Genomic DNA, 111119 nt, shown 5'->3' with positions numbered 1-111119 from the left:
AGGTCCCGCCATGAAATACTTCACCGCCCTGATCCATCGCGACGATGACAGCGCCTACGGTCTGACCTTTCCCGATCTTCCCGGTTGCTTTGCCGCGGCCGAAGATTGGGCGGGCATCCCTGCCGCAGCTGCAGAAGCCCTCGATCTCTGGTTCGAGGATATGCCCGACACCGAGCCCGCGAGCCTGGACGAGATTCGCAGCCGCGAGGACGTGAAGGCCGAGATGGCAGCTGGCGCTGTTCTGATGCCGGTGCCCTACATTGCCGCCGATACGGCTCTTGCCCGCGCCAATATCTCGCTTGAGCGCGGACTCCTGCGGGCCATTGACGAAACCGCGAAAGCGCGGGGAATGACCCGCTCCTCCTTCATCGCATCGGCAACGCGTAGAGAGCTGCTGGGCACGTCCTGAACAAGCAGCCGGGCACCAACGGTTGCCCGGTCATCACGAAAGGCTATTCGGGTAATTGCGCGTCGAAGGTTGTGATCCAACCGCCACCAGCGTTGAGCTCGACGCTAGTACACTATCCGCGATATGAGCCCGTATAGTGCACTTGGCTTTCTGAGGGTAGGCTCATGTGTATCCATCGCCTTGGCGAACAACCGCTCTTTCATTGCCCGCACCCTTGCTCTCTAAGGCTAGATTACCGTCCACTCTTAGAATCGGATCTACCAGTCCTAGAACTTTTCGTAGCTACCTCTCGGACGGCTCCACTCTTCCCCTCGCTGGCAGCCCACTGAAGACGAGAATCGCGCAAGCGCTTTATTTTCGCGTCGCGCTTCTCGTTTTCGTCGTCAATGATCTCTTTCGCCGCACGAGACGTCTTTTCGATCTGGCTCTCGCGGCTCATTGCGCTAGGCGCGACCGGAGGCAAACTAATTGGTTTAGACATGTACTGCTCTCCAAGTGTTATAGTTTCGCCGGTCCGGCGCATTTGCTTCAGGCTTTTACTTGCAGACGGATGTTCATTTTAAGCAGTCGACGGAGCGAAACCCGCCGTGGCCGCTGCAGAGAGAAATGCGGCACGCGCCGCACCAACAGGGATCAGGCAGTTCATAGCGGCGTCAATTTGGCTCAGCGCGCGATCGCGCTCACCGTTTGCAACGGGCCATTTAGCCTGGAGCCAGTATTGAGCTTGCTCAATTGTCGAGATCCTTTTGATCTCTTTACCATCGGAATAATGCATTGTTAGGGGAGCCCCCCAGTTAATCTCAATCATGTTATTTTCTTTCAATGTGTTATCGGATCTCCCATTTCGTAGCAAAACCTAATCTCGCACGAAAACGGGGACGACCTGTGCGGCCGTCCCCGTTAGAGCGTTACACTAATTTGGCTTACACCAGCGCAATATTGGCTGCCGAAGCGCGGCCATCGCGGCCGCTTTCAATGTCAAAACTCACTGCTTGGCCGTCTGCGAGTGTGGTCAATCCGGCGCGTTCAACAGCTGAGATGTGAACAAACACATCGTTCTTGCTGCCTTCGGGCGCGATAAAACCAAAACCTTTAGTGGAATTGAACCATTTCACGGTGCCTGTCGCCATCGTGTCATCTCCTGTATGTCACCACCCGCAACATTGCGGTGGTTCGGCTCGGTTCCGTCTTAAAGACAACTGAAGCCGATGAGGGAGACAGAAGGTCGAAAATAAAGTCGCGATGCACGCTGTGTATGGACTATAAAGACGCGGAATGCAATAGCCACGATTCATGTCATCGTGCCTTGGAAGGCCATCGCCTGACTTCAGAGCGGATGAAATTACATAACTGCGCTCGCTAGAGAGTTCGCGGATTCCAGTGCGGATCGGACGAAACCGCTAGAATAGAATGTTATTCAAACAATGCGCTATCCGAATGTCCGTCACAGCGCATTGTGTCGGCCTACCTGCAACCCCAGTTTTAGAATGTCAGACGGGATTTTCCACTGACAAATGGAGGGTCCAAACATGGACGCCGATAAGGAATACGGAAAAGTTCACTCCACCGAGCCCTCGAAGCCAGAGGGCGAGTATGGCGACAAGCGGCGGCAACTGGACAAGGACAACAGCGCGTCTGAGCGGATGGGCGACGAAGGTTCACCGCCGAAGCAAGACAAGGCGCCCGACAAACCGCTGAAATAGCGATGCATTCGGTGTAGTAACTAGTTCGAGCGGGCTCCGGCCCGCTCTTTTTTGCAGTTTTTCCGTCAGGTGTGATCTTATGTGGGAAGCTGCGCCTTGAAACTTGTTCTCCAGCCGCGCGGATCCAACTGGTGATCCACTCGCAGCACGAGCCATTCGCGACCGAGGTCGGGATGTAGCGCCGGAAGTATCACCCGGCCCTCGGCGATGAGATCGGCGCGACCGGGAAGTTCGCAGGACGCCACCAACTTGCCGCGCCGACCTTTCGCCAAAGCAGAATCCGCCGCCTGACGCGCCGCCGCCTGCGAGGCGAAGCGATGACGCAGACGCAAGGACGGATCACCGGATCCCGCGACCTCTTCGCGATCCACAGCAGCGGCCAGATCCCGCCAGATCGCCACGCAGCTCCTAGGCAGCTCGCGCGCGTCGCGCGACACCCGCCACCGTGACAGATCAGCCGGCAACAGCGTGACCGGGGCAATGGGCTGACCGGATGCCGACCGGCTCTCGCCCAGGCGCGCAAAGACGATCGAGGCGTTGGCCGGTTTCACGAAAGCACCCAGATCCCGCGCGACCCGCGTCAGCAGGTTGATATCGGACTCGTCCACTTGATCGAGATGGTCGAGCGCCATCGTCCTGATCGACTGCCCCACGGCCGGACGCAGACTATGTTCCTGCGCGATCCGGCCGACCAGATCGGCGACGGTCGTGCCGGCGGGCCAGCTGCGCGATTTCGCGGTCTGCAGGCCGGTCGTGCCCACCGCGCCGTCATAGACCGCGGCCTTCGCCGAAATCGACATCACGTCAGGCGGTCCTGAAGCCTCAAATGCATCGGCAATGAAGGACCCCATGCGCACGGCCGAGAGCCCGGCGCCCAGCCAGACTTCGATGCTCGCGCCAGAGCGCGGAAACGGCATCCGCCCGCCCAAGCCGCCCAGCGCCAGGTCGATGCGCAGCTCGTCGGACTCTAGGCCGACCGAATCCGTGATCGACAGCGCCGACAATATCGGCCGGAAGCGCGAGGACATATCCTGTCCATCCACGACGACGCGGACCAACAGCCGCCAATCCATCAGTCCCATAGCCGCACCATCGCGCGCTTGGGCACTGCGGGCTCATCCGGCAACAGCACCCGCAGCCCGGCAGGCAGGATTGGCCCGGCCGAGGCCAGCCCGGTATTCAGATCAAGCGTCAGCTCTACCAGCCGCCCGTCCTGACGGCCGAAGATCCGCCACACCAGCCGGTCAACGGTTTCGCCCTCTTCAGAAACGCAGGATCGACGCAAGCCCGCCATCATACCGCTCCAATTCCAACCCGAACTCGATCCTTTGCGCAGCGCCCCCGCGCTCGAAGATGGTCTGCCCCTCATCGACTCCGACGATCGACCAGAACCCCAGCACCCGCCCGCGCCCCTCGATGAGAGGCAGCGGCAAGCCCAGCCCGGCGGTCAGGCGCATTTTGTCCACCTGACCCAGACCACCGGAGAAAGAGGGGTATATCACTCCCTCGAGGCTGATCGTCTCGCCGGCCGGCCCGACATATTGGCGCGCAGGCGACGCGCCGATCCGCTCGATCGAGGACCAGTTATAGGCTGCCCTGCGCTGCAAGGACTGATAGGCCGCCGAGGCGATCGAGAAGCGATAGGGTCCGAGCGCCATCATCACATCGTTCATGCGAAGCTCCCATCGAACAGCGGGGCACCGCGCCGCGACAGGCGTCGCTCGAGGGCGCGGAGCAGATCCTCGGGGCTTTGGCCTGGCGACTGGTTGATGGTGATGTTCACCGGCCGCGGTTCTGCGGGCCGCGCAACGGCGGTGGACGCGGTTGCGGACACCGGCGCCATGCCGCGCACAGCGGCGGCAATCCGGGCGGTCAGATGCGACGCCTCGCGCGCCTGGGACAGGAGCCCTCGCGTGTGCCGGGCATGGGCGATGAAGCCGCCACGGGACCGATACATCAGCTCCTCGCCGCCCTCGCCGACCAAGAGCGGCCCGGCATCGAAGGAACCGCCGACCGCCCGGCGCTGGACGCGGCGGGCGCGACGACCGCGCGCGCCCTCATCCGCAGCCGCAGGCTCGGTGTCGTCACCCGACAGCGCATCGCCGATGCGGTCGCGCGTTCGACCAACGAAACGTGTCACCTTGTTGTCGGTCACGAAATCGCTGATGGCGCCGCCGACCGCCTTGACCTGTTCGGCCTTTTCGACAAACCAGTCGACAATCGCACCGATTTTCGCCTTTGCCGCCTCGAAGGCCCCGACCAGCCGATCGAGGATCGCGGACAACCCGGCCCGGAACGCATCCCAGCCATCCTCGAGGCCATCGGCCGAGCGGCGGAACCAATCGATCACCGGCTGAACGCCCTCGCGCATTGCGGCCATCGCATTGCCGATGCGGACCTTCGCGGCCTCGATGCCAGCCCCTATATTTTCCCAGGCGGCGCCGACCAGCTCGCGCGCTTTGCCGAACGCGTCGACCAGCCAGTCGATCACCGGTTGCACCGCAGGCCTGATCTTGTCCCAATTCGTGATGACCAGCGTCGCGGCCAGGGCGATTGCTGTGATGGCCGCGCCGATGGGGTTTGCGATCATGACCGCGCCGATCATGCGAAAGGCGGCGGCGACCATTGGTCCTGAACGGGCGAGGCTTAACAGCGCGCCCCCCAGCTGGACAACCGCGGCGCCGAACCGGCCGATGGCCAGCACAGTGCGTGCGGCGAAGATACCGGCAAGGATCTTACCGAAGTTCTTCCAACCGCCGACCGCGCCCACGACAAACTCCGTGGCTTCCCGCACCTTTCCGACCACATTACCGAAGCCGGAGGCAACCTCGCCGACGATCGGCACGACCCGGCCCACTGCCTCCCCGGCGGCAGCGGCCCAGACCCTAATCTCGCTCTGATTGCCCTGCAGCCAGCCAGAGAAGGTCCGGGCCAGATCGGTGACCGCTGGCATCAGTGCCGCGCCGATGGTGTTGCGCAGGCCCTGCGCCGATAGGTTGGCGTCGAGCATGGCGTCCTGATAATCCTCGGCCGCTTTCGCCATTTCGTCTGTTAGCACGAACCCGGTCTTGCGCGCCGCCTCGCGAAGCTCATCGAGAGCGGTCGAACCGCCTTTCAGCATGTTGACCAGACCGACACCCTCGGAATCGAACAGGCGCATGGCAAGGCGGACCCGATCTGCCTCGGACGGTACTTTAGCCATCGCATCGGCGATCGCCCCAAGCGCGTCCTCGGGCGCCATCTTCGTCAGTTCCTCGGCCGAAAGGCCCATTTCCAGAAGCGCGTCCTTGGCCTCACCGGATCCGCGCGCGGCTTCGGAGATCCGCCGCGTCATGCGTTGCATGGCCATATCGAGTGTGCCCGAGGCAACGCCCGACCGCTCAGCCGCATAGCGCAGCTCCTGCAGCGCCTCGACATCCATGCCCAGCTTCGCGGCGGTCTTGGCAGAGTTATCGCCCAGCTCGGCCACGCCGCGCGTCAGGCCGATCACCGCAGCCCCGGCGGCGGCGACACCGATCGAGACATTGCGCGCCGACCTCCCGATTTCTCGCGTTGCCCCGCTGAAGGTCTCGCCCACCCGGCGGCCGGCAAGCATCGTTCGATCAAGCCGACGCTGCTTGTCGCGCAGCTGATCGAGCGTGCGGCCGAGATCGGCATATTCCCGATCCAGAGCCTCGACGGATCGCCCCTGCCTGACCAGCACCTCGCGTTGCCGACCCAGATCCTTCTGCGCCTTTTCGACATCGCGGATCTCGTGGCCGACCTTCTTCAGCGACGACTGGATGCTCGAAAGCGCCCGACCGACCGAGCGGTCGACCGAAGCGCCGATTTCGATCTTTGCGTTAAGCCTCTGGTTTGCCATCCGTCAGCCCCTCGAGCCACCACGTCAGATCCCGCGCAGTCATCGCGCCGATCTCGGCGCGCGACCAGCCGGTGCCGCGCGCCAGGGCGAGAACCCCGGCGCGCAGATCATGCAGAGGCACCAGCCCGCCGATTACTCCAAAAAATCCTGATAGGCCTGCTGGACGCGCCCGTAATCGTGCAGCGAGAGCGAGCGAAGCTCATCCGGCGTCAAATCGCAGAGCGAGGCGAACAAGTGCAGTTCCTGCGCGGCCGCCGTCTTGCCGGTGCCCTGCGCGTTCATCTGATCGTCCACGGTCGGTTCGCGCATCTGACAGGTCTTGATCCGTGCCTCGCCGCGCAGAAAGCCGGTGCGGAATTCAAGGGGTTTCGTGTCCATCATCAGATCCCCATCGCATCACGACGCGCGGCCAGCTGGTCCTCGCCGCCGATCACACGCATCATATTGACCAGATCGACCTCGACCACGGACTCGCCGTCGCGCTCCTGCCGGAAATAGTCGAGCGACATCTCGACCTCGAGCGTCGGAGGTGTTCCGGGTTGCCACGCGCCCGGCCCGATCCGAACGATGGTGCCGCGCATCGAGTGCAGCTCGGCATGGACCGTGCCGTCGAAATCCTCGACCGAGCCGCGCGCGGTGATCTGCGTCCGACCGTTGCGGACAAGCCCGAAGCGCTTTTGCACCTCGGCCGACAGCTCGGTCAGCGTGATTGTGACCGACATTGCCTCCATGCCGGTATCGATGCGGATCGGGCCATCCATGCCCGCCGCGCGGAATTCCTCGGTCGAGAGAGCCAGCGCTGGGGGCTGGTAGGACTGCGCATTCCCTGCATAGCCCCGGCCATCGACCCAGACCGCGAAATTCTTCAGCTGCGCGCGCGCCGTCATTGCACGACCTCCTCAAGGTAATCACCGACCAGGTGCGACCGGAACACGATGTGCTCGGCCGGATAGGGCGGCGTGAAATCGAAGTTGAAATAGATCTTCCCGTCCGCGATAGATTCGGGCGTGTTCAGATCGGGATCTGCCCAGCACCGGCCGCCGAGAATTGCACCCAGTGCCTGGAGTTCGCGCAGGAAGGCATTCACCCCGTCCTGCACCTCCTGCACATAGGTCTTGGTGATGTTTCGATCGACCGCCCACAGATGCGCCCGCAGCAGCGAGTCGTTGATGATATCGGCGGTGCGGCGGACCGAGAGGAAAGCCCATTTCTGATCCGTCGAGAGCGTGCGGTTGCCCCAGAGGCGATAGCCGCCCTGCCGAATAATCGTCGCGACATTCGCGGCGTTCAGCAGATTGGCCCGAGCATTGGCGTCGCCCAGACGGAAATCCACCGGACGGCTGGTGCCGACGATGCCATTCAGCTCGCGGTTGGAAGGCGAGTTCCAGAACCCGTCCTCTGCATCGACTTTCGCGATCAGACCGGCAACGCGCGCCGAGGAAGGCTCGTCCACGACCTGTGTCCCTCGCGACACCTTGCACCACGGATCAACCAGATAGACCCGCTCGCCACCCTGCTCGCCGGCGACCGCCAGCGCGGCGGCATCGTTGCTGTTCGGCCCGTCGATCACCATGACCGCGCGCAGCCGGTCAGCAATGCCCTTCATCTCGGCTGCGACAGGGTTCGCTGCTTCGGCCGGGCGCTGATGGGTCCAGCCCGGCGCGACCAGGACGCGGGGCGACACGCCGGTGACCGCCTCGGCTTCCAGGAAGCACTGCACGCCCAGCGCCGCGCCCTCGGCGTCCACCCCGCCGATGATATTGGCGATGGTCTCGTCCTCATCTGCCCCAGCCTCGACCCGGACCACGACCACTGCGGCGCCGACCTGATCGAAGATCCCGTCGATGGCCCAGGGCAGCGTGCCGTTGCCGTCGCCGACCGCATCCAGCTTTGCGGCCTCGGTGCGCGACCCGGCGACCAAAACCGGAGTGTTCAAAGGAAATGCCACAGCATCGGCATCAGGTGCCGTGCCGATCAAGCCAATCACGTTCGACTTGGTGATGCGGATGGGCCGAGCGCCGCCGTCGATTTCGACAACCTCGACCCCGTGCAGAAATTCAGCCATGGGAACCCTCGCAATTAATCAAGCGAAGGATGGTCCGCCGCACGCTCGGCCGCCTCTGGCGGTTTCGTGCGTTCGAGCTTTACGCCTCGATCTCTACCCCCGCGCGGAAAAGATCATCCAGCTCCTCGGCCGAGAGGTTCAGCGCCGCTCCAAGAGCCGTGATGGTGGCAGAGGCGCGCGGGAACTCCACGCCATAGGTCCAGGCGCGGCCGATGCGCGGATCCGGAGAGGCCGCGACCAGTTGCTCGGCCGATGCAAGGAGGCCTGCGCTGGCAAGCACGTCTTGCAACTGGAACCTTGTCAGCACCCATGATGAGCGCAAATCTTCGATGGTCGGCGGAACCGTTCGCCAAGTCGGGCTTTCAGCTGTGCCATCATTTGCCAGCCGCGAGCAAGGCTCGAAGGTCGCGCCTGGATGATGCGCGCGGACTGATGGCGTTACCTCTACATAAAGCGCGCCGGTGGGTTGGCCGGATTCGTTTATGACCGCGTAGAACATGACCGCCTCATTTAAAGATGATGCCGTTCGGCGTAACAGTGTTGACCGCGATCGAGGTGCCGCCAGTCGCGTTCGTAGCGTTGATGATCGAGCCCGATTCGCAGACGATGTCTTGCGTGGAATCGCTGCCACCTTTCCGACACTTGCCTCCCAGCAGGTTCAAGGTGGCTCCTCGATAGACGTGAACACCCTTCTGACCAGCACCGCTGGCATCTAGGCCCCAAGCGTGGCTCACCGCTCCGTTTGAAACACGCAGCCCGGTGTCACCCGCACCGCTTAGATCCGCGCCTTGAAAGGTGGATTGTGTTCCTCCCGCTACTGACGCGCCGTCTCCTCCAGCCCCAGAAAACACGGAACCGTTGCCAGCGAATGAGGCGGACGTTGTCAGCAGAACTGCGGTATCGCCGCAATTCTTGATTCCGCACATCCCCCCGACAGTCGCAAAGCCGCCAGAGAAGGCATTGATGCCCATGCGCCCTGCCGTTGGCCCTGTGTCCATCATCGTGAACAAGGCGTCGATCCGCGGCAATGTTCCTCCATCTTTGACGCCGAAAGAAGGATAAATCGGGGCTGCGCCTTCATGAAAGGGGACGTTCATATAAGCCCTGTCGATGAATACCTCGGCCGCCTCTGCCACGATCGATATCCATCCAAGATTCACACCGCTCACTAGAATCTGCTCAGCCATCGTGAAGCCATCCAGCAGCAGGATTTGAGTTTGAAATCCGCCCTGAACGTAGCCGGGCCTCCGCTCGGAGAGATAGCTCAACGCTTCATTCACGGTCGAGAAATCGCCACTATTACCGACCGTAACGGTGGAACCAGCTTTTAGCGCCAGATCGTCAACCCGAGCTCTCAGCGTCTCACTGCGGAGAGCCAGCTGGCGCGCCTGCCAATTCATCAGGCCGGAGTTCACAGCAGGATCGACCTCGCCGCCGGTGGGATACCAGCCATTTTCGAGCCGGGGCACGGCAGGCCACTTTTCGGCATCGGCACCGGCCTCGCTCAGATTGACCACCTGCGCCACATCAACCATTTTCATTACCTCCGAAGGAATAGACGCCACCCAGCGTGACGTCTTGACCAAGAACCCAGAGTCCGTCGCCGAGGACATAAGTCACACCAACAAGCCGAACTTCGCGAAGCCTGCACCGCGCAGGGGCAAGCGAGGCCAGACGCCCAGCGATCGCGGCCGCATCGCGCGCAGGCACCGCATCCAGCAGCTCTACCCAATAATCGGCCCAATGCGGATCGGACGGGCCGAGAACCCAGGCATCGCCGAACTGCCAATTGCCGCCCAGAACCAGATCGGAGCCTAAACGAGGCAGGTCGCGGTCCACGATGATCCGCGCATCGCCGTAGCCCATCGCCTCCAAGGCCTCGCGCAGAGACCGAACCGTGCCCTTGCGCCGATGCACTTCGACCGACGCCGCGATGACGGCGCGCTTTCGCTCGGGCGACCATGCCGGATCCCATGAATCGACCGACAGCGCCCATGCCAGCCACGGCAGGAAAGCCTCGGGCACCCGATCCGGGCTCATGGCATCGCCGATGGGCTTGGGCAGGGTCTCGGTCCGGTTGCCAAGGCTCGCCAGAGCCAGTTCCAACTCCGAGGCGTTATGAGGCAGAAGGCCGGTCATGCGACGGCCGAAGTGATCAAGAAGCTGGACGCCCGTGCGGCACCATCGACGCCGGGATCGATATCGGCCGCTGGCGACACGAGATCGACCCACGAGATACCTGCCTGATGCAGCGCGGCGATGATGGCCGAGCGCCTGACAACGGCCCCGACCGCGAAGGCGCCAGTGCAATAGGCACGCACCGCATCCTCGGCGGCATTCATGGCAGCATCCGCGCCAGGCGAGGCAGGCAGATGCAACACTGCCTCGACGTCATAGACCGCCAGATCTGCGGCAGCGACCACGACATCGTCGCAGAGGGGGCGCACATCCTCCGCCGACAGCGCATCGGCCACGGTCGCCAGAAGATCCGGCGATGCCGCGCCATCGGCGTCGGTCGAGATCACGCGCACACCGACCTGTCCCGGACCGATCCGGCGCACCCCCACGTCGCGCACCTGCCCCGAGGCCGACAGCGCATGGAAGCGATAGGCTTCGCGGGGCCCCGCCACGCTGAAACCCTCGAGCGATAGCTGGATCCGGCGCCGGAACGCGACATCCGTCTCGCGGACCTCTGCGACCGGCGGGCTTGCGTCGAGGTTTGCGGGCACGATGATCAGCCGCGCTACCCCCAGCAATGCGCCCAGATGATCCAACATCGAGCCGGTGGCCGTGGCCAGCAGAACCGCGCGCATCCCGTCATTGATCGCAGCCCGTAGCAGCGTCTCGCGATATGCCCAGACCTCGAGCAGCTTCACCACCGGCTCGCTTTCCAGATCCAGCGTCGGTGCGATCGAGGGCAGCGCGTCGGCTAGATCGGCTTTGCAGGCCGCGAGGATGATCTCGAAGTCGAGGTTCGCGACAGCATCCGGCGCGGGCAGCGCCTCGAGATCCAGAACGCTCATGACACCGCCACTCCTTCGACCGTCAGAACTTCGCCCGTGTCCCGCACCACCGCCTCCATTGAAATCTCGAACACGCCCGACCCGGCCCCGGCCTGAACGGATACCGACTGCACCTCGACACGCGGCTCCCAGCGTGCCAGCGCCTCGACCGTTGCGATACGCAGCTCTGCGACCGTCTCGGCATTCAGCGGCCGGTCGACCAGCTCGGGCAGACGGGATCCATAGGACCGCCGCATGACCCGTGACCCCAGCGGCGTGGTGAGCACATCACGGATCGACTGGCGCAGATGATCCGCGCCAGTGAGAGAACGACCAGAGAGGGAATTCATGCCCAACATGGGCCGGAAGATGACACGCTACGACCCCCGCCGCCTCTGGCGGTTTCGCCTCAACTCGCTGGAGGATCAGTGAGCGCGCCACCTCGCGCAATGCCGCCGTGACGATGGTTCTTCAGCGACACCCCATCGGCGACAACATCGCCCTCGACCGTGACGTCGCCGGTGATCCGCAGCCCCCCCGGCGCGGCCAGCGACACCGCCCCGTCGCGGATCTCGAGCGAGACGCCTTCGGGCAACTCGACGCGCGTCACGCCAGCCTCGGATGCCGGCGGCTGGCCCGCGCCGGAATAAAGTCCCAGAAGCGCGACGCCCTGGCCGGAATTGCCACTGGGCGATAGAAGCATCACCTGTTCGCCGACCGAGGGCGCGGAAAACACCCGGACGTCACCGGCGCGGCCGGCGACCCATGGCACCCAGCCTGACACCGCCTCGCCGCCAAGCGAGACCCGGATCCGCGCCTGTGCGGGATCGACCTCTGCAATGGTACCGAACTGAATCAGCCGCGCGATCCGGCGATCCGTCTCGCCGAGCGCGCGGCGGTCGCCCACTTGCATCATGCGTCAATGCCCTCGTAGTCGGCGATATGGTCCAGGCCGATATCGGGTGACCAGCTGAATAGCGCCTCGGGCACCGTGCCGTCATTGGCCCAAACGTTCGACCCAAGGAACGCGCGCTGCCGGAATTCAATCCGCCACGCCTGATAGTTCGACAGAACGGGCGAGAACTCGTGAACCTCGCCCACGGTAAACACCGCAGGCTCGACCGAGCGAAGCCCCCAGCGATTGCCGTGCAGGAACACCGCCAGAGCTGCCGCGAAATCCCGCAGGGCCCGGCCGACCGCCTCGGTGCGGAAGCCCATGACAATGGTCAGATCCCAGACGGTATCGGCGGCAAGACGGCCGGTGCCATCGTCGGCCTCGATGCCGCCCCATTCGAGGTCGGTCATTTCCACCAGCACCGCGGGAAGCGGCAGCTCCGTCTGGGCCTCGCCCAGCTCGCGGTAATCCGTGACCGTCGCCAGATCTGGAAACTGCGCCCGGATCGCGGCGAGAACCGCATCGTGCATCGCGGTCGGTGTCAGTTCGTCCATCAGCGAGCCCCTATGCCAAATAGCGCCCGAGCGCGGATCTCGGCCTCGAAATGACGCATGAAGATCTCTTCCGCCTGGTCGAAAACCTCGTCCTCGAGATAGACATCCATGCGATCCTTGACCGGCATCAACACTCGCTCGATCGGATGCGACCGCGCCGTCTTGCGGCGCAGGATGGTGCGCGTGCCGGAAAGACGGCCGATGAAGGCCCCCTCGAATGAGTGTCCGAGGAACTGGACGCCAGCGCCGGATTCGGTCGGGCGGCCTTTAAAATCCTCCGCAGGCCAATCGTTCTGCCCATACCAGATCTCGAAGGCGGCGCCGCTGCCGTCGCCTCGCGCGCGCCGCGTCTTGATCCGACGCCGCAGCCGCTTGGTGTTGCGCAGTCCGAGCAGCCCCTTGAGCCCCTTTGACGACATCGAGCGCAGCGTGCCGGCCGTGCGCTTCAGCGCGCGGGAATAGGCTGCCTGCAGCTGACGCTCATCCAGGGCGAAGCGTTCGGACAGCCTGTCCAGCGCCTCGCCGTTCAAATCGATATGCAGGCCCACCATGCTCACCCGGTGGGCCTTTGCAGCGGCACCGTGGCCATGCCGGTGCCGTCCTCCTGCGGGCCTGCGGTCACGTCATAGGTGATGCCGCCGATCGCCACCCGGTCGCCCCGCCGCAGATCAGCCAGATCGACCTCTTTTCCCAAAGCACGCGGCTGCGTCGCCTCAAGGGCATACTCGCCGATGGTGGTGTCGAAAAACGCCTCATCGAAGAGCACCGCAACCGTCCGCGTGGCCCCCGAGGCAAATAGGAGACGGGCCCGCACGCCGAAATCGTGCAGGCCCAGAAAGGCATCCAGATTTTCCCACGCGGGCGCTGGCATCAGCTCGCCTTCGGCGCCTCGAAGCCGTCCTCGAGCAGGTCCTCCCAGACCTCATCGCGAACCGCGGTGTTGATGGCCTTGGCGTCCTGCGGAAGCAGGCGGCGGATGGGGTCGAGTTTCGGCTTGCCGTCCGAACCGAAATCTTCGGGTTTCAGATTCCGGATCGCAGAATCGACCGAATCGAGAAGCGCATCATAGGCACTCTCCCCGCCGGTATCGCTGACGTTGTCATTGACCAGTTTCGCGCGGCCGCGATGAACCAGGTCCGCCGCGACCTTCTCGTCCACGTCATAGGGCTCTATGCGCGGCACCGCGATTTCGCCCGGTTCGAGGACCGTCGCGCGCAGCAGGATGATCTCGACTTTCTTCGCCATGGTTCACTCCCTTGAAGCGATAGAAGAACCGGCCCGCCCGAGCGGCGAGCCGGGATTGGTCATCAGCCGCCGAACTGACCCAGCGAGAAGCTCGAGACGCGGCGGGCGGCGATATCGACGTCTTGGAAGGCGACCACGCGCAGACGACCTTTGCGCGAATGCGTGTAGGGATCGATCGTCAGATCCAGACCGCCCCAGAGCCCGACCAGCGCATCCGACCAGTTGCCGAAGAACAGATCGCCATCCGAAACCTGATTGGTGATCTCGGCGGCATAGCCGTTCACCGTGCCGCCATCTTCCCAGATGGTCTTGCCGGTGCCAGCAAAACGCTCGGTGGTCTTGAAGTGACCGCGCATCCGGGCGTTCGCCATATAGGCCATCGAGCCGATATCGGCATTGTCGGCGGCAACCTCGGTCTCCATCTGCACCACCTCGCCGAAGGTCGGGTTGGCTGCGGCGAAGGGCACAGCGTTGATGCCGATCCAGTTTGCGACGCCGACCGGATCGTTCGCCGCGCCGGTGCCGTAGAAGCCCGCGCGATCGATGGTGCTTCCGATGGCCCAGGCCAGATCCCGGCGCACCATGGCCTCGAGATCGAGCGACGACTGCATCAGCATGCGCCGCGTCATCTCCACCATGCCCGCCGCGGTCTTGGGCGCGAGGCTGACCTGCCCGAAAGTCAGCGAGGTCTCGTTCGCATCCTGGTCCTCGCCGATCCAGTAGCCCTGCGTGCCTTCGACCAGCTTCGGGATGTCGACCAGACCGACCAGACCCGACAGCGCGGTGGCACGTTGCAGGAACACTGTGCGGTTGCGCAGAAGGTCGATGAAGGAGCTGGCCAGCAGATCCGTGGCCACCAGATAGCCGCCGGTATCCCCGGCGGCAGTTGCGCTGGTCGAGGTGTTCAAGGCTCGGCGCAGAACCTCGGGCGGGACCATGACCCCCTGTGCGCTGCGGCCGAGACGATCCGCCGCCGCTTCACCGGCCTCGATCTCGAAAGCGGCGGCCTCGCGTGCGGCGCGGTCGCCCGGATTTGCCAAATGGCGCAGCACACGCATGAAGCTGAAGGAATCGGCCTCACGGTCGGAAAGCCCGACGTCACCGCCGCGCTCGGTGGTTTCGGCACCGCCGCGCGTCTGGGACATCCGCTCAAGCAGCGTGCGCTGGAACTGTTCGGGCGTGTGGCCCTCGGAGATCGCCGTCTGCGCCAGATCGCGGGCGTCGTATTGCGCGCCCATCTGGATCAGCGTCGCGGCCCGCTCGCGCTCGTCGGAAGAGCCCCGGCGCATGGCCGAACGTTCGGCGTCCCCGGCTTCCTCGATCGTTTCCAGTACCTCGACGATGCTGCCATCGTCGTCCACTTTGGCACGAACCAGATTGCCGTTCGCGTCGCGCACATTGCGAATTTTCATATTACCCTCGCCAGTTTGAGCCGCACGCGCGGCACGATGATCCCGCAGACCTTCGGCCAGAGGGGCGCGGCCCGCCTCTGGCGGTTTCGTCTGTCGCTCGGCCGAGCGGCCGACACCGACATTGGGATCTGCAGGCACCGAGACCATCGAAATCTCGTAGGGCTCCCAATCGGTCATGGTGACCAGATCCGGCATCCCTTCGCGCTCCTCGATCGAGACGCCGTGGATCTGATAGCCGACCGAGACGTGGCGACGGATGCCGTCCTCGATATCGGCGAAGATCTCGGAGGCGCGCGCGCCCCGGCCGAGGCGCACCACCGCCCGCGCGATCCGATCGTCGCCGACCGTGTGGCTTTCCACCACGCCGACCTGATCACGCCAGTCGTGGTCGACCAGCAGAGCAAGACCACTTGCAAGGCGATCCGTGCGCATCGACCCGCTTTCAAGCGACAACACCTCTTCTCCGAACCAGCGCAACACTGGCGTCTCGGAGGCGAAGGCCAACTCGACCGTCCGCGCTTCCGCATCGATCGAGCGGACCTCGAAATGACGCACAAGCATCTGCTCGGCGGTGCGATCCTGAATTTCTCCCAGCAGCTGCGCCGGGTCCGCACGCCGCTCTAGCCGGCGCCCGATCAGCCTCTCGGCTTTCCGATCGGACTCTTTCGGAACCGATCGCGGCATTTTCGAGCCGTTGTCCTTCTTCGCCGCCTCATCCTTGGCCGCTTTGCCGACCTTTTCACTCTTCGCCATTTTCGCCTCCTTCCGTCTGCGCGCCGGGCTTGACCGCCGCCTGCACGTTCTTGATGAACATCGCCTGGATCATTTCGGGCGGGACTCCCGCAGCCTCCATCTGCCGCACGTCCTCGGCGATCTCGCGATAGACCGTCTCGGGATCCCGGCCGGCCTCGCGGATCAGCTGCTGGGTCGAGATCAGACCGCCGCGACGGGCTTCCAGCTGGGCCTGCACGTCCTTGACCGGATCGATCCACGCCCATCGGCGCGGCAGCCATGTCGCGGCCGAGAACTTGTCCAGCTTCGCGGCGGGCAGCGGCTGGCCATTTTCCAGCGTCACACGGCCCGACAGCAGCGACCACGGAAGCCAGCGTTCATAGACTTGCTGGTGGAACGACTCGATCAGCCACTCCTGCAGCTCTTTCCAATATTCGCGCTCCTCGAGCGTGCCCTGCCGGATCGATGAGAAATTGACCCCTTCGAGGTCACCGGCGAAGTTATTGTAGGCGACGCCCAGGCCCGAGGCCGCGCCGCGCAACATCGCCTTGAGAAAGGTCGAAAACTCGCCAGAGGGATAGGTCGGGTTTGCATCCTTGTAACGCAGCCCCGGCGTCAGCTCCTGCACCACCCCGGCCTCGGCATCGAAATAGAGCGGATCCTCATCCACAAGATCTTCGCTGTCGATTTCGGGCCCGTAACCCTCCTCCCATTCGAGATATCCACCCTTCGCAGCACCGGCGCGGGCGTTGACCAGCGCCGCATCCTCAAACCCCGCGGTCATCTGCAAACGCCAGAGCGCCGTCGCGGTCCAAGGCAGGCCGCGCTTCTGGCCCTCGATATCTTCGACAAAGACATGGATCATCTGATCGGCCGGGATCCGGGCAAGACGACGCCCGCCGATCACCCGATCCGCAGGCTCTCGATCCCCGACCCGGACCAAGTAGAACAAGGGCCGACCGTAAGCGTCGAACTCTATGCCGTGACGGATGAAGCCCCCGCCAGGCAGGTAATCTTCGCGGACCTCGATCGGCACGCGAAGCGGATCGATCACCTGCACGGCAAAGCCCCATGGCCCGGCGTGGCGGCCAGTATGGATGCGACCGAAGAACTCGCCGTCGCGGGCGCAGCTCTGGATCACGGCCATTTCCAACCGATGGAAGGACCGCCGGCCGTCCATGCTGCAGTTACCGCGCTTGCCCCAGCGGGCCCAAGCCGCCTCGATGGCGTCGTTCGCACCTGTGTCCGATTGCCGGTTGGTGTCGCGAACCTGCGCCTGCAGGCGCACGCCGGTGGATCCGACCACGTTCTGACGCACGAGCCGCAGATAGCCACGCCCGTAATCATTCTCGCCGGTCATCTCCCGCGAGCGTGCCACCAGCACGCGCCAGTTGCGGTCGATCACCTCATCGGCTGGCATCGGATCGCGAGCCTGCCGCCGCGTGAGCCGGTCGGTGACAGCAGACTTCATCACACCGCTGAATGCCCGGCGAAGGCCAGGCCCGGCGATGCGCCCCCCGAGGGCTGATGTGCCGGTGATCTGGTCGGACGCCGCGGCGCGCGTCAGCACCGAACTCAGCGAACCCGCGCGATTGAAAGAACCGAAAATGCGCATCAGAACCTCGTTAGAACGCGGCGGCCAAAGGGCGAGCGGCCAGCGCGCTTTGCCTGCTCGGCCGAGATCTGGGCGCGGAATTGCGTGCGCAGCTTCATCAGATCGGCAACCGGCGTCCGGTCGAGCGAGCGGTTGTTGATCTGATAGCGGCGCTGTTCCAGCGTGGCGCGGTTCTCCAGAACTGCCTCGACCATCGCCAGCATGCGCTCGGCGAAGCTGCGGGCCTCGGCACCTTCTGCACCAAGGCGCAGATCCAGCTGAAGGCTGACACGGCCGGTGGCGATGATCGTCTCGATACCGGCATCGTCGGCCACGGCCTGCCAGTTATAGATCCCGCCCGGCAGCGCCGAAGTCTGCGCCTTGGGCGCCTGAAAACGGAAACTGGACCCTGAGGCGGCGCCGACCAGGTCGATCGAGCCGGGCCCGCGCAGATATAGCGTGACTGTCTGCCGCGCCGGATCGAGGCCCGGCAGCGATGCCGCCCAATCCCACGCCATACCCGCGATCAGTCGCTTGCCGATGATGTCCAATGCCGCCTCCGCGCAATCCACGCGGGCAAGATGCCTCTGCGCGGCATGCGCTGCCTCTGGCGTTTTCGTCATCGCTCGCTGAGAGCTAGCAGCACGCTCATTGCACAAAAGCCTTCAGCAAGGACTTTCGCTCAACCAGCGTTAGAAGATGCATCGAAATGCCTCTTTGTAGAGACTAGGCGATCACCCATGAGCGAGGAACGTCGATAGATATCGTCAAAGACGAATGACATTCTCGTGCTTCAGAATTGAAAGTGCATACAGCGGTGCAAAGTGCAGCGAAGGTCGGCTCTGAGCCCAGTTTGACCGATACTGCGGAGATTCCTGATGTCTGCTCTCGTGATCTATTGCCTTTCAAAGCAGTCCCTTCGAGAACACAGCATTTATCGATGTATGTGATCGAGGAACGGATTGCCTTGCCAAATTTCATTTCCATACCCCACGCTGCTGAGCGTTTAGCGAAAGCCAATCGCGTCCTCGTGATTGGCTGTTCGGGTGCTGGCAAGAGCACCTTGTCGCTCAGGATCGCCGAACAATACGGACTTGAGTATCAATCCTATGACAGAGACGTGCGCTGGCTTCCCGGCTGGCAGGTTCGGAACCGCGCCGAGCAGCGCGCTCGCGTTTTGTCTCTCGTCAGTCGCGAGCGATGGGTGATGGACGGCAACACCCCGTCAACACTCAACATTCGCCTGCCACGGACTGACTTGGTGGTGTGGCTCCGTGTACCACGCCGGATATGTCTTATGGGTATCGCTCACCGCGTCTATTCAAACTATGGATCGGTGCGCTTCGACATGGCTACAGGCTGTCCAGAGCAATTGCCCGACCGAGAGTTTCTTTCATACATCTGGACGTTCGAGAAAAAGGTCGCGCCTCGCATCATCGCAGAGTTGGATCGCCATGGCCCAAGCGTTCCTGTCGTAATTCTGCCAGCGCGAAAATCGTCTGAGGCTTTGCTCTCTACTTGAGCCGCGCCTCGTCTCCGGCAGACGCATCTGGTTTCCAAGGCTATTGCACCAAAGCAGGCATTCGTATGATCGAAGCTGAAAGACGCTTTGTCCCGCAAATTTGACTTTCAAGGGTCGTCGGATTAATGTCCGCGTCGGTCGACAGCGACGATTTGGCGACCAGAGTCTGATCTGACACACAGCCATCGGTGTTTGCGAGAACTGCAATCAGACCCTCTGCCTATCCGCGCCGTTTCGCGCGTGCCTTGGCGCCGGCTACGCGCCGGCCACGCTTGCGCGGAGAGTGACCCTCGTCACCGGCGCTAGCCTTCGGCAGTTTCACCCCGCGCCGCCGCCGCGAGGGCTTCGGCGCGACCGGATCGGACGCGGGGCCTTCTTCCTCGTCGGCCGAAATCAACCTTTCGAGCGCCCGCTTGATGTTCGGCTGCGTGATCTTCAGAGCCGCAAAGGCATAGACCCGGCAATCCAGAGCCTCGTTGCGGTCCCGCGTCTTGTGCCATTCTAGGATCGGAAAGCCCTTGACGTAACGCCGCCGCAGCGTCTCGGCCGTGGCCTGCGCGAACCATTCGGCCTCGCGGCTCTTTGGGATGTGGCAGAAGCCAGGCCCCTCTGCGGTCTGCTGGAACCGCCGCATCACGATCAGCTTGGCCTCATCCGTGCCGACCGTGAACAGATCGATCTTGCGCGCCCGATAACCCGACCGCTTGCGCGAGGGCGCCGAGACGACAGGCCGGTCCCAGCCACCCACGCCCTTGATCGCGAACAGCCGCGACGAACGGCGCTTCTTCACATAGTCATAGGCCGCCTGCGTCGTGCTGCCGCCGGTGTCGAGGCAGGCGGCAGAGATCCCCAGCTGCGCGCCGGTCTCATGCGCCCAGGTCTCACCCAAAAGATCGTCCAGATCCTGCCAGACATCCGGCTCGAGCGGCGAGCCCCAGAGAACGCGGTAATCGACCGACCACGATTCCTCGCCCAAGCCCCAGCCGACGATCTCGACCTCGAGCCGATCCTCCTGCATGTCGATCCCCGCGGTCAGCACGCCGACGCCGCCCGGCACCGGCGACGGGAAATCCTCGGCCCGCGCGATCAGCATTGCCGCATCTACTGAATCGCCCTCTTCCTCCCAGGTCTCGGCCAGCGAGGTGTTGACGAAGGTCTGCAGATCGTTGACCGCCTTCGCGTCGAGGAAGGACTGGACGATATCGCCCAGCGTCGTCATGCAGGAATACAGCTCCGAGAGGTGATAGGAGGCGTGCCCGTGGAACGGCTGCTCGGCGACCCAGCCGCCCCCGTGGGCCTCGGCCCGCCGGATTGCCCAGACCCGCTCGGAATCGGTCCATTTTGAGCCGCACTCGCCGCAGACATAGCCGGCGGTTTCCGGCAGTGAGCGCCCGGCCTCGTCCTTCTGCCAATCGACGCGCGACCAGACCAATCGCTGCAGCGCGCCGCAATGCGGGCACGGAACATGGAAATATCGCTGATCGCCCGCCTGAAACGAGGACTCGATATAGGAGGCGCCCTTCACCGTAGGTGTCGAGCTCTCCAAAAGCTTGCGCCGGTCACGGAAGGTCGCCGCGCGCTTCCAGAGCAGGGATACCGGATGGCCCTCCGAGGTGCGGACATATCCGTCAACTTCATCGCAGACGATGAAGGGTGCCGACCGGCCGCGCATGGTCCGCGGCGATCCGGCCCATGAGAACATGATGAAACCGCCGGGATATGACTTCATCAGCTGGTTGTTCACCCCGTCGCGACCGCGCGGCTTCGCCATCTTCGATTGCAGCGAGGTATTGGCATCAACCAGCGGGTTGAACTTCGTCTCCAGCCATGTCTGAAGATCGCCCTGCGAGGGCTGCATCATCATCTGCGAGGTGGCGTCCTGGGCAATCCGGTAGCCCTGACCGCAGAGCATCAGCATCGTCTTTCCGACCTGGGCGCCCCACATCAGTGTGATGCGGCGGCAATCTGGATCGGCCGTCATGTCCAGCGGCTGGCGCTGGTAAGGCGCATTTTCAAAATTGATCAGGCCAGGGATGGCGTTGCCGACCGGGACGTAGACCGAGCGTTCTGCCCAGACGGAGGGCGGCAGATCCGGAGGCGGGCGCAGCGCGTCAAGCGCGCCTTGCACGATCCGCTTCAGAACCTCCATCGCGGGCTCCCTGAACCAAGGCATCGACATCGGCCGTCGATGCGGCCTCCAATACCGCGACCAACTCGGCGCGGATGATCTTCTTGATCGTGCCCTCGGCACGCTCGCCGATCACCAGCGAGGCGATCCGGGCAGGGGTCTGGCCGAGCAGCTTCGACTGAATCTCACGCATCACCGCCTGCCAACTGGACCCGACCATCGCGGCCTCGATCAGCTCGCCACGCCGAAGCGCCGCGTCCATTTCCGCCAGATCCGCCTCGGCCCGCGTCTTGCGCGCCTTCTCGGCGTGATAGTCGATCGCACCCTCGGCGGGCTGCTGCCCCAGCGCCCGCTCCTGCAGGTAGCGGACATAGCCCTGCACGGCCGGAACCAGCTCATAGCGGCCCTGCGCGGTCTTGGGGATGACACCCTCTTTCGACAGCTGCTGGACCCGACGCTCGGTCAGATTGAACAATTTTGCGATCGTGCCGACCGGATAAGCAGTCCCCGTGCTCACTCCAGATCACCCTCATCCTGCGGCAGGCTGGTCAGATCCAGATCGCCGGGATCGGCGAGATCGACCAAGCCTTCCGATGCCTCGGGACGCTCTTTGCTCATTTGCACTTCTTCGGCTTGGTCCGACGCTTGCCCGACAGCACCTCGAAACTGTCGCCGCCCGCCTCGAGATGCGCGACCCGGCCTGTCCATTCCTGCCATCGGCGCACGATCACATCACAATAGCCCGGATCGAACTCCATCAGCCGCGCTTTGCGACCGGATTTCTGGCAGGCGATCAGCGTCGAGCCGGACCCCCCGAACAGATCGAGGACCAGATCGCCGCGGCGGCTCGAATTCTTGACCATGGGTAGGATCAGCTCGACCGGCTTCATCGTCGGGTGATCGACCGAGCGACGCGGCTTCTCAGCGGTGACCACCGAGCCGACCAACTCCTCGACCTTCAAATCGGCGCCGGAGATCCGCAAGACAGTCTCGCCGATCTCGATCTGCACCGAACCGTCCTCGCTCACAATGAAGGGCGCGTCGCTGAACTCGTGAACCGTGGTCTGGGCGCGGCCGCCGAACCAGCGATGCGCGGCGCCAGGCTTCCACCCATAAAGGATCGGTTCGTGCCGCCACTGGTAATCCGACCGCCCGAGGACCAGCGCATTTTTGCGCCAGATCAGGCAACCCGACAGCTTCAGCCCGACCTCGCGAAACGCCGCCCGGAAGTTGAGACCCTCGGTATCGGCATGGGCGACATAAATCGCAGCGCCCGGCTTCATCACCGCCCAGGCTGAGGAATAGGCATCGAGCAGGAACTGGCGGAACTGCCCGTCCTCGAGATTGTCGTTGTCGATCTTTCCGGCCTTTGTCTCGTAGGCCACGTTATAGGGCGGATCGGTCCAGACGCAGTCCACCAGATCGCCCGCGCAGAGGGCCTCGACCGCCTCGATCGACGTCGAATCGCCGCACATCACCCGGTGATCCCCGAGGATCCAGACATCACCCGATCGCGACACAGGATCGTCCTTCAAGCCCGGCGCATCATCGTCACCTGTCAGACCTTCGGCATCGACATCGTCCTCGCCCAGCATCAGCGCATCCAGCTCCGACTTGTCAAAGCCGGTCAGCCCGAGGTCGAACCCGAGCTCGGCCAACTCTCCCAGCTCGAGGCGCAGCAGCTCGTTGTCCCAACCGGCCTTCTCGGCCAGTTTGTTGTCGGCCAGCACATAGGCCCGTCGTTGCGCATCGGACAGATGAGACAGCCGGATGCACGGCACCTCGCCGAGCCCCAGCTGACGCGCCGCCATCACCCGGCCATGGCCAGCGATGATATCGCCCTCATCCGAGATCAGGACCGGGTTGGTGAAGCCGAACTCCCGGATCGAGGCCGCAATCTCCGCGACCTGCGTTTCGGAATGCGTGCGGGCATTCCGCGCATAGGGCACGAGGCGATCAAGCGCCAGAACCTCAAGTTTTGCAGGCAATACCGGCTTGTTCACCCGAAGACCCCTTTAGGCAGAAAACGAAACGAAATCGAAAAAACGGCGCAGGCAGAAGTAAATTTCTGCGCAGCGGTCCCACCCACGATGCACCCCCACCGGGAAGGACCCGCGCCGGGGGGCAGTGAGCTGCGCGGATCCATACCGCAAGGGCACAAGCGTGACCTAATCCACCCACCGACGCGCCATGCCCGCGATCAGCGCCACATCGACCGCCAAAAGCCACGCCAGCACCCCCCACCACCAGACCGGCAGCAGCAGCGCGACCAGAATCGCCCCCGAGGCGGCGAAGCCCGCGTCCACCGCACAGTCGATGCGCAGCGCGACAGTCGAGCGATCCTGCGGCAGCTCGATCACCAGCAGGTAAAGCGCAACCGACAGCAGGATCAGCGGGAATGGGTCCGACACCGCGACGGCCAGAACCACCGCGATGTTCGCCCCGATCAGCATGTGGCCCGACTGGTTGCCGCCCCAGGCGAGCGGCTGGCCCGGAAAGTCCGACGCGTCGATCATCAGCGGCCCATCGCCTTCGCCGCCGCCGCGATCACCTCTGCGGCAACATTCTCTCGCAGGATGCCGGCATCCGTGACCCGCTGATCCGCAGCCGCCCGGCCAAGCGCGCCCTCGAGCAGCGTGCCCAGCACCGCAGGCGAAGGCTTTAGCTTGCGCGTGGTCTCGGGCGAGCCGCCCAGAAGATGCTCGAACAGCAGCTCTGCCGCCTCCGATGCCGTCAGCCGTCGCTTGATTGCCGCCGCCGCGACCGAGGCCACGGCTGAGTGGAGGATCGTCATCAGCGCCACTGGCGCTTTGCGGCCGGTCGCACGGCCGATCAGCCAGCCGATCAGCGCCACCGCGAGGCTGGCGGCTGCCAGCACCGCGTCGCCGAATTCCGGCAGGTCCGTCAATTGAGAGTTGTCCATGAAATCCTCCTTCAGAGCCGGGCGAACTGGAAATGCATCCAGTCCTTGCGCCACGCGTATCCGGCCGGGACCGCCCCGGCCTGCATCACGATCTGCCACCAGTCGCGGTATTCAGGCTTCGCGAACCGCGCCCGGTCAGCGCCCCAGCGCAGCTGGTTGTGTTCGGGATCGAGATCAACCGCGATGCCCCAAGCATGCATGGACGTCGCCGTGCCACCCCGCATCGTCCTGTTGGCAAAGCAGCCGCCATAGATATCGAGGCCCATGTCCCGCATGCGCTCGGCACCAAACGTCCGATGTGCCTCGGCGAAGATCCATGTCAGCGGCTCGGCAACCTTCTCGTGGCAATAGAACCGCGAGACGCTCTGCGACTTGTTCCAGGCGATGAGGAACGGGAAGGGCAGCGCCACAACGCCCGCCGTGCAGGCAGGCGCACCGGCCGGGCCGAAGAAGGCGCGCACGTCGCGCTGCAGCGGCCATGCCATCTGCGCAGGGTGTGACCGCGCCCCGGCTTCAGGTGTCGGTGTGCGATCAACGCTGGCATCCGTGCCCGCCCGGTCCGATCGCCACTGCGTCAGGGCCTCGGATGTCTGCGGGCCGGTCAGACCGTCCAGATCCCCGACCGAGTAGCCCTGCGCCTTCAGAATTGCCTGGCCGGCATGCGTCAGCCGCCGCCACGTTGGCCATTCCGCAAAGGATCGGCCGGCATTGCCCTCGATAACCGACGCGCCGCGCATGGTGCCCAGACCAGCATCTCCGTCGATTGGGCCGTTGTAGTAGTTCGCCTCGGCCAAGAGCCGTTGCACATCCGTGACCTGCATCAGCGGTCTCCAAATTTTGTGGGGATGCGCAGCCACCGAAGCGACAGCGCCCTCGGAAGGATGCGGTCGGAATGCGGAAACCACGCGACATTGAGGATATTCCAGCGCGATCGCTCCGAAGGCGGATAGATCGCGTCCAGCTTGGCCCACAGCAGCACCCAGACCCCAAGCGCGGGCAGGCCCTTGCCGAAGATATCAGTGAAACCGCCGAACTCTCGATACAGGACCAGCATGGTCTCCCAATCGCCGATCCGCGCCAACCGGAAGGGCGCCCAGATGGCGCTGTTCACCGCGAGCCCCGCGCAGATGAGAATGATCCCAAGCGCGACCAGCGCCGGGTTGCGATTGCGCGACCAAAGACCAAGCGCAGGCCAGAAGCCCCGCACTCCCAGACAGCAGACCGCGATGACCAGCACGTTGCAGACCAGCGATACCACCGCCGCCACCGGCATCACGGCAATGACCACGCCATCATCCATGGCGATCCTCCTTCTTCTCAAGCAGAAGCGGATCGCCGTTTGCCGCCCCGATAAGCCCCTCGATGTCCTTCGCCAGCGCTTCGATATGGGCGCGGGTTTGTATCGTGCGGGCGATTTGGTGATCCGCGCGCTGCTCGCGTTGGACGGTCGCGGTCCGATCGATCAGCAGCGAGAGCGGCCAGATCATCATGCGACCCTCCGAACCAAGTCCGAACGGAAGCCTTCAAGAACCTTGACCGTTGCCAGCTGCGACGCGTGGGCTTCGCTGGATAGGGTCGTGATCTTGTCCGAAAACCGCGCCGCCTGCCGATCACGGCGCCATTCGGACCAGAAGAACAGCAGCCAGCCGCCAGCCGAAGCTAGCGCCGTGGCGCCTCCTGGTGAGAACGCCGCTTCAATGATCTTTTCAATGGCTTGCTCAAGCATTCCAGACCTCGCAGATGGTCTGGATCATCACCACAGCTGGCGGCGCGCGCCTCTGGCGGTTTCGTGCATGCCAGAAGCGTCAAAGCAGCCGAAGCAACTGATCAGTACGCTTAATCTGGCCGATATGCTCAGGTCGGAATCCGACTCTTACGCTGTTTGCTCTATGTCTATCAGGTATTAGACAGCCCTTCGCCTGTCTGCTTTGAATCACGGCTACTGCCTATGAATTCCGGTCGAGATCATGCGCATGGCTGCATGTAGTGGAACGCCAGGGGCGGGGAGCTGACCTTCGCTGCGATCTGGACGAATGACCGCTACGCGTAGAGAGGTTTCCGCTCTGTACAACGTCTTGACAGATCTCTGAGCAGAAGGCGAGAGGGTGCCAAATGAATTCCCCACCCGGAGGGTCAATTTCTCATGGAAGATGGAATGCTTAATTGTCCATTGCGGCCAAGCCTCTCGCGAGGAGCGGGAATTGGGATCGATGATTGATGCAGGAGGTTGGTTTCATCTCGCAAAATTTAATAGAAGAGCAGCCCACGCATTTAAGTGTTATCCTTCACGCCGGTTACTATCTTACTTGTAAGGCGCAGCGCTCTTCTCAACCCATAATGCACCGCATACTCCTGATATAGTCCGACCTTGGGGTCAAGTTGAGTTGCGGAACGCTCGCGAAATGCCCAATAATCATCGACGCCGTCGAAATCATTCTCGGCCCGCCAACACAGAATGTTTGACGAGTAAAGTATTTGAAGGAATTCATCTGGATCCTCGACTCGTGGATCCAATGCTTCTCGGGATGGTCCACCTTTAACCTTCTTGATGAAGGTGTCGTGGGCGGACAAGAAGTTATCGTAAGTAATAATGTCTAACCTTTGGATTTCACTAAAAAATCTTTCTATTAGATCAAATGTAGAGTCTGAAAAATAGAATCTCGAAAAGTCCTTCACTTCTCCGTAGAGATAGTCGGAAAACAGCTTGAAGGACTTTCTAAACCCAGCTTCGGTGACTAACTCTTCACAATCTGGTTGGCTTTGGCATATATGCAGCGCTCGTATGATGTCTCTTGGCCGAAACCATGAAACCCTCAGAAACTCACGAAAGGATCTATTAACGCTATCTTCTGGGTTTCGAAGTGAATCATGAAGGACATCTTTGCTAACATAGTGATCCCATGCAGCACCTTCTGAAAACGCAACGCCCGATTGGCTTCCGAGAAAATTATCGGCAAGCCGAAATATATCTGACTGTCTATGATGCTGGTAGGTTGTGTCCCAGTTCAATACCACAGAGTTGTCGCTGGCGCGGGCGCTCTGGTTCTGTAAGTTGAGTCGATCAAATATATCCGGTCTGGTTAGAAGTACGATCTTGATCCGTTTCCGGCCTTTCATTCTTGAGAAGACATGCTCGTTCAAGTGGAGGGCAGCGCGGGCAAAAGACCTCAGGATAATAATAAACTTATCGAACGCAATATCATCTGGCTTAATATCGATTTTGTCGACGAAGATCACATGATCTTGACTTATCCTTGCGCTTTTGAACGCTTCTTCAAAATCGGATCGGACATTATTAAGAGGACTCTCCCCTCTTTGGAAAGTTGTTCGTTCACTTGACCCCTCACCACCTGAAATCTTTCCGATATGTTTGTTGGACAGTTCAGCTAATGCGTCAAATTTTTGCATTAGCTCGACGACGACGGGGAACTCAGGTATAAACTTGTTGTCGTAGAAGTCCTGAATGGCCGAATGAAGAGCTTTAAACTTCAGGCTCGACAGAATGCTCTCTTCCTTGGATACGACTATCTCTGCAGTCAGAGCCATAAGTAAGACTTGCCAAAGCTGATCGGCTTGAATGTACTTCAGATGCCCATCATTGCTGAGCTTTCGGAAAGTGTCAAAATCGATTGTTGAAAAATCTACAATTGAGCAATTTTTATCCTTTCTAATGTTGGAAAGGTATTGCGCAATGATAGTCTTCCCGGTCCCTTTCTCTCCAATAATGAAATACTGATCCTGCTCCAGGATTTGCTTGCTGTGATTGTCGTCAAAATAGACTTTACTTAGGGTGTCGAAGTTGTTCTTCTCCTGAAATACGCTTGCGTCATGACACTTCAGAAATAGCTCGTTAAAGTTTTTCGCGGTCATATACCCCCCCCCACAGGTCTCACACACATGAGGTGAGCATCAAGCGATCATGTCAAGACAGATATCGATGTTTATCTTGATGGGCTCGGTGAAAGGGTAGCCAACTACTATGATGCTGACACCGGTCATCCGCTGTGCCTGGTACGAAGGTCCGCATTGGGCCGAGGCTGTGTGGAAACGGGCCGGCAGGTGCTGTCGGCTACTGGTTTGCCCAGTTGCTTACTTTCAGTTACCTTCGACGCCCATCGCGCGCGTTACAGCTTGATGATCCCTTTCAGGCGTGGCGCGACGTCCGCGCTTGGGGCGTGACAGCCTCCGATCAGGCGGCAATGGCCCGCACCAGGCCTTGGATTCCGATCAACGCGATCATCCGCTTGATGTTATAGGCAAGCACATTCAGCGCACATCTCTGTGCGAATATGGGGCCTTCCACTTCCGGAGAGCAATGTTTTCCTAAGATGCCCTACAGCACTAGGCGTACGGGGCTTTCGGCTAATCCCAATAGGCGCCCGACCGTGTTGTGCCCTCATCATCGCAAAGCAAGAGGCGGCTTTGTAAGGGGTCACGTGTTCGATGCTGACCAACTTTGTATGGCGCCATCGTTTCCTCCATCGCGAGCGACTCGTTAGACCGCGTTGTCACCTCAGTTTTGAAGTAATTCCCATATACCCATCTCAATCGCGATCGTCCTTCGAGCAGGCCGGCTGCCTCTCTCCCGTTAATATAATGTCGGCGCAGGTCCGAATCGTAGTGTCCCGAAGACTCCATACCAACATGGATCACTCCAGGACGATCTTGTGGAAGCTGACGTTCTGCATCGATCAGCTTCTTTTTGAAGTGCTTTGCTCGCGCACTGCGCGCAACAGGCGAGGAGCATATCCAGTTCACTAATGATGCATGGTAGATGTGATCAGCATAGGAGGGGCGCTTCTGCGCTCGTCGGCACCGTGCACGTAAGCTGTGGGACCAGTCATGGTCGTGCGCGCCGCCAACAAGCTCCATCATTCGCGTTGATCCGATGAACACGACATCGGTCGAAAGTACTTGGTGGCAGATCGGCCATGCAACTTGCCGAACCACAATGTGTGCGTCTTTATGATCAATAATCCGGGGTTCCCGCACAGGAAGAAATTCCTGCACACAACTTGCGAGGAAGTCGTGAGGATACTCCGCAAGCTCCTTGTTATAGATCACATCTACCACCACCGAATGGCCTGATGCCTCACTCATATCATGGAGGTGCGCTGCGAGCTCACGGCCCTTTTCTATCTCCCGCTTTCCATAGGCAGAGGGCATCATGCGCTTCGCTTCGACTGCCCAGCTCGATCGCCCTTTGTTTACTTCTAGGTCGGGCGTGCGAGGACCGCCTCTCTGCTCTGGAACAAACCTGACAGAGTAACCCCTATCGGCCCACGCACCAGCTACTAGCAGTTCGTAAATAGGGCCCTCAGGTTGAGAGGCGTCGCCATTGACAAACCTGGCTACCCGTTCCTCTACGCCATCCACACCAGCAAGGCGATCACGCAACTGTCCGATGCGCCTTATGTATGGGACTGTCCGTGCCGCCTCATCAGGTGTCCAGAAGCGACGGTCGGTTGCATAGGTTTCAGCTTGCAAGATGTACCATGCAACAGCGTCGCGCGGATCGAAGAGGTAGGTGGAAAGTCCGGTCTCTACCGTTTCACGGTTTTGCTCATAAATCGTTCGGCAGGCGTCGAGACGCGATTCGAGATGCTTTTCTTCCGCCAGTGAGCGAAACCATTCAACGGCATTGGCTGTGTCCGGACAGGTCCAGTTGTGGCCCGTTCGCGGCGCGGTCCAAGCGAGGGTGTCTAGAGCAAGCTTCATCGTGGTGCGGACACCTTTCAAGTGTAATTGACTAAGATCGGCTTCCGAATGGCAGCAATGTTCCGCAAATCAGACTGTGCTTGGTCGATTGCGCCGCGGCAACCACGAACGTCCGGTCAGAAGAAGCTGTACCGCAGCGCCAGCCAAGCATCGAACGGCAGCGACTACTCAGTTTCCTTGCTGGGCCTCTGGCCACCATACGCGTCCAGCACCGACTTGAAGTAGGTCGTCGTTTTGTCGGATTGCGCACCCAAATCGGGCCAGGCGAACGGAAAAGTTCCATCGGTCGCCGACCAGTCGATTTCTATCCAAAGCAGCTTTGCAATAGCTTCGACCTCGGGCGATTCCTTGTCTTCGGGCCAGAGGTCCATGTCCAGCGTTATCCATGCGTCGCCGTCATCATCTACCTTTATGTCGGCGCTCAAAGCAGCAAGCCTCTCTCCCACGTTGCTCGCATCATCCAGCAATGCTGCCCGCAGCAACAACTCGGCCTTCCTTGCGTCCATGTCCATTGTGAGTGCCATGTCTGTCCTCTCCGTTTACATAAGAGATATGCATCGCTTCGTTCGATTGAGAGTGTATACTCTCAAGGTTCGCTCCTGCAGAGTTGCACTGCGGCGACTGTTTTCCCAACAAGCGGCAGCTTCGGGCCTGCCTTGCCTCGCCGTTTCCCACGATAATGTCGATACTGCGCTGCCTCCAGGGTGGGCAGTGAGTCCGTCTTGATCAGGCACCGTCCTTTTGCCGTTGTAAGGAGGGACGCCCTTACGGTGCAAGCGCGTGGTTTTCACCGAGTGAAGTACGCTACATCGCGCGCGATCTTGAAGCGCAGCATTTTCTTCAATTCCATTAGGTCAGATGGCGCACCAATCTTATGGATCATGCGATGGCAGGTTGGGCATAAGACCATGAAATCATTTGGTATCTTATAGCGGCGTGTTTCACCCTCTGCCAGGCCATTAAGCGGCGCGGCGTGATGGACGTCGAGTGGCGCCTCGTGAGCGGGTCCAGCGAAGCCGTAGTCGCGCTTGGGATCGAGGCCGCAGCATTCACAGATGGGCGGCTTCGCCTTTAGCACATCCTTCCGTACCTTCGGCGAACGTTCGATGCGACGGGATAGGATGTAGCGGCGGGTCTCTTCGATATCCTTTCCCCCGGCCTCTTCCTGCATTGCTTCGCTTGGGGTCGTACCGCCACGATTCACCAATGCCTCGTAGGCAAGCAGCATTTGGTACAGGTCCTCAGAAAGCTGAGCATCCGTGAACTCACCGGCCTTATAGATCCTCCCAAAGGAATGCCCAGCCTCATACCCGGACGGAAGGCCGGCCTCGGAGCCAAGATCAATCGAGTCCTCAGAGAAGTGCTTTACATACTCAGGAACGCGGTCTGCCATGTCGCGCGCCCTGCGCTTAAGCACCTCGCGGCCGCGGGACTGTCCGAAATCATTGTAGATTGCCGTAGTCCCTTGGTTCATCGAAAGCGTAATTGTCCGCGCGTCAGGATTGATCAGGTAGACGACGTAAAAGCCTTTCGTTGCCGTCTCGGTAATCAAGGGATCAAAGAATGCAAGCCAGGGAACGGAAGCCCAAACACCTTGGCCGACGCTCGCCTTGACCTTCAGCTCAAACGGCCACAGCATCAGGACCTTCTTCGCCTCTATAGCGATGTCGTGCCGTACAAAGTCACCGAATTTCGATCCCGTGAACGATTTAACGCGTTCATGCGTGTAATCGGCCGCAAGGCGGGACAAATGGTCGGCGAGCATAACATTCCCTCTTTAACTATGCGGGTGAGCCTATCGAGCTCTAGGTTTTCGAACGCGTCCCGGCAAGTTGTTTTCGGTTTTCCACTCACTTGATCAAGCAGATAAATTTCTCGGTTCGACAGAAGGGTCAACTTCCAATGACCGCTGTGCGCTGTATTATCGACCGCACTGTTGATACCGGGATATCCAGCCGCGCCTCGATCTCGCGAGGCGATAGCCCAGCGCGTCGCGCGGTCAGCACTGCATCCTCCTTCGCGCGGCGCTCTACAGCTGACCCATTGGACGGCTGAAGGATGCGACCTCCAAAAGCATCAACCAGTCGCAGAGCCAGTGTCATGCCCAGCACCCTGACCAACATATGATCCACCGGCAGGCGCGCTGGGACATAGACGCAGCGACGCCATGACCGCGATCCGCTCGCGGGCATTGCGTTGATGAGAAGCAAAGCGGCGTCATAGCCGATTACCGCAGCCATCTGGTCGCCTTCCTTGCCCAGCGAGGGGCGGGCCGGTTGAACGTTCCTTGGCGCCATCACAGCCCCCGTGAGGACAGTAGCTTCAGCGCGGTGGCCAGGTTTTCCCGCAGCCGAGAGCTTGCCGTCGATTTGGTCGCCCGGCAGGGGCAGGGCTCGAGCGCCACCCGATAGCCATGCAGGTCCCGCAGCTGGCCCCCGATCACCGAACGAACGGACCGCATCGGTCTCGGTCGACCGATGGTCCCTATCATGAATGGCTCGCCAGCGCAGCGCAGCACATAGCCAGTTCCAAATGCCAGCTTTCCGTACTTGGTCCGCTTTACCCAGTGACCGCCCGTCTTGTTGGCAAACCCCCAAGCTTTCATGACCCCCAGCGCTTGAGCCAGCATCGGATTGGTAGCCCATAGCCAGAGCAGGCAATCGCGCGCCGCGAGCGTGGCCACCGGCAGGGCGGCGATATCGCCCAGCGACATGCAGCGATACTGTCCTCCTGCAGATTTGGCTGTAACGCTCTTGGCTGATCGCGCGGTGAACTGCCACAGAGGGTCCACCATGATCAGATCGAACCCTTCCGCTGGGCGCAGGGCGAGGAACTCGTCCGCTGCACTCATGTCCGCGTCACTCCGCGGCGATCTATCCCCCACGCATCAAGGCAGGCGACCGCCTCGGTCTGGGATCGCACCACCGCCCAGAGGTGGCCGGCCGATGTGGCCGCTTCGCGCAGCTTGCGCTGGGCTTTGGTCTCGCGGCCGCCCTCGGCCTTCACCTCGAAGAACAGCGTGACCGGGCGGCAGGCCAGCACGACCACCACATCCGGAAAGCCGGGCACCATGCCGTTGCGCTTGGCCTTTGCAATTGCCGCGCGGACATCTTCACCGTCCAGCGGGACTTCGTTCGGCGAATGGTGGACGATGGCCCCCGGCAATTCGAAGCGCAGACGGTCGACCACCGCGCGCTGGATCGGCCCCTCAAGGTCGGCCCGGCGTTTAGTGCCGCTCGGCGAACGACCCCGCCGACCCGCACGGCCGCGCCACATCTGGACAGCCTCGGTCACGCGGTCACTGCCCGGCGCAGGCGCTGCTCGCCCGCATAGGCCGACAGGTTGTAGGCGGTCTCGTCCTTGGCGCTGCCGGTCTCCGACCACCACGTCTGCGCCCCCATGGCGCTGATCGCGCGGCCCAGCAGCTCGACGGCATTCTCGGGTAGATCAGGCACAACGATGCCCAACTCGGCCAAATTCCGGCCCAACAGCTCGCTCCACTCGATCGCCAGGGCCATGTCGTCAACGAGGCTTACCTCGAGGGCCTCCGTGGCCGAGGGGAGCGAGAGGCCAAGCCGCGCCGCGATTGCCTCGTCCCACCGGCGCGAGGTTTGCTCGACCAGCTTCGATCCCAGATCGGCCTTCACCGGGCGAACGATATCCCCGATGGCGAATTCGTGCAGATCATGGCAGCGCGCCCAGATCCGGGCCGGGCGCGAGCATTGCAGCTCATCTGCCAGCAGCCCGCAAAGCTCGTGGTGGATATCCAGCGTCAGCGCCGAACGGTTGCCCGAGATGCGACGCATCCGCCGCATGCGCCAGAACATGAACCCGACATCCACGTCCTCGGGCCGAGGGTTGAAGAAATCAGGGACCAGAACCCGCCCCAACAGAACCGCTGCCATTTCGCCTCCTTCACTGTCCGTCGCCCAGCTGCAGCGTCAGCGCCGCGCCGGATCTTTCATTTCATTGAGGGCCCAGCGAAGCGCGCGGGCCTCGCAGATTGCGTCCTCACCCCGCCTCTGGGATGCCGCCCGCAGCGCTTCTGCCACCTGCTCGGCGCACCACATCATCGATTGCCGGGGCACCCCGCGTCCGATCGCGCCGGCGCGTGTCAGGATCACCGATCCGTTCTCGGCGATCCGCGCCCGAACTCGACCCGCCAGGAATTCGCGATCAGCCATCAGAACGACACCCCGCAGCGCCGCAGATCGGCCTCGGTCACCATTCCCTCGCCAAGCATGAAGCGGGCCAGGCGCTGGCTGACGGCCGACGCCGCGTAGGTGGCACCGGTCTTGATCGGCCCGCGCCAGCGTTCGGCCAGGGCGGGGTAATCGATCTCGCGGCTTTCATCCTGAACGGCCCGGCCCGCTTCCCATTCCTCGCGCCAAGCCCCGGAGGACAGCCAGTTTGCGGGCTTCTTGCCATAGCCCCGCTCGACGTGCCGGCTCCGGGCATATGCCTTCGCGGCATCGACCAGGTCCGAAGCCTTCACCTCGCCAGACTGGACCAGCTTGGCAAACGCGCGTTTCGCTGCCTCGCGCTCGACCGGATCGGGATAGGCAGACCAGAATGTGTCGAAGTCATCAGCCTCACGGGTGCCCCGCGGCTCGTTGCTGGCAAGCCCCGACGATCCGGGGGGCGGCGGATCGACAGCAAACCCAGAATCATTGGATTGATACACCCCCCTTTCACACCCCGAAGGCGCGTTCTTAGGGTTGGTCTTCTTACAGGTTGGTTTTCTTATGGGGACGGATTTACCGCCGGTCGGTTCTACCGGCGGTCGGGTTTTCAGGGGGGCGGTGTCACCGACCGCCGGGTTTTTAGGGGGTCGGTGGTCATTCATTGGCACATCATCTTGCTGCGAACCCTCAGAGCCACCGCCAAATGAACCACCGGTAGGCTCATCGAGGATAACCCACGTGGAACCACAGAGCTGGCCGCCATCGCCCCGGACAGCTTCACGAACGAGGTATCCTGCCTCTTCCAGTTCGGAGAGCATGGCCCGCATTTTGTCGCGTCCGACGCCGCAAATTTCCTGCAGCTTAGGAACCAGAAACACCCAATCATCGGAATAGGTCATCAGCAGAGCGAGCAGCCCGCGTCCTGCGATCGATATTGACGGATCGCGCATCGCCGAATTGGGGATCGCGGCATATTTGCGGTCAGGGCGACGACTGCGCTGCCTCACGCCTCGGCTCCCAGTGTTGCTGCTGAGCGGGCGGTATAGGGAGGGGCCTCATCGGCCGGCAAGAAATCCTCTGCCTTGATACCAAGCTCGAGTCGCCGAGTTTCTTCCAGAAGGGGTCGGATGTGCTCGATAGGGATGCGGCCATCCGTTCCTCCCTTTGACCGCGGCTGCGTCCATTTCCAGACGGCAGACCGGTGGATACCGCGCAGCGACGCCACGCGAGCGACGCCGCCAAGCCGAGAGATGATCAAAAGTGCAGGTTCCATGTTTCTATTAGGTATCCATAATGGAAACATTAAGCAAGCGATTAGGTTTACATCATGGCAACAGACTTTTGTATCGCTACCGGATACACGGCGGGTATGGCCAGACGCCCGACATATCCAACTCCGCCCGCGACGGGAATGAATCAATGGGTGCGCGACGCACTTGCGGCCAGCGATATGACGCAGCAGGCGCTGGCAGATGCGCTGACCGCAAGCGTGGGCCTGGGATCCTACGCAAAGTCGATGGTCAATAAGATGACCAAGGCGAGAAAGGTCTCGATGGACGAGGCGCGTGCGATCTCTGCGATCACTGGTTACCCTCTGCCACCTTCAGCCGACGATGAGGATCTGGCGGCGCAGATCAGAAATCTCGATCCCGCAGATCAGCAGATGGTTCGCAGCCTGATCGATCGCCTTCATGCGCAGAAGATAAGCTCTTCACCAGAGTAAGAAGCGCCGCCTTCACCTCGCAATCGAGGTCGGTGATCTTGCGCACGAGCGCATGATCTTGTTCGGTGCAGAGCACTCGCTTCGTCATGAAAAAATTCCTCCGTCAAGGCGTCTCGTTTTGGGCGAAGCCACGGATTTAACGACAACCAAGGCGTGTACTAGGTTGCGATCGCAATCGGCGAATGAGGTGCGCCCGGCCTCCCTTCAGAGCTCTTGATCTGACATTGTTTCCATAATCGCAACAAGTCTCTTGCTATTAGTATCCATAATGGATACCAATCTGGGTGGGAGGCAACCTCATGCGACGTCTCGGGATCGAAAAAAGACACCTTCTGGCAATGATTGCCATCGGCACGGGCTGGCCACTGGCCGCAAAGGCTGTGGCCCATTTCATCCAGGCGGCAAATTGATGGCTTGCTGCTCTGACCGGCGCGACACCGATCGGGCCATGATCATCGACTTCATCCACTACGAGCCCACGGCCGTGGATGCCGCAGCCCAGCGACTGGCCAGCTCGGCCGACTGCTACGAGCGCGCGCTTGGCCTTGAATGGCTGAAAATGCGCGAGAGGGAGGCGGTATGACGTTTGATCGCATTGAGCGCGCCCTTGCCACTCCCGCCCTAATTTTTCTCACCGCCGCCGCCATCGCGACTCCGCTTGCGATGCTGCGCGCTATTTGAACGGAGCAGACCATGGACGAGTATCGACACGTCTTCCGAGCCGCCCAGGCACCCGCGCCGCGGCGTGCGGCCTACGGCGGCACAGTAATCTGCGTTCTATTCGGCATCGTGATCGCCGCGGGAGGGCTCATCGCATGGCTCGTCTAAGCCCGCGCAGCCATACGGCAGCATATCTCATCTGGTGCGACTGCAAGGATTACGGCTGGGAGCGCACAGTCCCGGAGATCGCGCAAAGCGTCGATATGCAGGTGAACCGGGTCAGCCGGATCCTTGCCCTGAAGCAATGGCAGGGACGCGTCCGTAAATCGGATCGCTATGACGGCCTGATCCCGACCATGACGCGCAACGACGACGACGCAGCGATCCTATCCATGGGCGCTCTGCCGCGCTCGATGATGGCCGCTGGATGATGCGTGCGATGAAAGTCCTGATCGGCTGCGAAACATCAGGCGTGATGCGCGGAGCGTTTGATGCGCTTGGGCACGATGTCTGGTCCTGCGACCTGCTCCCGGCCGAGGATGGCAGCAATCGCCACATCAGATCTGATATCCGCGAGCTGCTGAACGAGGGCTGGGATCTGCTGGCCGTCATGCATCCGCCTTGCACGCGGCTTTGCCGCTCTGGTCGGCGCTGGATGAGCGGGCCGGGCAAATGGACACCGCCGAAGCAACTCCCGAAGGGCAGGACAATCGAGGACTTGCGCGCCGAGTTCGAGGAAGGCGTGAGCCTGTTCATCGACTGTTGGCGCGCGCCGATCGAGCGGGTCGCCATCGAGAACCCAGAAATGAATGATCTTGCCAAGGACCGGATGCCGGCGGATCTGCCCGCGCCTCAGATCGTGCAGCCGTTCTGGTTCGGTGAGCCGGCCTACAAGGCCACGGGCTTCTATCTGCGCGGGCTTCCAAGGCTCACGGCCACCGATCGACTGCCCGAACCCGAAAGGGGCAGCGACGAGTGGAAGGCGTGGAACGCCATCCATCGCACACCGCCAGGGCCGGATCGCTGGAAGATCCGCAGCCGGACCTTCGAGGGCGTGGCCGAGGCCTGCGCGGCGCAATGGTCGCCATATGCAATGGAGCAAGCAGCATGAAGGCCATGTGGGCAGACGATCTCGCAGCGCGCGGAATCGACATCGATAGCTACCAGATCACCCCGGAAAAGAGCGCATAAGGAGCGTGCCTACCATGAAACAGAACAAGCCACTCTACATCCGCCCCAGCGCCGTCCAGGCCGTGTTCGGCATCAGCCGATCGACGCTTTACCGAATGGCAAAAGAAGGCACGATCAAGATCTACAAGCGCGCGCCCGGCAGCTCGGCCAGCTTCGTTAAGGTTGCTGACCTGGAGGCCTGCATCACAGGTGAAGACAGAACTGCGTCTGGTTTTGGTCAAGGCTGAATAAGAGGCGTTGATGATCGCGCCTGATCGAATCGCCCTCGCTCGTTATCGCCGGGGGCGTCACTTTCGCACAGGATCTCGGCTCCTGATCACCCGCGCCCCGTGTTGCAGCGTCAGCGGGCAGTCTCGCGCCTCGTCTTGCACGGTCCACCAAGCCGCATTCATCGCTCGCAAGCCGCCCGCCGCAAGGCTGTATGGTTCACCCTTGGGCGGATATGCCCAAATGATGAATAGCGCCGTGTCGTGAGGAAAAAACGGATTGTGGATTCGCATCACTCGATAAGAACAAATGCAGAACATAAGCGCAAGCGGAACACTGAACTAACCGATCCGATGCTACAGAGTCGTCAACAAGATTTACTTGGGGGGCTGCTTGGGGGGCTGTGCTGTGAAATTTCCATAGCGACCAGCAATTGCAGAAGATAGTGGTGCCGGTTGAGGGACTCGAACCCCCGACCCCCTGATTACAAATCAGACGCTCTACCAGCTGAGCTAAACCGGCGGCGGGCCTTAGCCCGTTGGTGTCCCTGCGATAGCGCGGTCCGCGGGTTTGCGCAAGCCAAGGTTGGTGCGCGCCAGCAGAACGACCGCCAGAAGGCCCATCGCCATGACCAGCAGCGCGGCGGGGGCGGCGTTGCCCAGATCCTCGAGGCTGGCCTTTTCGAAGACGCGCGTGGCGAGGGTTTCGTAATTGAACGGTCGCAGCAACAGCGTGGCCGGCAGCTCTTTCGAGCAATCGACAAAGATCAGCAGCAGCGCCGATCCGACCGAACCGCGCATCAGCGGCAGATACAGGTCGCGCAGCGTGCCCAGGTTGCTGCGTCCCAGCGATCTGGCCGCCATGGGCAGCGAAGGCGGCACCCGGGTGAAGGCGCCGTCGATGGCCCCCTGTCCGATGGCGAAGAAACGGACCAGATAGGCAAAGATCATCGCGAATCCGGTTCCGGTCAGGATCAGGCCGGGGTCCGTTCCGGTCAGGTTCAGCCAGAAATCCGCAACCCGGTGATCCAGCGCGGCCAGCGGGATCAGGATGCCTACGGCCAGAACGGCCCCCGGCGCGGCATAGCCGATGGTCGTGATCGGCAGCAGCAGCCGGGGCAGGGATCGGCCTGACAGCCGGACCCCATAGACCATGATCAGCGCCAGCAGCACGGTCAGAACCGCAGCGACCGCGCCGAGGCTGACCGTGTGCCAGGCCGCCAGGCCCAGACCCGGCGTGACCCAGCCCTGCGGATAGGCCAAGGCATAATTCAGGATGACCCCGACCGGCAGCAGAAAGCCCAGAGCGAAGGGCAGGAAACAGGCCAGCATCGCTGCCGCCCCAGCCAGGCCGCCCAGTCGCTGACGCATGATGGGGCGCGGCTGGCGGGCATTCTGGTGATAGCGGGCATTGCGACGGCCGAACCGTTCCCACAGCGCCAGCACGACCACGACCAACAGGATCACGCAGGCGATCTGTGCCGCGCCGCCTGCATTGCGACGTTCCAGCCAGGTGGTGAAGATGCCCGTATTCAGCGTCTGCACGTTGAAATAGCTGACCACCCCGTAATCCGCGACCGACTCCATCATCGCGATGGCCGAACCCGCGACAATGGCTGGCCGCGCCAGTGGCAGGCCAAGGCGACGAAACAGCCCCCAGGGTCCGGTGCCCAGGGCGCGCGCAACCTCATAGGCGCTGCCGGACTGTTCATGCAGCGCCGCGCGGGTCAGCAGGTAGACATAGGGATACAGCGCGGCCGACAGCACCAGAATCGCCGCCTCGATCGAGCGGATGCGCGGAAACCAGTAGTCGCGCGCGCTTTCCCAGCCGAACCAGCCGCGCAGCGCGGTCTGGACCGGGCCACTGTAGTCCAGAAAATCGGCCAGCGCATAGGCGCCGATATAGGCCGGAACGGCCAGCGGCAACAGCAGCAACCATTCCAGCCCGCGCCGACCCGGAAAGTCATACATGCTGACCAACCAGGCCGCGCCTGCGCCCATCGCCGCCGACAGCAGCCCCGTTCCAAGGGCCAGGATCGCCGTATTGGCCAGATATCGCGGCAGCACCGTCGATAGCAGATGCGGCCAGATATTGTCCGTGGGGTTCAGCGCCATCCATGCCACGGCACCCACCGGCAGCATGACCAGCGCGGCAATCAGCACCGCTGCCAGCGACCAGCCCGTGCCGCTGCCTTGACGCAGGGCGTGATCATGGGTGCGTTGGCGGGGTGTGGTGGCTTCATTGACGCTCATGTCAGGGCGATAGCGCAAAGCGGTTTTCCTGTCCACGAAGCGGCGCTAGCATGCAACCAGCCCGCGAAGACGGGATGGCGGAATCACACAAGGGGCAGCCCGCATGCAGATGGTGTTTCATGTCGGTGTTCATGCGACCGATGGCGACAGGCTTCTGAAAACGCTTCTGAACAATCGTTCGTGGTTGCTGCAGAACCGGACCGAGGTGGTGCCCCCCAGCCATCATCGCGGCCTGTTCGAAGAGGCGCTGATGTCGCTGAACGGGGGCAGCTCGACCCCCGAGATGGAACAGATCCTTCTGGACGCAGTGCTGCAGCATGACGACACGCAGCGGGTCGTGTTTTCCAGCCAGACCTTCATGGGCGCACCGGGGCGTGCGGTCGGGCGCGACGGGTTCTATCCCCAGATCGGCAGCCGGGTGAATGCGCTGGCCAACCTGTTTCCCTCGGCCAAGGCGGAATTCTTTGTCGCCATCCGCAATCCGGCCACGCTGATAACCGATGTGATGCGGGAATTTACCGGCGGCGATTACCGCGTGCTGATGCAGGGCCGCGAACCGGCCGATCTGCGCTGGCGGGATGCGATCCAGCGGCTGGTGCGGCACGCGCAGGGCCGCCGGATCGTGATGTGGTGTCACGAGGATGTCCCACTGATCTGGCCCGAAATCGTGCGTCTTGCCGCCAATATGCCTCCCGATGCCCCTTTGCTGGGGGCGCTTGTCTATATGCATGAACTGCTGGGCGATGCCGGGCTGGCGCAGCTGCGCACGGCCTTGGGTGGGCGCGATCAGCTGTCGGTCCCGCAGCGCCGCAAGATCTATGGTCAGATACTGGCCGATCACGCATTGCCCGGAAAGCTGGATCAGGCGGTCGATCTGCCGGGCTGGACGCAGGAACTGGTGGACGAGGTGACCGCCCATTACCGCGCCGACGTGGCCGAGATCGCCTGCCTGCCCGGCGTCGAATTCATCCTGCCTTGAAAACCGGGGCCTCGCCTGCCATGGCCCGTCGCCTGTGATAATCCTGCGCCCCGAAAGGACCAGACATGAGACCAGACGCACGGGTTGGCGCCGCCATTTCGATCCTTGATGAGATCCTGGCCGGTCAGCCCGCCGAACAGGCCTTGCTGCGCTGGTCGCGTAACAGCCGCTTTGCCGGATCGGGCGACCGTGCGGCCATCCGTGATCTGGTGTTTCAGGCCCTGCGGCGGCGCAACAGCTGCGCCTCGCTGGGCGGGGCGATGACCGGGCGGGGGCTGATGATCGGGCTTTGCCGTCTGAACGGCCAGGACCCGGCCACGGTCTTTACCGGGCAGGGCCATGCCCCGCAGGTTCTGTCGCAAACCGAGGCATTGGCGCAGGGTGGCGAGGCCGTCGATCTGCCCGACTGGGTGCTGCCGATGTGGCGCGATTCCTTGGGCGATGCGTGGCAACAGGTCGCGGATGCCATGGGCGAACGCGCCCCGGTCTGGTTGCGGGTCAATCCGGCGATGTCCGATCCCGACAAGGCCACCCGCTCATTGGCACAGGACGGGGTCTCGGTCGCGGCCTCACCCTTGCTGGCGACCGCGCTGCGGGTCGAGGCGGGCGAACGGCAGGTCAACCGGTCGGCCGCGTATCAGCAGGGCATGGTCGAGTTGCAGGATCTGTCGGCCCAACTGGCCTGCGCCGCACTTCCCGATATCGGGGCTGGCCGGGTTCTGGACTACTGCGCCGGGGGTGGGGGCAAGGCACTTGCCATCGCCGGTGCCCAGCCCAGGGCGAAGATCACCGCCCATGATGCCAACGAACAGCGCATGGCCGACCTGCCGTTGCGGGCCAAACGTGCGGGCGCAGGAATTGTGGCGGAACAGCCGAAAGGCAGCTTTGATCTGGTTGTCGCCGATGTGCCCTGTTCCGGTTCCGGAACCTGGCGGCGGACGCCCGATGCGAAATGGCGGCTGGACGAGGCCGGGTTTCACCGCCTTCTTGACCTTCAGCAACGGATCATGGCCGAGGCCGCAGCTTTCGTCGCGCCGGGTGGGGTGTTTGCATATATGACATGCTCGGTCCTTGAGGACGAGAATGGCGGTCAGGTCGATCGTTTTCTGACCGCCAACCCGGATTTCAGACAGGAAGCCCGGCATTTCTGGACGCCGTTGACCGCAAGCGACGGGTTCTTCTGCGCCGTGCTGCGCAAGGGATGATGCGGCCTGCGTGGCGGGCGTATCCTGAAACCTTTTGAATTGGCGTTGGATAATTAGCCTGCACTTAACCTAATCTTAAAGCCTGTGGCACTATCCAGACAGGCAAAGGTCATGAGGGGGCGAATCGCATGGTCCATTGGGATGATCGCAACGGCATACCGCGCGGCGCGCTGTCTGCCCTGCCCGTGCTGGTGTTTCCCACGCTGCTTGGCGCGATCGCCCTTCTGATATCGCCCGATCGGTCGGCGGGGATGGCAACGGTGATCTTCACGACCGTGGCCTTTGCCTGGTATCTTCTGGGCGGCGCGATCGCCCTGACCCATGTCCGCCGCAGATTGCATGAACGACGCGCGCTTGCCGCCATTCGTGGCGAGGTTGCGGCCGCGCCGGAATGCGTGTGGATCAGCAACCAGCACGGCGCGATCCTGTTCGCCAACCCGGCCGCCTGCGACAGGTTCGGCGATATCTCGGGTCAGGGCATTCAGGATTTTCTGATGCGATTTCGCGCCGATGGCGATGCGGCCTTCGACATCATGTCGCGACAGGCGCAGCGCGGCGGCTGCGCCGAGCTGGAACTGCAAGAGGGCGATTGCCTTGCCCTCAGCTGCGCCAGCGACGCGCCCCTGCAGATCTGGTCCTATCACCTGGCGGGCGCGATGGATTGTGGTGAACAGGCCGCGGCATCTGTTGATCTGGCTGGTGACGAGGATGGGTTGGAGGCGCTGCCCGTCGCGTTGCTGCGTTTTTCGCGCGACGGCACGATCCTGCGGGCGAACCAGACCGCGCGCGATCTTCTGGAAGGGCGCGTACCTGCGGATGGCGGCCAGCTGAACCTTGGCAGCGTTCTGGATGGGCCGGGACGCGCCTTGGGCGAATGGATCACCGATATCTATGACGGGCGGATCGTCGCCACGCCCGAAATGCTGCGGATGCGTGCCGGTGATCGCCGCGCCGACGCGGGCGAGCGGTATTTTCAGGTTTCGCTTACGCCGGACCATTCGCGCCCGGGCAGCATGTTGGCCGTTCTGATCGACGCCAGTGCCCAGAAAACGCTGGAGGTGCAGTTCGCCCAAAGCCAGAAGATGCAGGCAATCGGTCAGCTTGCGGGCGGCGTGGCGCATGATTTCAACAACCTGCTGACCGCGATCCGCGGCCATTGCGACCTGCTGATGCTGCGCCATGACCGCGGCGACCCCGACTATGCCGATCTGGACCAGATCAGCCAGAACGCCAACCGCGCCGCGGCGCTGGTCGGGCAGCTGCTGGCCTTTTCGCGAAAGCAGACCCTGCGCCCCGAAACCCTGAGTGTGCGCGACATCCTGGCCGAACTGACACATCTTCTGAACCGGCTGGTCGGTGAGCCGATCACCCTGACGATTCAGCACGAAGCCGCCCTGAAAGCCATTCGCGCCGACAAGCGCCAGTTGGAGCAAGTGATCATGAACCTGGTTGTGAACGCACGCGATGCAATGCCCGATGGGGGTGATGTCGTGGTCAGCACGCGCAATATCTCGCTGCGCGAGGGGCTGTCGAAGGGCCGCTTTGTACTGCCCCAGGGTGACTATGTCCAGATCGCCGTCCAGGATGAGGGCACGGGGATCTCCTCCGAAAATCTCGACAAGATCTTCGAGCCGTTCTTCACCACCAAACCCACGGGCGAGGGGACGGGCCTGGGGCTGTCGACCGTCTATGGCATCGTCAAGCAATCGGGCGGTTACGTGGTCTGTGACAGCGTGCTGGGCGAGGGCACCTGCTTTACCCTGTATTTCCCCGCCCATGAGGTCGCCGAGGCCGAAATGCAGCCACAGATCGTCGCAAGCGTCGCCGCCGCGCCGAGCGCCGAAACCGGTCAGAAGGTGCTTTTGGTCGAGGATGAGGCCCCGGTCCGCGCCTTTGCGTCGCGCGCCCTGAAACTGAAGGGTTACGACGTGGCCGAGGCCGAAAATGCCGAACAGGCGCTGCAGATCATTCAGGCGCAGGAGGTGGGCTTTGACCTGTTCGTCACCGACGTGGTCATGCCCGGCATGGACGGACCGACCTGGGTACGCCTGGCCCGCGAGACTTATCCGCAGACTCCGGTGATCTTCATGTCGGGCTATACCGAGGGCAATTTTGCCGAAGGCGCGGAACCGCTGGCCAATTCCACCTTCCTCGCCAAGCCCTTCACCCTCGCGGAACTGGCCAGGACGGTTCAGGACCGGCTTGCTGCCCCGAAGGGCACACATTGATCGGTTAGTCGAGCCGCGCGTAAAGGTTCAGGTCGGCGGCCATGGCCTGCCTCAGGGCCTGTTCCTCGTCGGGGGGCAGGCTGACATCCTGGGCCGGCGGAACATTGGCGCGCGGCAACTCGATCGCGCAGTCCAGCCGTTCCTCAAGGAAGGCAACGAATGCGTCGATATTCTCGTAGCGAAAAATCCGGTCCACCCGCGACTCGGCGTCGGACAGGAACCGCGACTGCGGGGTGATGCCCAGCCGCGCGGGGCCGTCGGGGGCGCGGTAATCGCGTGCAAAACCGGCAAAGCTGTTTTCCGCGACCGCCGGGTGGAAATCGTCCAGCGCCTCGCTGAAGCGAAAGCGGTACCAACTGCGCAGCCACTCGACCGGTTCGCGCATCAGGGCGATGGTGGTGAACCTTTCCCCCGTCATCGCCTGCAACCACGGCCCGACATGACGCCGATAGCCGCCAATATCCGTGTGCTTCATCTGGGCTGGCCGCTGCAGCGAGACAGAGGCCAGCGATTCCAGCGCCATGGCCACGGCCGTTGAACCGGCCTTCGGCGTCGCCAAGAATACCAAGCGTTGATCCCAGAAAATCAGCATCCCATCCCCCGCGTCAGGCGCGGGCCGGAATATCGGGGGGAAAAACCGTTGTAAACCATTCGTTAACGCGTCTGGCGCAATGATGGTTGGACGAATCGTCGTATTCAGCAGGTTCGCTCTTGAAAGCTGGTTAATTCTGGGACATCTTGCGAAGGAACAAGAGGTGAACATTCCCGCCAGCCGGGTTGATTGCCCCTCTTGAGGGGCTGTGAAATAAAGGCAGGGACGACATGGCACAGGCGAGCATTTTCGACATGACTGACAAACGCAGCGCAGACAAGCAAAAGGCCCTGGACAGTGCGCTGGCCCAGATCGAACGCCAGTTCGGCAAGGGCTCGATCATGAAACTGGGCAAGGACAGCCCCGTGGCCGAGATCGAGGCGACCTCGACCGGCTCGCTTGGGTTGGACATCGCGCTTGGCATCGGCGGTCTGCCCAAGGGCCGGATCATCGAGATCTATGGCCCGGAAAGCAGCGGCAAGACCACGCTGACGCTGCATTGCGTCGCGGAAGAACAGAAAAAGGGCGGTGTCTGCGCCTTTGTGGACGCCGAACATGCGCTGGACCCGCAATATGCCAAGAAGCTGGGCGTCAATCTGGACGAGCTGTTGATCAGCCAGCCCGACACCGGCGAGCAGGCGTTGGAGATTGTCGATACGCTGGTGCGTTCGGGCGCGGTCAATCTGGTTGTCGTCGACTCGGTTGCGGCGCTGACCCCGAAATCCGAAATCGAAGGCGACATGGGCGATGCGCAGGTCGGTGCGCAGGCCCGCCTGATGAGCCAGGCGATGCGCAAGCTGACCGCCAGCATCGGACGCTCGAACTGCATGGTGATCTTCATCAACCAGATCCGCATGAAGATCGGCGTGATGTTCGGCAACCCGGAAACCACCTCGGGCGGGAACGCCCTGAAATTCTATGCCTCGGTCCGTCTGGACATCCGCCGCACCGGGTCGATCAAGGATCGCGACGAGGTCGTCGGCAACTCGACCCGGGTGAAGGTGGTCAAGAACAAGGTCGCGCCGCCCTTCCGCCAGGTCGAGTTCGACATCATGTATGGTGAGGGCATCAGCAAGATGGGCGAGTTGATCGACCTTGGCGTCAAGGCGGGCGTGGTCGAAAAATCCGGCGCCTGGTATTCCTATGGCGATCAGCGGATCGGGCAGGGCCGTGAGAATGCCAAGCAGTTCCTGCGTGAAAATCCCGAAGCCGCCTATGCGATCGAGGACAAGATCCGCGCAAGCCACGGTCTGGATTTCGGCGCCGAGGGTGGCGAAACAGAAGACCTGACCGAGGATTGATCCTCGCTTTCGGACCGATCGAACGCCGGGGCCCGGGCCCCGGCGTTTTTCGTTGCATCGGCTGGATTGCTGGACAGGGGCATTCGCTGGGGCTAGACCGTGCGGCAAGCCGGTTTTGCCGGACAGCACGCGACCGTATTGCGATGAAGGCCCCCTTATGCCCAGTCTGAACGACATTCGATCCACATTCCTTGGCTTCTTCGAGCGGAACGGTCACCAGGTGGTCGATTCCAGCCCGCTGGTGCCGCGCAACGACCCCACCCTGATGTTCACCAATTCGGGCATGGTTCAGTTCAAGAACCTGTTCACCGGGGTCGAGACACGCGACTACAACCGTGCGACCACGGCTCAGAAATGCGTGCGTGCGGGCGGCAAGCATAACGACCTGGACAATGTAGGCTATACCGCCCGCCACCACACCTTCTTCGAGATGCTGGGCAATTTCAGCTTTGGCGATTACTTCAAGACCGAAGCGATCCCTTATGCGTGGGAATTGCTGACCAAGGATTTCGGCATTCCGAAAGACAAGCTGCTGGTCACGGTCTATCACACCGATGACGAGGCCGCCGATATCTGGAAGAAGGTCGCGGGCCTGTCGGACGACCGCATCATCCGCATCCCGACCAGCGACAATTTCTGGCAGATGGGCCCGACCGGCCCCTGCGGCCCCTGCACCGAGATCTTCTTTGATCATGGCGACCATATCTGGGGCGGCCCTCCGGGTTCGCCCGACGAGGATGGCGACCGCTTCATCGAGATCTGGAACATCGTGTTCATGCAGAACGAGCAGTTCGAGGACGGCTCGATGCGTGCGTTGGACATGCAGTCGATCGATACCGGCATGGGGCTGGAACGGATCGCGGCGCTGCTGCAGGGCAAGCACGACAATTATGACACCGACCTGATGCGCAGCCTGATCGAGGCAAGCGCCCATGCGACCAGCGCCGATCCCGACGGGCCGGGCAAGGTCCATCACCGGGTGATCGCGGATCACCTGCGCTCGACCAGCTTCCTGATCGCCGATGGCGTGATGCCCAGCAACGAGGGGCGCGGCTATGTCCTGCGCCGCATCATGCGCCGCGCGATGCGCCATGCGCATATGCTGGGCGCGCAGGATCCGGTGATGCACCGGCTGGTTCCGGCGTTGGTCCATCAGATGGGCGCGGCCTATCCCGAACTGAACCGCGCGCAGGCCCTGATCGAGGAAACCCTGCGCAGCGAGGAAACCCGGTTCCGCCAGACGCTGGATCGCGGTCTGCGCCTGCTGGATGATGAGTTGGGCAAGCTGCCCGAGGGTGCGAACCTGCCCGGCGAGGCGGCATTCAAGCTGTATGATACCTATGGTTTCCCGCTGGACCTGACGCAGGATGCGCTGCGCGAACAAGGTCGTGCCGTGGATATCGAGGGCTTCGACACGGCCATGGCCGAACAGAAGGCCAAGGCCCGCGCGGCATGGGCCGGCAGCGGTGAAACCCAGGATGCGACGATCTGGTACGATCTGGCCGAACAGCACGGCACGACAGAATTTCTGGGCTACGACACCGAAGAGGCCGAGGGTCAGGTGCTGGCACTGGTGCAGGACGGGGCCGAGATTGCCGAAGCCAGCGAAGGCGACACGATCCAGATCGTGGTGAACCAGTCGCCCTTCTATGCGGAATCGGGCGGTCAGGTCGGCGATAGCGGTCTGATCAAGACCGAAACCGGCGCGGCGCGCGTGACCGATACCAAGAAGGTCGCGGGCGTGTTCGTGCACATGGCCGAGGTGACGACGGGCACGCTAGCCCGCGGGCAGGGCGCGCAACTGTCGGTCGAACATGATCGCCGCGGCATGATCCGGGCCAACCACTCGGCCACGCACCTGCTGCACGAGGCGCTGCGCCGCACGCTTGGCGAACATGTCGCACAGCGCGGCAGCCTGAACGCGCCGGATCGCCTGCGCTTCGATTTCAGCCATAACCATGCGGTTACCGCGCAGGAAATGGCGACGATCGAGGCTGAGGTGAACGACTATATCCGCCAGAACAGCCCGGTCGAAACCCGGATCATGACCCCCGACGATGCCCGCGCCATCGGTGCGCAGGCGCTGTTCGGTGAAAAATATGGCGACGAGGTGCGGGTCGTCTCGATGGGCCGTCAGGCCAATTCCGGCAAGGGCGGCGATGGGCAGACCTATTCGCTGGAACTGTGCGGCGGGACGCATGTCGCGCGAACCGGTGATATCGGCGCCTTCGCCCTGCTCAGCGACGGCGCGTCCAGCGCGGGTGTGCGCCGGATCGAGGCGCTGACCGGGCAGGCGGCACTGGAATATCTGCGCGGCGCCGACCGTCAGCTGGGCGAGATTGCGGGCATCCTGAAGGCGCAGGCCGGTGATGTCGTCAACCGTGTCCGCGCCATTGCGGACGAGCGCAAGGCGTTGGCCAACGAGGTCGCGCAGCTGAAACGCCAGCTGGCGATGGGTGGCGGCGGTGCAGCCGAGGCCAAAGAGATCGGCGGCATCAAGTTCATCGGTCGCAAGGTCGAAGGCGTCGGCGGCAAGGAACTTGGGCCGCTGGTCGATGAGATGAAAGCCCAATTGGGCAGCGGCGCGGTTCTGGTTCTGGCCGAGGCCGAGGGCAAGGCGACCGTCGCGGCCGGTGTCACGCCGGATCTGGTCGATCGTCTCAGCGCGGTGACGCTGGTGCAGACGGCGACGGTCGCGCTTGGCGGCAAGGGCGGCGGTGGTCGTCCCGACCGTGCGCAGGGCGGGGCGCCCAGTCTTGAGGCCGCCGATACCGCCTTTGCCGAGGTCGAAAAGCTGATCGGAGAACTTGCATGACCGCACTTTGGATTGCCCATGTCCATGTGACCGATGCCGAGGCCTATGGCCGCTATGCCAAAGAGGCCGGCCCGGCCATCGCGGCCCATGGCGGCGTCTTTCTTGCGCGTGGTGGACGCTATCGGCAGTTGGAAGGCAGCGATCGGTCGCGCAATGTCGTGGCCCGCTTTCCCAGCCTGGAGGCCGCGGTTGCCTGTTACGAAAGCAGCGAATACCAGTCTGCCTTGGAACATGCCAAGGGCGCGGCCGAGCGCGACCTTGTGATTGTCGAGGAAACGCCGCCCGCATCTGAATAGGTGAACATCTCAGACTTTCGTGCTAGGGCTGTCGCAAAGACGTCATAACATGAAGGGACAGGATCATGTGCCGTTGGGCCGCCTATGTGGGCCAACCCATCTTCCTTGAAGATATCGTCAGCCGTCCTGCGCATTCGCTGATCCGGCAAAGCCAGGGCGCGACGCGCTGCACCACGCCGGTCAATGCCGATGGATTCGGGCTGGCGTGGTATGGCGAACGGCCCGAACCGGGCCTGTATCGCGACGTGATGCCCGCCTGGTCGGACTGCAATCTGCGCAGTCTGGTCGGGCAGGTCCGGTCGGGCCTGTTCATGGCCCATGTCCGCGCCTCGACCGGCACCGCGACCAGCCGCAACAACTGTCATCCCTTCGCGGTCGGCCGCTGGTCGTTCATGCATAACGGCCAGTTCGGCGGCTATGACGGCTTTCGGCGCGACGCGGATCTGCTGATCCCCGATGATCTTTACCCCCATCGCAAGGGCGCGACCGACAGCGAGGCGCTGTTTCTGATCGCGCTTGGCGCGGGGTTGCGCGACGATCCATGCGGGGCGATGGCGCAGGCCGTGGGCGTTCTGGCAGATCTGGCAAGGCGGCGCGGTCAGGCACCTTTCGTGCGTGCCACCTGCGCCTTCAGCGACGGGGAAACGCTGTTTGCGCTGCGCTATGCCAGCGACGATCACGCGCCGTCCCTGTATCACCGCTGGTCCGAGACGCGGCAGGGTCGCGCCGTCGTGTCCGAGCCGCTGGAAACCGACGAGGATGACTGGCACGAGGTTCCCCCGAACAGCTTTTGCGCGTTTCGGGGGCGTGATGTGCAGATCCGCGCGTTTCACCCTGTCGGGATAGAACACGCGGCCTGAACGGTCAGTCCCTTGTGGGTTCGTTCGCCGGAACCTCGGGCGTTTCCGGCTGAATCGGGCGTTGGGGCGCGGCGGCTTCGGGCAATTGCGGTTGCGGCCGCGGCTCGGGCGCAGGGGCGGCGGCGGCCGGGTATTCGGGGCGCGGCGCGGCGCTGACATGGGACAGCGGCCGGCGGAAGACCAGCAGGTTGTGATAGACCGTCGTGCGCCCGGTCAGGCCGGTCCGCTCTTCGCTTGGCAGCACATCGGCGCGGATATATTCCCAGCCATCCGCCGCCATTCGGTTCAGTTCGGCCGTGAAACCAAGGGCATAACGGTCGGTCGGGGTCTTGGCCTCTTTGGCCTTTTCACCACGGGCCGGGGCCGCGATTGCCGTATATTCATAGCGCATGATCAGTCCCTTTTGCTGGCCCGTGGGCGATGAGGGCGGCCTTAGCCGCCCAGCTTCCTGGCAACCAACTCATTCACCGCCGCCGGGTTCGCCTTGCCGCCGGTGGCTTTCAGCACCTGACCGACGAACCAGCCTGCCAGTTTGGGGTTCTGCTTGGCCTTCTCGACCTGCGCGGGGTTGGCAGCGATGATGTCGTCCACGGCCTTTTCGATGGCGCCCAGATCGGTGACCTGCTTCATGCCGCGGGCCTCGACGATTTCCGCCGGATCGCCGCCTTCGGTCCACAGGATCTCGAACAGGTCCTTGGCGATCTTGCCTGAAATGTCGCCCTTGGCGATCAGGTCGATCACGCCGCCCAGCTGCGCCGAGGAAATGGGCGAGGTTTCGACGCTGAGCCCTTCCTTGTTCAGGCGACCGAACAGTTCGTTGATGACCCAGTTCGCGGCCATCTTGCCGTCACGGCCCTTCGCCACGGCCTCGAAGTAATTGGCGTTGTCGACATCGGCGGTCAGCACGCCGGCATCATATTCCGACAGGCCCATGTCCTTGACGAAGCGTGCCTTCTTCTCGTCCGGCAGTTCTGGCATGTCGGCGGCGATGCCATCGACCCAGGCCTGTTCGATTTCCAGGGGCAGCAAGTCGGGATCGGGGAAGTAGCGGTAATCATGCGCCTCTTCCTTGGACCGCATCGAGCGGGTTTCGCCCTTGTCGGGATCGTAAAGGCGGGTTTCCTGCACGACCTTGCCGCCATCTTCGATGATGGCGATCTGGCGGCGTGCCTCGTATTCGATGGCGGCCTGGATGAAGCGCAGCGAGTTCATGTTCTTGATCTCGCAGCGGGTGCCCAGATGGCTGAAATCCTGGGTTTCCTGGTATTTTTCATAGGCGCCGGGGGGGCAGACGCTGACATTCACGTCGGCGCGCAGATTGCCGTTCTGCATGTTGCCGTCGCAGGTGCCCAGATAGCGCATGATCTGGCGCAGCTTGCTGACATAGGCTGCGGCCTCTTCGGGGCCGCGGATGTCGGGGCGGCTGACGATTTCCATCAGGGCGACGCCGGTGCGGTTCAGGTCCACGAATGACATGTTGGGATCCATGTCGTGGATCGACTTGCCCGCGTCCTGTTCCAGGTGGATGCGTTCGATCCGCACGCGCCGGGCGATGCCGGGGCCCATGTCCACGATCACTTCACCCTCACCGACGATGGGGTGGTACAGTTGGCTGATCTGATAGCCCTGCGGCAGATCCGGGTAGAAATAGTTCTTGCGGTCGAAGGCGCTGAACAGGTTGATCCCGGCCTTCAGGCCCAGACCCGTGCGCACGGCCTGTGCCACGCAGAATTCGTTGATGACGGGCAGCATGCCGGGCATCGCGCTGTCCACGAAGGCCACGTTGCTGTTGGGCTCGGCCCCGAATTCGGTCGAGGCGCCCGAGAACAGCTTGGCCTTGCTGGCGACCTGCGCGTGAACCTCTAGCCCGATGACCAGTTCCCAATCGCCTTTCGCACCGGCGATGGTCTTGGGTTCAGGGGCGGTAAAGGACAGGTGGTCAAGCATCAGAGCCTCGCTTGCGGATGGGCAGTCAGGCCGGGGTTTTAGGCCACGACGCGGGCGTTGTCACGGGCCGACGGTATCGCATGCGCGATTCATCGAAGATTGCGGTCCGGTCGGGAATCATCACCCGCGCCTCGCGGCTCATGACAAGGTTGAGATTTTCTTACCGCGCGGTGGGCGGTCTGGCCTGCATGGGCGGATTTTCACCGATGGTTTCCGCGATGCGCGGCGTGATCCCGCCTAGCCCCGAATGACAAGCTTGCGGCATTTCGCGGCGCCGCTAATGCAGACTGATCGAAACCGCCTTACGAGGTCCGCATGCGCGCTGCGCTGGCTCCTATCGTCGCATTGGCCTTTCTGGCCGCCTGTCAGACCACGACCGAAGAACAGGTCGCCGATCGCCCCACCGTCGAACAGATGCAGCTGGCCACCCAGCCGCCGATGCGCTGGGACCAAAGCGCGGGGTCCGAGGCATGGACAAAGGCCACATTGGCGGCGCTGGACCGGGAAGGCGTGAAGGTCATTTCTCAGGTGCCCCACGATATCGAGAATTTCTGCCCCAATTACGAAGAGCTGGGAACGACCGGGCGCAAGGCATTCTGGGCGGGGTTGCTGTCGGCAGTGGCCAAGCATGAAAGCACATACAACCCCAAGGCATCGGGCGGCGGCGGCAAATGGCTGGGCCTGATGCAGATCGCGCCAGCGACATGGCGCGGTTATGGTTGTGACGGCAACATCACCAATGGCGCCGACAACATGTCCTGCGCGGTCAGGATCATGTCAAAGCAGGTTGGCCGCGACAACGCGGTGGTGCGTGATGGCAGCGGCGGATGGCGCGGCATTGCCCGCGACTGGGCGCCCCTGCGCAGCGAAAAGAAACGCGCGGATATTGCCGCATGGACGCGCAGCCAAAGCTATTGCACCGCGAATAGCTGATCAGATCGGGACAGTGATCTGCATCCCGTCGCCGCAATGACGGCGGATCGGGATCGGGACGGGGCCGCAGGCGATACGCCGCGGCCCCTTTTTCGTCAGCGCAGCGCCGTCAGGATGCGGGCCCAGGACCGTGCGCCCTTGGTAAAGCTGTTGACGTCGTACTTCTCATTCGGCGAATGGATCCGGTCATCGTCGCGGCCAAAGCCGATCAGCATCGAATCCATGCCCAGGATCTGCTTGAAGTCGCCCGCGATCGGGATCGAGCCGCCTGCGCCGATATAGGCCGCTTCGCGCCCCCATTCGCGGCCAAGCGCGTCCTTGGCCGTCGCGAATGCGGGGTCCGAGGTGTCCATGACGCTGGCCGGGCTGGCGCCGTGATCGTGGAACTCGACGCTGCAATCGGCGGGGATATGGGCGCGGATATGGTCCTGAAACGCCGCGCGGATCTTTTCGGGGTCCTGCGTGCCGGTCAGGCGAAAGCTGACCTTGGCGCGGGCCTCGGCGGGCAGCACCGTCTTGAAGCCATCGCCCGCATAGCCGCCGGCGATGCCGTTGATCTCGCAGGTCGGGCGGTTCCACACCATTTCCAGCGGGGTGCGGCCGGTCTCGCCAATGGGCGTCTTCAGGTCGACGCCCGACAGGAACTCTTCGGCGTCAAAGCCAAGCGCGTCCCAGTCGCGGCGCAGCTCGTCGGTCAGATCCTGCACGCCCTCATAGAAGCCCGGCAGGGTCACGCGGCCCTGATCGTCCTTCAGCGTGGCCAGTGCCTGCGCCAGGATCATGATCGGGTTGGCCGCAAGCCCGCCGAAGCTGCCGGAATGCAGGTCGCGATCGGCACCGCGAATGACCACTTCCTGGCCGACCAGACCGCGCAGCTGCGTGGTGATGGCGGGGCGGCCGTCGGAATACATGCTGGTATCGCAGATCATCGCCAGCGAGGCGCGCAGATCAACGGCATGTTCGCGCAGGAACGGCTGCAACGAGGGCGAGCCCGATTCCTCTTCGCCCTCGAACAGCAGAATCAGGTCCGAGGGCAGTTCGCCATGCACGTCGCGCCAGGCGCGGAACGCCTCGACAAAGGTCATCAGCTGACCCTTGTCATCCGCCGCGCCGCGTCCACGGATCACCTGACCTTGCGGGGTTTCCTCGATCCGGGGCTCGAAGGGCGGGCTGTTCCACAGGTTCAGCGGATCGACCGGCTGCACGTCGTAATGGCCGTAAAACAGAAGCGGGCGTGCCTGGCCGGGCTGCGACCGCGCAACGACCATCGGATGGCCCGGCGTGTCGTGGATCTGCGTCTGAAAGCCCAGGTCGTCCAGCTGTGCCCGCAACCATTCGGCAGCGTCGCGCACATCCGATTTATGTGCCGGATCGGTCGAGATCGACGGAATGCGCAGGAAGGCCAGCAGACGGTCCAGCGCGGCATCGCGTCCCGCGTCCAGTTTGGCCAGCACCTGTTCCAGACCTTGATCCATGTCGACGGCTCCTTATTTCTGACTTGTTTTATTGGTTTTGCCTTATGGGCCTTTGGTCGCGCTGCGACAAATTTGACCTGTCATTTTCAGGATTTGACCTGTATCAACGACCCGCCGCGCGTGGTCGGACAATGATCGCACCCAGCCAGCTATGCAAGGGAACGCCCGCTATGAATTATGATGCCGCGTTGGACAAGGCTATCGGACGTCTTCATGAGGAAGGGCGCTATCGCACCTTCATCGATATCGAACGCGCCAAGGGCCGGTTTCCGCAGGCGATCTGGACGCGTCCCGATGGCGAAAGTCAGGAAATCACCGTCTGGTGTGGCAATGACTATCTGGGCATGGGGCAGCACCCGGTCGTCCTGAATGCCATGCACGAGGCGTTGGATGCGGCCGGTGCGGGGTCGGGCGGCACGCGCAATATCAGCGGCACCACGGTCTATCACAAGGAACTGGAAGCCGAGCTGGCCGACCTGCATGGCAAGGAAGCCGCGCTTGTGTTTTCCAGCGCCTATATCGCCAATGACGCGACGCTTTCGACGCTGCCCAAGCTGTTTCCCGGCCTGATCATCTATTCCGATGCGCTGAACCACGCCTCGATGATCGAGGGGATCAAGCGCAATGGCGGTGCCAAGCGCATCTTCCGCCACAATGATCTGGACCATCTGCGCGAACTGATGGCCGCCGATGATCCCGCCGCGCCCAAGCTGATCGCTTTCGAATCGATCTATTCGATGGACGGCGATTTCGGCCCGATCGAGGCGATCTGCGATCTGGCCGATGAATTCGGCGCGCTGACCTATCTGGACGAGGTTCACGCGGTGGGCATGTACGGCCCGCGCGGCGGCGGCGTTGCCGAACGTGACGGATTGCTGGACCGTATCGACATTTTCAACGGTACGCTGGGTAAGGCCTTCGGCGTTTTTGGCGGCTATATCGCTGCGACGGCCAAGATGTGCGACGCGATCCGGTCCTATGCGCCGGGCTTCATCTTCACCACGTCGTTGCCGCCCACGGTCGCGGCAGGGGCGGCGGCCTCAATCCGGTTCCTGAAAAGCGCCGAGGGGCAGCATCTGCGCGATGCGCAGCAACTGCACGCGCGCATCCTTAAAATGCGGCTGAAATCGCTGGGGATGCCGATCATCGATCACGGCAGCCATATCGTCCCGGTCCATGTCGGTCACCCGGTCCATTGCAAGCAACTGTCCGACATGCTGCTGCGCGATTATGGCATCTATGTTCAGCCGATCAATTTCCCGACCGTGCCGCGGGGCACCGAACGCCTGCGTTTTACCCCCTCGCCGGTGCATGATTCCAGGCAGATAGACCACCTCGTGCGGGCGATGGATGCATTGTGGTCGCATTGCGCGCTGAATCGCGCCGAATTGAGCGCATAGGCAAATCCACTGATGAACTGCTCTCGCCTCCGTGATAACTTGCCATTAATGAAGTGACGTTAACGTCCGATTCGGGACGTCAGAAAGCGTGCGGATGGGGCAGTTGGCAATGAGCAGGCTGCGGGCAATCAACCCGCCAGAGGAGTTTGTGCAGGTGGAGGAAGTGGATCATTTCCTCGACGACGATACCCGGCTCGGCGATATCATGCGCGGAGAACGGGCGACGATGGGCAAGTCGCTGCTGGATGTTCAGCGCGAATTGCGGATCAGGGCGTCATATATCGCCGCGATTGAAAACTGCGACATCAGTGCATTCGACACACCCAGCTTCGTGGCCGGGTATGTGCGGTCCTATGCCCGCTATCTGAACATGGACAGCGATTGGGTGTTCCGCCGGTTCTGTCTGGAATCGGGCTTCCAGCCCACGCATGGCATGGCCGCGTCGGCTGCGGGTCCGAAACCGGCCCGCCGCCCGTCTGACCCGGCCGAGGCGCTGGCCAATCCACATGCATTGTTCATCCCCAAGAAGGAAAGCTTCTGGTCGGATGTCGAACCGCGGGCCATCGGTGCGATTCTGGTTCTGGCGCTGCTGGTCGGCGGTCTGGCCTATGGCGGATGGTCCGTCCTTCAGGAAGTGCAGCGTGTGACCCTGGCCCCCGGCGAGGATCGTCCGGGCGTGACCACGTCGCTGGATCCGGTGCAGGGGGCTGGCTTGCCCGGTCCCGCGCTGGACCCGACCGAGGCGGCGACGCTGGTGCAGAACCTGCCCCAGCCCGAGGCGCTTGACCGGCTGTATCGTCCGCAGATCCTGGAAGCCCCCGTGCTGACCCCGCGTGACGGCCCGATTGCGGCGATCAATCCGAACCTGAACGACATGGTCGCAGGCGCGGTGCAGACGCAGCTTGCGCAGTCCCAGCCCGCGCAGGTCGGGCCGACCCAGGAACTTGGCCTGACGCAGGCCATGGCCTTTGGTCCGCAATTGCCGGATGAACAGGGCACGGTTCGCACCATCGCGCCGGATGCCCCGGAACTGGAGCTTCTGGCCTCGCGACCGGCATGGGTTCGCGTAACCTCTGCCGATGGCACCGTGCTTCTGGAAAAGATTCTGGACGCGGGCGAGCGGTTCACCCTGCCCAAGCTGGAAGAGCCGCCGGTTCTGCGCTCGGGCAATTCGGGTGCGGTCTATTTCGCAGTGAATGGGCGCACCTATGGTCCGGCGGCACCCGGCGCACAGGTGGTCAAGAATATCGAATTGTCGCCCGCCAGTCTGACGGCGAAATACGCGGTCGCCGATCTGGATGCCGACCCCGAACTGAAGCAGATGATTTCGGTTGCGCAGGTTACGCCGGGCACGGACAGCCAATAACCCAAGGTCTGAGGGGCGCGACGGCCATGACCGATCGGCGCCCCTGTATGTGGGAATCCCGACCGTCAGCGACGACGCTTTGACCGCTTGTTGCCGCCGCGCTGCCCTGCACGACCTGCGGTCGAGCGGCCAGAGCCGTCCAGCGCCGATTCCACCGCATCCTGAATCGCGGATTGCCGGGCCAGCGGGTCGTCCGATACCGCCAGATCGACGGCCTCCAGCCGCTTGACCTCGTCGCGCAGGCGGGCGGCCTCTTCGAATTCCAGATTTTCGGCCGCCTTGCGCATCTGGGCGCGCAGCGCCTCCAGATGGGCCTGCAGATTGGCGCCGACCATCGGCTTGTCGACCTTGGTGGTGACGCGCGACTGGTCGGTATCACCCTGCCACAGCCCCGCCAGAACATCCTCGACATTCTTGCGGACGGTTTGCGGCGTGATGCCGTGTTCCTCGTTATAGGCCATCTGCTTTTCACGGCGGCGCTCGGTCTCGGCCATGGCGCGTTCCATGCTACCGGTGACGCGGTCGGCATACATGATGACGCGACCATCGGCATTCCGCGCCGCCCGCCCGATGGTCTGGATCAACGAGGTCTCGGACCGCAGGAAGCCTTCCTTGTCGGCATCGAGGATCGCGACCAGCCCGCATTCGGGAATATCCAACCCTTCGCGCAGCAGGTTGATGCCGATCAGCACGTCGAAGGCGCCAAGGCGCAGGTCCCGCAGGATCTCGATCCGCTCGATCGTGTCGATATCGCTGTGCATGTAGCGGACCTTGATGCCCTGTTCATGCATGTATTCGGTCAGATCCTCGGCCATGCGCTTGGTCAGCGTGGTGCACAGGGTCCGGTAACCGGCGGCGGTGACGCGGCGCACCTCGTCCAGCAGGTCGTCGACCTGCATCTCGACCGGGCGGATCTCGATCTGGGGGTCCAGAAGGCCGGTGGGGCGGATGATCTGTTCGGTGAAGACGCCGCCGGTCTGGTCCATTTCCCATTGCGCAGGGGTGGCCGACACGAAGACCGATTGCGGGCGCATCGCGTCCCATTCCTCGAACTTCAGGGGGCGGTTGTCCATGCAGCTGGGCAGGCGGAACCCGTGTTCCGCCAGCGTGAACTTGCGCCGGAAGTCGCCGCGATACATGCCGCCGATCTGCGGCACGCTGACATGGCTTTCGTCGGCAAAGACGATGGCATTGTCGGGGATGAACTCGAACAGCGTGGGGGGCGGTTCGCCCGGCGCGCGGCCCGTCAGATAGCGGCTGTAGTTCTCGATGCCGTTGCAGACGCCGGTCGCTTCCAGCATCTCGATGTCGAAATTGGTGCGCTGTTCCAGGCGCTGCGCCTCCAGCAGCTTGCCTTCCTCTTGCAGGACCTTCAGACGCTCGGCCAGCTCCTTCTTGATGCCCTTCACGGCCTGCTGCATCGTCGGGCGCGGCGTCACATAGTGGCTGTTCGCATAGATGCGGATCTGCTTGAAACTGTCCGATTTCGTGCCGGTCAGCGGGTCGAATTCGGTGATCGCCTCCAGCTCGTTGCCGAAGAAGTCGAACCGCCAGGCGCGATCCTCAAGGTGGGCCGGCCAGACCTCGACCACGTCGCCGCGCACGCGGAAGCCGCCGCGCTGGAAGGCCGCGTCCAGCCGCTTGTATTGCTGCGCCACCAGCTGACCCAGAAATTCGCGCTGGTCATAGCTTTCGCCGACGATCATGTCCTGCGTCATCGCCGAATAGGTCTCGACCGAGCCGATGCCGTAGATGCAGCTGACCGAGGCGACGATGATCACGTCGTCGCGTTCCAGCAGCGCGCGCGTCGCGCTGTGGCGCATCCGGTCGATGGCCTCGTTGATCTGCGATTCCTTCTCGATATAGGTATCGCTGCGCGGCACATAGGCTTCGGGCTGATAGTAGTCGTAGTAGCTGACGAAATATTCGACCGAGTTGTCCGGAAAGAAGCCCTTGAATTCACCGTAAAGCTGCGCGGCCAGCGTTTTGTTGGGTGCAAGGATGATCGCCGGGCGCTGGGTTTCCTCGATCACCTTGGCCATGGTGTAGGTCTTGCCCGTGCCGGTGGCGCCCAGCAGGACCTGATCGCGTTCCCCGTCCCGGACACCTGCCGACAGTTCCGCGATGGCGGTCGGCTGATCGCCCGCAGGCTTGAACTCGCTTTGCATGACAAAGCGTTTGCCACCCTCAAGCTTGGGACGGCTGACTTCGGGAAAGCGCGCGACCGGCGCGTTGGTGTTGTTGTGGCCCATGGGATATCCGTGCTGTGCGGCGTGTTCCCAAGGTGTGGGCTTGGCCGCGAAAGTCAACCGCGGCCAGCGGGTCTTAGCCGCCCCAGGTCCGTTCCAGCACCCCGATCCAGTTCTGGCAGGCGATCTTGGCGATCAGGTCTTCGCCATAGCCGTGCCGGCGCATCGCGTCGATCAGATTGGGCAGATCCGCCGCACTTGCCAGATCCTGCGGCATCAGGGCCCCATCGAAATCCGAACCCAGCGCGACCCCGTCTTCGCCAAGAATGCCGATCAGGTGGTCCAGGTGCCGGATCATCACGTCCAGATCCTGCAAGGGCAGGCGTTTGCCATCCTCGCGCAGAAAGCTTGAGGCGAAGTTAAGGCCCACAAGCCCGCGGCTTTCGGCGATCACCCGCAGTTGACGGTCGGTCAGGTTGCGCGCGCTGGGGCAGATGTCGTGGACGCAGCTGTGGCTGGCGACCAGCGGTGCATCGGACAGCCGGGCGATATCGTCGAACCCGGCCTCGTTCAGATGCGACAGGTCCAGCATGATCTTCAGCGCGTTACACTCGGCCACCAGCGCCTTGCCCGCGTCGGTCAGGCCGTCACCGATGTCGGGCCCGGCGGGAAAGGCGAAGGGCACGCCCTCGCCATAGGCGGTCGGGCGCGACCAGACCGGCCCCAGCGAACGCAGCCCCGCCGCGTGCCACAGATGCAGCGCGTCCATGTCGCGGATCGCCTCGGCGCCTTCGATATGCATGATCGCGGCGATGCGACCGCCCGCGATCGTGTCGCGCATCCCCGCCGCCGTGGTCACGATGTCCAGCGTGCCAGTCCGTTCCAGCGCCTTCAGGGCGGCTGCCTGCCGAAAGGCGTGCGGCAGGGCCGCGTCATGGCCGATCTGGTCGGGCAGGGGCATTTCAAAGGGCGGGTTCTGCATGATCTTGACCGCTTCGGCATCGTTCGGACCCGCGGGCGAGGGGATCCAGATCGCGAAAAAGCCACCGACCATGCCGCCCTGCTGCATGCGGGGCAGGTCCAGATGCCCGGTCCCGTCCCCGTTCAGCCACAGCCTTGCGCCATTCGGTCCCGCCGCGACGACGCGTTGCAGAAAATCATTGTGACCGTCGAATACGGGGATCATCGCCTGTTCCTTTGTCGTGTCGCGGCGACCATGCCCGTTACGCTGCGCGGCGGCAATGGGGGCATGTCCGCGCTTTGCGGATCGACGAAATCGTCCTAGGCTGAGGACACGCATAGCCAGAGGGAGGTCAGCCATGCCCGATATCAACGCCGATTTCGACGGTCAGACCGTGATCTGCACATTCGAGGTCACGCCGGGCAGCGCCCATGACGTTCTGGATCTGCTGTCCGAGGCATGGGACCAGGTCATCCGCCGCCAGCCGGGATTCATTTCGGGCGCGATCCATCTGAACGACGCGCAGACCCGCATCGCCACCTATTCGCAATGGCGCGACCGCAAGGATTATCAGGCGATGCTGCGCAGCGATGAAATGCGCCGCCGCAACCGCGAAATCCACGGCATGTGCAAAAGCTTCGAGCCGGTGATGTACGAATTGCAGTCGGTCTACGAAAGCTAGGGCCGCGCCTTTCTTTTCCCCGTGCAATCGGTCCGGTGCCTCGCTAGGTTTCTGGGAAAGACCGGCAAGGGGGACGGCATGGCAGGCAAGATCATCACGGTGGCCCAGCAGAAGGGCGGCAGCGGCAAGACGACGCTTGCGGTCAATCTTGCGGTCGCGCTGCATCAGCGGGGGCATTCGGTCGCCCTTGTCGATACCGATCCGCAGGGCAGCATGGGACGCTGGTTCATCGAGCGGATGCAGGCGCAGGGCGAGGATGAGGCGATGGATTTCTCGACCTCGTCGGCCTGGGGGGCCAGCTACGAATCCGAAAAGCTGAAAAAGCGGTTCGATTACGTGATCGTCGATACCCCGCCGAAGATCGACAGTGATCTGCGACCGGCCCTGCGCGTGGCCGATCTGGTGATCGTGCCGGTGGCGACCAGTCATGTTGATCTGTGGGCGACCGAGGGTGTGCTGGACTTGGCCAAGCGCGAAAAGGCGCCGGTTCTGGTGGTGCTGAACCGCGTGCGGCCGAATACGCGCCTGTCGGTCGAGGTTGCCGAAAAGGCGGTCGAACTGGGCGCGACCCTGGCCGCGACGCAGGTCGCCAATCGCGTGGCCTATGCCGAAACGCTGGGGCAGGGGCTGGGCGTGATCGAACGCAGCCGTAGCGGCCCGGCGCGCGACGAAATGGGGGCGCTGACCGATGAACTGGTCGCCGCGCTGGCCTGACGGCGGCTACAGCGGCAGGATCGCGGGGCCTTCGGGCGTGTCGATCCGATGCAGCGCGATGCCGAAGGCGCGGCGCATCAGATCGTCGGACAGAACCTGATCGGGCGGGCCATCCGCAATGATCCGTCCTTCGACCAGCAGGACCAGCCGCGAACAGAACCGCGCCGCCAGCCCCAGATCGTGCAGGCTGACCAGTACGCCGCGCCCCTCGGCCGCAAGATCGCGGAACAGGCGCAGGCAGGCCAGCTGTTGCGCGGGATCCAGCCCGGCGATGGGTTCATCCGCGATCAGCAGGGGCGTTTCCTGCGCCAGGGCACGGGCGATCAGGGCGCGGGTCTGTTCGCCACCCGACAGGCGCAGCGCGGTCCGCTTGCGGTAATCCTGCAACTCCATCCGCGTGATGGCAGCGTCGATCGCGGCAAGGTCGCGCGGGCTGCGGCCACCACCGGGCCAGGGAATGCGCCCCAGCGCGATCAGATCCTCGACGCTGACCGGCCAGGCGATCTCGCGCGATTGTGGCAGATAGGCCGCCTGCCGGGCGCGACGGCTTTCGGGCAGGGCGGCAAGGCTGGACCGGCCCGAAAACGGGATCAGCCCCAGCGCGGCCTCCATCAGGGTCGATTTTCCCGCGCCGTTCGGGCCGATCAGGCCGACGACCTCGCCCGCACCGACCTGAAGATCGATCCCCGACAGGACGGATCGGCGGCGACGGCTGACCGACAGCGCGTGCAGATTGAGCATCAGACACGCCCCCCGCTGCGGGTTTTCCAGATCAGATGCAGAAACAGCGGTGCGCCGACGATGGCGGTCAACACGCCCAGCTTCAGGTCGCGTTCCGGCAGGATCAGCCGCACCGCGATATCGGCGGCCAGCAGCAGCACCGCCCCGCCAAGCGCCGAAGCCGGCAGCAGGACTGAGGGGCGCGCCCCCACCAGTGGGCGCAGCACATGCGGGACCACCAGGCCGACAAAGCCGACGGCCCCGGCAACCGCCGTTGCGGGCCCGACGATCAGCGCCACCCCGGTGACCAGCCAGATCCGCAGCCGCCCCGGCGAAACCCCCAGCGCGGCTGCCGCCGCCTCGCCCAGGGTCAGCGCATCCAGCGCCCGTGCCGACCGTGCGATCAGCACCGCACCCACCACCATCAGCGGCAGGGCCAGCATAACATGGACCATCGACCGATCGGCCAGCGATCCCATCAGCCAGAACACGATTTCATTCGCGGCATAGGGGTTAGGCGACAGGTTCAGCACCAGCGCCGTGCCCGCCCCCGCCAAGGCCGAGATCGCCACCCCGGCAAGGATCAGCGTGACCGACCCACCGCGCGGCCCGGCCAACAGCATCAGCAGCCCGACGCCCACGGCCGCGCCGGTCAATGCCGCGAATGGCAGCATCAGCGCGGCGGTCAGTGCAAGCCCGGTCTGGATCGCGATCACCGCCCCCAGCGCGGCCATGCCGGACACGCCGATCAGCCCCGGTTCGGCCAGCGGATTGCGCAGATAACCCTGCAGCGCGGCGCCGGTCAGGCCAAGGCCCGCCCCGACGGCCACACCAAGGATCGCGCGCGGCAGACGAATTTCGCGCATGACGATCGGCAGTGGACCTTCACCCCCGAGGATCAGCGCCTTCAGCCCCGTCAGCGCGCCGATTCCGGCAGGCCCGATCAGCAGCGAGGCCATGAACAGCATCGCGACCAGCGCGATCAGAAGGGGAAACAGCGGCCTCATTTCAGGGCTTCGATGGCGTCAAGAACATGGGGCGTGCCGCAGACCCAGTCGCGGTCGGTGACATCGGATCGCGGCGCGACCTGCGCCAGTGCAGGGTGATCCAGAACCGCCTCACTGCGGGATTGTCCGGGCCATTTCGCGCCGGTGATCAGGCGGTCGGGGTCGGCCATCACCAGCAATTCCATCGGCAGGGCGGTGGTGGTGGTGATGCCGTAATCACCGGCGATGTTGTAAAACCCTGCCTCGGCCAGGATCGTTCCCGCCAGCGTGTCGCGCCCCGAGGTGATGCCATTGGCATAATACAGCGCGACCCGGCCCCGGTCAGTCTGGTCACGCAGGCGCGACAGGCGTGCATCGAACCGTGTCAGCAGATCCGCCGCCGCCGTTTCACGGCCCAGCAACGCGCCCATCTGTCCGATCTGGTCACGAATGTCGGCGATGCTGTCGGCCGGGGCCATGACCTCGACCCGGATGCCCAGCCGCCGCAGCATCGTGACCGTCGGTCCCGAGGCGAACTGCCCGGCGACCACCAGATCGGGGCGCATCAGATAGATTTCCTCGGCCCGGCCATGATTGGCGGCAAAGTCGAGGGCGGTCCGATACATGGGCGACATGCGCGGATCGCTGGCCAGATCGCTGACCGAGATCAGCTGATCCGGCGCGGCCAGCATCATCGCCAGCTGATCGGTGCAAAGATTCATCGACACCACGCGCGTTGGCGCGGCATGGGCTGGGACGGCGATCAGCATTGCCGCCGCCCAGACACGGATCGCCCTAGAAAGACGCACGGATCCCCGCATAGACGGCCCGGTCGGATGTGCCATAGCCACGCACGACCTGATATTCCTCGTCCAGCAGGTTCTCGATCCGCAGATAGCCGGTCGCGCTGGTGCTGAAATCATACTCGACCGCGGCATTGACCACCGTATAGGTCGGCATGTCCTGCCCCCGGTCGGTCAGCCCGGACACATGCGACAGGCCCAGCATATAACGTGCGCTTGGGCCTGCATCGCCTTCCAGCCGCAGGTTCAGCGCGCGCGCGGGCACCCGGTTCAGGGGCATGCCATCGGGTCCTTCGCTGTCGGTATAGGTGAAATTGCCGCTGATGCGGATCCTGTCCGTCAGCGGGGCCGCTGCCGACAGCTCGACCCCACGGGTGCGGCTGTCACCTGCGACCTGCGCATAGCTGGAAGTGGTGAAATCATAGTCGATCAGATCGGTGATCCTAGATTGGAACACTGTTGCGCGCACGAAGCCGTCATTCGCGAATTTCCGTTCGGCGCCAAACTCGATCCCGCGCGAAGTTTCGGGCTTCAGGTCGGGGTTGCCATAGAACGGTGTGTACAGTTCGTAGGGCGAAGGGGCGCGAAAGCCGGTGCCGATCTGGGCGCGCAGCAACCAGTCATCCGTGACCCGCCATGCCAGCGCAAGCCGCCCGGTGTTTTCGGACCCGAATGCGGAATGGTGGTCATGCCGCCCCGACAGCGCGATATCCAGATCGGGGGTCGCGGCAAGGCGTGCCTCGGCAAAGGCGCTGTTGATGATGAAATCGGCCTCGACCGCGCCCTGATCCAGCGTTTCCTGCGAATGGGTGCCGCCCCAGGCCAGCGTGACCTGATCATGAACCTGCATATCGCCCTTGTAGGTCAATTCGGTCCGTTCGCCGCGCGTGACGTAATCGCCGAAATCCTGGGTCAGTTCCCGGTCGATGACATAGCGCTGCGCCGAGACATGGTTGTTCACACCGGCGATGGTGTAATCGGCAAAGACCCGTGCGCCGCGTGACTTGCTGCGGCTGACCTCGACATAGGGCGCGATCCCATCGGCCACGGCGGGAAAGCTTTCGTCGAAATCGGCACGCGTCTTTTGCCAGAACGCCGCCGCGCCCACGCGCAGATCGGGCCCAAGCTGATAGCTGCCCGACGCCGAGACGCGGCTGGCTTCGGCGCCGTCATCTTCGGAATTGCCGTTATCCTCATCGGCCGCAGAGAAACCGTCGGTTTTCAGGCGCGTGGCGGTCAGCGCGAAATCATAGTCATCGCCCCTGCCGGTCAGGCTGTAGCTGCCCTTGGCGCTGGCATTGCTGCCATATTCGACGGTCGCGGCCTGGCGAACGCCGTTTTCGTCGGGCCGGCGGGTGGTGATCGCGATGACGCCACCGATCGCCTCGGATCCGTACAGCGCCGATTGCGGACCTTTCAGCACCTCGATGCGGTCGATGTCGTCGATCATCAGCGCGCCGGGATCGAAGCTGATCTGCGTGCCCGAGGGGTCGGTCACGTCGATCCCGTCCACCAGAACCTTGACATATTGACCGGGCAGGCCGCGCATCCGCAGCGTGGTTTGCGTTCCAAAGCCGCCATTGCTGCTGGCCGAGATACCGGGCAGGGTGGTCAGGTAATCGACGACGCGCGTCGTTCCCGCGGCCTGTAGATCGGCACGGGTCACGATATCGACCGTCGCACCGGTCTGGCCGATTTCGGCCGGGGTCTGGAAGGCGGTCAGGGTAATCTCGGGCAGGACAAAGCTGTCCTGATCCTGCGCCTGGGCGGCGGTCGCGAGGGCGGCGGTGGTGGCAAGAATGGCAAGGCGGGTCACGGGATCGGTCCTTCCGGCTGCCCCGAACGGGCGAAAATGGTCTGTCCGGCACGAAGCGTGCCGAGGGCGAATACCACCACGACGGAAGTTCCGTTTCGCGCATGCCCCACGCATGCGGTCAGGGTGATCGCCTGGGCAGGTCTCCTGACTTTGCGGGTCAATGCTTGGCCGGGCCTTCCCAACCCCATCGCGGGGCAGTGGCGTTGTCCGGCCTCGCTCTCCGCTTACAGTTGCGGGGGCAGCCGCGGAATTGCACCGCGTTCCCTTTTCACCGGGCAGAACCCGGAACCGAGGCAGGGGCGACCTAGCCCATCGCCCGGATTCGATCAAGTTTTATTGAACGCTCAGGTGATGGGCCGGGGCAGGTCGATCCGTGCCGTGACCGGGAAATGATCGCTGATCTTCCAGTAATCCAACCCATCGGCGGTCTTGCGCGGAATGCGCGCATCCTGCACCCAGCCGGGCCGTGCATTGCGCGAATACAGGATATGGTCGATCCAGACCCTGTGAAAGCTGTCGTTGAAGATCGGGTCGGCAAAGCGCGTGGTGCTGAGATCGCTGAAATCCTCGGCCGCGCGGTCCTTGTCGGGCAGGCTGTCGTAAAGCGCATTGCCAAGGGTCAGGCCGGGTTCCCAGACGCGGCCCATCAGCGTTTCCACCCCCGAGGCCAGCAGCCGCATTTCGGATGTGTCAAAGCCCGGCCCGTCATTGATGTCGCCACAGACGATCAGCGGCATCGCGGCGGTGTCGGCATCGGTCAGATAGCGATCCAGGAAATGTCGCCTGATATGGCGGCATTGCGCCAGCAGGCGGCGGCGGTTGGCATCGGCCATCTGCCACCATTTCGACCACTCATAGGCCTGAAAGATGCCCTTGGATTTCAGATGCAGGCCAAGCACGCGAAAAGGGGCGCCGTCGGCGGGGTTGATCTGGGCGTAAAGCGGACGGCGTTCATAGCGGAACCACTCGAAGATGCCGTTGTCTTCGATATCCAGAAAGAACGGTTCCGACGCGGCATGGATCAGGCCCGCCTCGGGGCTTTCACTGTCCCAGAATGTCGCGGGCGGATCGGCAAATGCCCCGCGATCCAGCCGCAGGGCGATGCCCACGCATTGCGACGATCCCAGTCGCCGTCTTTCGGGGCCGGGGCGGCTGTCATAGCGGGACCGCTGAACATGACACAGCCACGAGCCGGGGGCGAGCGCGTCGAAAATCGCCTGCAATTCGCCCGTCAGGTTGGGGCCTTCGACCACGACGATCAGATCCGCATCCAGATCGGCAAGCCCCGCCGCGATCAGGGCGCTGCGTTCGGCGACGGTGGGGTTTTCGGTCTGCCAGGGGGGCTTGGGGCCGCGCACGCGGGTATCGCCGGGTTTCAGAACCGCGCGACCGTCGCGGTCGGTCGTGACCATGTCGTTCAGCCATTCCAGATTCCAGACTGCAAATCGCATCACCAAATCCTTTTGAACCAATCACCGCCAAACTGCTGTGCGTGCCGTGATCTTAGCGTGATTTCGAGGAAATTTGGGTGAAACTTCTAAGTCTGGGCCACCAGCCCCTGAACCCAGGCGGGGACCGTCACGCTGGCCGGACCGGTGATGCGATGGTCGAAATCACGGGCATTGGCACTGCTGTCGAGGTTCAGTTCGATGCATTCGACGCCCAGCCGCGAGGCATGCTGGGCGAACCCAGCCGCCGGATATACTTGCCCCGATGTGCCGATTGCGGCGAACAGATCGGCTTGTTCCAGCGCCGGCCAGATGCGGTCCAGATGATAGGGCATTTCGCCGAACCAGACGATATCGGGACGCGTCGCCTTGGCCGCGCAGACGGGGCAGGCGTCACCGGGATACATCAACTGCGGCGCGGGCCATCTGGCATCACATGCCGCGCAAAGGGCACCGCTCAGCGCCCCGTGCATGTGGATCACCTGCGGACTGCCGCCGCGTTCATGCAGATCGTCGACATTCTGTGTGACCAGCGTCAGGTCGTGCACCTGCGCCAGTCGCGCAAGCGCGCGATGCGCGTCGTTCGGCTGCGCCTGAGCCGCCCTGGTTCGGCGCATGTTGTAGAAATCATGGACAAGCGCGGGGTCGGCGGCGAAACCTTCGGGCGACGCCACGTCTTCGATGCGATGGTCTTCCCACAGGCCGTCGCTGGCGCGAAAGGTCGCAAGACCGCTTTCGGCGGAAATTCCGGCCCCGGTCAGGACGACGATGCGCATCGGCCTAGCGGCAATAAGCCTCGGCCGTGCCGGCGAAACGCTTGTAGCGGGCCCAGAAGGCGTTGTCGGCATTGGATTTCGACATCCGGACTTCCTGGGCGCTGTGGGGGTCGCGGAAGAAGGACGCGGCGCGGCGCTGGTCGGACCGCGACAGGGTCTTGTCGGCGACGCGCTGGATGCAGCTGCACAGCGGCGCATTGCCGCGGGCGCGATCCGAACGGACGCAGGCACTGTCGATGGGGCCGGACATGGCCAGCGGGGCGGTCATCATCACGGCGGCCGCCGCGATCACGATACGGTTCAGCATGAACTGTCTCCTCGGGTTTCCTGCCTTGGGCGCCGTTGGGTCGGCTTGTTTCGCCCTTATAGCCACAAGATATAGCAAAATCGTTACTGCGTCTCAATCTGTATGGGGGCGCAGGGATCGCGGCCGATTGCCACGCCTTCCCCCAGATCTTGTGGGCCGTCCGTGGCAGGCGTCGCGAATCGGGTCGCCGGTTTGACAATGCGGGCGCCGCGTGATCACGCTTTGCAGCGTGTGCAAGACAAGAGGGCCGGGCATGATCGAGGCAATCGGGCTGGATGCCGATGATACCCTGTGGGAAAATGAAACCTTTTTCCGCGTGACGGAATCCAGCTTTGTCGATCTTTTGGCCGACCACGGCGATCCCGATCAGATCACCGGGCGGCTTTACGATGTCGAGCGGCGGAATCTGGCGCGCTATGGCTTTGGCATCAAGGGCTTTACCCTGTCGATGGTCCAGACCGCGATCGAACTGACCGAGGGGCGTGTTCCCGGCCATGTCATCGGCCAGATCCTTGATATGGGACAGGACATGCTGGCGCATCCGGTGCATCTGATCGCAGGGGTCGAACAGGCGCTGGACGCGCTGCAGGGGCGTCGGCTGATCCTGATCACGAAGGGGGATCTGCTGGATCAGGAACGCAAGGTCGCGGCTTCGGGTCTGGCCGAACGTTTCGAGGCGGTCGAGATCCTGGCCGACAAGACCCCCGAGGCCTATTCGCGGGTGCTGTGGCGTCACGGCATCTCGGCCGAGCGATTCCTGATGGCGGGCAATTCGATGAAAAGCGATGTGCTGCCGGTGCTGGATCTGGGCGGCCATGGCGTGTTCCTGCCCCATGATCTGACATGGGCGGTGGAACATGCCGAGGCGCCTGAACACCCGCGCCTGCACGAGTTGACCTCGATCACGGAACTGCCGGATCTGATCGGGCGGCTGGAGGCCGGATCATGAGCCCGAATGCGCGTGCGGCGCTGTTGATGACGCTGTCGATGGCGGCGTTCGCCTGCGAGGATGCGCTGCTGAAGACGATGGCGGTGGATGTGCCCATCGGTGCGCTGCTGTTCTATATCGGACTGGCGGGGATGCTGGTTTTCGGTGCCTGGGTCGTTTTCGGACCCGAGGGGTTGCGCTGGCGCGATCTGTGTCATCCGCTTGTGGTACTGCGCAACCTTGCCGAAGCGATTTGCGGCGTGACGTTTCTGACGGCGCTGTCGCTGGGGGATCTCAGCATCGCGTCGGCGATCTTGCAGGCGCTGCCGCTGATGATGACCTTCGGGGCGGCGTTGTTCCTGGGCGAGCCGGTGGGCTGGCGGCGCTGGTCGTCGATCGCGATCGGCTTTCTGGGGGTTCTGTTGATCGTGCGACCGGGGACGGATGCGTTCCAGCCAAGTTCGGTGCTTGCGCTGATCGCGGTCCTGTCGCTGACCGTGCGCGATCTGGCGACACGACGTCTGCCGGACAGGATCGGATCGGGGCTGCTGACCGCGTCGGCCTTTGGGTCGATGTCGGTCGCGGGGGCGGTTCTGCTGATCGTGGCGGGTGATCCGGTGTTTCTGCCCGACGCCCCGATGGCGGGTGTGATGGTGGTCACGCTGGGTTTCGGGCTGTGCGGCTATATCACCATGGTCACGGCCACCCGCATCGGCGAGATCGGCGCGATTGCGCCCTTCCGCTATTCCCGGCTGGTCTTTGCGATCATCCTGGGGGTTCTGGTCTTTGGCGAACGGCCCGATGCGCTGGCACTGCTGGGGGCGGCGATCATTGCAGGGGCGGGCGGCTATGCGATGCTGCGCGAGGCGCGCCTGCGCCGACGTGCCGCGCGGCTGACCGCCGATCCGTTCCGCAGTTCGGTCACCTGAGCGGACCGGGCGGGGGGGGGGAAGCCCTGCCCGCCCCATCGAGGGGCAGGCAGGGCTGCGGCATGCGCCGCGCCACCGCGCCGATCGCGCCGTCGCATGTTTCGCGACGATAGTCGACCGTGACGCGCGAAACCCTCTTTTCGGGGCGCTTGCGCCCTTGTATAGCCGCGCCATGACCGAGCTGTCCCATATCCGCAATTTCTCGATCGTGGCCCATATCGACCACGGTAAATCCACCTTGGCCGACCGGCTGATCCAGTTGACGGGCACTGTCGCCGAACGCGACATGAAGGCCCAGCTTCTGGATGCCATGGATATCGAGCGGGAACGGGGCATCACCATCAAGGCCAACACGGTCCGCATTGCCTATCCGGCGAAGGACGGCCATACCTATGTGTTGAACCTGATCGACACGCCGGGCCATGTCGACTTTGCCTATGAGGTCAGCCGCTCGATGCGCGCGGTCGAAGGCTCGCTCTTGGTCGTGGATGCCACGCAGGGGGTCGAGGCGCAGACGCTGGCCAATGTCTATCAGGCCATCGACGCCGATCACGACATCGTCCCGGTTCTGAACAAGATCGACCTGCCCGCATCCGAGCCCGATCGCGTCAAGGCGCAAATCGAGGACGTGATCGGCATCGACGCATCCGAGGCGATCCCGATCAGCGCCAAGACCGGCCTTGGCATTCCCGATGTCTTGGAAGCCATCGTGCAGCGCCTGCCCGCGCCGACCGGCGACCGTGACGCGCCTTTGAAGGCGATGTTGGTCGACAGCTGGTATGACGCCTATCTGGGCGTGGTCGTGATGATCCGCGTGATGGACGGCACGATCAAGCGGGGCGATCAGGTCAAGATGATGCAGACCGGCGCGACCTATCGGCTGGACAAGCTGGCCGTGCTGACGCCCGCGATGAAGGACATCGCCGAACTTGGCCCGGGCGAGATCGGCGTCTTTACCGCCTCGATCAAGCAGGTGCGCGATACCCGTGTCGGGGATACGATCACGCATGAAAAGAAGCCCTGCGAAAAGCCCCTTCCGGGCTTCAAACCCGCGCAACCGGTGGTCTTCTGTGGCCTGTTCCCCGTCGATGCCAATGATTTCGAGGCGCTGCGCGACGCCATCGAAAAGCTGGCCCTGAACGATGCCAGCTTCAGCTATGAGATGGAAACCTCGGCCGCGCTTGGCTTTGGCTTCCGCTGCGGCTTTCTTGGCCTGCTGCACCTTGAGGTGATCCGCGACCGGTTGGAGCGCGAATACGATCTGGACCTGATCACCACCGCCCCCAGCGTGGTGTTCAAGCTGCACATGAAGGATGGCGAGGTGCGCGATCTGCACAACCCCGCCGACATGCCCGATCAGACCCTGATTGACCACATCACCGAGCCGCGCATCAAGGCCACGATCATGGTGCCCGACGAATATCTGGGCGATGTGCTGAAGCTGTGTCAGGACCGTCGCGGCATCCAGATGGACCTGACCTATGCGGGCAGCCGGGCGATGGTCGTCTATGACCTGCCGCTGGCCGAGGTGGTGTTCGATTTCTATGACCGCCTGAAATCGGTGACCAAGGGCTATGCCAGCTTTGACTACCAGATCAGCGAATATCGCGAGGATTACCTCGTGAAGATGTCGATCCTGGTGAATGACGAACCCGTCGACGCGCTGGCGATCATGGTCCACCGTGACCGCGCCGAAAGCCGCGGCCGCGTCATGGTCGAAAAGCTGAAAGAGCTGATCCCGCGGCATATGTTCAAGATCCCGATCCAGGCGGCGATCGGATCGCGCGTGATCGCGCGCGAAACCCTGTCGGCCATGCGCAAGGACGTGACCGCCAAATGCTATGGCGGCGACGCGACGCGGAAGAAAAAGCTGCTGGAAAAGCAGAAGGCGGGCAAGAAGAAGATGCGCCAGTTCGGCAAGGTCGAAATTCCGCAGACGGCGTTCATTCAGGCGCTGAAGATGGACAACTGATCGCCCGGCTTCGGTCGAAAACCATGTGATCGGCAAGGCGGTCCCCTGCGCGGGGGCCGCCTTTGTCATATCGCTTTGACGATTGGTGTCGGCGTGCCTGTTTGCGGCCCGGGAAATGTTCAGGGGCAGGGGTTCAGGGAATCACTGGAAGGATGGTGCGGGTGGAGGGACTTGAACCCCCACGCCTTGCGGCGCCAGAACCTAAATCTGGTGCGTCTACCAATTTCGCCACACCCGCACTGGCGTGGCTGATAGCAAAGCCCGCAAGGCTGCGCCAGAGGGAATCAGACGTTCAGATCACGCAGGATCCTCGGGATCGCCTGCGGGATATCGTCAGCGATCAGTCCGGGGCCGATGTGACGGGCGGCGGCGCTGTGCAACGTGGCGGCAAGGGCTGCGGCGGCAACCGGTGTCTGGCCGCGTGCAAGCAGGCCGGCGATCAGGCCCGAAAGAACGTCCCCGGCGCCGGCGGTCGCAAGAAAAGGGGTGTCGAAGGCGCTGTGGATCGCCGCCTGACCATCCGGGGCGGCCATCACGGTATCGGCGCCCTTCAGAAGAACGGTGGCGCCACAGCGGGCGGCCGCCTGCCGCGTGATGTGCAGCTTTGACAGGGCGGGGCCGGTCTTGGCGGGGGTGTTCAACGCCTGTGCCAGATCGGGAAACAGGCGTGCGAACTCGCCCATATGCGGGGTCAGGACGCAGTTCGCGTGAAGGGCCCTGGGATGTTCCGAAAGCGCGGTCAGCGCGTCGGCGTCAAGCACGCAGGCGCGACCAGAGGCCAGCAGCGGGGGCAGCAACTGCGCGGCGCGATCGACGCCGCAGCCGGGGCCAAGGCAGATTGCGGAAATGCGCGGGTCTGCAAGCGTCTGCGACAGATCTGCGGCATCGTCGATGGATTGACGCATCAGCGCCCAGGGCGCACCGGCATGTTCGGGCAGGGCGGCATCGGGTGGACAGATCGTGACCAGTCCCGCGCCGATACGCAGGGCCGCCTGTGCCGCCAGTTGCGCGGCGCCGCCCTTGCCGCGCCCGCCCGCCACGATCAGCGCATGGCCCGAGCCGTATTTATGGCTGTCGGGCTGCTTGCCCAGAACCTTGTTCAGGCCGGGATGCAGCGTGGCGCGGTGCAGCGTCGATGCGTCGCGCCAGGGCGCGATGCCGATATCCTCGATCACGAGGCGGCCGCAAAGCCGGGGCCCCTGAGCCAGAAGATGGCCGGGCTTCAGGCTGTCGAAGGCGACGGTCAGCTGGCATCTGGGGGCGGCTGCGTGCAGCGGCCTGCCGCTGTCCATGCACAGGCCGCTTGGGCAATCGACCGCGACGACGGGCAGCGAGGGGTGGCCCTGCAGCCAGCCCAGAATCCGGGCGATGTCGCCGTCGGGGGCGCGGGTCAAGCCTGTGCCGAACAGCGCATCGACGACCAGATCGCATTCAGCCGACATCTGCTGCGGGGTCAGCGGTCGGATCGGCCCCAGCGCGCGCCAGTCCCGTTTCATGGCATCGGCATCCGGCCCGGGGGTGTTGTCCAGCCCCAGGACACGCACGGCCCAGCCTGCGCGGTGAAGGTGCCGCGCGATCACGTAACCGTCGCCGCCGTTATTGCCTGGCCCGCACAGGACCGTGGCCCGACCGGGCTTGGGCCAGCGAAGGCGAATCTGTCCGGCGACCGCCATCCCGGCGCGCTGCATCAACTGAACCCCGCTGACGGCGCCGCTGGCCATGGCTGCGGATTCGGTGGCGCGCATTTGGGCGGTCGTCTGGATTTGGGGCCAATCGAACATGGTTTCTGCTTAATATAAGGGCAGTGTGCCCGATTTATGTGCGCAATCGCCGGGCAAACGGGTTCTGTGGCGATCTGCGGACGGTGCTGCATTTACCAGCAGGATGAAACCCGCCAATCAGGCTTCAGGCAAGCCGCGAGGAAGGATCAATTGCGATGAAAAAGATCGAGGCGATCATCAAGCCGTTCAAGCTGGACGACGTGAAGGAAGCGCTGCAAGAGGTCGGTGTGCAGGGGCTTTCCGTCACCGAAGTCAAAGGCTTTGGCCGTCAGAAAGGCCATACTGAACTGTATCGCGGCGCTGAATATGTCGTCGATTTTCTGCCCAAGGTGAAAATCGAGATGGTGCTGCCCGACGATCAGGTCGAAGCCGCCATTGACGCCATCGTGGGCGCAGCCCGCACCGAGAAAATCGGCGACGGCAAGATTTTTGTATCCCCGGTCGAACAGGCAATCCGCATTCGCACCGGCGAAACGGGCGACGACGCGGTCTAAAAGAACCGCGCGTCCATAAGCTCCGCGCCCGGCGGCACAGGCGGCCGGGACGCATCTATGAAAGAAAGGGAAGAGATGGAAATCAAGGACGCCTTGAAGCTGATGAAGGACGAGGAAGTCGCCTATGTCGACGTCCGCTTTACCGACCCCAAGGGCAAGCTTCAGCATGTGACGCTGGATGTGGACCTGGTCGATGAGGACTTCTTCGAGGAAGGCTTCATGTTCGACGGCAGCTCGATCGCGGGCTGGAAGTCGATCGATCAGTCGGACATGAAACTGATCCCGGACACCTCGTCGATCTATATCGATCCGTTCTATGCGGAAAAAACGCTGTGCGTGCATTGCAACGTGGTCGAGCCGGACACCGGCGAAGCCTATAGCCGCGACCCGCGTGGCACCGCCGTCAAGGCCGAGGCATTCCTGAAATCCTCGGGGATCGGCGACGCGGCATATTTCGGGCCGGAAGCCGAATTCTTCCTGTTCGACGACGTGCGCTATTCGGTCACGCCGCAGAAAGTGTCGTTCTCGATCGACGCGGTTGACGCGGCATGGAACACCGACACCGAATACGAGATGGGCAACCAGGCGCATCGCGCGGGCCACAAGGGCGGTTACTTCCCGGTCAACCCGATCGACGCGGCCCAGGACATCCGCGGCGAGATGCTGTCGACCATGAAGCGCATGGGCATGAAAGTCGACAAGCACCACCATGAGGTTGCCAGCGCGCAGCACGAGCTGGGCCTGATCTTCGGGTCGCTGACCGAGCAGGCCGACAACCTGCAGAAATACAAGTATGTCATCCACAACGTCGCACATGCCTATGGCAAGTCGGCGACCTTCATGCCCAAGCCCATGAAGGGCGACAACGGCTCGGGGATGCATGTCAACATGTCGATCTGGAAGGACGGCAAGCCGCTGTTCGCAGGCGACAAATATGCCGATCTGTCGCAGGAGGCCCTGTACTTCATCGGCGGCATCCTGAAGCACGCCAAGGCGCTGAACGCCCTGACGAACCCGTCGACCAACAGCTACAAGCGTCTGATCCCGGGCTTCGAGGCCCCCGTTCTGCGCGCCTATTCGGCACGCAACCGGTCGGGCTGCGTCCGTATTCCGTGGACCGAATCGCCCAAGGCCAAGCGCGTCGAAGCCCGTTTCCCCGATCCCTCGGCGAACCCCTATCTGTGCTTTGCCGCGCTGCTGATGGCGGGCATCGACGGGATCCGCAACAAGATCGACCCGGGTTCGGCATCGGACAAGGATCTGTACGATCTGCCGCCGGAAGAACTGGCCGAGATCCCGACCGTGTGCGGCAGCCTGCGCGAAGCGCTGGAAGAGCTGGAAAAGGACATGGACTTCCTGCTGCAGGGCGACGTGTTCACCCGCGACCAGCTGGAAGGCTACATGGCGCTGAAGTGGGAAGAAGTGTACGCCTATGAGCACACCCCCCACCCGGTCGAGTATCAGATGTATTACTCGGTCTAAGTTCTACAGGGACAGACAGCAAAAGGGCGCCTTCGGGCGCCCTTTTCGCATTCAGGCGGCGCGGTGGATCGGAAACTTGGCCAGTGCGGCGCTTTGGTCGGGGGTCAGGTCCGCCGGGCGAATCACGCTGGTATGGATGGAAAACACGACCGCCCCGGTCAGGGGCAGGCGGAACAGGCACTGACGCTCGACCCGGATGAAGGGCAGGGGGCCGTCGATGTCATGGCCCTGTTCTTCGGTGCGGGGATTGTGCAGGGGCGCGGCGGAATAATGCGCCGTGCCGCGCATCAGACCCTGATCGGACCGTACGCCGTCCAGCAGGCGTTGCACCCGTCTGCCCAACTGATTGCCATAGGCCGCGACCGGTTCGTGGATCCGCATCATCGGGCGCATGAATTTCTGGTGCAGCGACCAGCCCGAGGGAAAGCACAGGATCGCGCCGGCCAGCACATGCTCGGCGGTCGGGCCGGGCAGCATCAGGCACAGATCCTCGGCCACCAGCCGACCCAGGGTCAGCAGCGGGGCATCGCGGTTCAGGTCGATGCTGACCCCGTCGGGGCGCGTCGCCATACCGCCCGCGATCCGGTGGCCCCGCGCGGGCAACAGTGCAAGGACGCGGTCGTAAAGTTCGACCGCTGCGGGGCGGGCCGCAGCATCAAGGCGGTGCACCCGGTCAGGCGCCCGCAGGATCAGATCATCGCGCAGCGCCATCTGCCCGCCGAAGGCGTCGTCGGTCAGCAGCCAGTCTTCCGGCGCGACGGGGATCGTGCCCGGCAGCCGTCGCGTCCGTGGGTCGGCCCAGGGCGCAAAGCCCAGCCGTGTCTGACGAATATCGCTCATCCTTGGCATCATCGCGGCACTGCCGGTTTTCGCAACAGCAAAGCACAGATCACCAGCTTGTCACGCTATCAGCAAGATATTGAACAAGGTCGAATATTCACGGCGGACTGGTTTCCATGTATCGCTTGGTCATGGATATTGCGCTGTTGACCACGATCATTGCCGGGCTGTTTGTCGTTATCGGGGTGGCCGAGCCCCTGGCGGCGCGATTACGGCTGCCCTACAGCGTGATTCTGGCGACGATCGGCACGCTGATCGGCGCGGGGGCGATCTTTTTCCTGCGCACCGATCTGACCGATGCGTTGAACCCGATCGCGGAATCCATCCTTGCGCTGCCGATCCGGTCGAATGTCTTTCTGTATGTCTTTCTGCCGACCCTGATCTTTCAGGCGACATTGGGCATGAATGTCCGGCGCATGGTCGATGACTGGGTGCCGATCCTGACATTGGCGGTGGTCGCGGTGGTCGCGGCGACCCTGACCATCGGCTATGCGCTGTCGCTGGTCAGCGGGCTGCCGCTGGTGGTCTGCCTGCTGGTCGGTTCGATCGTCTCGACCACCGACCCCTCGGCCGTGGTGGGGATCTTCCGGTCGCTGTCCGCGCCGCGGCGGCTGGCCCGGATCATCGAGGGCGAAAGCCTGCTGAACGATGCCGCGGCCATCGCGCTGTTCGGTCTGTTCATGGGGTATGTCATGCTGGGCCTGCCCGATCCGGGGCTGGGTCAGGCGATCAGCAGTTTTCCGATGCTGTTCGTGGGCGGCACCATCGCGGGCTGGGCCACGGCACGGATCGCGGTCGGGCTGATGGCGATCTTTGCGCGGTTCGAGCTGGCGCAGATCTCAATCTCGGTCGCGGTGCCCTATCTGGCCTATATCGGGGCCGAACAGATCTTCGGCGCGTCGGGCGTCATCGGGGTCGTCGTGGCGGGCCTGACGATGAACATCATTGGGCCGGGGCGCCTGTCGCCCGCGCTGTGGCAGAACCTGCGCGAGGTCTGGGACCTGCTGGCACATTGGGCAGGGGCGCTGATCTTCATTCTGGCGGCGCTGCTGATCCCGCGCCTGCTGGAAGATACCCGACCGGGCGATTTCGCCCTGATCCTTGTGGTCGTGGCGGCCGCCATCACGGCGCGGGCGCTGATCCTGTTCGTGCTGATGCCGATGCTGACCGCGCTGCGCGTCTCACCCAGGGTCGAAAGCCGCTATCGCGTCGCGATCCTGTGGGGCGGCCTGCGCGGGGCGGTGACGCTGGCGCTGGCGCTGGCGGTGACGGAGAGCCTGCGCGTCCCGGTCGAGACAAAGCGCGTCGTCGGTATTCTTGCGACCGGGTTCACCCTGTTCACGCTGCTGGTGCAGGGGACCACGCTGCGCTGGGTGATCGGGCGTCTGGGGCTGGACAAGCTGTCGCCCCTGGATGTCGCGCTGTCCAATCAGGTGATCGCCGTCGCCCTTCAGACCGTGCGCGAAGGCGTGTCGCGGATGACCGACAATTACGATCTGCCCCGCGATACCGTCCGGTCCGAGGCCAAGCGATTTGCCGAACGACTGGATCATGCGGTGGAACGGGCCGATGCCGAAGACAACACCCTGATCCTGGATCGCGACCGGATCACCCTGGGCCTGATCGCACTGGCCGCCTATGAACGCGAGGTGATTCTGGCGCGGTTTCGCGAACGCGCGATCAGCGGGCGGTTGTCGGAACAGATGCTGTTCGATGTGGACCGGCTGATCGAAGGCGCGCGGACCGGCGGGCGGACCGGCTATCAGCGGGCGGCGCGGCGCGGGTTGCGTTATGGCCCGTCATTCCGGCTGGCGGCGTTTCTGCGCAATCGCCTGCGTTATTCCGGGCCGCTGGCGGGGATGACCGCCGACAGGTTCGAGGCGCTGCTGGCCAAGCGTCTGATCCTGCGCGATCTCAGCGGTTTCGTGGACAGCCGAATCCGCCGCATCCACGGTCGGCGTGTGGCCGATCTGCTGCATGAGCTGATCAACCGGCGGGTCGAGGCGGTCGAAACCGGGATCGAGGGCCTGCGCCTGCAATATCCGGGCTATGCCGAAAAGCTGGAGCGTCGCTTTATCCGTCGCACGGCGCTGCGGCTTGAGGAACGCGAATACAACGCCATGCGCGAGGATGGCCTGATCGGGGCCGAACTGCATACCGCGCTGATGCAGGACATCACCCGCCGCCGCAACGAAACCGAGGGGCGGCCGCATCTGGATCTGGCGCTGCGCAAAGAGGAACTGGTCCGTCAGTTCCCCCTGTTCGCGGATCTGGACGAGGCTGAATTGCGGCGCCTGTCACGGGCGCTGCGCACGCGGTTCTACAACGCGGGCAAGGTCATTCTGCGCAAGGACAGCGTGTCGCGGGCGGTCTTTTTCGTAGCCTCGGGCGCGGTAGAACAGGAAATCGCGGGTCAGACCAGCCGCCTTGGCCGGGGCGAGATGTTCGGCCAGATGGGCGTTCTGGCCAAGCGGCCTCGCCGCACCGAGGTTCGTGCGATCACGCCGACCAGCGTTCTGGAGCTGGACGAAGAGGCGTTCCGCCGCGCATTGAAAAGGTCCAAGGCCCTGCGACAGGCGGTCCGGGACAGCGTCTCGGCCAAGGCCATGACCGAAGAGGCAATGCGTTTGCCGGAACTGGCAAAGGATTGACCCGGGCATAGGCAAGCCCCCGAACAGACAGGCAGGACGTATGAGCATCGGAACGAAGATCAGAAATCTGCTGCGCCGCACCGGGCACGAGGTCGGGCTGCACGCATCGGCCATGCGCAACCGTCGCACCGATCGACCAAGGGTGCTGTTCTTTCCATCGGGACGTCGCGAAGGTGCCAGCCTGCTGCGGGCCTATAACATGGCCGATGCGCTGACACGGACGGGCTGGCATGCGGCGGCGGTGCCCGCCGACCTGAAGTTGCCTGCGCGACGGCGGGTCATCCGCCATTTCGCGCCGGATATTCTGGTTTTTCAGCAATGCCGTCACGCCCTGAATGATACCGCGCTACGCTATGGTGATCCGGTGGTTCTGGATACCGACGATGCGGATTTCTTCCTGACGATTCCCGGCCTTGTGGAACGGCTGCAACGCACATCGCAGGCGGCGGTCGGGGTGATGGCGGGCAGCCAGTTCATTCAGGAATGGCACGCGCAGCATAACGCCAATGCCGCCGTGATCTGGACCGGCACTCCGATCACGGCGGGCCCGCGACCCGATCACCATGCGCGACAGTCGGACGGGCCCCCGATTCTGGCCTGGGCGCAGGCCGCCCCGCTGTCCTATGTGAACGAACTGGACTTCGTGCGCGGTCTGGTCGCGGATCTGCGCGCGCAGGGCGCGGCCTTCCGGCTGCGCTTTTACGGCATTGCCACCGAAGAAGAGCGGGACCGGTTGCGGGCCATGTTCCCCGACCTGCCGGATTTGCAGATGCTGCCCCCGATGGGCTATGACGCCTTTCTGCAATCCCTGCATCAGGTGGCTGTGGGCCTGTCGCCGATCATCACACGGAATGAATTCAGCCGCGGCAAGTCTTTCGGGAAGATCCTGGGCTATCTGGACGCCAAGGTGCCCGTCATTGCCAGCGATGAGGCCGATCACGCCCGGTTCTTTACCGAAACGACCGGTGTCGTGACCAATGATCGCGACGAATGGCTGCGCCAGATCCTGGCGTTGCTGGGCGATCCTGATCGGCGCAACCGCATGGCGGATGCCGCGTTCGAGGCTTTTCCACGCGATCTGTCGATCGAGGCCGCCGCCCGAAAGACCGATGCCTTTCTGCGTGATCTGCTGACGACGCGGTGATCGGGCACGCCGCTTATCTGCTTTTCCCCGACCGGGCGGATGATAGAACGGGTGTCCGGAAGACAGGAGGATACCCATGGACGCCCCGCAGCGCATTGCCCGCACCATCGCCACCGAAATCGGCGCTTCGCCCGGACAGGTGGTCGCCGCGGTCGAGTTGCTGGACGGCGGCGCGACGGTGCCCTTCGTCGCGCGCTATCGCAAAGAGGTGACGGGCGGGCTGGACGACAGTCAGTTGCGCAGCCTGTCCGAACGGCTGACCTACCTGCGAGAAATGGAGACGCGGCGCAACGCGATCCTTGGGTCGATCCGCGATCAGGGCAAGCTGACCGACGATCTGGCCCGCGCGATTGCCGGGGCCGATACCAAGGCCGCGCTGGAAGATATCTATCTGCCCTACAAACCCAAGCGCCGCACAAAGGCGATGATCGCCCGTGAAAACGGGCTGGAGCCTCTGCTGCGCGCCATTCAGGATGATCGTCGCGCTGATCCGAGGGCGCTTGCACAGGGCTATCTGGGCGAGAGTGTCGCCGACGTGAAGGCGGCACTGGACGGCGCACGCGACATCCTGGTCGAGGAACTGAGCGAGAATGCCACGCTTCTGGGTCGCCTGCGCAATTTCATGCAGGCCGAGGCCTTCATTGCCGCCAAGGTGATTTCCGGCAAGGAACAGGCGGGCGCAAAGTTCAGCGACTATTTCGATCACCGCGAGGCTTGGGCCGATATTCCCGGTCACCGGGCGCTGGCGATCCTGCGCGCGGCAAAGGAAGAGGTGCTGACCATCGACATCTCGCCCGATCCCGAAACCGGGGCGATGCGGGCGGAAGGCATCGTGGCACAGGCGATCGGCGATCTGGGCGATGCGCCCGGCGATCAATGGCTGCGGCAGGTGGCGGGCTGGACATGGCGGGTGCGGCTGTCGAATACCATGTATATCGACCTGCTGACCGAATTGCGCAAACGCGCCCATGACGAGGCGATCCGCGTCTTTGGCCGCAATCTCAAGGATCTGCTGCTGGCCGCGCCTGCCGGGGCCAAGGCGACGCTGGGGCTGGATCCCGGCATTCGCACCGGGGTCAAGGTCGCGGCCATCGACGCGACCGGCAAGCTGGTCGATACCGCGACGATCTATCCGTTCCAGCCCAAGAACGACCTGCGCGGGGCCGAGGCTGCGTTGCTGACCCTGATCACGCGGCACAAGATCGACCTGATCGCCATCGGGAACGGCACCGCCAGCCGGGAAACGGAACGTCTTGTCGGCGAAGTGTTGAAAAAGCTGCCCAAGACGGTGGCCGTTCCGACAAAGGTGGTTGTCTCGGAGGCCGGGGCGTCCGTCTATTCGGCATCGGAACAGGCGGCGAAGGAATTTCCCGATCTGGACGTGTCGCTGCGCGGCGCGGTGTCGATCGCGCGCCGCCTGCAAGACCCGCTTGCGGAACTGGTCAAGGTGCCGCCCGAATCCATCGGCGTCGGTCAGTATCAGCATGATGTCGATCAGCGACAGCTGACCAAGACGCTGGAAGCGGTGGTCGAGGATGCGGTGAACGCGGTCGGGGTCGATCTGAACACCGCCTCGGCCCCGTTGCTGGCGCATGTCGCGGGGCTTGGCCCGTCGCTGGCCGCCGCGATCGTCGCCCATCGCGATGCGCAGGGTGCCTTTGCGTCCCGCGCGTCGCTGAAAAAGGTGACCGGGCTGGGGCCGCGGGCCTTTGAACAATGCGCGGGCTTCCTGCGCATCCGCGACGGGTCCGAGCCGCTGGACGCGTCATCCGTACACCCCGAAGCTTACGGCGTCGCGCGCAAGATCGTTGCCGCCTGCGGGCGCGATATCCGCAGCATCATGGGTGACGGATCGGCCCTGAAATCGGTGCGTGCCGAACAGTTCGTGGATGACAATTTCGGCCTGCCCACCGTGCGCGACATCCTGTCGGAACTTGAAAAGCCCGGCCGCGATCCGCGTCCCAGCTTTGTCACCGCCAGTTTTGCCGATGGGGTCGAGGATATCACCGATCTGAAGCCCGGCATGTCGCTGGAAGGGACGGTCACGAATGTCGCGGCCTTCGGTGCCTTTGTGGATATCGGCGTGCATCAGGACGGGCTGGTTCACATCAGCCAGCTTGCCGACCGCTTTGTGAAGGATCCGAACGAGGTGGTGAAAGTGGGCGACGTGGTCAGGGTTCGCGTGACCGAGGTGGATGTGCCCCGCAAGCGGATCGGCCTGACCATGCGCAAGGATGGCGCGACCGCCGAACGCGGCCGGCCCGCGCCGCCGACGCCTGCCAAGGGCAAGGCCAAGCCCGCGCCGCGCGCGCAGCAGGGTGGCCAGGGCAGCTTTGGCGCAGCCTTGATGGACGCGATGCGCAAACGCTGATTTCACAACCAGAGCGAGTAAAGATTTCTTGCGCCACGCGCGACAAGCCGCAAGGATGGTCGCGAACCCGGCCCAAGGGCCGTCACGACGGAGGCGATCTTGCCCGGACTGAAACATGGCTTGGCCACATTACTGGTCCTGTGGGCGGCGCCTTGCGATGCCGGGCCGTGGCCGCGTGAACAGGGCGGACATTTCCTGTCGCTGACAGTGGAAGAGGACCGCGAGGGCAACCGCTATGGCGGTCTTTACGGCGAATATGGCTGGGGCGCGCGCAGCACGCTTGGCTATGAACTGGGCCGCACCAATGTCGGCGAAACCAGCGCGATGATCTGGATGCAGCGGGCATTGGATGACGGGCAGGGGCCGAACCGCTTTGTCGTTCATGCCGGGTCCGGCGCGATCTGGCGCGAGGATCAGACGATCCCCGTGGTGCAGCTGGGCGCGGGCTGGGGGCGCGGTTTTGACGCGCTGCTGGGCGGCGGCTGGATCACGGCCGAACTCAAGGTCAAGGCGGCCGGCGAGATGGCCGGCACGATCCGCGTGATCGGCAACAGCCTGGTCGAGGATTATTACCTGACCCCGAAATTCACCACCAAGGCCGACATCACCATCGGTGTTCGGCCCTGGGACGGACTGATGGTCATCAACCAGTTGCGCCTGGAAGATCGCAGCGACGCCGAACGAACGGCCAAACTGGCCAGCAGCGTGGTCGGCGACCTTTACGGGCCGGTCAAGCTGGAACTGGGAACGATCACGCCGCTGTCCGGTCCCGGTGAACAGGCGGTCAAGCTGGGGGCCTGGGTCGAATTCTGACTATCGGCAGGCATAGATCGTGCCGCCCACCGCGACCACGCTGACCGTCGCCCCGGCCAACAGCATAGGCGAGGCCGCGACCGCGCTGGCCGCCCCGCCGATCGAGGTCAGCGCCGTCGTGACATAGCCGCTGCTGCCGCTGATGATCGCCGCGCCCGACCCGTCGGGCAGCGCCTGCACGCCCTTGATCGCCCCACGCGCCGCAGCACCCGATATCGCGACGGCGGCATCCGTCGTGCGGTTCACCCGCTGACAGATCGCCCCGGCAGGCTTTTCGCACCGGCCATAGGCGTCGCGCGTGCCAAGATCGTGGCCGATGATCGAATCGCTGTCCTTGTCATGGCGCAGGCAGAAGGGCTGACGCTGTTCGTCGGTCAGTTCCGGCGTCAGGCTGCGCAGCACGACATAGCTGGGGCATGTGTCGCGGCCCCATTTCGTGAAAAAGATCTCTCGCCGGCTGAAATTCCGGTTTAGCCCCTCTTCGTCCTTGTCATAGCCAAGGGCGACGTCCTTGCCCTGAATGCGGGCGGTACACAGGACCGGCTGGGATGCCGGGGCGATCTGGGGCAGAAGGCTGAGTAGGAACAGGATCAGAAGGCTGCGCATGGTTCGGGGCCGCAAGTGGTGTCACGCGCAGCCTTGGGCTACGGCGCGTCCGCACGCAAGACACAAGCAGGTGTGGCGCGACTTGACCCGAAAGGGGCGATCCGCTAATTCCCCGCGGTGCCCGAAGGGGCATCGATTCACAAACCAAGAAATGCCGTGGCCGTCCCGTATCGCTTCGGGGGCGCGTCCGGCCAAGGAGAAGCGACATGAAACTGCATGAAATTCGCGACAACGAAGGCGCGAACCGTACGAAAAAGCGCGTTGCCCGTGGTCCCGGTTCGGGCAAGGGTAAGACCGCTGGCCGTGGTATCAAAGGTCAGAAGTCGCGTTCGGGTGTTGCGCTGAACGGTTACGAAGGCGGCCAGATGCCGCTGTATCGCCGCCTGCCGAAGCGCGGCTTTACCGCACCGAACGCAAAGAAATTCGCCGTCGTCAATCTGGGTCAGCTGCAGTCGTTCATCGACGCGGGCAAGCTGGACGCCAAGGCTGACGTCACCGAAGACGCGCTGGTCGCATCGGGCGTCGTTCGCCGCAAGCTGGACGGTATCCGTCTGCTGGGCAAGGGCGAGCTGAAGGCAGCCCTGAACATCGCCGTCGCCGGCGCATCGAAGTCGGCTGTGGAAGCAGTCGAAAAAGCAGGCGGCAAGGTCACCGTGACCGCCCCCGCCCCGGCGGCCGAATAAGCTGTTGAATGGGGCGCCCGCGCCCCATAGATAGCAGACAGGTTTTCCTGGCGCCGCCGGTCCCCGGAAACGGGTCGGCGGCGCTGTCATGACACGGGACGGAAACATATGGCGTCAGCCGCAGAACAGATGGCCGCGAACCTCTCTTGGGGGGCGCTCGGCAAGGCCACGGAACTTCGCCAGCGGATCTGGTTCACGATCGGGCTGCTGATCATCTATCGCCTCGGGACCTATATCCCGGTGCCGGGGATCGACGGCGCGGCGCTTCGCAACTTCATGGAACAGGCCCAGGCGGGGATCGGCGGCATTCTGTCGATGTTCACCGGCGGTGCGCTGGGGCGCATGGGCGTGTTCGCGCTGGGGATCATGCCCTATATCAGCGCCTCGATCATCGTGCAGCTTCTGGCCTCGATGGTGCCTTCGCTGGAGCAGCTGAAGAAAGAGGGCGAGCAGGGCCGCAAAAAGATCAACCAGTATACCCGCTATGGCACGGTTCTGCTGGCGCTGTTCCAGGCCTATGGTCTGGCCCGCAGCCTGGAAGCCGGCGGTCTGGCGCATACGCCCGGCCTGTTCTTCCAGGCATCCGTGGTGATCACGCTGGTCGGCGGCACCATGTTCCTGATGTGGCTGGGTGAGCAGATCACCGCACGCGGTATCGGCAACGGCATTTCGCTGATCATCTTCGTGGGCATCGTGGCCGAAATTCCGGCGGCACTGGCGAATTTCTTTGCGCAGGGTCGTTCCGGCGCGATCTCGACCCCGGTGATCCTGGGCGTGGTGGTGATGGTCGTCGCGGTGATCGCCTTCGTGGTGTTCATGGAACGCGCGCTGCGCAAGATCCGCATTCAGTACCCGCGGCGTCAGGTCGGCATGAAGGTCTATGACGGCCAGTCCAGCCACCTGCCGATCAAGGTGAACCCGGCGGGCGTCATCCCGGCGATCTTTGCCAGCTCGCTGCTGCTGCTGCCGGTGACGATCTCGACCTTCTCGGGGAACCAGACCGGCCCGATCATGTCGACCATTCTGGCCTATTTCGGTCCGGGGCAGCCGCTTTACCTGCTGTTCTTCGCGGGCATGATCGTTTTCTTCGCCTATTTCTACACCCAGAATGTCAGCTTCAAATCCGATGAAGTGGCCGACAACCTGAAAAATCAGGGTGGCTTCGTCCCCGGCATCCGTCCGGGCAAGCGGACCGAAGAATATCTGGACTATGTGGTGAACCGCGTTCTGGTGATCGGCTCGGCCTATCTGGCGGGTGTCTGCCTTCTGCCCGAGATCATTCGCCACCAGTGGTCGGTGCCCTTCTACTTCGGCGGGACCTCGGTTCTGATCGTCGTGTCGGTGACGATGGACACGATCAATCAGGTCCAAAGCCATCTGCTTGCACATCAGTATGAAGGTCTGATTGAGAAATCCCAGCTGCGTGGTAAACGGAAACCGGGAACCGCAAAGCCGCGTCGCGCACCGTCGCGCCGCTGAGACTGACAAAAAACGCCAGCCGAGGGGGACAGGCTTTCATGGCTATCAATATCATTCTTCTGGGGCCTCCGGGCGCCGGTAAAGGCACGCAGGCCAAGAAGCTGGTGGAAGAGCGGGGCATGGTGCAGCTGTCGACCGGCGACATGCTGCGCGCGGCCCGCAGCTCGGGCACCGAAATGGGCAATCGTGTCGCCGAGGTCATGGACCGCGGCGAACTGGTCACCGATGAGATCGTCATCGGCCTGATCCGCGAGAAACTGGAAGAAGGCGGCAACGGCTTTATCTTCGACGGTTTCCCGCGCACGCTGGCCCAGGCCGATGCCCTTGGCGATCTTCTGGTCGAAATGGGCATGAAGCTGGATGCCGCGATCGAGCTGAAGGTCGATGACGAGGCGCTGGTTGCCCGCATCGTGAAACGCGCCGAGGATTCGCGCGCTGCGGGCGAACCCGTCCGCAAGGACGACACGCCCGAGGTCTTTGCCGACCGTCTGCGCGAATATTACAAGAAGACCGCGCCGTTGCTTGGCTACTACTATGCCAAGGGCGACTTGCAACAGGTCGACGGCATGGCCGCGATGGATCAGGTCGCCGCCCAGATTGGCGCTGTTCTTGGAAGCTGAGGCCGGTGACCGGGCGCGCTTTGCGCCTTGTCAAGACGAATTCGACGCCTGCCCTTGACGGGGCAGGCGTCTGCCTTTAGATCACGGCATCTCGTAAGAGAATCACCCGGCATACGGGTGTCGCATAGATGGCCCGAAGGCATGGCTTTCGGGCCTTGTGTTGTGAAAAAAGGTTCCGGCGCTACGGAACCGCAACTTGAAAAGGATAACGCGTGGCTCGTATTGCTGGCGTCAACATTCCGACGGGGAAACGTGTCCCCATCGCACTGACCTATATCCATGGCATCGGTCCGATGTTCGCAGAACAGATCTGCGAAGCCACCGGCATCGATCGCACCCGTCGCGTGAACGAACTGTCGGACGCCGAAGTCCTGCAGATGCGTGAATATATCGACGCGAACCTGACCGTCGAAGGCGACCTGCGCCGCGAAGTTCAGATGAACGTTAAGCGCATGATGGACCTGGGTTCCTATCGCGGTCTGCGTCACCGTCGTGGCCTGCCGGTCCGCGGTCAGCGCACCCACACCAATGCCCGCACCCGCAAGGGCCCGGCGAAGCCGATCGCCGGCAAGAAGAAGTAAGGGGGAACGGACATGGCACGCGATAAGACTCGCATGAAGCGTAAAGAGCGCAAGAACATCGCCGCTGGCGTTGCGCATGTGAACTCGAGCTTCAACAACACCAAGATCCTGATCTCGGACGTGCAGGGCAACGCGATCTCGTGGTCGTCGGCCGGCACCATGGGCTTCAAGGGTTCGCGGAAATCGACCCCCTACGCCGCTCAGATGGCTGCAGAAGATGCAGGCCGCAAGGCGCAGGAACATGGCGTGAAGACGCTGGAAGTCGAAGTTCAGGGTCCCGGTTCGGGCCGTGAATCGGCGCTGCGCGCGCTGGCTGCCGTCGGCTTCAACATCACCGCCATCCGTGACGTGACGCCGATTGCCCATAACGGCTGCCGCCCGCCCAAGCGTCGCCGCGTCTGATCCTGGATCAAGCTAACCGGACCGCGCGACTTTCGCGCGGTTCGGACTTTTCGCATCTACCCTCGGGCGTTTCCGGTCTTGGTCATGGGTCGGAAACAAGTATGGAGGACCATCCATGATCCACAAGAATTGGGCCGACCTGATCAAGCCGACGCAGCTGGTCGTCAAGCCGGGCGCCGATGCGACCCGCACCGCGACGCTGGTCGCCGAACCGCTGGAACGCGGCTTCGGTCTGACGCTTGGCAACGCGCTGCGCCGCGTGCTGATGTCGTCGCTGCAGGGCGGTGCCATCACCTCGGTCCAGATCGACAACGTGCTGCATGAATTCAGCAGCGTTGCCGGTGTCCGCGAGGACGTGACCGATATCGTCCTGAACCTGAAGGGCGTGACCCTGAAGATGGACGTCGAAGGCCCCAAGCGCCTGACCCTGGCCGCCAAAGGTCCGGGCGAGGTGAAGGCCGGCGACATTCAGGAAACCGCAGGCATCACCGTTCTGAACCGCGATCACGTGATCTGCCATCTGGACGACGGCGCCGACCTGAACATGGAACTGACCGTTGCAACCGGCAAGGGCTATGTCGCGGCGGATCGCAACCGTCCCGAGGATGCCCCGATCGGCCTGATTCCGATCGACGCCATCTTCTCGCCGGTCAAGCGCGTCAGCTACGAAGTCACCCCGACCCGCGAAGGTCAGGTTCTGGACTATGACAAGCTGACCATGAAGATCGAAACCGACGGTTCGCTGACCCCGGAAGATGCCGTGGCCTTCGCTGCCCGCATCGTTCAGGACCAGCTGTCGGTCTTCGTGAACTTCGACGAGCCGGAATCGGCCAGCCGTCAGGACAGTGACGACGGCCTGGAATTCGATCCGCGCCTTCTGAAAAAGGTCGACGAGCTGGAACTGTCGGTCCGTTCGGCAAACTGCCTGAAGAACGACAACATCGTCTATATCGGCGATCTGATCCAGAAAACCGAAGCCGAGATGCTGCGCACCCCGAACTTCGGCCGCAAGTCGCTGAACGAGATCAAGGAAGTCCTGTCGGGCATGGGCCTGCACCTGGGCATGGATGTCGTCGATTGGCCGCCGGAAAACATCGAGGATCTGGCCAAGCGTTTCGACGACCAGTTCTAAGAATTCGGTCGGGGGCTTCGGTCCCCGCCACACCGGGCATTCCGCCCCAAGGAGAGCGGTCCGCACGCATGGGCCGCCAGACAAAGCAAAAGACGTCAAAGGAGAAACATCATGCGTCACGCACGTGGCTATCGCCGCCTTAACCGTACCCACGAACACCGCAAGGCCCTGTTCGCCAACATGGCTGGTTCGCTGATCGAGCACGAGCAGATCAAGACGACCCTGCCCAAGGCAAAGGAACTGCGTCCGATCGTCGAAAAGCTGATCACCCTGGCAAAGCGCGGCGATCTGCACGCTCGCCGTCAGGCCGCTGCCCAGCTGAAGCAGGACCAGCATGTCGCCAAGCTGTTCGAGGTTCTGGGCGAGCGTTACAAAGACCGTCAGGGCGGCTATGTTCGCGTCCTGAAAGCCGGTTTCCGTTATGGCGACATGGCACCGATGGCAATCATCGAGCTGGTCGACCGCGACACCTCGGCCAAGGGTGCTGCTGACCGCGCCCGTCTGGACGCCGAAGCAGAGGCCGATCAGGACGCCTGATCGCCTTTCCGCCCTAAAGGCGAATCATCAGCCTCGTTGCCCTAAGGGCAGCGGGGCTTTTTCTTTATGCTGCATCGCAGAAATGCCGTCGCGGGACGCCGACATACGTTGCGTCAGGGCCGCGGTCAGGCAGGCCACATCCTCTGGTGTCAGGGCACCAAGCTCAGCTATTGCGTGTATTTCCTGGCGGATTTGCGAGGGTAGTGCGTCAAGACGGTATTTTTTCTGCATCGCACGAAAATTCCCGACGTCATTAACTATCTAGCAAGTAGAACTCTCCAATATTACTTTGAGCGTTGACCGAGTTGAAAACAATTTGTCTAAAAAGTCATGTCATCACGCGCCGATATCAATGCCGCACTGCGTAAGCTGGGGAAACTTGCCCCGGCTGGCTACTTTGCGGCCCTGCACATTCGCTTTGCTGCTCCGTTGATGCAGTTCCAGACATATGCTGAGGAGTGGTCGGAATATTACTCACAGAACGGATATGCGTTACGAGACCCCACAATCGCCTGGGGGTTCTCGACCACCGGTGCCTGCCGCTGGTCGTCGCTGCCGGTTCCGGACCCGTTCAACATTCTGAAAGATGCGGCCAGTCACGGGCTGACCTTTGGTCTGACCGTGGCGCATGGGCCGATCGCGTCGCGCACCATCGCCAGCTTTGCGCATGGCGAACGCGAATTCACCGATGACGAGATCGACGAGATCTCGACCACCGTACGTCGGCTCCATGAGATTACCGAGCCGCCGGCGAGCCTGACAAAGGCTCAGAAAGAAGCCCTTCGTTGCATCGCGGAGGGCGACCGCCACGCAGCGGCAGCCGCGAAACTTGGTATCACTGAAAGTGCCTTCAAAGCACGACTGATTTCGGTTCGAGAGCGCCTGATGGCCAGAACCACAGCCGAGGCACTTCAGCGCGCCAAGGAATACCGTCTGCTGTAAGGGCCGTCGCCCAGGGGAACCGTGAGGCAGTGGGGGGTCACCTCACACCCCAGGAGTAAGAAAATGCAGACGACCACTCTTTCCTTCGCCAACCTCCACAACCATGGCGAGCTGTTCGCAAATCTGTTTCGCGCCCGCAAGCAGAGCTTCATCATCCAGAAGAACTGGGATCTGCCCGAGGCGGATGACATGGAGTTCGACCAGTATGACACACCGCAAAGCCGCTGGATTGCGGTTCACGACAAGGGCGAGGTTCTGGCCGGGTTCCGCCTGACGCCGACCACGGCGCGCTGCGGCATCTACAGCTACATGATCCGCGATGCGCAGACCGGTATCCTTGGCGGTTCGATCCCGCAGGACCTGTTGTTCGAATCCGCCCCGGTCGATGAGAATGTCTGGGAATGCTCGCGCGTGTTCGTCAGCCATTCGATCCCGCAGATGTACCGCCGCAAGGTCCATTTCAAGATGGTCGAGGCGATGACCGGTTCGGCCCGTGAACTGGGCGCGACCAAGCTGATCGCGCTGACCGGGGCCAGCTGGCCACGCTGGTACGGACGCTGCGGTCTGGACGCCGAGGCCATCGGCCGGGTCATGTGGATCGATGACGGCGAATTCCAGTGCGTTTCGATCGATCTGGCTCCGAAGATGCACTGACCGGGCCGGTCGGGCGAAGGGGGCTGTTCGCGCCTGTCCACGCGGCTTAGAATGCCGCCGACATGGCCGATTTGTTCGATACCCCTTCTGATTCAAACGCCCCGCCGCCACCGGCGGTGCGGCCCTTGGCTGATCGCATCCGACCCGCAAGGCTGTCGGATGTGATCGGTCAGGACAGGGTTCTTGGTTCCGATGGGCCCCTTGGCTCGATGCTGGATGCAGGCAGCCTGTCGTCGCTGATCCTGTGGGGACCGCCCGGCGTGGGCAAGACAACCATCGCCCGCCTTCTGGCCGACGAGACGGATCTGTCCTTCGTCCAGATCAGCGCGATCTTTTCCGGCGTTCCCGAACTGCGCAAGGTATTCGATGCGGCCAAGCTACGCCGCCAGCAGGGGCGCGGCACCCTGCTGTTCGTCGATGAGATCCACCGTTTCAACAAGGCCCAACAGGACAGCTTTCTGCCGCATATGGAAGACGGGACCATCCTGCTGGTCGGAGCGACGACCGAAAACCCGTCGTTCGAGTTGAACGCCGCAGTCATGTCGCGCGCGCAGGTCATCGTGCTTGAACGGCTGGGCCTGAAGGATCTGGAACGGCTGGCGCAGCGTGCCGAACAGGATCTTGGGCGCAAGCTGCCCCTGACCGCCGACGCCCGCGAGGCGCTGCTGGAAATGGCCGATGGCGATGGCCGCGCGGCGCTGAACCTGATCGAGCAGGTCGCGGCCTGGAAAACCACCGCCCCGGTCGATGCGCAGGCGATGGCGACCCGCCTGATGCGGCGGGCGGCGAAATACGACAAATCGGGCGATGAACATTACAACCTGATCTCGGCGCTGCATAAATCCGTGCGCGGCAGCGATCCCGACGCCGCGGTCTATTGGTTGGGCCGGATGCTGGAGGGCGGCGAGGATCCGCGCTATCTGGCGCGGCGCATCACCCGTATGGCGGTCGAGGATATCGGCCTGGCCGACCCCGCGGCGCAGCGCCACTGTCTGGATGCCTGGGCGCTGTATGAACGCCTGGGCAGCCCCGAAGGTGAACTGGCACTGGCGCAGGCCGTGATCTATCTGGCGTTGGCGCCGAAATCGAACGCGGGCTATGTCGCCTATAAGGCCGCGCGGGCCGAGGCGCGGCGCACCGGCAGCCTGATGCCGCCGGCCCATATCCTGAACGCCCCCACCAGGATGATGAAGGAACAGGGATATGGCGCGGGCTATGCCTATGATCACGACGCCGAGGACGGGTTCAGCGGGCAGAACTATTTCCCCGACGAGATGAAGCGCCCGGTGCTTTACGCGCCGGTCGAACGGGGCTTCGAGCGAGAACTGAAAAAGCGCCTGGACTGGTTCGTGTCGCAGCGTCTGAAGCGCGGCGGTTGACTTTGGCCGCGCTTGGTCACAGGAGCAGGCAATGATGAACCCCTTCCTTCAGGTCGCCATCGGCGGCGCATTGGGCGCCACGGCGCGCTATTCCGTCTATCGCGCGATCGCGTGGCACGGGCCGGGCTTTCCGGTCGCGACGGTTGTTGTCAATGTGATCGGCAGCTTTGTCATGGGGCTGCTGGCGACGGCCTTTGCGCATCGCTTTGGCAATCATTATGCGCCCATGCTGCTGACCGGGTTTCTGGGCGGGTTCACGACATTTTCGGCCTTTTCGCTGGATGCGCTGACATTGTGGGAACGGGGGCAGGGGCCGGGTGCGGCAATCTACATCCTGGCCTCGGTTCTGCTGTCGCTTCTGGGTGTCATCGCGGGACTGGCCGCCGGACGAGGAATTTTTGCATGAGTGGCGTTCAGACGATCCGCATCGCGGAAGGCGAGGGCGGGCAGCGGGTTGACCGCTGGTTGAAAAAGAAGTTTCCGCAATTGACACAGGGTGCGGTCGAAAAGATGTGCCGCACCGGGCAACTGCGGGTCGATGGCGGTCGGGTCAAGGCCAACAGCCGTATCGAGGACGGGCAGGAAATCCGCATCCCACCCTTGCCCGATGCCAAGCCGGCCGCGCAGGCGCAGGCACCGACCCCGCGCATCCCCGACAACGATCAGAAGATGATCCAGCAGGCGGTGCTGTGGAAGGACGAACATATCATCGCCCTGAACAAGCCGCCGGGTCTGCCCAGTCAGGGCGGCAGCGGGCAGGGCAATCGCCATGTCGACGGGCTGACGGGCGCGCTGATGTTCGGCTATAAGGACCGGCCCAAGCTGGTGCATCGTCTGGACAAGGACACATCCGGGGTGCTGCTGCTGGCGCGCACCGACCGGATCGCGCGGGCCCTGTCCGAGGCGTTTCGTGACCGCACCACCCGCAAGATCTATTGGGCGGCGGTCGCGGGCGTGCCCACGCCGCGCATGGGCACGATCCGCTACGGTCTGGTCAAGGCGCCCGGGCATGGGCGCGGGGGCGAAGGTGAAAAGATGATGGCCGTCCATCCCCGCGACATCGCCTCGACCGAAGGGGCGAAACGGGCGACCACGGATTATGCCGTGCTGGATGCGCTTGGCACGCGGGTCAGCTGGTGCGCGCTGGTGCCGATCACCGGCCGGACCCATCAGCTGCGCGCGCATATGGCGGAGCTGGGCCACCCGATCGTGGGCGACGGGAAATACGGCGGCTCGGGTCAGGAAAATCTGGGCGATGGCTGGGGCGCGCAGCTGGGCGGCGAGATCAGCCGCAAGCTGCATCTGCATGCGCGCAGCCTGTCCTTTGACCATCCGATCACCAAAAAGCGCGTGACCCTGACGGCGCCCTTGCCCGATCACATGACCCGGACGTGGAAAACGCTGGGATGGCAGGAAAACGACGTGCCCGACGACCCCTTCGCGGAGCAGACATGAAGCTTGTCGTCTTTGACGTCGATGGCACACTGATCGACAGCCAGCACCATATCCACGGCGCGATGACCCAGGCGTTCGAGCATGTCGGGCTTGATCCGCTGCCGCGGGCGCAGGTTCTGGGCATCGTGGGGTTGTCGCTGCCGCTTGCCATTCAGGAACTGATCCCCGAAGCCGAGCCGCCGGTTCAGGCCCGGATTCTGGCCGCCTACAAGGCCGCGTTCATGCAGCGCAGGCTGGTGCAGGATGCGCCGCTTTATCCCGGTGCGCTGGACTGCCTGAACGCGCTGCGCGACCGGGACGACCTGCTGTTGGCCGTGGCGACCGGAAAATCGCGACGCGGGCTGAATGCGATGATCGAGGCGCATGATCTGAGCGGCTGTTTCACGTCGCTGCAATGCGCCGATGATCATCCGTCCAAACCCAGCCCGGAAATGTTGTTGGCGGCGCTTGACGAGGCCGGTGTCGCGATCGGCGATGCGGTGATGGTCGGCGATACCACATTCGACATGCAGATGGCCGTTGCCGCCGATGTCACCGGGATCGGCGTTACCTGGGGCTATCACCCCGAGGCCGCGCTGCGTCATGCGGGTGCCGGGCGGATCGTGGCCGATTTCGACGGGCTGACAAGGACGATCAAGGAGTGGGCCTGATGAGCGAGTGGAAGGCAAAGCGGTTCTGGAAACAGGCCGAGGCGCGGCAGGGCGATGACGGCTGGCAGGTCTATCTGGATGGCCGTCCCGTCCGTACGCCGGGCAAGCACGCCCTGGTCATGCCGACGGACGCGCTGGCGCAGGCGGTGGCGCAGGAATGGGATGCCCAGACCGATGTCATCAATCCCAACACGATGCCACTGACCCGGGCCGCGAACTCGGCCATCGAAAAGGTCGCGCCGCAATTCGATGGCGTCGCGCAGATGCTGGCCGAATATGGCGGCACCGACCTTCTGTCCTATCGCGCCGACGCCCCCGAGGAGCTGGTGCAGCGGCAGGCGGCGGGCTGGGACCCGCTGATCGACTGGGCCGCCGTCGAATTGCGGGCGCCGCTGCGCGTCACCAGCGGGGTGATTCCCGTGGCGCAGGACCCGCAATCCCTGCTGCGCCTGCGTCAGCATATCGATGCGCAGGATATTTGGGGCCTGACGGCGCTGCATGATCTGGTGACGGTTCCGGGGTCGCTGATCCTGGGGTTGGCGGTGGCGCATGGTCGGATCGACGCCGATGAAGCCCATCGCCTGTCTCGCATCGACGAGGATTTTCAGGCCGAACAGTGGGGCCGCGACGATGAGGCCGTGACCGCCGCCGAAAACCGCCGCATCGCGATCGGCAATGCCGCCCGTTTTCACGCCTTGTCGCGCTGCGATTGAATGCGCCTGCCGGTCCGGCCTTTTTCTTGACCTCTAGGGAAGGATCGGCACAATATCGCTTATCGGCCCCGGTCCACGGGGGCGGCAGATGAATAAGAAGCGCCCGCCAAAAGGGCACATCACCACCGGGTCCGCGGATCAGGTCCCGGCGACCCAACAAAGAGGTAAGTATGAAAAAATCGGTTTTTCTGGGCACCGTCGCCGCAGCCACCATGGTGGCCGGGATGGGCATGGCCGACACACTGGCCGATGTGAAAGCCCGGGGCGAATTGAACTGTGGCGTGAACACCGGTCTGGTCGGTTTTGCCGCACCGGATGCAAATGGCAACTGGACCGGCTTTGACGTCGATGTCTGCAAGGCCGTTGCCGCCGCGGTTCTGGGCGATTCCTCGAAGGTGAAATACGTGCCGACCACGGGTCAGACCCGCTTTACCGCGCTCAGCTCGGGCGAGGTGGACGTGCTGGCGCGGAACTCGACCTGGACCTTCTCGCGCGATACCGACCTGAAGCTGGATTTCGTGGGCGTCAACTATTACGACGGTCAGGGCTTCATGGTTCCCAAGGAACTGGGGGTGACCTCGGCCAAGGAACTGGACGGCGCGACGATCTGCATCCAGACCGGCACCACGACCGAACTGAACCTGGCCGATTATTTCAAGGCCAACAATCTCAGCTATTCGCCGGTCAATATCGACAGCAATGCCGAAGGCGAACAGCAATACATGGCCGGCGCCTGCGACGCCTATACGACCGACGCATCGGGTCTTGCCGCCACCCGCGCCGCCTTTGCCGACCCCGAAAACCACGTGATCCTGCCCGAGATCATCTCGAAGGAACCGCTTGGTCCGGCCGTGCGCCATGGCGACAGCAACTGGGGCGATATCGTCCGCTGGACGCTGAACGCGCTGATTGCAGCCGAGGAATACGGCGTCACGTCGAAGAACATCGAAGAGCTGGTGAAATCCTCGCAGAACCCCGAGGTTCAGCGCCTTCTGGGTGTGACCGACGATCTGGGCGCGATGATCGGGCTGGACAAGGAATGGGCCAAGCGCGCCATCCTGGCCAGCGGCAATTATGGCGAAATCTTCGCGGCCAATATCGGTGAACAGACCCCGATCGGTCTGGCCCGCGGCCTGAACGCGCAATGGACGCAGGGCGGCCTGCTTTACGCACCGCCGTTCCGCTGATCCCTATCCGACATCGACAGGGGCGTTCTGCGCCCCTGTTTGCATAAGAACGACAACAACGGGCGCCGGTCCGGCAGAAAAGTGGCACAAAGCCCAACCGACCGGCAGCAGAGGTAGAATGTGATGACGGACGTCTCGGCGCCGGCGACCCCGCCGTTCCGACTGAGTATGCTGGTCTATGACCGGCGCTACAGGTCGATGACCTTTCAGGTGATCGTGTTTGTTCTGGTGATGGCGTTCGGCTGGTGGCTGGTCAACAACACCATCCAGAACCTGCAGGCACTGGGCAAGGATTTCAATTTCGGCTTCCTGTTCCAGCGCGCGGGCTATGACCTGCCGCAGACGCCGATCCCCTATACCTCGGACGACACGCATCTGCGTGCCGCGATCATCGGCCTGATGAACACGGTGATCGTCTCGATCCTGGGGTGCATCGCGGCCACCATCGTCGGGGTCGTGGTCGGCGTTGCGCGTCTGTCGAACAACTGGCTGTTTGCACGGCTGATGACCGTCTATGTCGAGATCTTTCGCAACATCCCGTTGTTGCTGTGGATCCTGATCATCTATGCGCTGTTCACCGAGATCCTGCCCGCCCCCAGCGCCTATCGCGGCGAGGATCCGGCATGGTCCATGGTGCTGTTCGACAATGTCGCGCTGACCAACCGCTATACCTCGATCCCCGCGCTGGGTCTGACCAATGACCCCGGCAGTCTGGAACTGGGCGCGCGGGTTTCGGTCAGCTGGGCGTTGATCGCGTTCATGGTCGTGCTGATCGGCGGCTGGATGGTGCGCACGGCCCTGCACAAACGGGCGCAGCAGATACAGGACGCCACCGGCCAGCGCCCCACGACCTGGTGGCAGACACTGGCGGTGATGACGGTGCCGTCGCTGTTCCTGATCTGGTTCTTCGGGCTGCATCTGCTGCCGCCGGAACTGAAGGGTTTCAACTTTTCGGGCGGGATGAATGTCGATAATTCGTTCGTCGTGCTGTGGCTGGCCCTGACGCTGTATACCGGTGCCTTCATCGCCGAGATCGTCCGCGCGGGCATTCTGGCGGTCAGCAAGGGCCAAAGCGAGGCTGCCTTTGCCCTGGGCCTGCGTCCGCGCCGGACGATGAACCTGGTGATCCTGCCGCAGGCGCTGCGGGTGATCATTCCGCCACTGATCTCGCAATTCCTGAACCTGACCAAGAACAGCTCGCTTGCGATCGCGGTCGGCTACATGGACCTGCGCGGCACGCTTGGCGGCACCACGCTGAACCAGACCGGACGAGAGCTGGAGGCGATGGTGCTGATGATGGCGATCTATCTGGCGCTGAGCCTGATCATCTCGGCCGGGATGAACGTGTTCAATTCCCGCGTCAAACTGAAGGAGCGGTAAGATGAGCGAGATTCACGCCGAAACCGTCGCCTTCGTTCGCGAAACCATGCTGCCCGCCGAGGCCCCCCCCGCACGCGAGGCGGGCGCGGTGAAATGGCTGCGCGAAAACCTGTTCTCGGGTCCGGTCAACACGCTGCTGACCCTTCTGGGGCTGGGGATCATCTGGTTTCTTGTCAGCCATTTCTGGGACTGGTTCGCGCATAGCGTCTGGTCCGCGAACAGCCTGTCGGAATGCCGTCAGATCATCGCCGAGACATGGGGCGAGGGCGCGCGGGGTGCCTGTTTCGCGGTCATTCGCGAACGCTGGAACCAGTATGTCTATGGGTTCTATCCCTCCGATCTGTATTGGCGCCCGACGCTGGTCTTTGGCCTATTGTTCGTGGCGCTGGCACCGGTGCTGTTTTCGGAAAGCCGGTCGCTGCGGCGCCTGATCCTGGGTCTGACCACGGCGGTGACCCTGATCCTGCTGGTCGCGTTGGGAACCCCCGTGCTGTGGCTGATCTTCGCGGCCGCCGTCACCATCGGCGCGAGCGTCATCGCCGAGCGTCATCCCCTGTATCTGCTGATCTTCTCGGCGCTGTATCCCTTGCTGGGCGTATGGCTTTTGTGGGGGGGCAGCATCTGGGGCGTGATCATGGTTCTGGTGGGCTTTGGCCTGGGCTGGGGCGCCTGGCTTGTGGCGGCGCGGGTGTCGCCCATGCTGTCGGCGGTTGCGGCCGCGCTGGTCGCGATGATCTGGTGGATCGGGTTCGCCGGGGCCGCCGCATCCGACGCGCAGAACCTGATCCCGCTGGGAATAACGCCGGTCGATTCCGATCAGTTCGGTGGCTTTCTGCTGTCGATCACCATCGGCGTGGCGGGCATTGCGCTGTCCCTGCCATTGGGGATCGTGCTGGCATTGGCGCGACGTTCGGACATGTTCCTTGTAACCTCGCTGGCGGTGATGTTCATCGAATTCATCCGTGGCGTGCCGCTGATCACGCTGCTGTTCGTGGCCTCGCTGTTGCTGAATTACTTCCTGCCGCCGGGCACCAATTTCGACATCATCCTGCGGGTCATCATCATGGTGACGCTGTTTGCCGCCGCCTATATGGCCGAGGTGATCCGTGGCGGTCTGGCCGCCCTGCCCAAGGGACAATACGAGGCCGCGGACGCGCTGGGGCTGGATTACTGGAAGGCGCAGCGGCTGATCATCCTGCCGCAGGCGCTGAAAATCTCGATCCCGGGCATCGTCTCGACCTTTATCGGGATGTTCAAGGATACGACCCTGGTGACTTTCGTGGGGCTTTATGACCCGTTGAAATCCATGTCCGATGCCGTCCGCGCCAGCACGTCCTGGAAAGGCATCTACTGGGAGCCCTATATCTTCGTGGGCGTCATCTTCTTCCTCATCTGTTTCGGCATGTCGCGCTATTCGATGTATCTCGAGCGTCGCCTTGCCCGTGACCACCGTTAAGGAGCCCGCCATGAGCGAAGCCATCACGCGCAAGATCGACCGCAGCCATATGGAAGTCAGCGATGAGGTCGCCATCGACATCCGCGCCATGAACAAATGGTATGGCACCTTCCATGTGCTGCGTGACATCAACCTGACGGTTCACAAGGGCGAGCGGATCGTGATCGCCGGACCGTCGGGATCGGGAAAATCGACGCTGATCCGCTGCATCAACCGGCTGGAGGAACATCAGTCGGGGCATATCGTCGTCGATAATGTCGAGCTGACCAGCGATATCAAGAATATCGACAAGGTTCGGTCCGAGGTCGGCATGGTGTTCCAGCATTTCAACCTGTTCCCGCATCTGACGGTGCTTGAAAACTGCACGCTGGCGCCGATCTGGGTTCGCAAGGTGCCGAAGAAACAGGCCGAGGCGACGGCCATGCAGTTCCTTGAAAAGGTGAAGATCCCCGAGCAGGCCCACAAATATCCGGGCCAGCTGTCGGGCGGTCAGCAACAGCGCGTGGCGATCGCCCGGTCGCTGTGCATGCAGCCCAAGATCATGTTGTTCGACGAGCCGACCTCGGCGCTTGACCCCGAAATGATCAAGGAAGTTCTGGATACGATGATCGAACTGGCCGAAGAGGGGATGACCATGCTGTGCGTGACCCATGAGATGGGCTTTGCGCAGGCCGTGGCAAACCGGGTGATCTTCATGGATCAGGGGCAGATCGTCGAGCAGAACAACCCGCATGACTTTTTCAACAACCCGCAGTCGGAGCGGACGAAGCTGTTCCTGAGCCAGATCCTGGGTCACTAGACCCGCGATTGCGTCCCGCGACGGCCGGGGGGCTTCACGCCCCCCGGACCCCCCGGTCACTTTTCCTGAAAGCGAAGCGGCCCTTAGCCGCGGCCGTCGAAGCGGACGAAATCCATCACGCTGCCAAGACCGGGGGCAACATCGCCCCAGTTCTCGATCTGAAAATCGACGACCAGCGTGGCACAGGTCGGGTAGCGGCGAAATTCCGCATGGGTCGGCAGGCGCGCGGGCAGCATGGCGGCGAATTCCGCGATGCCCGGATTATGGCCCACCATCATGACCGTCGGCTGCGATGCGCTGCGCAGGATCGTCAGCATCTTTTCCGCGCTGGCGTGGTAAAGGCCCGGCTCATAACGGACCAGCGGGCGCACCTCCAGCGGGGCGGCGGCGATCACCTCCCATGTTTCGCGGGTGCGGCGCGAGGTCGAGCAAAGGACCTCTTCGGGTTCATATCCCCGGCTGGCCATGAAATCGCCCAATTCGCGTGCGGAACGGCGACCGCGATCGTTCAGCGGGCGATCGTGATCGTCCAGCCTTGGGTCGTCCCATGCAGATTTGGCATGCCGCGTCAGGATCAGGCGTCGATGTCCAAGAGGGGTCATATGTTGGATGCCTCACTTCTCTGGCCGAATATGAATGCAGCCTGCCACAGCATTTGTTTGTTCGGCAAGCAGACTGCGCATGGGATTGCCGAAAAAACGCAGTCCCGCCGCGGGCTTGCCGTGGCGGGACATCATGGGCAGGCGAAAAGTTCGCGTTTACAGGCTGGTATCGCCCTGGCGAAGGCCATGCGGCTTCACCCGTGGCTCGGTCGTGCGGATCAGGCTGCCTGCGCCATGTTCGGTGAACAGTTCAAGCAGGCAGGCATTGGGCACGCGGCCGTCCAGGATGACCACGGCACGAACACCTTCGTCGATGGCCTTCAGCGCGGTTTCGGTCTTTGGGATCATGCCGCCATTGATGCGGCCATCCGCGATCATTTCGCGCACCGTGTCGGGATGCAGCTGGGTCACCACCTCGCCGGTCTGGTCCTTGACGCCGGCGACATCGGTCAGCAGCAGCAGACGGTCGGCCTGAAGCGCGCCTGCGATGGCCCCGGCGGCGGTATCGCCATTGACGTTGAAGGTTTCGTTGTCGGCCATGCCGGTCGCGACGGGGGCGCAGACCGGGATCATGCCGGCGGTGTACAGGTCGCGGATGATCTGGATGTTCATTTCCACGGGGCGGCCGACGAAGCCCAGTTCCGGATCATCGGCCTCGCAGACCATCATGTCGTCGTCCTTGCCGCTGATCCCGACAGCGCGGCCGCCGGCATCGTTGATCGCCTGAACGATACGCTTGTTCACAAGGCCGGACAGCACCATCTCGACGACTTCGACGGTTTCCTTGGTGGTGACGCGCTTGCCACGGACGAAATTGCTTTCGATGCCCAGCTTGCCCAGCAGTTCATTGATCATCGGGCCGCCGCCATGGCAGACGACCGGGTTCATGCCGACCTGTTTCATCAACACGATGTCGCGGGCGAATTCGGCCATCGCCTCATCGTCGCCCATCGCGTTGCCGCCGAATTTCACGACGACGACGGCGCCGGAATAGCGTTGCAGATAGGGCAGCGCCTCGGAGAGGGTGCGAGCGGTGGCGATCCAGTCCCGATTCATGTTCTGCTTTCTCATTGATAGGGCCCCTATGCGACGCGGGGACCCTAGAACGAGGGGCGGTCTCAGTCCAGACCGGCGATGATGGCGCGCAGGGTGGGAATGCCCAGACCCTTTTCAGACGAGGTGACGACCAGTTGCGGATAGGCGGCAGGGTGTTTCTGCAATTCATCCTCGACTTGCGCCAGCACCGGTTTGAGCGCGTTCGGGCCCAGCTTGTCGGCCTTGGTCAGCACGACCTGAAAGGGCACGGCGGATTTGTCCAGCAGGGTCATGATCTCGTGGTCGACGGGTTTGATGCCGTGACGCGCGTCGATCAGGCAGAAGGCGCGGCGCAGGGTCGGGCGGCCCGCCAGATAGGATTTCAGCAGCGCCTGCCATTTCGCGACCACGGCGACCGGGGCCTTGGCAAAGCCATAGCCGGGCAGGTCGACCAGAAATTTCTGCTGATCCAGCGTGAAATAGTTGATCTCTTGCGTGCGGCCGGGCGTGTTCGAGGCGCGGGCGATGCCCTTGCGCCCGGTCAGGGCGTTGATCAGGCTGGATTTGCCGACATTCGAACGCCCGGCAAAGCACACTTCGGGGCGATCGGCGGGGGGCAGGCCGTCCATCGCGACGACGCCCTTCACGAAATCGACCGGACCCGCGAACAGCAGGCGGGCGGCCTCGGCCTGATCGGCCTCGGGTTCAGGGGCGGTGGGGAAAGAGACTTTCATATGCGGACCTCGTCGCCGATGCGGATGGTGCCGCCTGTCACGACCTCGGCGAAAATGCCGAAATCATGGTGGCCATACAGGTTTTCCAGCGTGGCGACCATGTCGATATCGACCTTGCCGGTTTCGGTATCGACGCCTGTGGCCGCGCAGCGTCCGACGTGATCGGTGATGCGCAGTTCGACCTCGCCCAGTTGGATCACCTGGCCGATCAGGTCGCGTTCGGCAAAGGCCTTGCCCCCGTCAAGCCACAGATTGCCGCGCCAGCGGTCGATGCCGAATGTCTGGCCGGTGCGCTCTTCCAGTGCCGCAAGGCTGGACAGCGACAGGATCGAGATCCAGGGCCATTTCTGATCGGTCCAGATCCCTGCGCCGCGCACAAGGCGGGTGGGGGCGGGCGCTTCTGCGGGCCACAGGGGGCGCAGCCATTCGACCAGGCGGTCGCCATCCGTTTCGGGGTTCAGCGTCAGATCGGGTTGGGTCGGGTGGCGCAGCGACAGCAGCTCCCCCTGCCATCCCCCCGAGATCGCCTGAAGTTCGGGCCCTGAAACGCCGCGAAGAAAACAGGATTTGGGCAGCCAGCGATCCGGCTGCCCATCGGTTTCACTGGCCTGCGCGTTGCGCTCGCCTGCCTCGGTCAGGACCGCCCATTCGCGATCTCCGGGCAGGCGTCGCGCGGCCTGCAAGGCCACGCTGTCCAGCCCTTCGCCGCCAATCGACTTGATCGGATGGCGACGGATATGGGCCAGACGGGCGGTCATTTGCCTTTGCCTTTCGCCTCGCCCTTGCCGGTTCCGTTCCCGCGTGGACGGTTCGGCAAAGACGCCTTGATGTTGCCGAACAGGTCGGGGCGGTGTCCGTGCATCGACATGATGGTGTACTGCTGAATGATCGTGATCACGTTGTTGGTGATCCAGTACAGCACCAGACCCGATGCAAATCCACCCAGCATGAACATGAAGATCCACGGCATCCACGCAAAGATCATCTTCTGCGCGGGGTCGGTGGGCGTCGGGTTCAGACGCTGTTGCATCCACATGCTGATGCCCAGGGCAATCGCCAGCGCGGGCAGCGACAGCGAGTGCAGCAGCGTGCCTTGGGCGGGCGGCGCAAAGGGCAGCAGGCCGAAGATGTTCAGCAGGCTGGAGGGATCGGGCGCCGACAGGTCGCGGATCCAGCCGATCCAGGGCGCGTGGCGCAGTTCGATCGTGACGAAGATCACCTTGTAGAGCGAGAAGAAGATCGGAATCTGCAGCAGCACCGGAAGGCAGCCCGCAGCGGGGTTGACCTTCTGGGTCTTGTACAGCTCCATCACTTCCTTCTGGTACTTCATCCGGTCGTCGCCGGTGCGTTCCTTGATCGCCTCCATCTCGGGCTGCAATTCCTTCATCTTCGCCATCGAGATGTAGGATTTGCGCGCCAGCGGGAAGACCAGCAGTTTCAGGATGAAGGTCAGGCCGATGATCGCCCAGCCCATGTTGCCGATCATGCCATGCAGCCAATGCAGCAGGCGGAAGATCGGCTTGGTCAGGAAGTAGAACCAGCCCCAGTCGATCGAGTCGACGAAACGCTGGATGCCCGGCGTTTCCTCATAGCCCTTGATGACTTCCCAGACCTTGGCCCCCGCGAACAGGTAGCCCTGCGAGGTGAATTCGGCACCCGGCTGCACGGTCTGCATCGGATAGCGGGCCTCGGTCTGATAGATATCGGCATTCTCGGCATATTTGGTGACGGCGGTGAAAGCCTGACCGGGGGCCGGGGCCAGCGTCGTCATCCAGTATTTGTCGGTAAAGCCGATCCAGCCGTTCTCGGCGACCTCGACGACATCGGCACGGCCTTCGCGGGCGACCGGGTCCAGATCGGCCATATCGCCGTAATCCATCTCGATCAGTTCGCCGTCATGCATGCCGACGGTGCCTTCATGCAGCACGAAATAGTTCTGCGTGTCGGGGCGGCCGTGGCGGGCGATGATGCCATAGGGCGCGGCGCTGAATGCGGCGTCGCCGTTGTTCTGGACGCTTTGGCTGACCGTGAACAGGTAATTGTCGTCCAGCTCGAACGTGCGGCGGAAGACCTGGCCCGCGCCATTGTCCCAGACCAGCGTGACGGGGTTGCCGGGCGACAGCGTATCGCCGGATTCCACGCTCCAGATCGTGGCGGGGGTCGGGACGGCGGCGGGATCGGTGCCTGCGCCCGGTGTCCAGCCATAGACCGCGTAATAGGGCTTGTAGCCGGCCGTATCGATGCCGGGCTCGGCCGTGGCCGAGGACGGTGCCAGCAGGCGCACATCGGGCGAGGACGGGTCCTGCGTTTCCTGATAGCGGCTCAGCAGCAGGTCATCGACACGGCCACCGGCCAGCGAGATCGACCCCTGCAGCGCGGGCGAAGAGATCTGCACCCGGCCCGCCTTGGAAACCGGCGTGGCCTGTTCCTGGGAACCCAGATCGGCCGTTGTCCCGGTCGCGGGCTGTGCGGGGGCCACTGCGCCTTGATCGGCGCCTTGTTCGGTCACTGCCTGCGGTGCCTGCTGGTTCACCGGCGGTTCGGGCGCGAACACCGTGTACCAGACGAGGATCACCAGAAACGACAGAACCGTCGCCAGGATCAGGTTGCGGTTGTTGTCTTGCATTCCATGTCCACCGTGATCGCGTCAGTCGAGGCGGTTCAACAGAAGGGGCCATGAAAGGTCAAGCGGATTTGGCAAAAAGGGCCGCTTTCGCGCCCCGATTTTCCAAGGAAATGCGGCAATCTGCCGGGCGTGCGCCGGTCTAGTCGCCGGGCATCAGGCGGGGAATGTCGCTGCTTTCGGTTTCGTCGGACGGGGTGCCGGGAAACAGGCTCGCGAAATCGAACAGCTTGGGGTCCAGCAGATGCGAGGGGCGCACATTCATCAGCGATCGGAACATGACCTGACGGCGACCCGGGGTCCGCGCCTCCCATTCATCCAGAAGGCGTTTCACCTGCACCCGTTGCAGGCCTTCCTGGCTGCCGCACAGGTCGCAGGGAATGATCGGATAGTTCATGGCACGGGAAAACCGCTCGCAATCAGCTTCGGCGACATAGGCCAGCGGGCGCAGGACGGTCAGATCCCCTTCTTCGTTCGACAGCTTGGGCGGCATTGTTGCCAGACGCCCGCCGTGGAACAGGTTCATGAAAAATGTTTCCAGAATGTCGTCGCGATGATGGCCCAGCACCACCGCCGAACAGCCTTCCTCGCGCGCGATGCGGTACAGGTTGCCCCTGCGCAGCCGCGAACACAGGGCGCAATAGGTCCGACCTTCGGGCACCTTGTCTTTCACGATGGAATAGGTGTCCTGATATTCGATGCGGTGTTCGACCCCGCGCTGTGACAGGAACTCTGGCAGCACCGTGGCGGGAAAGCCCGGCTGCCCCTGATCCAGGTTGCAGGCCAGCAGATCGACCGGCAGCAGGCCGCGCCATTTCAACTCGTGCAGGATGGCCAGCAGGGCATAGCTGTCCTTGCCGCCCGACAGGCAGACCAGCCAGCGATCGCCCGGACGGACCATGCCGTAATCCTCGATCGCGGCGCGGGTTTCGCGGACCAGACGCTTGCGCAGCTTGCGAAACTCGGTCGTGCTCGGCGCGCCCGCGAAAAGCGGGTGGATCTCGGATTCGTCGGTGTCATCCAGCATCGGACTGCCTTTCGGGTTTCGCATCGGCAGAGTCGCTGCCGGGAACAGGATCAAAGCCCTGGCCGCCCCAGGGGTGACAGCGCAGGATGCGACGCAGCGCAAGCCAGCCGCCCTTGAAGGCGCCATGCCGTTCCAGCGCCTCCAGCGCATAGGCTGAGCAGGTCGGCTGAAATCGACAGCCATGCCCCACCCAGGGCGAGGCAACCAGCCGATAGGCGCGGACGGGCAGGGACAGGACGCGGGCCAGGGGGCTCATCCATGCACCTTGCGCAGGGCATAGGACAGGTCGCGGCACATATCGGCAAAATCGCGGGTGGCCGTGGCGCCGGGGCGGCCGATCAGCACGTAATCCCACCCGGCCTGCGCCAGATCGGGCAGAATTTCACGCGCGATCGCCCGCAAGCGCCGCTTGGCGCGGTTGCGGGCCACGGCGTTGCCGATCTTCTTGGAGCAGGTATAGCCGATCCGCGCCGGGCCATCATCGCCACGCCGACGCGCCTGCAGCAGGAAACCCGCCGTCCCCTGCCGCCGGGCCTTGGCCGCAGACAGGAAATCGGCACGCTGGGTCAGCGTGGCCGGCATGGGCGCGGACATGCGAAATGCCGCCGTGCCGACATCCCTTGGCTGGTCTTCAGCGTCAGGATGGGGCAGTGGCGGCATGTCGAAAGCCTTGGTCGTTGACGGGCAAGCCCGTCAGACAGGATCAGGCCGACAGGCTCTTGCGGCCCTTGGCGCGACGGGCGTTCAGCACGCGACGGCCGCCTTTGGTGGCCATGCGGGCACGAAAGCCGTGACGGCGCGCACGAACGAGGTTCGAGGGTTGGAAAGTGCGCTTCATGGTCAGGTCTCCGGAATCGGTGCTTGCGGGGCGCGCCAACAATCGGGCATGGACAATAGGTCGCAGGCCCGAACGCCAAAGCGCCGGTTGTTCGAAGCCCGCTGGATAGTGCAAGGTGGGCGGCGCGTCAACAGTCGCGTGACATCAAAAGCGGGTGCATCTTGAACGGAACCCGACAATGATCACATTCGTTTGATGTGTAAACCCGCGCCCACGGGCAGAAAAGGCGGGAATCGTTGAAGATTGATCCGGGACGACATGAGACTGAACACCATTTCCGGCCGATTCGCCGCCCTGACGATCATCTTCGTCTTGCTGGCCGAGCTGTTCATTCTGTTGCCCGCCCTGTCCAGTTTCCGCCTGGACTATCTCGAATCACGGCTGGAGCGAGCGCAGATCGCCAGCCTGGCCCTGCTGGCCACGGACGAGACCCTGGCTAGCGATCTGGAATCAGAGCTGTTGCAGAATGCGGGCGTGTTCAACGTCGTGCTGCGGCGTGACGATGTCAGGCAATTGGTGCTGGCCTCGCCGATTCCCGGTCCGATCGCCGCGACCTACGATCTGCGACAGAACGGCGTCGCGCAGGCCATTGATGATGCGCTTGTCACGTTGTTCGATGCAAGAAACGAGGTGATCCGCGTGATCGGCGCCCCGGTCAATCAGGCGGGGCAGCTGATCGAGATCACGATGCCGACCCAGCCCTTGCGCGAGGCGATGCTGGATTACGGGTTGCGGCTGCTTCTGTTGTCTGCCGCCTTCTCGGTCCTGACGGCGATCCTGCTGAACCTGGCGGCACAACGGCTGATTCTGGTTCCGATCCGCCGGGTGATCACGAATCTGTCCACCTATGCCTCTGCCCCCGATGACGCACGCCACATCATTCGCCCCGATGCCCGCCTGGTCGAGCTGCGAGAGGCCGAAACCGCGCTGGAATCGATGCAGAAGACGGTGACCTCATCCTTGAAGCAGAAGGAAAGGATGGCGCAGCTGGGGCAGGCGGTCGCCAAGATCAGCCACGATCTGCGCAATATCCTGACCACTGCCCAGATCTTTGCCGATCGGTTGGAATTCAGCGCCGATCCCAAGGTGACCCGCGCGGCGCCCAAGCTGGTGAATTCGATTACCCGCGCGGTGACCCTGTGCGAAACCACGCTGGCCTTCGGCAAGGCGGAAGAGCCCGCCCCATCCCTGAATCGCTTCGGTCTTGCCGGCCTCGTGCAGGAGGTGGTCGAGGCCGAGTCGCTGGCAGGCGAGGCTGCCGGGCAGGTCGAGTTTCTGACCGACATCCCGGCCGCGCTGATGATCCGCGCCGACCGCGATCAGTTGTATCGCGTGCTGTCGAATCTGTCGCGCAACGCCCGTCAGGCCATCGAAGGTACTGGCCAGCCCGGCACGATCGAGATCGGCGCGGGGGAAAGTGACACTGGCTGGTGGATCCGTGTCGGTGATACCGGCCCCGGCCTGCCCGCAAAGGCCCGCGACTTCCTGTTTCAGCCTTTTACCAGCAGTACCCGCAAGGGTGGCACGGGCCTTGGCCTGACCATCGCCGCCGATCTGATCCGCGGACATGGCGGCCAATTGCAGCTGACCCGCAGTGACGAAGAGGGCAGCGAGTTCATGATCCACCTTCCGCGCGCCACCCTGGACGAGGCCGCGCGCGGGGAAATGACAGCTTTGTAAATTTTCTTCCGATTTTTTGCGTTTCCCCCCTTGCGGCCCCTGATCGCTAACTGTAGATCACCGCTCAAGACGGACCCGTAGCTCAGCTGGATAGAGCACCAGACTACGAATCTGGGGGTCGGGCGTTCGAATCGCTCCGGGTCCGCCATTCATCTTATTGATCTCCTTTAAGTTTTTGCTTCGGTTGATCGACCCCTTGGGGGCCGGTTTGCAAATTGCGTTGCCGGGCTGTTCTCAAAGGCCAGAATCGCCGCCTTCGATAGGGCAGGGGTCATGGCCATGTACTTCTCGAGAATGCGCGTTGCCGATTGGAGGGTGTGGCCGGTGACAGCGCAAATCTGCGGGATGCCATTCTCAGCTTCCGACAGCAGCCTGACAGCGGTCCCGCGCAGATCGTTGAAGCGCAGATGCTCGGCCTTCTTCGCCTTGGGCAGTTCCGCGTATCCATCGGGGCGCAGGCCGCAGGCGACCATGTGAGTCGACCATTGCTTGCCAAGTTCCTTGTCGTTGCCTTCGGTGAACCACGGACGCCCATCGGGACGAGCCAAGATATATGGGCCACGCCGATCAATGCCGTCCAGCATTCGCCGTAGCGCCTGCGAAACGTGAATTGTGGCGCGGGCTTTGGTCTTGTTCTGGCGCAGGATGATCATGTCGCCCTGATAGTCGGCCCAGCGAAGCCGGATCAGATCGCCGTAACGCTGGCCAGTGTGCAGGGCGAGGATAAGCGCCTGTTGCAGTTCGAGCGGTGCGGTCTGCATGAAGGTCGTTATGTCGCCAGCGGTCCAGATCATCTCCGAACGGTCGGCGGAATAGATTCGTTCGAAACCTTGCAGCGGGTTTTCCCTGATCCGGCCTTTGCGCGCGGCATAGGTAAATACAGCTGACAAAACCGACAGCCGGTTGTCAGCCTCTCGGGGTCGGTCGCGACCAATCTCTTCCTGATAATCGAGAAAGACGCCCCGGACTTTCGGGCTTTCCAGAGCCTTGACCGGCAACGTGCCGAACTTTTCACCCAGCGGCATCAGCATTCGCTTGTATTCCCGCTTCGTGCTAGCGGCCTTGGCCTCAAATGTGAGGCTCAAGAGATAGTCTCGGATCAGGGCGTTTACGTTACCAACGTCCTTCGGCTGGATCTTCTCCGCCTCGATCAAGGCGGCAAGAAAGCCTGGATCGCCGGGTTGGCCGGGCAGAGGGGTGCCGGTGTCGCGATGATAGTAGTAGGTCTTGACGGTGCCATCAGCCAGTCGCTTGCGAATGGTGTTTTCGCCCTTGATCTTAGCTTTAACCACGTTGCAACCTCGCCCATGCATCTAGCGCTGCGTCGGCCTGATCCTGCTTTTCCTGAACCGTCAGGACCCGAATGCCGCCCTCGTTCTTGGCCAATTGCCATGGTAATCTCCCCCGATCTTAAGGGGATGCGGAAGTAGAATTTTCTCGGCAGGATGAACGAGGAGATTCCGATGAAGAAGACACGATTCACCGAGGCCCGGATCATGGGCGTGCTGCGGCAGATGGAGGGCGGTGTGCCCGCCGCCGAGCTGTGCCGCGAGCACGGGATGAGCAGCGCCACGCTGTACAAGTGGCGGGCGAAGTATGGCGGCATGGACGCCAGCCTCATCAGCGAGATGAAGGCGATGGCCGAGGAGAACCGGCGGCTGAAGCGCATGTACGCCGACGTCAGCATGCAGAACGACCTGCTGAAGGAGGCGCTCGGAAAAAAATGATCCGGCCAGCTCA

118 protein-coding genes, 3 tRNA genes, 1 pseudogene and 1 riboswitch are annotated in these 111119 nt (G+C 63.1%); of the genes and pseudogenes, 50 read left to right on the top strand and 72 right to left on the bottom strand.

What is annotated here, in order from left to right; all coding sequences use genetic code 11:
* Positions 1 to 10 precede the first annotated feature (10 nt).
* Positions 11 to 409: a type II toxin-antitoxin system HicB family antitoxin gene (locus tag BMX67_RS00585; RefSeq protein ID WP_090731660.1), complete on the top strand. Its 399-nt coding sequence runs from the start codon at positions 11 to 13 to the stop codon at positions 407 to 409.
* 559 nt (positions 410 to 968) lie between these two features.
* On the opposite strand, the gene BMX67_RS00580 is transcribed toward BMX67_RS00585, so the two are convergent.
* Complete coding sequence (locus tag BMX67_RS00580) at positions 969 to 1217, bottom strand: DUF982 domain-containing protein (RefSeq protein ID WP_175479768.1); 249 nt, start codon at positions 1215 to 1217, stop codon at positions 969 to 971.
* Positions 1218 to 1332: 115 nt separating this feature from the next.
* On the bottom strand, positions 1333 to 1539 hold the full coding sequence (locus BMX67_RS00575; RefSeq protein ID WP_090731658.1) for a cold-shock protein: 207 nt from the start codon (positions 1537 to 1539) through the stop codon (positions 1333 to 1335).
* A 399-nt stretch (positions 1540 to 1938) separates the two neighbouring features.
* Here BMX67_RS00575 and BMX67_RS19475 point away from each other — a divergent pair, with 399 nt between their 5' ends.
* Complete coding sequence (locus BMX67_RS19475; protein WP_175479767.1) at positions 1939 to 2112, top strand: hypothetical protein; 174 nt, start codon at positions 1939 to 1941, stop codon at positions 2110 to 2112.
* Between the two features lie 77 nt (positions 2113 to 2189).
* Here BMX67_RS19475 and BMX67_RS00570 read toward each other — a convergent pair whose 3' ends face one another.
* From BMX67_RS00570 to BMX67_RS00475, 21 genes are all read right to left on the bottom strand, one after another.
* On the bottom strand, positions 2190 to 3194 hold the full coding sequence (locus BMX67_RS00570; RefSeq protein WP_090731657.1) for a contractile injection system protein, VgrG/Pvc8 family: 1005 nt from the start codon (positions 3192 to 3194) through the stop codon (positions 2190 to 2192).
* Positions 3185 to 3349 carry a tail protein X gene (locus BMX67_RS00565; protein WP_245739025.1) on the bottom strand — a complete coding sequence of 55 codons (165 nt, stop codon included), beginning with the start codon at positions 3347 to 3349 and terminating at the stop codon, positions 3185 to 3187. Before BMX67_RS00565 ends, BMX67_RS00570 begins: the two co-directional genes overlap by 10 nt.
* Positions 3350 to 3374: 25 nt before the next feature.
* Positions 3375 to 3785 (bottom strand): phage tail protein, encoded by a 411-nt coding sequence (locus tag BMX67_RS00560; RefSeq protein WP_090731654.1) that lies wholly within the window; start codon positions 3783 to 3785, stop codon positions 3375 to 3377.
* Complete coding sequence (locus tag BMX67_RS00555) at positions 3782 to 5815, bottom strand: phage tail tape measure protein (protein WP_139206428.1); 2034 nt, start codon at positions 5813 to 5815, stop codon at positions 3782 to 3784. Before BMX67_RS00555 ends, BMX67_RS00560 begins: the two co-directional genes overlap by 4 nt.
* Before the next feature lie 139 nt (positions 5816 to 5954).
* Positions 5955 to 6095: a hypothetical protein gene (locus BMX67_RS19470; protein ID WP_175479756.1), complete on the bottom strand. Its 141-nt coding sequence runs from the start codon at positions 6093 to 6095 to the stop codon at positions 5955 to 5957.
* Positions 6096 to 6106: 11 nt separating this feature from the next.
* Entirely contained in the window at positions 6107 to 6352 is a 246-nt protein-coding gene (locus tag BMX67_RS00550; protein ID WP_175479766.1) for a phage tail assembly protein, read from the bottom strand.
* 2 nt (positions 6353 to 6354) lie between these two features.
* Positions 6355 to 6861 carry a phage major tail tube protein gene (locus BMX67_RS00545; protein WP_090731648.1) on the bottom strand — a complete coding sequence of 169 codons (507 nt, stop codon included), beginning with the start codon at positions 6859 to 6861 and terminating at the stop codon, positions 6355 to 6357.
* A complete protein-coding gene (locus BMX67_RS00540) occupies positions 6858 to 8039 on the bottom strand; it encodes a phage tail sheath subtilisin-like domain-containing protein (protein WP_090731646.1) in 1182 nt (393 codons plus the stop codon). Before BMX67_RS00540 ends, BMX67_RS00545 begins: the two co-directional genes overlap by 4 nt.
* Positions 8040 to 8118: 79 nt before the next feature.
* The gene (locus BMX67_RS00535) at positions 8119 to 8538 is read right to left on the bottom strand and encodes a hypothetical protein (protein WP_090731645.1); all 420 of its coding nucleotides are present in this window, start codon (positions 8536 to 8538) and stop codon (positions 8119 to 8121) included.
* Between the two features lie 7 nt (positions 8539 to 8545).
* On the bottom strand, positions 8546 to 9580 hold the full coding sequence (locus BMX67_RS00530) for a hypothetical protein (protein WP_139206426.1): 1035 nt from the start codon (positions 9578 to 9580) through the stop codon (positions 8546 to 8548).
* Positions 9567 to 10178, bottom strand: a complete 612-nt coding sequence (locus BMX67_RS00525) for a phage tail protein I (RefSeq protein WP_090731642.1) — start codon at positions 10176 to 10178, stop codon at positions 9567 to 9569. Before BMX67_RS00525 ends, BMX67_RS00530 begins: the two co-directional genes overlap by 14 nt.
* A complete protein-coding gene (locus BMX67_RS00520) occupies positions 10175 to 11062 on the bottom strand; it encodes a baseplate assembly protein (RefSeq protein WP_090731640.1) in 888 nt (295 codons plus the stop codon). The genes BMX67_RS00525 and BMX67_RS00520 overlap by 4 nt, the downstream gene beginning before the upstream one ends.
* Positions 11059 to 11391, bottom strand: a complete 333-nt coding sequence (locus tag BMX67_RS00515) for a GPW/gp25 family protein (RefSeq protein WP_217645762.1) — start codon at positions 11389 to 11391, stop codon at positions 11059 to 11061. The genes BMX67_RS00520 and BMX67_RS00515 overlap by 4 nt, the downstream gene beginning before the upstream one ends.
* A 59-nt stretch (positions 11392 to 11450) precedes the next feature.
* Positions 11451 to 11957: a phage baseplate assembly protein V gene (locus BMX67_RS00510; protein WP_217645760.1), complete on the bottom strand. Its 507-nt coding sequence runs from the start codon at positions 11955 to 11957 to the stop codon at positions 11451 to 11453.
* A complete protein-coding gene (locus tag BMX67_RS00505) occupies positions 11954 to 12490 on the bottom strand; it encodes a hypothetical protein (RefSeq protein WP_090731637.1) in 537 nt (178 codons plus the stop codon). The genes BMX67_RS00510 and BMX67_RS00505 overlap by 4 nt, the downstream gene beginning before the upstream one ends.
* On the bottom strand, positions 12490 to 13047 hold the full coding sequence (locus BMX67_RS00500) for a phage tail protein (RefSeq protein WP_139206425.1): 558 nt from the start codon (positions 13045 to 13047) through the stop codon (positions 12490 to 12492). Before BMX67_RS00500 ends, BMX67_RS00505 begins: the two co-directional genes overlap by 1 nt.
* Complete coding sequence (locus tag BMX67_RS00495; protein ID WP_090731634.1) at positions 13044 to 13361, bottom strand: head-tail joining protein; 318 nt, start codon at positions 13359 to 13361, stop codon at positions 13044 to 13046. The genes BMX67_RS00500 and BMX67_RS00495 overlap by 4 nt, the downstream gene beginning before the upstream one ends.
* Positions 13361 to 13735: a hypothetical protein gene (locus BMX67_RS00490; RefSeq protein ID WP_090731633.1), complete on the bottom strand. Its 375-nt coding sequence runs from the start codon at positions 13733 to 13735 to the stop codon at positions 13361 to 13363. Before BMX67_RS00490 ends, BMX67_RS00495 begins: the two co-directional genes overlap by 1 nt.
* Before the next feature lie 62 nt (positions 13736 to 13797).
* The gene (locus BMX67_RS00485) at positions 13798 to 15900 is read right to left on the bottom strand and encodes a phage major capsid protein (protein WP_217645758.1); all 2103 of its coding nucleotides are present in this window, start codon (positions 15898 to 15900) and stop codon (positions 13798 to 13800) included.
* Complete coding sequence (locus tag BMX67_RS00480) at positions 15887 to 17449, bottom strand: phage portal protein (RefSeq protein ID WP_175479765.1); 1563 nt, start codon at positions 17447 to 17449, stop codon at positions 15887 to 15889. The genes BMX67_RS00485 and BMX67_RS00480 overlap by 14 nt, the downstream gene beginning before the upstream one ends.
* Before the next feature lie 44 nt (positions 17450 to 17493).
* Entirely contained in the window at positions 17494 to 18096 is a 603-nt protein-coding gene (locus BMX67_RS00475) for a hypothetical protein (RefSeq protein WP_090731630.1), read from the bottom strand.
* A 317-nt stretch (positions 18097 to 18413) separates the two neighbouring features.
* Here BMX67_RS00475 and BMX67_RS00470 point away from each other — a divergent pair, with 317 nt between their 5' ends.
* Positions 18414 to 18995, top strand: a complete 582-nt coding sequence (locus tag BMX67_RS00470) for a P-loop NTPase family protein (RefSeq protein WP_217645754.1) — start codon at positions 18414 to 18416, stop codon at positions 18993 to 18995.
* Between the two features lie 220 nt (positions 18996 to 19215).
* Here the strand turns inward: BMX67_RS00470 and BMX67_RS00465 are convergent, their stop codons facing one another.
* The 19 genes from BMX67_RS00465 to BMX67_RS19745 form a co-directional block, all read right to left on the bottom strand.
* Positions 19216 to 21144 carry a phage terminase large subunit family protein gene (locus BMX67_RS00465; RefSeq protein WP_245739023.1) on the bottom strand — a complete coding sequence of 643 codons (1929 nt, stop codon included), beginning with the start codon at positions 21142 to 21144 and terminating at the stop codon, positions 19216 to 19218.
* Positions 21107 to 21640 carry a hypothetical protein gene (locus BMX67_RS00460; protein WP_090731626.1) on the bottom strand — a complete coding sequence of 178 codons (534 nt, stop codon included), beginning with the start codon at positions 21638 to 21640 and terminating at the stop codon, positions 21107 to 21109. The genes BMX67_RS00465 and BMX67_RS00460 overlap by 38 nt, the downstream gene beginning before the upstream one ends.
* Before the next feature lie 97 nt (positions 21641 to 21737).
* Entirely contained in the window at positions 21738 to 23126 is a 1389-nt protein-coding gene (locus BMX67_RS00455; RefSeq protein WP_090731624.1) for a site-specific DNA-methyltransferase, read from the bottom strand.
* A 165-nt stretch (positions 23127 to 23291) separates the two neighbouring features.
* Complete coding sequence (locus tag BMX67_RS00450) at positions 23292 to 23639, bottom strand: hypothetical protein (RefSeq protein WP_090731623.1); 348 nt, start codon at positions 23637 to 23639, stop codon at positions 23292 to 23294.
* Positions 23639 to 24046 (bottom strand): hypothetical protein, encoded by a 408-nt coding sequence (locus BMX67_RS00445; protein WP_090731621.1) that lies wholly within the window; start codon positions 24044 to 24046, stop codon positions 23639 to 23641. The genes BMX67_RS00450 and BMX67_RS00445 overlap by 1 nt, the downstream gene beginning before the upstream one ends.
* Before the next feature lie 11 nt (positions 24047 to 24057).
* A complete protein-coding gene (locus tag BMX67_RS00440; protein WP_090731619.1) occupies positions 24058 to 24867 on the bottom strand; it encodes a M15 family metallopeptidase in 810 nt (269 codons plus the stop codon).
* Positions 24867 to 25346, bottom strand: coding sequence for a hypothetical protein (locus BMX67_RS00435; RefSeq protein WP_090731618.1), 480 nt, complete (start codon positions 25344 to 25346; stop codon positions 24867 to 24869). Before BMX67_RS00435 ends, BMX67_RS00440 begins: the two co-directional genes overlap by 1 nt.
* Complete coding sequence (locus BMX67_RS00430) at positions 25339 to 25536, bottom strand: hypothetical protein (RefSeq protein ID WP_175479764.1); 198 nt, start codon at positions 25534 to 25536, stop codon at positions 25339 to 25341. Before BMX67_RS00430 ends, BMX67_RS00435 begins: the two co-directional genes overlap by 8 nt.
* Positions 25533 to 25772 (bottom strand): hypothetical protein, encoded by a 240-nt coding sequence (locus tag BMX67_RS00425; protein ID WP_090731615.1) that lies wholly within the window; start codon positions 25770 to 25772, stop codon positions 25533 to 25535. Before BMX67_RS00425 ends, BMX67_RS00430 begins: the two co-directional genes overlap by 4 nt.
* A 545-nt stretch (positions 25773 to 26317) precedes the next feature.
* Entirely contained in the window at positions 26318 to 27916 is a 1599-nt protein-coding gene (locus BMX67_RS00420; RefSeq protein WP_139206424.1) for a P-loop ATPase, Sll1717 family, read from the bottom strand.
* 492 nt (positions 27917 to 28408) lie between these two features.
* On the bottom strand, positions 28409 to 29764 hold the full coding sequence (locus BMX67_RS19300; protein ID WP_139206422.1) for a hypothetical protein: 1356 nt from the start codon (positions 29762 to 29764) through the stop codon (positions 28409 to 28411).
* A 164-nt stretch (positions 29765 to 29928) separates the two neighbouring features.
* Entirely contained in the window at positions 29929 to 30288 is a 360-nt protein-coding gene (locus BMX67_RS00415; protein ID WP_090731613.1) for a hypothetical protein, read from the bottom strand.
* 263 nt (positions 30289 to 30551) lie between these two features.
* On the bottom strand, positions 30552 to 31529 hold the full coding sequence (locus tag BMX67_RS00410) for an MrcB family domain-containing protein (protein ID WP_090731611.1): 978 nt from the start codon (positions 31527 to 31529) through the stop codon (positions 30552 to 30554).
* A gap of 531 nt (positions 31530 to 32060) precedes the next feature.
* Positions 32061 to 32615: an MT-A70 family methyltransferase gene (locus BMX67_RS00400; RefSeq protein WP_090731609.1), complete on the bottom strand. Its 555-nt coding sequence runs from the start codon at positions 32613 to 32615 to the stop codon at positions 32061 to 32063.
* A complete protein-coding gene (locus BMX67_RS00395; protein ID WP_139206420.1) occupies positions 32612 to 33058 on the bottom strand; it encodes a VRR-NUC domain-containing protein in 447 nt (148 codons plus the stop codon). Before BMX67_RS00395 ends, BMX67_RS00400 begins: the two co-directional genes overlap by 4 nt.
* Positions 33055 to 33669 carry a hypothetical protein gene (locus tag BMX67_RS00390; protein WP_090731606.1) on the bottom strand — a complete coding sequence of 205 codons (615 nt, stop codon included), beginning with the start codon at positions 33667 to 33669 and terminating at the stop codon, positions 33055 to 33057. Before BMX67_RS00390 ends, BMX67_RS00395 begins: the two co-directional genes overlap by 4 nt.
* A gap of 36 nt (positions 33670 to 33705) precedes the next feature.
* Positions 33706 to 33948 carry a hypothetical protein gene (locus BMX67_RS00385; protein ID WP_090731604.1) on the bottom strand — a complete coding sequence of 81 codons (243 nt, stop codon included), beginning with the start codon at positions 33946 to 33948 and terminating at the stop codon, positions 33706 to 33708.
* On the bottom strand, positions 33948 to 34955 hold the full coding sequence (locus tag BMX67_RS19295; protein WP_175479763.1) for a helix-turn-helix domain-containing protein: 1008 nt from the start codon (positions 34953 to 34955) through the stop codon (positions 33948 to 33950). Before BMX67_RS19295 ends, BMX67_RS00385 begins: the two co-directional genes overlap by 1 nt.
* Entirely contained in the window at positions 34952 to 35221 is a 270-nt protein-coding gene (locus BMX67_RS19745; RefSeq protein ID WP_217645752.1) for a helix-turn-helix domain-containing protein, read from the bottom strand. The genes BMX67_RS19295 and BMX67_RS19745 overlap by 4 nt, the downstream gene beginning before the upstream one ends.
* 150 nt (positions 35222 to 35371) lie before the next feature.
* On the opposite strand from BMX67_RS19745, the gene BMX67_RS00375 reads away from it, so the two are divergent.
* From BMX67_RS00375 to BMX67_RS00365, 5 genes are all read left to right on the top strand, one after another.
* Positions 35372 to 35671, top strand: a complete 300-nt coding sequence (locus BMX67_RS00375) for a hypothetical protein (protein WP_217645750.1) — start codon at positions 35372 to 35374, stop codon at positions 35669 to 35671.
* 409 nt (positions 35672 to 36080) lie between these two features.
* Positions 36081 to 36254 carry a hypothetical protein gene (locus BMX67_RS19465; protein ID WP_175479762.1) on the top strand — a complete coding sequence of 58 codons (174 nt, stop codon included), beginning with the start codon at positions 36081 to 36083 and terminating at the stop codon, positions 36252 to 36254.
* 232 nt (positions 36255 to 36486) lie between these two features.
* The gene (locus BMX67_RS19290; RefSeq protein WP_139206418.1) at positions 36487 to 36762 is read left to right on the top strand and encodes a hypothetical protein; all 276 of its coding nucleotides are present in this window, start codon (positions 36487 to 36489) and stop codon (positions 36760 to 36762) included.
* Complete coding sequence (locus BMX67_RS00370) at positions 36759 to 37442, top strand: hypothetical protein (protein WP_175479761.1); 684 nt, start codon at positions 36759 to 36761, stop codon at positions 37440 to 37442. Before BMX67_RS19290 ends, BMX67_RS00370 begins: the two co-directional genes overlap by 4 nt.
* A 94-nt stretch (positions 37443 to 37536) precedes the next feature.
* Entirely contained in the window at positions 37537 to 37749 is a 213-nt protein-coding gene (locus tag BMX67_RS00365) for a helix-turn-helix transcriptional regulator (RefSeq protein WP_090731600.1), read from the top strand.
* A 426-nt stretch (positions 37750 to 38175) separates the two neighbouring features.
* Here BMX67_RS00365 and BMX67_RS00360 read toward each other — a convergent pair.
* Together BMX67_RS00360 and BMX67_RS00355 are read right to left on the bottom strand one after the other, a co-directional pair.
* Positions 38176 to 38251 (bottom strand) — tRNA-Thr (locus BMX67_RS00360).
* Positions 38252 to 38259: 8 nt separating this feature from the next.
* Complete coding sequence (locus BMX67_RS00355; protein ID WP_090731599.1) at positions 38260 to 39981, bottom strand: ABC transporter permease; 1722 nt, start codon at positions 39979 to 39981, stop codon at positions 38260 to 38262.
* A 103-nt stretch (positions 39982 to 40084) separates the two neighbouring features.
* Here BMX67_RS00355 and BMX67_RS00350 point away from each other — a divergent pair, with 103 nt between their 5' ends.
* The 3 genes from BMX67_RS00350 (at position 40085) to BMX67_RS00340 (ending at position 44393) form a co-directional block, all read left to right on the top strand.
* Positions 40085 to 40960: a hypothetical protein gene (locus BMX67_RS00350; protein WP_090731597.1), complete on the top strand. Its 876-nt coding sequence runs from the start codon at positions 40085 to 40087 to the stop codon at positions 40958 to 40960.
* Between the two features lie 65 nt (positions 40961 to 41025).
* Positions 41026 to 42165: an RsmB/NOP family class I SAM-dependent RNA methyltransferase gene (locus BMX67_RS00345; protein WP_090731596.1), complete on the top strand. Its 1140-nt coding sequence runs from the start codon at positions 41026 to 41028 to the stop codon at positions 42163 to 42165.
* Between the two features lie 128 nt (positions 42166 to 42293).
* Positions 42294 to 44393 (top strand): ATP-binding protein, encoded by a 2100-nt coding sequence (locus BMX67_RS00340; protein WP_090731594.1) that lies wholly within the window; start codon positions 42294 to 42296, stop codon positions 44391 to 44393.
* Between the two features lie 4 nt (positions 44394 to 44397).
* On the opposite strand, the gene BMX67_RS00335 is transcribed toward BMX67_RS00340, so the two are convergent.
* Positions 44398 to 44985: a sulfotransferase family protein gene (locus BMX67_RS00335; protein ID WP_090731593.1), complete on the bottom strand. Its 588-nt coding sequence runs from the start codon at positions 44983 to 44985 to the stop codon at positions 44398 to 44400.
* A 230-nt stretch (positions 44986 to 45215) separates the two neighbouring features.
* Here BMX67_RS00335 and recA point away from each other — a divergent pair, with 230 nt between their 5' ends.
* The 4 genes from recA to BMX67_RS00315 all read left to right on the top strand — a co-directional run bounded on the left by recA (position 45216) and on the right by BMX67_RS00315 (position 50257).
* Positions 45216 to 46286, top strand: coding sequence for a recombinase RecA (gene recA, locus BMX67_RS00330; RefSeq protein ID WP_090731591.1), 1071 nt, complete (start codon positions 45216 to 45218; stop codon positions 46284 to 46286).
* 157 nt (positions 46287 to 46443) lie between these two features.
* Positions 46444 to 49101: an alanine--tRNA ligase gene (gene alaS, locus BMX67_RS00325; RefSeq protein WP_090731588.1), complete on the top strand. Its 2658-nt coding sequence runs from the start codon at positions 46444 to 46446 to the stop codon at positions 49099 to 49101.
* Entirely contained in the window at positions 49098 to 49397 is a 300-nt protein-coding gene (locus BMX67_RS00320) for a DUF1330 domain-containing protein (RefSeq protein ID WP_090731586.1), read from the top strand. The genes alaS and BMX67_RS00320 overlap by 4 nt, the downstream gene beginning before the upstream one ends.
* A gap of 65 nt (positions 49398 to 49462) precedes the next feature.
* Positions 49463 to 50257, top strand: a complete 795-nt coding sequence (locus tag BMX67_RS00315) for a class II glutamine amidotransferase (RefSeq protein ID WP_090731584.1) — start codon at positions 49463 to 49465, stop codon at positions 50255 to 50257.
* Between the two features lie 4 nt (positions 50258 to 50261).
* Here BMX67_RS00315 and BMX67_RS00310 read toward each other — a convergent pair whose 3' ends face one another.
* Positions 50262 to 50648 (bottom strand): DUF4177 domain-containing protein, encoded by a 387-nt coding sequence (locus BMX67_RS00310; RefSeq protein ID WP_090731581.1) that lies wholly within the window; start codon positions 50646 to 50648, stop codon positions 50262 to 50264.
* Between the two features lie 41 nt (positions 50649 to 50689).
* Positions 50690 to 52204 carry an Asp-tRNA(Asn)/Glu-tRNA(Gln) amidotransferase subunit GatB gene (gene gatB, locus BMX67_RS00305; protein ID WP_090731578.1) on the bottom strand — a complete coding sequence of 505 codons (1515 nt, stop codon included), beginning with the start codon at positions 52202 to 52204 and terminating at the stop codon, positions 50690 to 50692.
* Positions 52205 to 52519: 315 nt separating this feature from the next.
* Here gatB and BMX67_RS00295 point away from each other — a divergent pair, with 315 nt between their 5' ends.
* Positions 52520 to 53137, top strand: coding sequence for a lytic transglycosylase domain-containing protein (locus BMX67_RS00295; RefSeq protein ID WP_090731575.1), 618 nt, complete (start codon positions 52520 to 52522; stop codon positions 53135 to 53137).
* A gap of 95 nt (positions 53138 to 53232) precedes the next feature.
* On the opposite strand, the gene BMX67_RS00290 is transcribed toward BMX67_RS00295, so the two are convergent.
* Positions 53233 to 54612 (bottom strand): dipeptidase, encoded by a 1380-nt coding sequence (locus BMX67_RS00290; protein WP_090731573.1) that lies wholly within the window; start codon positions 54610 to 54612, stop codon positions 53233 to 53235.
* Between the two features lie 170 nt (positions 54613 to 54782).
* On the opposite strand from BMX67_RS00290, the gene hemA reads away from it, so the two are divergent.
* Both hemA and BMX67_RS00280 read left to right on the top strand, forming a co-directional pair.
* Entirely contained in the window at positions 54783 to 56012 is a 1230-nt protein-coding gene (gene hemA, locus BMX67_RS00285; RefSeq protein ID WP_090731572.1) for a 5-aminolevulinate synthase, read from the top strand.
* Positions 56013 to 56121: 109 nt separating this feature from the next.
* Positions 56122 to 57378 carry a helix-turn-helix domain-containing protein gene (locus BMX67_RS00280; RefSeq protein ID WP_411956851.1) on the top strand — a complete coding sequence of 419 codons (1257 nt, stop codon included), beginning with the start codon at positions 56122 to 56124 and terminating at the stop codon, positions 57376 to 57378.
* A 65-nt stretch (positions 57379 to 57443) separates the two neighbouring features.
* On the opposite strand, the gene uvrB is transcribed toward BMX67_RS00280, so the two are convergent.
* Positions 57444 to 59630: an excinuclease ABC subunit UvrB gene (gene uvrB, locus BMX67_RS00275; protein ID WP_090731570.1), complete on the bottom strand. Its 2187-nt coding sequence runs from the start codon at positions 59628 to 59630 to the stop codon at positions 57444 to 57446.
* Positions 59631 to 59703: 73 nt separating this feature from the next.
* Positions 59704 to 60753 (bottom strand): dipeptidase, encoded by a 1050-nt coding sequence (locus BMX67_RS00270; RefSeq protein ID WP_090731569.1) that lies wholly within the window; start codon positions 60751 to 60753, stop codon positions 59704 to 59706.
* A gap of 133 nt (positions 60754 to 60886) precedes the next feature.
* Between BMX67_RS00270 and BMX67_RS00265 the strand changes: the two genes are divergently transcribed.
* Both BMX67_RS00265 and parA read left to right on the top strand, forming a co-directional pair.
* Positions 60887 to 61210 (top strand): antibiotic biosynthesis monooxygenase family protein, encoded by a 324-nt coding sequence (locus BMX67_RS00265; RefSeq protein ID WP_090731567.1) that lies wholly within the window; start codon positions 60887 to 60889, stop codon positions 61208 to 61210.
* 78 nt (positions 61211 to 61288) lie between these two features.
* On the top strand, positions 61289 to 61924 hold the full coding sequence (gene parA, locus BMX67_RS00260) for a ParA family partition ATPase (protein ID WP_090731565.1): 636 nt from the start codon (positions 61289 to 61291) through the stop codon (positions 61922 to 61924).
* 6 nt (positions 61925 to 61930) lie between these two features.
* Here the strand turns inward: parA and BMX67_RS00255 are convergent, their stop codons facing one another.
* The 7 genes from BMX67_RS00255 to BMX67_RS00225 all read right to left on the bottom strand — a co-directional run bounded on the left by BMX67_RS00255 (position 61931) and on the right by BMX67_RS00225 (position 68780).
* Positions 61931 to 62665: an ABC transporter ATP-binding protein gene (locus tag BMX67_RS00255; protein ID WP_090731564.1), complete on the bottom strand. Its 735-nt coding sequence runs from the start codon at positions 62663 to 62665 to the stop codon at positions 61931 to 61933.
* On the bottom strand, positions 62665 to 63651 hold the full coding sequence (locus BMX67_RS00250) for a FecCD family ABC transporter permease (RefSeq protein ID WP_090731562.1): 987 nt from the start codon (positions 63649 to 63651) through the stop codon (positions 62665 to 62667). The genes BMX67_RS00255 and BMX67_RS00250 overlap by 1 nt, the downstream gene beginning before the upstream one ends.
* Positions 63648 to 64400: an ABC transporter substrate-binding protein gene (locus BMX67_RS00245; protein WP_245739020.1), complete on the bottom strand. Its 753-nt coding sequence runs from the start codon at positions 64398 to 64400 to the stop codon at positions 63648 to 63650. The genes BMX67_RS00250 and BMX67_RS00245 overlap by 4 nt, the downstream gene beginning before the upstream one ends.
* 25 nt (positions 64401 to 64425) lie before the next feature.
* Positions 64426 to 66249, bottom strand: a complete 1824-nt coding sequence (locus BMX67_RS00240; RefSeq protein WP_175479760.1) for a TonB-dependent receptor plug domain-containing protein — start codon at positions 66247 to 66249, stop codon at positions 64426 to 64428.
* A 117-nt stretch (positions 66250 to 66366) separates the two neighbouring features.
* Positions 66367 to 66557, bottom strand: a riboswitch (cobalamin riboswitch).
* A gap of 36 nt (positions 66558 to 66593) precedes the next feature.
* On the bottom strand, positions 66594 to 67700 hold the full coding sequence (locus BMX67_RS00235; RefSeq protein ID WP_090731559.1) for an endonuclease/exonuclease/phosphatase family protein: 1107 nt from the start codon (positions 67698 to 67700) through the stop codon (positions 66594 to 66596).
* An 86-nt stretch (positions 67701 to 67786) separates the two neighbouring features.
* The gene (locus BMX67_RS00230; RefSeq protein ID WP_090731558.1) at positions 67787 to 68473 is read right to left on the bottom strand and encodes an NAD-dependent deacylase; all 687 of its coding nucleotides are present in this window, start codon (positions 68471 to 68473) and stop codon (positions 67787 to 67789) included.
* 4 nt (positions 68474 to 68477) lie between these two features.
* A complete protein-coding gene (locus BMX67_RS00225) occupies positions 68478 to 68780 on the bottom strand; it encodes a hypothetical protein (protein ID WP_090731557.1) in 303 nt (100 codons plus the stop codon).
* A gap of 253 nt (positions 68781 to 69033) precedes the next feature.
* On the opposite strand from BMX67_RS00225, the gene BMX67_RS00220 reads away from it, so the two are divergent.
* From BMX67_RS00220 to lepA, 3 genes are all read left to right on the top strand, one after another.
* Entirely contained in the window at positions 69034 to 69729 is a 696-nt protein-coding gene (locus BMX67_RS00220; RefSeq protein ID WP_090731555.1) for an HAD family hydrolase, read from the top strand.
* Positions 69726 to 70637: a DMT family transporter gene (locus tag BMX67_RS00215; RefSeq protein ID WP_090731553.1), complete on the top strand. Its 912-nt coding sequence runs from the start codon at positions 69726 to 69728 to the stop codon at positions 70635 to 70637. Before BMX67_RS00220 ends, BMX67_RS00215 begins: the two co-directional genes overlap by 4 nt.
* A 172-nt stretch (positions 70638 to 70809) precedes the next feature.
* Complete coding sequence (gene lepA / locus BMX67_RS00210; protein WP_090731552.1) at positions 70810 to 72609, top strand: translation elongation factor 4; 1800 nt, start codon at positions 70810 to 70812, stop codon at positions 72607 to 72609.
* 153 nt (positions 72610 to 72762) lie between these two features.
* Here the strand turns inward: lepA and BMX67_RS00205 are convergent.
* Both BMX67_RS00205 and BMX67_RS00200 read right to left on the bottom strand, forming a co-directional pair.
* Positions 72763 to 72847, bottom strand: a tRNA-Leu gene (locus BMX67_RS00205).
* A 46-nt stretch (positions 72848 to 72893) separates the two neighbouring features.
* Entirely contained in the window at positions 72894 to 74390 is a 1497-nt protein-coding gene (locus BMX67_RS00200; RefSeq protein WP_090731550.1) for an NAD(P)H-hydrate dehydratase, read from the bottom strand.
* 155 nt (positions 74391 to 74545) lie between these two features.
* Here BMX67_RS00200 and BMX67_RS00195 point away from each other — a divergent pair, with 155 nt between their 5' ends.
* On the top strand, positions 74546 to 74884 hold the full coding sequence (locus BMX67_RS00195) for a P-II family nitrogen regulator (protein WP_090617546.1): 339 nt from the start codon (positions 74546 to 74548) through the stop codon (positions 74882 to 74884).
* A 75-nt stretch (positions 74885 to 74959) separates the two neighbouring features.
* Positions 74960 to 76366: a type I glutamate--ammonia ligase gene (gene glnA / locus BMX67_RS00190; protein ID WP_090731549.1), complete on the top strand. Its 1407-nt coding sequence runs from the start codon at positions 74960 to 74962 to the stop codon at positions 76364 to 76366.
* A 51-nt stretch (positions 76367 to 76417) separates the two neighbouring features.
* On the opposite strand, the gene BMX67_RS00185 is transcribed toward glnA, so the two are convergent.
* Positions 76418 to 77206 carry a heme-dependent oxidative N-demethylase family protein gene (locus BMX67_RS00185; protein WP_175479759.1) on the bottom strand — a complete coding sequence of 263 codons (789 nt, stop codon included), beginning with the start codon at positions 77204 to 77206 and terminating at the stop codon, positions 76418 to 76420.
* Positions 77207 to 77337: 131 nt separating this feature from the next.
* Here BMX67_RS00185 and BMX67_RS00180 point away from each other — a divergent pair, with 131 nt between their 5' ends.
* From BMX67_RS00180 to BMX67_RS00165, 4 genes are all read left to right on the top strand, one after another.
* Positions 77338 to 79857: a cation:proton antiporter gene (locus tag BMX67_RS00180; RefSeq protein ID WP_090732167.1), complete on the top strand. Its 2520-nt coding sequence runs from the start codon at positions 77338 to 77340 to the stop codon at positions 79855 to 79857.
* A 40-nt stretch (positions 79858 to 79897) separates the two neighbouring features.
* Positions 79898 to 81001: a glycosyltransferase family protein gene (locus BMX67_RS00175; RefSeq protein ID WP_090731546.1), complete on the top strand. Its 1104-nt coding sequence runs from the start codon at positions 79898 to 79900 to the stop codon at positions 80999 to 81001.
* 76 nt (positions 81002 to 81077) lie between these two features.
* Positions 81078 to 83372: a Tex family protein gene (locus BMX67_RS00170; RefSeq protein WP_090731545.1), complete on the top strand. Its 2295-nt coding sequence runs from the start codon at positions 81078 to 81080 to the stop codon at positions 83370 to 83372.
* Between the two features lie 99 nt (positions 83373 to 83471).
* Complete coding sequence (locus BMX67_RS00165; protein WP_245739018.1) at positions 83472 to 84185, top strand: hypothetical protein; 714 nt, start codon at positions 83472 to 83474, stop codon at positions 84183 to 84185.
* Here BMX67_RS00165 and BMX67_RS00160 read toward each other — a convergent pair whose 3' ends face one another.
* Entirely contained in the window at positions 84186 to 84791 is a 606-nt protein-coding gene (locus BMX67_RS00160) for a hypothetical protein (protein ID WP_090731543.1), read from the bottom strand.
* Between the two features lie 206 nt (positions 84792 to 84997).
* On the opposite strand from BMX67_RS00160, the gene rplO reads away from it, so the two are divergent.
* The 7 genes from rplO to rplQ all read left to right on the top strand — a co-directional run bounded on the left by rplO (position 84998) and on the right by rplQ (position 90225).
* Entirely contained in the window at positions 84998 to 85474 is a 477-nt protein-coding gene (gene rplO, locus BMX67_RS00155) for a 50S ribosomal protein L15 (RefSeq protein WP_090731542.1), read from the top strand.
* Positions 85475 to 85582: 108 nt separating this feature from the next.
* Complete coding sequence (gene secY / locus BMX67_RS00150; protein WP_090731540.1) at positions 85583 to 86953, top strand: preprotein translocase subunit SecY; 1371 nt, start codon at positions 85583 to 85585, stop codon at positions 86951 to 86953.
* Positions 86954 to 86997: 44 nt separating this feature from the next.
* Entirely contained in the window at positions 86998 to 87573 is a 576-nt protein-coding gene (locus BMX67_RS00145) for an adenylate kinase (protein ID WP_175479781.1), read from the top strand.
* Between the two features lie 212 nt (positions 87574 to 87785).
* On the top strand, positions 87786 to 88154 hold the full coding sequence (gene rpsM, locus BMX67_RS00140) for a 30S ribosomal protein S13 (RefSeq protein WP_090731537.1): 369 nt from the start codon (positions 87786 to 87788) through the stop codon (positions 88152 to 88154).
* 12 nt (positions 88155 to 88166) lie between these two features.
* Positions 88167 to 88556, top strand: a complete 390-nt coding sequence (rpsK, locus tag BMX67_RS00135) for a 30S ribosomal protein S11 (protein ID WP_090731536.1) — start codon at positions 88167 to 88169, stop codon at positions 88554 to 88556.
* A gap of 115 nt (positions 88557 to 88671) precedes the next feature.
* On the top strand, positions 88672 to 89688 hold the full coding sequence (locus BMX67_RS00130) for a DNA-directed RNA polymerase subunit alpha (protein ID WP_090731534.1): 1017 nt from the start codon (positions 88672 to 88674) through the stop codon (positions 89686 to 89688).
* Positions 89689 to 89799: 111 nt separating this feature from the next.
* Positions 89800 to 90225: a 50S ribosomal protein L17 gene (gene rplQ / locus BMX67_RS00125; RefSeq protein WP_090731532.1), complete on the top strand. Its 426-nt coding sequence runs from the start codon at positions 89800 to 89802 to the stop codon at positions 90223 to 90225.
* A 27-nt stretch (positions 90226 to 90252) separates the two neighbouring features.
* Here the strand turns inward: rplQ and BMX67_RS19740 are convergent, their stop codons facing one another.
* Positions 90253 to 90456 (bottom strand): hypothetical protein, encoded by a 204-nt coding sequence (locus BMX67_RS19740; RefSeq protein ID WP_139206416.1) that lies wholly within the window; start codon positions 90454 to 90456, stop codon positions 90253 to 90255.
* A gap of 99 nt (positions 90457 to 90555) precedes the next feature.
* Between BMX67_RS19740 and BMX67_RS00120 the strand changes: the two genes are divergently transcribed.
* The 11 genes from BMX67_RS00120 to BMX67_RS00070 all read left to right on the top strand — a co-directional run bounded on the left by BMX67_RS00120 (position 90556) and on the right by BMX67_RS00070 (position 100840).
* Positions 90556 to 91167: a helix-turn-helix transcriptional regulator gene (locus BMX67_RS00120; RefSeq protein ID WP_090731531.1), complete on the top strand. Its 612-nt coding sequence runs from the start codon at positions 90556 to 90558 to the stop codon at positions 91165 to 91167.
* Positions 91168 to 91230: 63 nt separating this feature from the next.
* A complete protein-coding gene (locus BMX67_RS00115; protein ID WP_090731529.1) occupies positions 91231 to 91821 on the top strand; it encodes an acyl-homoserine-lactone synthase in 591 nt (196 codons plus the stop codon).
* 62 nt (positions 91822 to 91883) lie between these two features.
* Positions 91884 to 93200, top strand: coding sequence for a replication-associated recombination protein A (locus BMX67_RS00110; RefSeq protein ID WP_090731527.1), 1317 nt, complete (start codon positions 91884 to 91886; stop codon positions 93198 to 93200).
* A gap of 31 nt (positions 93201 to 93231) precedes the next feature.
* Entirely contained in the window at positions 93232 to 93606 is a 375-nt protein-coding gene (crcB, locus tag BMX67_RS00105) for a fluoride efflux transporter CrcB (protein WP_090731526.1), read from the top strand.
* Complete coding sequence (locus BMX67_RS00100; RefSeq protein WP_090731524.1) at positions 93603 to 94655, top strand: RluA family pseudouridine synthase; 1053 nt, start codon at positions 93603 to 93605, stop codon at positions 94653 to 94655. The genes crcB and BMX67_RS00100 overlap by 4 nt, the downstream gene beginning before the upstream one ends.
* Positions 94652 to 95305, top strand: a complete 654-nt coding sequence (locus BMX67_RS00095) for an HAD-IA family hydrolase (RefSeq protein WP_090731523.1) — start codon at positions 94652 to 94654, stop codon at positions 95303 to 95305. Before BMX67_RS00100 ends, BMX67_RS00095 begins: the two co-directional genes overlap by 4 nt.
* The gene (locus BMX67_RS00090) at positions 95305 to 96018 is read left to right on the top strand and encodes an ATP12 family chaperone protein (protein WP_090731521.1); all 714 of its coding nucleotides are present in this window, start codon (positions 95305 to 95307) and stop codon (positions 96016 to 96018) included. The genes BMX67_RS00095 and BMX67_RS00090 overlap by 1 nt, the downstream gene beginning before the upstream one ends.
* Before the next feature lie 170 nt (positions 96019 to 96188).
* Positions 96189 to 97205, top strand: a complete 1017-nt coding sequence (locus BMX67_RS00085; RefSeq protein ID WP_090731520.1) for an amino acid ABC transporter substrate-binding protein — start codon at positions 96189 to 96191, stop codon at positions 97203 to 97205.
* 123 nt (positions 97206 to 97328) lie between these two features.
* Positions 97329 to 98585, top strand: coding sequence for an amino acid ABC transporter permease (locus BMX67_RS00080; RefSeq protein WP_175479758.1), 1257 nt, complete (start codon positions 97329 to 97331; stop codon positions 98583 to 98585).
* Position 98586: 1 nt separating this feature from the next.
* Entirely contained in the window at positions 98587 to 100041 is a 1455-nt protein-coding gene (locus BMX67_RS00075; RefSeq protein WP_090731516.1) for an amino acid ABC transporter permease, read from the top strand.
* 10 nt (positions 100042 to 100051) lie between these two features.
* Entirely contained in the window at positions 100052 to 100840 is a 789-nt protein-coding gene (locus tag BMX67_RS00070) for an amino acid ABC transporter ATP-binding protein (RefSeq protein ID WP_090731515.1), read from the top strand.
* A gap of 83 nt (positions 100841 to 100923) precedes the next feature.
* Here BMX67_RS00070 and BMX67_RS00065 read toward each other — a convergent pair whose 3' ends face one another.
* The 9 genes from BMX67_RS00065 to rpmH all read right to left on the bottom strand — a co-directional run bounded on the left by BMX67_RS00065 (position 100924) and on the right by rpmH (position 107699).
* A complete protein-coding gene (locus tag BMX67_RS00065) occupies positions 100924 to 101442 on the bottom strand; it encodes a SixA phosphatase family protein (RefSeq protein WP_090731513.1) in 519 nt (172 codons plus the stop codon).
* A gap of 156 nt (positions 101443 to 101598) precedes the next feature.
* Positions 101599 to 102498, bottom strand: coding sequence for an acetylglutamate kinase (gene argB / locus BMX67_RS00060; RefSeq protein ID WP_090731512.1), 900 nt, complete (start codon positions 102496 to 102498; stop codon positions 101599 to 101601).
* 62 nt (positions 102499 to 102560) lie between these two features.
* On the bottom strand, positions 102561 to 103211 hold the full coding sequence (yihA, locus tag BMX67_RS00055; protein ID WP_090731511.1) for a ribosome biogenesis GTP-binding protein YihA/YsxC: 651 nt from the start codon (positions 103209 to 103211) through the stop codon (positions 102561 to 102563).
* The gene (locus BMX67_RS00050) at positions 103208 to 103969 is read right to left on the bottom strand and encodes an MOSC domain-containing protein (protein WP_090731509.1); all 762 of its coding nucleotides are present in this window, start codon (positions 103967 to 103969) and stop codon (positions 103208 to 103210) included. Before BMX67_RS00050 ends, yihA begins: the two co-directional genes overlap by 4 nt.
* Positions 103966 to 105837, bottom strand: coding sequence for a membrane protein insertase YidC (gene yidC, locus BMX67_RS00045; RefSeq protein ID WP_090731508.1), 1872 nt, complete (start codon positions 105835 to 105837; stop codon positions 103966 to 103968). Before yidC ends, BMX67_RS00050 begins: the two co-directional genes overlap by 4 nt.
* 139 nt (positions 105838 to 105976) lie before the next feature.
* The gene (gene ttcA / locus BMX67_RS00040; protein WP_090731506.1) at positions 105977 to 106861 is read right to left on the bottom strand and encodes a tRNA 2-thiocytidine(32) synthetase TtcA; all 885 of its coding nucleotides are present in this window, start codon (positions 106859 to 106861) and stop codon (positions 105977 to 105979) included.
* Positions 106851 to 107117 carry a membrane protein insertion efficiency factor YidD gene (gene yidD / locus BMX67_RS00035; protein ID WP_090731505.1) on the bottom strand — a complete coding sequence of 89 codons (267 nt, stop codon included), beginning with the start codon at positions 107115 to 107117 and terminating at the stop codon, positions 106851 to 106853. The genes ttcA and yidD overlap by 11 nt, the downstream gene beginning before the upstream one ends.
* Complete coding sequence (rnpA, locus tag BMX67_RS00030; protein WP_411958268.1) at positions 107114 to 107512, bottom strand: ribonuclease P protein component; 399 nt, start codon at positions 107510 to 107512, stop codon at positions 107114 to 107116. Before rnpA ends, yidD begins: the two co-directional genes overlap by 4 nt.
* 52 nt (positions 107513 to 107564) lie before the next feature.
* A complete protein-coding gene (rpmH, locus tag BMX67_RS00025; protein ID WP_066013101.1) occupies positions 107565 to 107699 on the bottom strand; it encodes a 50S ribosomal protein L34 in 135 nt (44 codons plus the stop codon).
* A gap of 258 nt (positions 107700 to 107957) precedes the next feature.
* Between rpmH and BMX67_RS00020 the strand changes: the two genes are divergently transcribed.
* Entirely contained in the window at positions 107958 to 109379 is a 1422-nt protein-coding gene (locus tag BMX67_RS00020) for a sensor histidine kinase (protein WP_090731501.1), read from the top strand.
* Between the two features lie 71 nt (positions 109380 to 109450).
* Positions 109451 to 109527 (top strand) — tRNA-Arg (locus BMX67_RS00015).
* 19 nt (positions 109528 to 109546) lie between these two features.
* Here BMX67_RS00015 and BMX67_RS00010 read toward each other — a convergent pair.
* Positions 109547 to 110671 (bottom strand): tyrosine-type recombinase/integrase, encoded by a 1125-nt coding sequence (locus BMX67_RS00010; RefSeq protein WP_175479757.1) that lies wholly within the window; start codon positions 110669 to 110671, stop codon positions 109547 to 109549.
* A gap of 171 nt (positions 110672 to 110842) precedes the next feature.
* Between BMX67_RS00010 and BMX67_RS00005 the strand changes: the two are divergent.
* Positions 110843 to 111103, top strand: a pseudogene (locus tag BMX67_RS00005) (transposase); the annotation flags it as partial.
* Positions 111104 to 111119 lie beyond the last annotated feature (16 nt).

Origin of the sequence: Paracoccus homiensis (genome assembly GCF_900111675.1) — a bacterium.
Lineage (GTDB): Bacteria > Pseudomonadota > Alphaproteobacteria > Rhodobacterales > Rhodobacteraceae > Paracoccus > Paracoccus homiensis.
The sequence above is the reverse complement of the archived record's forward strand: the minus strand, read 5'-3'. Positions and strand labels throughout refer to the sequence as shown.

Coding starts and splice junctions, on each gene's coding strand:
- BMX67_RS00370 (WP_175479761.1), top strand. CDS start 36,759: ATGATGCGTGCGATGAAAGTCCTGATCGGCTGCGAAACATCAGGCGTG.
- rpsK (WP_090731536.1), top strand. CDS start 88,167: ATGGCACGCGATAAGACTCGCATGAAGCGTAAAGAGCGCAAGAACATC.
- BMX67_RS00535 (WP_090731645.1), bottom strand. CDS start 8,538: ATGTTCTACGCGGTCATAAACGAATCCGGCCAACCCACCGGCGCGCTT.
- BMX67_RS19740 (WP_139206416.1), bottom strand. CDS start 90,456: ATGCAGAAAAAATACCGTCTTGACGCACTACCCTCGCAAATCCGCCAG.
- BMX67_RS00350 (WP_090731597.1), top strand. CDS start 40,085: ATGCAGATGGTGTTTCATGTCGGTGTTCATGCGACCGATGGCGACAGG.
- glnA (WP_090731549.1), top strand. CDS start 74,960: ATGGAAATCAAGGACGCCTTGAAGCTGATGAAGGACGAGGAAGTCGCC.
- BMX67_RS00295 (WP_090731575.1), top strand. CDS start 52,520: ATGCGCGCTGCGCTGGCTCCTATCGTCGCATTGGCCTTTCTGGCCGCC.
- BMX67_RS00130 (WP_090731534.1), top strand. CDS start 88,672: ATGATCCACAAGAATTGGGCCGACCTGATCAAGCCGACGCAGCTGGTC.
- BMX67_RS00520 (WP_090731640.1), bottom strand. CDS start 11,062: ATGAGCGTTCTGGATCTCGAGGCGCTGCCCGCGCCGGATGCTGTCGCG.
- BMX67_RS00340 (WP_090731594.1), top strand. CDS start 42,294: ATGGTCCATTGGGATGATCGCAACGGCATACCGCGCGGCGCGCTGTCT.
- BMX67_RS00445 (WP_090731621.1), bottom strand. CDS start 24,046: ATGGACAACTCTCAATTGACGGACCTGCCGGAATTCGGCGACGCGGTG.
- BMX67_RS00415 (WP_090731613.1), bottom strand. CDS start 30,288: ATGGCACTCACAATGGACATGGACGCAAGGAAGGCCGAGTTGTTGCTG.
- BMX67_RS00230 (WP_090731558.1), bottom strand. CDS start 68,473: ATGCGCATCGTCGTCCTGACCGGGGCCGGAATTTCCGCCGAAAGCGGT.
- BMX67_RS00540 (WP_090731646.1), bottom strand. CDS start 8,039: ATGGCTGAATTTCTGCACGGGGTCGAGGTTGTCGAAATCGACGGCGGC.
- BMX67_RS00110 (WP_090731527.1), top strand. CDS start 91,884: ATGGCCGATTTGTTCGATACCCCTTCTGATTCAAACGCCCCGCCGCCA.
- BMX67_RS00575 (WP_090731658.1), bottom strand. CDS start 1,539: ATGGCGACAGGCACCGTGAAATGGTTCAATTCCACTAAAGGTTTTGGT.
- BMX67_RS00585 (WP_090731660.1), top strand. CDS start 11: ATGAAATACTTCACCGCCCTGATCCATCGCGACGATGACAGCGCCTAC.
- BMX67_RS00505 (WP_090731637.1), bottom strand. CDS start 12,490: ATGGACGAACTGACACCGACCGCGATGCACGATGCGGTTCTCGCCGCG.
- BMX67_RS00465 (WP_245739023.1), bottom strand. CDS start 21,144: ATGGAGGTTCTGAAGCGGATCGTGCAAGGCGCGCTTGACGCGCTGCGC.
- yidD (WP_090731505.1), bottom strand. CDS start 107,117: ATGAGCCCCCTGGCCCGCGTCCTGTCCCTGCCCGTCCGCGCCTATCGG.
- BMX67_RS00430 (WP_175479764.1), bottom strand. CDS start 25,536: ATGATGATCTGGCCGCTCTCGCTGCTGATCGATCGGACCGCGACCGTC.
- BMX67_RS00545 (WP_090731648.1), bottom strand. CDS start 6,861: ATGACGGCGCGCGCGCAGCTGAAGAATTTCGCGGTCTGGGTCGATGGC.
- gatB (WP_090731578.1), bottom strand. CDS start 52,204: ATGCTTGACCACCTGTCCTTTACCGCCCCTGAACCCAAGACCATCGCC.
- BMX67_RS00490 (WP_090731633.1), bottom strand. CDS start 13,735: ATGGCGAAGAAAGTCGAGATCATCCTGCTGCGCGCGACGGTCCTCGAA.
- BMX67_RS00515 (WP_217645762.1), bottom strand. CDS start 11,391: ATGAATTCCCTCTCTGGTCGTTCTCTCACTGGCGCGGATCATCTGCGC.
- BMX67_RS00170 (WP_090731545.1), top strand. CDS start 81,078: ATGGACGCCCCGCAGCGCATTGCCCGCACCATCGCCACCGAAATCGGC.
- BMX67_RS00320 (WP_090731586.1), top strand. CDS start 49,098: ATGACCGCACTTTGGATTGCCCATGTCCATGTGACCGATGCCGAGGCC.
- BMX67_RS00235 (WP_090731559.1), bottom strand. CDS start 67,700: ATGCGATTTGCAGTCTGGAATCTGGAATGGCTGAACGACATGGTCACG.
- BMX67_RS00355 (WP_090731599.1), bottom strand. CDS start 39,981: ATGAGCGTCAATGAAGCCACCACACCCCGCCAACGCACCCATGATCAC.
- BMX67_RS00020 (WP_090731501.1), top strand. CDS start 107,958: ATGAGACTGAACACCATTTCCGGCCGATTCGCCGCCCTGACGATCATC.
- BMX67_RS00425 (WP_090731615.1), bottom strand. CDS start 25,772: ATGCTTGAGCAAGCCATTGAAAAGATCATTGAAGCGGCGTTCTCACCA.
- BMX67_RS00175 (WP_090731546.1), top strand. CDS start 79,898: ATGAGCATCGGAACGAAGATCAGAAATCTGCTGCGCCGCACCGGGCAC.
- BMX67_RS00550 (WP_175479766.1), bottom strand. CDS start 6,352: ATGGACACGAAACCCCTTGAATTCCGCACCGGCTTTCTGCGCGGCGAG.
- BMX67_RS00470 (WP_217645754.1), top strand. CDS start 18,414: ATGTATGTGATCGAGGAACGGATTGCCTTGCCAAATTTCATTTCCATA.
- parA (WP_090731565.1), top strand. CDS start 61,289: ATGGCAGGCAAGATCATCACGGTGGCCCAGCAGAAGGGCGGCAGCGGC.
- BMX67_RS00255 (WP_090731564.1), bottom strand. CDS start 62,665: ATGCTCAATCTGCACGCGCTGTCGGTCAGCCGTCGCCGCCGATCCGTC.
- BMX67_RS00570 (WP_090731657.1), bottom strand. CDS start 3,194: ATGGGACTGATGGATTGGCGGCTGTTGGTCCGCGTCGTCGTGGATGGA.
- BMX67_RS00115 (WP_090731529.1), top strand. CDS start 91,231: ATGCAGACGACCACTCTTTCCTTCGCCAACCTCCACAACCATGGCGAG.
- BMX67_RS00065 (WP_090731513.1), bottom strand. CDS start 101,442: ATGACCCCTCTTGGACATCGACGCCTGATCCTGACGCGGCATGCCAAA.
- uvrB (WP_090731570.1), bottom strand. CDS start 59,630: ATGGGCCACAACAACACCAACGCGCCGGTCGCGCGCTTTCCCGAAGTC.
- BMX67_RS00390 (WP_090731606.1), bottom strand. CDS start 33,669: ATGGCAGCGGTTCTGTTGGGGCGGGTTCTGGTCCCTGATTTCTTCAAC.
- BMX67_RS00530 (WP_139206426.1), bottom strand. CDS start 9,580: ATGAAAATGGTTGATGTGGCGCAGGTGGTCAATCTGAGCGAGGCCGGT.
- BMX67_RS00080 (WP_175479758.1), top strand. CDS start 97,329: ATGACGGACGTCTCGGCGCCGGCGACCCCGCCGTTCCGACTGAGTATG.
- BMX67_RS00075 (WP_090731516.1), top strand. CDS start 98,587: ATGAGCGAGATTCACGCCGAAACCGTCGCCTTCGTTCGCGAAACCATG.
- yihA (WP_090731511.1), bottom strand. CDS start 103,211: ATGAAAGTCTCTTTCCCCACCGCCCCTGAACCCGAGGCCGATCAGGCC.
- BMX67_RS00265 (WP_090731567.1), top strand. CDS start 60,887: ATGCCCGATATCAACGCCGATTTCGACGGTCAGACCGTGATCTGCACA.
- BMX67_RS00475 (WP_090731630.1), bottom strand. CDS start 18,096: ATGACGAAAACGCCAGAGGCAGCGCATGCCGCGCAGAGGCATCTTGCC.
- BMX67_RS00365 (WP_090731600.1), top strand. CDS start 37,537: ATGAAACAGAACAAGCCACTCTACATCCGCCCCAGCGCCGTCCAGGCC.
- BMX67_RS19290 (WP_139206418.1), top strand. CDS start 36,487: ATGGCTCGTCTAAGCCCGCGCAGCCATACGGCAGCATATCTCATCTGG.
- BMX67_RS00435 (WP_090731618.1), bottom strand. CDS start 25,346: ATGGATGATGGCGTGGTCATTGCCGTGATGCCGGTGGCGGCGGTGGTA.
- BMX67_RS00220 (WP_090731555.1), top strand. CDS start 69,034: ATGATCGAGGCAATCGGGCTGGATGCCGATGATACCCTGTGGGAAAAT.
- BMX67_RS00120 (WP_090731531.1), top strand. CDS start 90,556: ATGTCATCACGCGCCGATATCAATGCCGCACTGCGTAAGCTGGGGAAA.
- BMX67_RS00185 (WP_175479759.1), bottom strand. CDS start 77,206: ATGAGCGATATTCGTCAGACACGGCTGGGCTTTGCGCCCTGGGCCGAC.
- yidC (WP_090731508.1), bottom strand. CDS start 105,837: ATGCAAGACAACAACCGCAACCTGATCCTGGCGACGGTTCTGTCGTTT.
- BMX67_RS00485 (WP_217645758.1), bottom strand. CDS start 15,900: ATGGCGAAGAGTGAAAAGGTCGGCAAAGCGGCCAAGGATGAGGCGGCG.
- BMX67_RS00100 (WP_090731524.1), top strand. CDS start 93,603: ATGAGTGGCGTTCAGACGATCCGCATCGCGGAAGGCGAGGGCGGGCAG.
- recA (WP_090731591.1), top strand. CDS start 45,216: ATGGCACAGGCGAGCATTTTCGACATGACTGACAAACGCAGCGCAGAC.
- BMX67_RS00410 (WP_090731611.1), bottom strand. CDS start 31,529: ATGCTCGCCGACCATTTGTCCCGCCTTGCGGCCGATTACACGCATGAA.
- BMX67_RS00070 (WP_090731515.1), top strand. CDS start 100,052: ATGAGCGAAGCCATCACGCGCAAGATCGACCGCAGCCATATGGAAGTC.
- BMX67_RS00090 (WP_090731521.1), top strand. CDS start 95,305: ATGAGCGAGTGGAAGGCAAAGCGGTTCTGGAAACAGGCCGAGGCGCGG.
- BMX67_RS00195 (WP_090617546.1), top strand. CDS start 74,546: ATGAAAAAGATCGAGGCGATCATCAAGCCGTTCAAGCTGGACGACGTG.
- BMX67_RS00095 (WP_090731523.1), top strand. CDS start 94,652: ATGAAGCTTGTCGTCTTTGACGTCGATGGCACACTGATCGACAGCCAG.
- BMX67_RS19745 (WP_217645752.1), bottom strand. CDS start 35,221: ATGGAACCTGCACTTTTGATCATCTCTCGGCTTGGCGGCGTCGCTCGC.
- BMX67_RS00385 (WP_090731604.1), bottom strand. CDS start 33,948: ATGGCTGATCGCGAATTCCTGGCGGGTCGAGTTCGGGCGCGGATCGCC.
- BMX67_RS00245 (WP_245739020.1), bottom strand. CDS start 64,400: ATGCTGATCGCCGTCCCAGCCCATGCCGCGCCAACGCGCGTGGTGTCG.
- BMX67_RS19300 (WP_139206422.1), bottom strand. CDS start 29,764: ATGAAGCTTGCTCTAGACACCCTCGCTTGGACCGCGCCGCGAACGGGC.
- BMX67_RS00225 (WP_090731557.1), bottom strand. CDS start 68,780: ATGCTGAACCGTATCGTGATCGCGGCGGCCGCCGTGATGATGACCGCC.
- BMX67_RS00345 (WP_090731596.1), top strand. CDS start 41,026: ATGAGACCAGACGCACGGGTTGGCGCCGCCATTTCGATCCTTGATGAG.
- BMX67_RS00160 (WP_090731543.1), bottom strand. CDS start 84,791: ATGCGCAGCCTTCTGATCCTGTTCCTACTCAGCCTTCTGCCCCAGATC.
- crcB (WP_090731526.1), top strand. CDS start 93,232: ATGATGAACCCCTTCCTTCAGGTCGCCATCGGCGGCGCATTGGGCGCC.
- BMX67_RS00085 (WP_090731520.1), top strand. CDS start 96,189: ATGAAAAAATCGGTTTTTCTGGGCACCGTCGCCGCAGCCACCATGGTG.
- secY (WP_090731540.1), top strand. CDS start 85,583: ATGGCGTCAGCCGCAGAACAGATGGCCGCGAACCTCTCTTGGGGGGCG.
- BMX67_RS00250 (WP_090731562.1), bottom strand. CDS start 63,651: ATGAGGCCGCTGTTTCCCCTTCTGATCGCGCTGGTCGCGATGCTGTTC.
- ttcA (WP_090731506.1), bottom strand. CDS start 106,861: ATGCTGGATGACACCGACGAATCCGAGATCCACCCGCTTTTCGCGGGC.
- BMX67_RS00420 (WP_139206424.1), bottom strand. CDS start 27,916: ATGACCGCGAAAAACTTTAACGAGCTATTTCTGAAGTGTCATGACGCA.
- BMX67_RS00280 (WP_411956851.1), top strand. CDS start 56,122: ATGAGCAGGCTGCGGGCAATCAACCCGCCAGAGGAGTTTGTGCAGGTG.
- BMX67_RS00050 (WP_090731509.1), bottom strand. CDS start 103,969: ATGACCGCCCGTCTGGCCCATATCCGTCGCCATCCGATCAAGTCGATT.
- BMX67_RS00495 (WP_090731634.1), bottom strand. CDS start 13,361: ATGCCAGCGCCCGCGTGGGAAAATCTGGATGCCTTTCTGGGCCTGCAC.
- BMX67_RS00180 (WP_090732167.1), top strand. CDS start 77,338: ATGGATATTGCGCTGTTGACCACGATCATTGCCGGGCTGTTTGTCGTT.
- BMX67_RS00525 (WP_090731642.1), bottom strand. CDS start 10,178: ATGACCGGCCTTCTGCCTCATAACGCCTCGGAGTTGGAACTGGCTCTG.
- rplQ (WP_090731532.1), top strand. CDS start 89,800: ATGCGTCACGCACGTGGCTATCGCCGCCTTAACCGTACCCACGAACAC.
- lepA (WP_090731552.1), top strand. CDS start 70,810: ATGACCGAGCTGTCCCATATCCGCAATTTCTCGATCGTGGCCCATATC.
- BMX67_RS00270 (WP_090731569.1), bottom strand. CDS start 60,753: ATGATCCCCGTATTCGACGGTCACAATGATTTTCTGCAACGCGTCGTC.
- BMX67_RS19465 (WP_175479762.1), top strand. CDS start 36,081: ATGGCTTGCTGCTCTGACCGGCGCGACACCGATCGGGCCATGATCATC.
- BMX67_RS00200 (WP_090731550.1), bottom strand. CDS start 74,390: ATGTTCGATTGGCCCCAAATCCAGACGACCGCCCAAATGCGCGCCACC.
- BMX67_RS00310 (WP_090731581.1), bottom strand. CDS start 50,648: ATGCGCTATGAATATACGGCAATCGCGGCCCCGGCCCGTGGTGAAAAG.
- BMX67_RS00510 (WP_217645760.1), bottom strand. CDS start 11,957: ATGATGCAAGTGGGCGACCGCCGCGCGCTCGGCGAGACGGATCGCCGG.
- BMX67_RS00450 (WP_090731623.1), bottom strand. CDS start 23,639: ATGATCGACGCGTCGGACTTTCCGGGCCAGCCGCTCGCCTGGGGCGGC.
- BMX67_RS00315 (WP_090731584.1), top strand. CDS start 49,463: ATGTGCCGTTGGGCCGCCTATGTGGGCCAACCCATCTTCCTTGAAGAT.
- BMX67_RS00580 (WP_175479768.1), bottom strand. CDS start 1,217: ATGATTGAGATTAACTGGGGGGCTCCCCTAACAATGCATTATTCCGAT.
- BMX67_RS00215 (WP_090731553.1), top strand. CDS start 69,726: ATGAGCCCGAATGCGCGTGCGGCGCTGTTGATGACGCTGTCGATGGCG.
- BMX67_RS00290 (WP_090731573.1), bottom strand. CDS start 54,612: ATGGATCAAGGTCTGGAACAGGTGCTGGCCAAACTGGACGCGGGACGC.
- argB (WP_090731512.1), bottom strand. CDS start 102,498: ATGAATCGGGACTGGATCGCCACCGCTCGCACCCTCTCCGAGGCGCTG.
- BMX67_RS19475 (WP_175479767.1), top strand. CDS start 1,939: ATGGACGCCGATAAGGAATACGGAAAAGTTCACTCCACCGAGCCCTCG.
- BMX67_RS00400 (WP_090731609.1), bottom strand. CDS start 32,615: ATGAGTGCAGCGGACGAGTTCCTCGCCCTGCGCCCAGCGGAAGGGTTC.
- alaS (WP_090731588.1), top strand. CDS start 46,444: ATGCCCAGTCTGAACGACATTCGATCCACATTCCTTGGCTTCTTCGAG.
- hemA (WP_090731572.1), top strand. CDS start 54,783: ATGAATTATGATGCCGCGTTGGACAAGGCTATCGGACGTCTTCATGAG.
- BMX67_RS00335 (WP_090731593.1), bottom strand. CDS start 44,985: ATGCTGATTTTCTGGGATCAACGCTTGGTATTCTTGGCGACGCCGAAG.
- BMX67_RS00440 (WP_090731619.1), bottom strand. CDS start 24,867: ATGCAGGTCACGGATGTGCAACGGCTCTTGGCCGAGGCGAACTACTAC.
- rplO (WP_090731542.1), top strand. CDS start 84,998: ATGAAACTGCATGAAATTCGCGACAACGAAGGCGCGAACCGTACGAAA.
- BMX67_RS00560 (WP_090731654.1), bottom strand. CDS start 3,785: ATGAACGATGTGATGATGGCGCTCGGACCCTATCGCTTCTCGATCGCC.
- rpmH (WP_066013101.1), bottom strand. CDS start 107,699: ATGAAGCGCACTTTCCAACCCTCGAACCTCGTTCGTGCGCGCCGTCAC.